The organism is Mucilaginibacter sp. L196 (genome assembly GCF_009765905.1).
Lineage (GTDB): Bacteria > Bacteroidota > Bacteroidia > Sphingobacteriales > Sphingobacteriaceae > Mucilaginibacter.
Genome location: NZ_LMUO01000012.1, coordinates 106,577 through 201,757, shown reverse-complemented (window position 1 = coordinate 201,757; position 95,181 = coordinate 106,577). Strand labels below are relative to the sequence as shown.

The following is a 95,181-nucleotide window of genomic DNA, read 5'->3' as shown; positions in this document are numbered from 1 at the left end:
AACAAACGCGGGCGAAGCTAAAGTCTCCCCTTCCGGGGGAGATTTAGAGGGGGCTATATGCTTGGCGCCCCCTTAACTTAATGACATTGGGCCTTAAGCTCGCAAGCCAGTATCCGTTCCTATCCCTAATGCAGCTCGATTCACAATGTGCGGTTGTCATGCTGGAGGCACTCGAAGCATAAGGCTGGCCTACCAAGGTTTCCAAGTGCGGTTGTCATGCAGGTACTAAGTGCGGCTGTCATGCTGAGGTACTCGAAGCATAAGCGCAGGCCCCACCGAAATATTTTCATTACCTTCAAACTTAAATGAACCAATACTTTGTCTACATACTGCTTTGCAACGATAACTCCTATTATACTGGCATCACCAACAACCTCGAAAGGCGCATCCAAGAACATGAAAACGGAACCGATCCATCATCATACACCTGCAAAAGGCTTCCTGTCAAATTAGTGTTTCATGAGCCATTTACAGATATAAACCAAGCCATCGCTTTTGAAAAACAAATTAAAGGATGGAAAAGGTCAAAGAAAGAAGCCATCATCAATGGCGATTGGCATTTGCTTCCTGAATTATCTCTCAGGAAAAAATAACATCCGTTGTGGCCTTTGCCCTTATGCTTCGAGTACCTCAGCATGACAACGCTCTTTTGTGCCGCGTAATGAGATTATATTGAATATTGAAGTGCGCAAAGGGTGTCATACTGAGGTTCTCGAAGTATGAGGGCAGGGCTTTACGTTTATGCTTCGAGAGCTTCAGCATGACAACGCTCTACCGTTCGTTCACTACTGGGTACGGACAATGCGGACAAGTTAGATATGTACTAAATGTTTTGAACGTTGTAAAGAATTATTTAACCGGTAATAAGTTTAACTGTCAATTCAGTTATATATTTTACAAAAACTTCTTTTAAAATATCCAAACCAATTATCTGTGTTTTACTCCAAAGTAGGGGATTGCCACACTTCGTTCGCAATGACGGTAGGTGATGAGGCCACCGCACCGCACTTCGAGAACCTCAGTGTGACAGCCGACCGTTTACACGTCTCTGTAAAAAGGGATTGCTATAAAAAGTTTTGTCATTCTGAGCGGAGCGAAGAATCTGTACGGTGTAAACTACTTTACAGATTCTTCGTCCCTCAGAATAGCAATTTTAATAGTGGGTAATCAATTATTATCGTTAACCAATAAAGTTAATAAAGCAGCAATTACCATCAACCCACCCCCAACTTCTACAGCTAATAAGCGATCGTTATTTAGTAAATGCGACATTATCCAGCCAAAAAACAGGGAGGCTAAAATTTCGGGCAACACAATAAAGAAATTAAATATGCCCATGTAAATGCCTATCTTGTTTTCAGGCAAACAGCCACCGAGCATAGCATACGGCATTGATAATATACTTGCCCACGCAATACCTACGCCAGTCATCGACAGGTAAAGCATATTGGGCTGATGAACAAAGCCTACTGATATTAAGCCGATTGCCCCGGCAATTAAACACAGCATGTGGGTGTATTTTCGCCCCAATTTTGATGCGATGTACGGGAGGAAGCATAACGCGAAAACAAAAGCAACTACGTTGTAAAAGGATAAGGTAAGCCCTGCAAATTCTATCCCTTTGGTATATAATTCATCTTTTTCACTCAGGGCGCCAAATACATTACGGGCAACGGCAGGCGAATAATAAAACCACATGAGGAACAAGCCTGGCCATGTAAAAAATTGCACCAAAGCCAATTGCTGCATGCGTTTAGGCATGGTTATAATGGAATGAACTATCTCTTTAGCCCCGGCACCAAAGCCTTTCCTTTCTTCTTTAGTTTTTTGTCGCTCGGTTAAATCAGCCGGAGGGTATTCGTTGGTCGTGATTATGGTATAAAGTACTGCTGAGATAAACGCGAACGCGCCAATGTAAAACGAATACCTAACCGTTGCAGGTATAGTACCGGCAACCAATTGGTTATGTACATTAAACCAATGTGCCATCATCCACGGCAATGCCGATGCTACAATAGACCCTAATGCTATAAAAACACTTTGTGTGGCAAAACCCCTGGTACGTTGTTCGTCGGGTAGCTTATCAGTAACAAAGGCACGAAAGGGTTCCATGCTCACATTTATGGATGTATCCATTATCCACAACAACCCGGCGGCCATCCAAAGTGTGGACGACTGCGGCATTAATATTAAAGCGATTGTGCTTAAAATTGCTCCAACCAAAAAGTAGGGGCGTCTACGGCCTAAAATGGGGTGCCATGTATGGTCGCTCATGTAACCTACAATAGGCTGTACCAATAAACCGGTTAGGGGAGCGGCCAGGAAAAGCATAGGTATTTTATCAGGCTTGGCACCAAGGTATTCATAAATGGCGCCCATGTTGGCCATTTGCAAGGCCCAGCCAAATTGTATACCTAAAAAGCCGAAGCTCATGTTCCATATCTGCCAGAAGGATAATCTAGGCTTGGGAACGTTTCCGATTTTTGACATAATTTATTATTTCAATAGTTTATTAATTGGTACGTTGGTTCAATAGTTATTAATTGGTATAGTCTGATCCCTAATTTATAGAATTCAGGTTCAGACAATTTCCAGCAGTAATCCGCTTGTTGCCGGAAGCGTTAAGTTTACGCCGTCTAATATATTATTTACTTTATAATTTGTTGTACTTAGCAGATCATTAAATTGTGCTGCACCACTAACTTTTATTATTTGCAGCAGATCATCAGGTAGTTTCACCGTAATATTTTGCTCGGAACGGTTAAAATTGGCAACCACTAAAACCCGTTGACTATCCGTATAACGCAGGTAAATATATAAACGTGTATTAAAGCCGGGTTGGTTTTGGTTAGCCACCATTAATTCGTAAAACTTGCCTATGCGCAATCCTTCGCTGCTGCGGGTTACGTTTAATAATTTGGTATAAAAGGCATGAAGGTTTTTTTGATCTTCGGATAATTGGCCGCCATCGTAATTGCCGTTGTTCAACCATTTCTGATGCTCGGGTACGCCGCAATAATCAAAAATACTGGTTCGGGTATCACTACTGAATCCCATGGAACGCCCGGCAGGCTCGCCAACTTCCTGACCAGAATAGATCATCACTGGGCCGACGTTTAAAGTAGCCGTAACAATCATACCGGGTACAGCCAACCACGGATTACCAGCGAAAACAGGATTAGCAATGCGCTCTTCATCGTGGTTCTCTAAAAAGCGCAGCATATTCGCGTCCATATTAACGCATTGGTGGTTCCACACGCTGTTGATGTCCCACGTAGTGGCATTATTCTCGTTGCGGATGAGTTTCTTTAAACCATCATACAAACCAACTTTATCGTACAGGTAATCAAACTTACCATCAAAAATATGGTGACGGTATTGCTCAACCTGATAAGTCTCGCCCAAAAAGATAAGATCAGGATAGGTAGCTTTTAATTTAGGTATCAACCATGCCCAAAACTCAACGGGCACCATATCAATCATATCACAACGGAAGCCATCAACACCTTTTTTTGCCCAATAGGTCAGAATATCAAACAACTTATTCCAAAGCGGCGGTACTGGGTCGAAATAGGTTTTTTGATTATCCAGATAATCAACCCCATAGTTAAGCTTAACAGTTTCGAACCAATCATTTATAGACGGCGATGCACTAAATACATCATTGCCGGTTGCTTTGGCTGGGTTCTCATCAAATTTACCATCCTTTAACAGGCTCTGAAATTCATCGCCACCGGGATTGTAGCCTTGAGGCACGTTGAATGCCTGCCCGCTTATGTAGTAAAAATCATTTTTTGGGTCGAAGGATTTGGTAGTATCATCATTCTCGCCAATATCCTTAACGCCTTCCGGTTTACTATCCGAAGTGTAAGTGCGCGATACATGGTTGGGGATAAAATCGATAATTACTTTTAATCCGGCATCATGTGTACGTTTAACCATGGCTTCAAACTCGGCCATACGGTTAGCAACAGCCAGATCAGGATCAACATCATAGTAATCCTTCACAGCATATGGTGAACCCGCCCGACCCTTCACCACATCCGGATCATCGGTTTTGATGCCGAATTTAGAATAATCTGTCATGGTAGCATGTTCGATTATCCCCGTATAAAAAATATGGGTAGTGCCTAAGGCTTTGATAGCCGAAAGGGCCTTTTCGTTTATATCATTAAACTTACCGCAACCGTTTTCTTCGATGGAACCGTAGTATTTATTGGTGGTATTAGTATTGCCAAACAAGCGCGGCAATAGCTGGTATATAATGAGTTTGTTATCTGTGAAGGATGATGATCCCATGAATTTGAAGCTTATTATGTATTTGATTCGGAGCGATCCTTAATTACTTTAAGAATGTTTTGCTGAATATCGCGCATGATCCATACCGCCCAAATATGGGCGTAAAAATTAAAAGTAGTGTGTAGCTTAAAATTGCTGTATAAGCGCAACTTATACAGGCCGCTTCCCTCAGGCTCAAGAATATAGGTGCCATTTAATACATCAAAATATTCGCCGCCTATAACAATGTGTTTATCCATTGTGGTTGATGGGATGGTATATGGGTCTGCGTGAATGGTAAAGGTCATCAACTTAAAAGGCTCGTAAGCTGTTACCTGTTCGTCAAATATCAACCCCTTGTCGAATATTGCTTTGCGTTTACCACCTACAGCCTCTGTATCCAACACGGCTTGTATTGGCCTTGGGAAACCCAGGAAACGGGTAAAATAGGCGCTATCTTGTTTTTGTTTGATGGCTCTTACCCGGGTAACGTTCCCCCAAATTTGTTCTTTGCTGGCATGGATTTCTATTTCGGTATAAGCCTTATAAGTGGTTGACGAACTTCCCGCCAGATTTTCAAGGGGAACGATCATGAAAGGTAGTAAAACTATTAACGAAAGTTGGATGCCGTTATTTCGATTGTTAGTCCATTCCCGGTATTTGTGGGCAAAATATCCCCCGAAACTTGCTGATACTAAAAACACCGGCAATGCCATCATCCAGCAAGCCCACCCCTCGGTATTAAATAAAAGAGTTATAACTAAAAGCCCAAAGATGGAGATCCACGGTGTGAAGATGGAGATCGTAACATTCTCTAACTCCTTCTTTTCCGCAAAAAACACGGTAATAAAACCCATAATAAAAGGCACACCAAACAAAAAGCCAATGCTCATTGATGAGGTGAAGGAACGGAAAAAGGATATTTCAAATACTATCCGGAATAAAAACCCCACTAATACCGCAGCTCCTACACCAATCAGTAACCACTTTTGTTCTTTCATTTTATATAGATACCTCGCTATTGGCTTTTACCGGCGATTGCTTATCATCAACCAAAATAGTGGCCTCAATATCCGAAAGATTTTTAACCAATACGCCTTCCTTGCTCACTTTAATATTGAGCAATGCACCACGGAACCCAATATTAAATGAGAACGATTGCCATTTGCCCGGCAAAAATGGCCTGAACGATAGCTTGCCATCGCGTACACGCATACCGGCAAAGCCTTCAACAACCGTCATCCAGGTTCCAGCCATGGAGGTAATGTGGCAGCCATCCTCCGTATCGTTATTATAATCGTCCAGATCCAAACGGGCTGTGCGCAGGTAAAATTCGTAGGCTCGGGCTTCATCGCCCAGTTTAGCGGCTATAATAGCGTGTAGGCATGGTGATAACGACGATTCATGAACAGTCCTCGGCTCATAAAAATCATAATTCCTGCGGATGGTTTCAATATCGTACTGATCTTCGAAGAAATAGATCCCCTGTAAAACATCAGCCTGTTTAATAAAGCATGAACGCAGTATCCTGTCCCAGCTCCATTTTTGGTTCAGCGGGCGATCGGATGCGGGCAGGTCTTTAACCAAAATCTGTTCCTTATCCAAATAACCATCCTGCTGCATAAATACCCGGTGTTGTTCATCATACGGGAAATACATATTCTCGATGATGTGGATGAACTTGCCTATTTCATCCTGTTCGTTAAAGTTAAGTTTAGTGACTAATGCCTTGTATTTGGCTTCATCCAAACCTTTAACTTTTTCAATAACCTCGGTGGTATATTGCATGCACCAGCAAGCTAAAGTATTGGTGTACCAGTTATTATTTACGTTATTCTCGTACTCGTTAGGGCCGGTAATACCCAGCATAACGTACTGCTGCTTAACCTCCGACCAGCTAACCCGTTGCGACCAAAACCTGGCAATCCCGATCAATACTTCCAGTCCGTAATCCACCAAATAACTTTCATCAGCGGTGTAGCGCACATAATTAAATATCGCATAAGCCATAGCGCCGTTGCGGTGTAGTTCTTCAAAGGTAATTTCCCACTCGTTATGGCATTCTAAGCCGTTGATGCTCACCATAGGATATAGCGCAGCACCATTTCCAAAACCCAGCATGGCGGCATTTTCATAAGCCTGCGGAAGCTGTTTGTATCGATATAATAACAAGTTTTTAGTCACTTGTTGTTCTGCGGTCGAAAGGTAGAAAGGCACACAATAAGCCTCGGTATCCCAATAAGTAACGCCTCCGTATTTTTCGCCGGTAAAGCCTTTGGGGCCGATGTTCAGGCGATCATCCTGACCAGTATAAGTCTGGTTCAGTTGGAAAATATTAAACCTGATGCCCTGCTGCGCTGATGCATCGCCCTCAATAATAATATCGTTATGTTTCCACTTTTCAGCCCAGGCATTGGCTTGTTCGCTCAACATGGTATCGAAACCTTTTTTGCTTACGCGATCTAAGGTTTCTTTCAGCTTATCAGCCAATTGCTCAACCGGGTGGTTTTGTGAAGATAGGTTGGCCGCGTACTTAAATAACGTAATAGCCTGACCCTGTTGTGCCTGCAATTCCACTTTAGCGCCTATATATTTTTCTTTTTCTATAGATTCAGCCGATGCATTAACCACTTCTTCATTTTGGATAATGTAGTACAGCATACCCGTAACCACATCAAAACCTGTTTTTTTGGTGCGCAGATGTACTAGACAGCCATTAGTAAAAGATTCTTTACCAATCTCGTCCCAAAACTTTTCATCGTAATTGGCATCCTGGTTTACTACATCACCATCAATAAAAGGAGTTAGGGTAATGCTGCCGCTGAAGTTTTTTGGGGTGATGGTATATTTAATAACCCCTGCCTCGTCATCAACCATACTGCAAAAGCGGATGGACTCAACCTCAACTTCTTTCCCGGCACTATTTTTAGCAGTGAAATTACGTTTCAGATAACCTTCCTGCATATTCAACTCCCTGCGAAAACTGCTGATCTCGCATTTAGCCAGATCAAGTTGAATACCGTCAATCACCACATCAATGCCTATCCAGTTGGCAGCGTTAATCACTTTGGAGAAATACTCCGGATAGCCATTTTTCCACCAGCCCACACGGGTTTTATCATTATAATAAACGCCGGCTACGTAATTGCCTTGCAGGGTTTCGCCGCTGTATGCTTCCTCGAAGTTAGCACGCTGCCCCATTCGGCCATTACCCAGGCTAAATATACTTTCGGATACCTTATTATGATGAGGATCAAAGCCCTCTTCAATAATATTCCACTCGTCTATTTTAATGTAGTCTTTCATTGCTATCGTGTTAAAAACATGTCATTGCGAGCGCAGCGTGGCAATCGTGAACTATGCCTGATCGATTTGCATGGTTCGCGATTGCTTCGTCGTTCCTCCTCGCAATGACAAGAGTATTAGGTTATTCTTTTTTATAATTCTTTCAATTTCTCCAAACTCATTTTATCCAAGCCGCTAATCACTAAATTAGCCTCGCCCAAAACCTCTGGCGAGCCTATGCCCACTGCTTTCATTCCGCCTGCTATGGCTGCTTCAACGCCTGCAATGGCATCTTCAAATACTACACACTCAGCAGGTGAAACGCCTACTGCTTCGGCGCCTTTTAAAAACACTTCCGGGTCGGGTTTGGCTTTGGTAACCTTGTTGCCATCAATCACGGCATCAAACAAATCAACAATATCCACCTTCTCCAATATCATCGCCGAGTTTTTACTGGCCGAACCCAATGCCGTCTTTAATCCCGCAGCGCGGCAAGTCAATAAAAACTCCTTTGCGCCGGGTAATATTTCGGCGGGTGTCATGTGACTGATCATATCCACATACCACGTATTTTTAAGCGTAGCCAACTCTTCCTGCTCGGCAGGCGATTTACTGATGCCACCCCATTGCAATATCAATTCCAAACTGCGTGTGCGGCTAACACCTTTAAGTTTCTCGTTTTGTTCTTCAGTAAAATCAAAACCAAGTTGGTTGGCCAGGCGTTTCCATGCTTTGTAATGGTAAACCGCGGTGTCAACAATTACACCATCTAAATCAAATATGCAAGCTTTTATAGTAGTCATTATCAATATGTACAATTGACACTAAGGTATGGTTTTTTAATAACCCGTCTAAGATAATTTACAAATATTGATTCGGTGGGATTGTTCAACGGTTAGTTTGGGGTGGGAGCGGGGTGTGAGGTGCCGGAGAGGGCGAACGAAATGATTTCTAAAACCTTACTGTCATTGCAAGGAACGAAGCAATCTCTATGCTATACAGAGAAAACCTACAAAGCCGACTTATCTATGTAGAGATTGCTTCGTTCCTCGCAATGACGCTTAAACACTCAAGTGCAGCAAAATTGGGGAAGTTAAACATGAGCGCAAAAAAGGTGTTAAAAAAATAAATTATATTTACCCAAATAATACCTTCCCTCTATCAAAATGCGATTATATTTAAAAATTACCTGTTTAAGTTTATTAACATTAATTATAGCAGGCTGTAAAAAAGACCCTAAAGGCTCAAAAACAGTTGATGTATATGTATCCGGCATTGCCAACGGTAAAGCAACCTATTGGAAAAACGGTGTAGCAACACAATTGGGCGACGGAAATTCAATTGACGGGAAAATTGTAGTAAGTAATGGTGATGTATATGTCTCTGGAGGGGTAGAAACCGGGCAGGGTCCATCCGCTTTTTATTACAAAAACGGTACGCGTATTGATTTAGGTGCCGGTGAAACGTACGCTGTTGCTGTGAACGGAACAGATGTTTACCTGGCAGGGATGGTTTTAACCCCCAATGGATACTCAGAAGCTGCTTATTGGAAAAATGGCCAGTTAATTAATTTAGGAGTTGGCGGCGATATTTATGCAATTACGATAGTAGGAAACGACATTTATATGGCAGGCGAAACAACCAACGATATGGGAGGCAATTTAACAGCAACATATTGGAAGAATGGCGTTGCCACAACTTTAGGATTTGGGACAGCCACTTCAATAGCTGTTGCAGGAAATGATGTATACGTATCTGGCTTTAACAGCGATGCCAATGGCATGGCAGATGGCTACTGGAAAAATGGAACATTCGTCCCTATTGAAAATGCTCTCGATGGGACTATTTATGATATAAAGGTATCCGGTAATAACGTTTACCTTGCAGGCTACATCACCAAAGGAGCTGGAATGTACGCTACGCTCTGGAAAAACGGTGTAGCAACAAGTTACGACGAATATACAATAGCCTACGGATTGGCTGTAAATGGAACTGATACTTATATGGCGGGTAGCGATATACAAAAACCACCCGGAAATGTCCAATTTGCCTACTCATGGAAGAATGGCGCGCCGTCTGTTTTGTCAAACACCGGCCTTAATTATGGAAAATCTGTGTTTGTTGTCTCTCACTAATTACCCCTCTCATATTCGAGTGTGAAAGATTAGTTGGGGTGTGAGCGGGGTGTGAGGGTACCGGAGCAAGTGAACGGAATGACTTCTAAAACTTTACCGTCATTGCGAGGTACGAAGCGATCTCTATACTCTGTAGAGCGAACCTGCAAATCAGAATCCCCTCTTTACGCCGCAGGCGAAGAGAGGGTGGTCGAGCGCAGCAAGACCGGGTGAGTCAATGAAGCGGAAGCTTTGGGCGTTGCCTCCGGCCCGGGCTTTCCGCTCATACTGCACAGGCATTAACCACGGGCCGGTATCCGCTCCACTCCCTAACGCGGAAAATAAAATGCAACTCACCCGCCTTCCGCCGTAGGCGAATGGAGGGTCGACCAGCGAAGCGTAGTCGGGGAGGGTAAAGCGAAGCGCGCAAGAGCAAATTAACTAACCACCTTGTCATTCTGAACTGAGTGAAGAATCTTCTTAGAGCGAAAAGCGAACACGGAAGGCCGATATGCATATCGAAGAAGATTCTTCGTTCCTCAGAATGACAATCTATTTTTATATTCAACAAGTGTAACAAGAGCTTACTAAGGACAAGAAAAGCACAAGTCCACCGTTAACCGCCTAAAACCGGCATCGTCTGGTTCGGCAACCACATCAGACGTTAAAGCACAAACATTCAAAGAAGCAGGCGCAGCCGGGAGTTTATTCACAGTTGTTTGTTTTTTTGATGGTGTTCATGAGATCGCTGCGCTAGGTTTCTTTGGTTACTTTTCTTTTGCGGAAAAAGAACGGCGGAGCCCTCTTGAGATCCTTTGAAAACAAACAACCGAAAAAAAGTGGCGACTTAGCGTCAGCGATACCATAGACAGGTATACAACATAACAACTCAATCAACCACTCACCAAAAATCTCTCATTAACATACACTACAGAATAACGTAACAATTTGATAATCTGAATTTTTCGTGAAATAAGCATGATATCGATTTCTTTGATTAATAAACTAATTAATCACTATTGCTCACCCAAAAAATCAAATTATGCTCCATGTATTAAGTGCAATCACCCTGCCGCTACTCGGCGAGGTTAATTTAAGCACGTCGCTGCTAATTGTTTTTGCTATTTGTTTACTGGCGGTTGTCGGCTTTGAGTTTGTTAACGGTTTTCATGATACGGCGAACGCTGTTGCTACGGTTATCTACACCAAAGCACTAAAACCTGTTTATGCTATTCCGTGGTCAGGTACCTTCAATTTTTTGGGCGTATTTTTAGGCGGTGTGGCTGTAGCCATGGGCATTTTAAAGCTACTGCCTTTGGATGAATTAATGAAGCTGCCCGTGAGCGTGGGCGCCTGTATGGTGCTGGCGGTATTGCTGGCCTCCATCGTATGGAACTTAGGTACATGGTACTTAGGTATCCCTTGTTCCAGCTCGCATACTTTAATAGGCGCTATGATTGGCGCCAGTATAGCTTTTACCTGGTACTACGGTGGTGCCGGTGTAAACTGGGATAAGGCAAAAGAAATTGGTTTATCGCTGATCTTATCACCGCTGATCGGTTTTGGTGCAGCGGCGGGGTTGATGTATCTGTTGATCCACGTGATCAAATGGAAAGCGCTGTTCCACATCCCTGAAAGTGAAAATGATACCCCGCCAATATTGATCCGTTTATTGCTGATCACTACCTGTACGCTGGTAAGTTTCTTCCACGGCAGTAACGATGGGCAAAAGGGTGTTGGTTTATTAATGCTGATACTGATTGCTTTTCTACCGGCAAAATTCGCGGTAAACCATGAAGTATCAAGCGATAAAACGCTGGCATCGTTAAACAGAACCGAGCTGGTACTGAGCCATGCTACCGCATCGGATGCAGCAGGTAAAACCTTAATTTTAAGTACTGATTCAGCGATAGATAAAACTAAGGCGGCATTAGCAAGCAGCAACCCGGCAGATAAAACCTATAAATTCCGCAAGCAGATAAAAAGCGCTGGTAAAGATGTAACTGCAATATTAGCTGCACAGGATATTAAACTGGTAAACCAGGATAGGGCAACGCTTACAGAAACCTCAAAAGATCTTACCAGTCTTACCGATTTCGCGCCGATATGGGTAATTGCGACTATATCAATATCTTTAGGTATTGGTACCATGGTAGGCTGGAAACGTATTGTAGTAACCATCGGTGAAAAAATAGGCAACCAGCATTTGAATTATGCGCAGGGTGCAAGTTCGGAGTTGGTAGCTGCCGCAACTATAGGCTTAAGCAGCAGCTTTGGTTTACCGGTGAGTACCACGCACGTACTATCAAGCGGTATAGCCGGATCGATGCTTGCATCTGGCGGGGCGGGTAACCTGAATAGTAAAACGTTAAAAAATATAGCTTTGGCATGGGTATTAACTTTGCCGGTTGCTATAATTTTAGCATTTTTATTATTCCTGTTCTTCCACTTATTTATTTAATGCTTTAAAGCAAATTCACTTAAAAATATTGAAAAAATGAAACAAATACTTGTTGCTACAGATTTTTCAAACAGCGCAGCCAATGCCATGGAATATGCTATGCACTTAGCTAAAATATTGAACATGGAAGTATGCGCAATACACGCTATCGGCCCCACCGAAGGCATCAACAATAACACTTATAATGCTATTTTTATTGATGATTACTATAACAATAAACGCCAGGCGCTAAAGGATTGGGTAGCCAAATTTACCTACGAGGATGAGTTTAAAGATATTGAAGTAAATACCGTATGTGGTGTAGGCTTCCTGAAAAATGTAATAGGCAAATTCATTGAGGAGCACCACGTTGAATTGTTGGTAATGGGTATGACCGGTTCTACCAACCTGTCAGGTATCGTTGGCAGTAACGTGAGTACCATCGTTTCAGCAGTAAAAATACCAACGCTTATTATTCCGTTGGAAAGCAAGTTTTCAGGTGTGCCGGTTATTACGCTGGCTACTGATTATGAAACCAGGCTATCAGCCGATGATGTAAATGCTTTGAATGAGATGGTTGAAGCCTTCGGATCGAAAAATATGAAGGTATTATATGTTGCCGAAAGAAAAGATTCAAAATATATCGAGGCCGGCGAAAGCAAACTGCAAGACTTAATTAAAAATGCCGAACTGGATTTTAATTACATAACTGATAGCCGCCCCTTAAATGGTATTATGCAGTTTGTGGAGGAACACCATACCGATATTTTATGCCTGGTGAAACATCACCACAACATAGTTTATCGCCTGTTTAACCGCAGCACCGTAAACCAAATCATGAACAAAACGGTAAAAGCCATATTGGTACTGCACGAATAACCACAACCTAAGTTTTATACAATTTCACAAACCATAAAGCCGCTTTCGGCGGCTTTATGGTTTTAATTAAAAGCATATTCGGGGTGAGTCAACAAAGCGCAAAAAGAATAACCATCTTTTCCCACCCTCCTTGCGCCGCAGGCTAAATGTCATTAAGTTAAGCCCCACCTAAATCCTCCCCGGTAGGGAGGACTTAAAAAAACAAACGCGGGCGAAGCTAAAGTCTCCCCTTCCGGGGGAGATTTAGAGGGGGCTATATGCTTGGCGCCCCCTTAACTTAATGACATTGGCCGCAGGCTAAGGAAGGGTCGACGAGCGAAGCAAAGTCGGGGAGGGTAAACGGAGCGCGAAAAAGCAAATTAGCAAAGGCGCTTTGTCATTCTGAGTATAGCGAAGAATCTGTAAAGTAGTTTGCACCTGTATAGATGCTTCGTTTCTCAGCATGACAAATCATTTTTATAAAAAACTCATTTGAAAAGAAGCAAACCTCATCTTTCGAACACCTATAGTATTTTCGCCGCACCGCCAAACAAATAACAGCGTAATCACTCAAATAACTTAATTGTATTTGGCACAATTATAGACTTATTATTAAAATAGATAATTTGTATATTGCGTATAACTTATATGCTAAAACGTGTTTATTGTAGCTAATTGATTTAAATGGAAGAGAATATACTTAATACAGATTTGTTACTCAATAGGTTAGTTGAAGAAGATGAACCATTTCATCACGTAAATAATCCTGCTGCCGATATAAAGCCTGTTATAAAAAAATACCTCGGTATACCCAATAATGCCGAAAAAACGGGGAATAAAATCTACTTTAGTGATGGTGATGCCAAAGTTGAGGTAACTGTTGTTACCGATGAAATTATTCGGATCCGCTTGGCGCCACATGGTGTTTTTCTGGAGGAATTCTCCTACGCGGTTCCCAAATTGGAGCACCAGGCACCTGAATTTGAGTTGTTAGAAACAGAAACAGAATTTTTAGTTTCAACACGTGTGGTAAATTGTCACATCCGCAAAAAAGATTTCTTTATTTCTTTTTCTGATAAAAATAACCACGTAACCAGTGCCGATGCCGTACCAATGCATTGGGAAGAAAACGTAAAATTTGGCGGTTACTACGTGTTCTGCACCAAAACCTGTCAGGCAGAAGAAAGCTTTTTCGGCTTAGGCGATAAACCAACCGAATTTAACCTGCGCGGAAAACGCTTAAAAAACTGGAATACCGATGCCTATTCATTCGCCTGGAACCAGGATCCGCTGTACCGCAGCATCCCGTTCTATATCAGCTTAAATGAAGATATATCACACGGTATCTTTTTTGATAATACTTTCAAGGCCCAGTTTGATTTTGGTGCCGAGGATAAAACCAAAACCAGTTTTTGGGCCGATGGTGGAGAGTTGCAATACTATTATATCCATGGTCCGCATATGATGGATGTGGTAAAAAGCTACCACTTGTTAACAGGTACGCACCCAATGCCGCCAATGTGGGCATTAGGTTACCACCAATGCCGCTGGAGTTATTATCCCGAGGCAAAGGTTAAAAAGATCACCAGGGGATTCCGCGAAAATAAGATTCCATGCGACGGTATCTATTTAGATATTGATTATATGGACGGCTACCGCTGCTTTACCTGGAACAACAAATACTTCCCTGATCCTAAAAAAATGATAGCCGAATTAGCGGCTGATGGTTTTAAGACCGTAGTAATCATTGACCCCGGTATCCGTGTGGATGATAATTACGAGGTATTTAAAGAGGGTAAAAAGAACCACTATTTCTGTCGCCGCAGCGATGACTATTTTATGGAGGGCCACGTGTGGCCGGGCCGTTGCCAATTTCCTGATTTTACCAATCCCGAGGTTCGTACCTGGTGGGGTGGCTTGTTTGATGAGCTGGTGAAAATAGGCGTTGCCGGTGTTTGGAACGATATGAATGAGCCGGCCGTTTTCGGCGCGGGCACTTTCCCGGATGATGTCCGTCACCAATACGATGGTCACCGTGGATCGCACCGCAAGGCACACAATATCTATGGTATGCAAATGGTACGCGCCACCTACGAGGGCTTGCGCGCCATCATGAAAAATAAACGCCCTTTTACCATTACCAGGGCGGGTTACTCCGGTGTGCAACGCTTTTCATCCGTGTGGACGGGTGATAACGTAGCAAGCTGGGAACATTTAAAATTAGGTAATATCCAATGCCAACGCTTATCCATCTCAGGTATTTCTTTCTGCGGAACAGATATCGGCGGCTTTAGCGGCGAACCTGATGGCGAGCTATTTACCCGCTGGATACAGATGGGCACATTCTCCCCATTTATGCGCGCGCACTCCGCCGGTGATACCAAGGAGCGCGAGCCATGGAGCTTCGGCGAGCCGTTTACCGCAATAAACCGCAAGTTTATTGAACTGCGTTACAGGTTGATCCCGTATTTATATTCTACCTTCTGGGAACACCACCGTTATGGCTTCCCGATATTAAGGCCGATAGTAATGCAGGAGCAGGATGTGTTGTTGAATCATTTCCGCCAGGATGAGTTTACTTATGGTGATAAAATATTGATCTGCCCGGTATTAGAGCCCGGTCAAACCGACCGTAATGTATACTTGCCAAAAGGCAGGTGGTATAACTTCTGGACAAATGAATGTGTAGATGGTGGCCAGGAAGTAAACGTACTAACACCACTTGAAACTATCCCGATTTTTGTAAAAGCAGGTTCCGTTATCCCCGAATACCCGGTAATGCAGTATGTGGGCGAAAAGGAAATAACCGAAGTGAAACTGAATATCTATTACAGCGATTACGAGGTAAACTCCTTCCTGTTTGAAGATTACGGCGAAACCTTCGCTTACGAGCAGGATATTTATTTAGAGAAAAAATTTGTAGTAAGCGGTGACGCAAAAAGAATGCTGATTGAGCAAACTATGGAAGGTTTATATACCCCACGTTACGATGGTTATCACTTTAACATAGCAGGTCTGCCATTCAAACCCTACAAAATTGTAGCCGATGGCAAAGAAATAACTGAATACTCTATCGACAAAAACAAAAACCTCGAGTTTAATTTCAGCAAAAACTTTAAACATATAGAGATTTTAAAGGGATAGGTTTTAGTTCCCCTCTTGAGAGAGGACGCATCAGGAAAGAGCGATAGCAGGGGTGTGTTTCTCCATCATAAAAGAAACAAAAAAGAAATATCAGTGCAAAAGGGTGTGTTTTTTAAATAAATAACACACCCTTTTAATTTTATTGTTAATACCAATTAAACCAAAGTATATACATTGCAGCTTAATTGCTTGCAAGGGCAATTATTAATAAATTATGTTGCAAAAGCATTATAGCTATTGAGCATGGTATATTTACGGTAAAATTTTACTTAAACTAAGCCGCGAGGCAAACCTAATATGGCCAAAAAGAAAGTTGAACCATCAAGCGAAGAAGTAGTAAAAAAAGTAACAACTAAAAAAGCTGCGGTCGCTAAAACCACAACCACAACCGAAAAACCTGTAAAAAAGGCATCTGTAAAAAAAATAACTACCCCCGAAGCCGTTGAAACCACGACATTAGAGCGGGTTGAGCCATACAGCCGTTTCACTGAATTTGATATTGGTCTGTTTCAATCGGGCAAGCACTATAAGCTTTACGAAAAATTTGGCTCGCACGTGGTTGAGCATAAAGGAGTGGTTGGTACATACTTCGCTGTTTGGGCGCCCAATGCGCAATATGTGGCGGTTACCGGCAACTTTAATTATTGGGACAGGGGCACACACAAACTAAATCCGCGCTGGGATTCATCCGGTATTTGGGAAGGTTTTATCCCCCATATTGGTGTTGGCGAGGTATATAAATATTTCATCAAATCATCAACCGGCGAAGAACTGGAGAAAAGTGATCCTTTTGCCCTGCGCTGGGAATTACCGCCAAGCACAGCATCCATAGTAGTTGATACTTTTTACGAATGGAAAGACCAGGACTGGATGGCTACCCGTTATCAGCATAATGCATTAGATAAACCATATTCCGTTTACGAAATGCACATAGGTTCATGGGCGCGTAACCCCGAGAGCCCTGATGAATTTTTAAGCTACCGACAGTTAGCCGAAAAATTGGTGCCTTACATTACCGAAATGGGCTTTACCCACGTAGAGTTTATGCCGATAATGGAGCACCCATACTATCCAAGCTGGGGCTATCAGATCAGTGGCTTTTTTGCCGCATCATGCCGCTATGGCACACCGCAGGACTTAATGTTTTTGGTGGAAGAACTGCACAAAGCAGGCATCGGTGTAATACTGGATTGGGTTCCTTCACACTTCCCCGGCGATGCACACGCGCTGTACAATTTTGATGGTACGCACCTATACGAGCATGCCGATATGCGCAAAGGCTTCCATCCCGATTGGAAATCATACATATTCAACTACGGTCGTAACGAAGTTCGCGCGTTCTTAATCAGTAACGCCTTATTTTGGCTTGATCGTTACCATGTGGATGGTTTACGTGTTGATGCCGTGGCATCCATGCTATATCTCGATTACTCCCGTAAGCATGGCGAATGGGAACCCAATATTTATGGCGGAAACGAGAACTTAGAAGCCATATCATTCCTGAAAGAATTTAACCAGGCGGTTTATGCGCACTTCCCCGATACGCAAACTATTGCTGAGGAATCAACATCCTTTACAGGCGTTAGTCGCCCGGTGTATACAGGCGGCTTAGGCTTCGGTATGAAATGGATGATGGGCTGGATGCACGATTCCATCAATTATTTTGAGGAAGACCCGATCAACCGTAAGTATCACCATAATGTGATCACTTTCAGCTTGATCTATGCCTTTACCGAAAACTTTATGCTGCCTTTCTCGCACGATGAGGTAGTTTATGGCAAAGGTTCCATGCTACGCAAAATGCCCGGTGATGAATGGCAGCAATTTGCCAACCTGCGCCTGCTATACAGCTTTATGTTCACCCACCCGGGCACAAAACTACTATTCATGGGTGCAGAATTCGGTCAGGGTACAGAGTGGAATTTCCAGCAATCATTGGAGTGGTACGTACTGCAATACCCTAACCATAATGGCATAAAAGAGACAGTTAAAGCCCTGAATAAACTTTACAGATCAGAACCCGCGCTTTACGAAAAAGGATTTGATTATACAGGTTTCGAGTGGATTGATGGTGGCAATACTAATGACTCCATCCTGGTATACGCCCGCAAAGGCTACAACCCCGATGACGACCTGGTAGTGGTACTAAACATGACCCCGGTTATCCGTCACGATTTCCGTGTAGGTGTTACCCAGGCAGGTGACTGGAAAGAGATATTTAACTCCGATGCGGAAAACCTATGGGGCAGTGGTGTGTTAAATTCAAACCCGGTAAGCAGCGAAGCGATAAACTGGCATGGTCGTGAAGATTCGGTCAACATAACTATACCGCCGCTGGGCGCTTCTATATTTAAAAGAGTAAAAGCTACTAAAGATGTCCCTAAAAAGTATGAATTAAAATAGTAATTATCCCCTTTGTCATTCTGAGCGCAGCGAAGAATCTGTACAGTGTAAACTACCTTACAGATTCTTCGCTGCGCTCAGAATGACAAATTTGAATGACTCAATGCCCCAATGACAGCAAAGCAAATGACAATTTAAAATGAGCAAGCAATACGTTTATCTATACTTTATCGGCGGCATGATCGCCATCGGCGTCTTCATTTTTGACCTTGTAACCATAACCGCCGCAAAAATGACAACCGGCAGGTGGGCGCTCGATATCGGCCCTATCATCCTGTTCCTATACCTCTGCTACAAAACATATCACGAGAAAAAAGATCAGGAATTAATGTAGTTGGAGAGCTAAAAGCCCACAACTGGTTTCAGTTTAAAGCTGAAACCCCAGATAATAACAGTTTGTAACTGTCAACCGTAAATAACAACGCAAGTCAATGACTAAATGAGCCAATGACAGCGCAGCAAATGACTACCTGATCCAAAGTCTATCCAACATAAAAAACACAGCAAAAACAACGCTGGCAATCCCGTTGGTAGTCATAAAAGCAAAGTTAACCCGACTCAGGTCGTTAGGTTTAACTAATAAATGCTGGTAGATCAGCATCGAACAAAAGAAAGCGATCCCAATAAAGTAGGGAGGCCCTACATGCGTATAAAACACCGGCATAATCACAAATATGGCCGATAGCACGTGTAAAAAGGTAGATAACCTCAAAGCATTCATCTTACCCAGATAAGCCGGGATGGAATGCAACTGTTCGTGCACATCAAAGTCAATGTCCTGCAAGGCATAAATAATATCAAAGCCGCTAACCCAGCACAATACTGATAGCGAAAAGAACACCGGCGTAGCCGCGAAATGCCCGGTCACCACCAAATAGGCGCCGATAGGAGCCAAAGCCAATCCCAACCCTAAAACCAAATGACAAAGCGCTGTAAAACGTTTGGTAGCGCTATACCCCAGCACCACAAACAAAGCCACCGGTGAAAGGAAAAAGCAAAGCGAATTAATAAACCACGTAGTACCTATAAACAGCAAGCAATTGACAATAGTAAATGTTAAAGCCGATCTCGCGCTGATCCTGCCTGAAGGTATATCACGCAGTTTAGTCCGTGGGTTTTTAGCATCAATATCACGGTCCAGGTACCTGTTAAACGCCATCGCCGAATTTCTAGCGAAAACCATACACAAAACCATCATTACCAATTTCAACCAGTCAAAGCGGTACTCAGTGGTGGTCACCGCCAAAAAAAAGCCAATAAAAGCAAAAGGCATAGCAAAAATGGTATGCGTAAATGTTACTAATGATAGATATTTTTTCATTTTGTAATTGTTCAATATTCTAAAATCGACCTTGTCATTTCGATTTATCCGCCTGTCATTTCGACCAGAGGGAGAAATCTTCTTCACCAAGCAAATCCGTCATGCATTCCCGCTTTGCAAACCGCAGAAGATTTCTCCCTGCGATCGAAATGACAATGCTTATTCAGAGACCTCTTTATTCAAAAAATTCCATTCCGGATTTAATGATTCAATCAAGGCGTTTTTCTTTTCCCGACGCCACTTCTTAATTTCCTTCTCCCGTTCAATCGCATGCTCAATATGACTGAAACGTTCGTAATAAACTAAATTATAACAGTAATATTTTCCTGCAAAGGTTTTCTTATCGCCTTTATTTTCCTCGTGTTCATATAGTCTTCTAATTAAATCATTTGTAACACCTACATACAATACTGTTTTCTCATAATTTGTAGTGATGTAAATGAAAAAATTATAATTCCACATTGTAATATTTTATCCCCGTTGTCATTTCAAAATTCCTACTTGTCATTTCGATCAGAGGGAGAAATCTTCTTCGCCTTGCCATTCCGCCATGCATATTCACAATGCTAATCGCAGAAGATTTCTCCCTCTGATCGAAATGACAATTTTTTAATTCTTTTAAAATTCCTCACCCCTAACCTTCGGTACCACAAACCCACTATTTATCCCCCCAATAAAGCCCAAAATCTCATCCCTTCCCATCATCGTTTCCGCTGATGTGACATAATATCCCGGTGCTTCCTCAAAAGTCTCTAACAAAGCTTTTTTAAACCTCGCCACATTCTGATCAGTTTTAATGCTCGACTGTTTATCCGCCTTGGTAAACACCAAAACAAACGACAAACCTTTTTCGCCCAGCCAATTGCAAAACTCTAAATCTATCTTCTGTGGCTCAAGTCGGCTATCAATCAAAACCATTACACATTGCAGGCTCTCGCGTTTATCAAGGTAGGAGTGGATAAACTTATCCCAATCCGCTTTTTTACTTTTGGAAGCACGGGCATAACCGTAGCCCGGTAAATCCACAATGTACCAGTTATCATTAACCAAAAAATGGTTGATCAGCTGGGTTTTACCCGGTGTTTGCGAAGTTTTAGCCAAACCTTTTTTCTGCACAAGCATATTAATAAGGCTGGATTTCCCAACGTTCGACCTCCCGATAAAAGCATATTCAGCCTTAACCGGCGGCGGCAATTTAGAAATTTGAGTGTTGCTGCAAATAAACTCGGCGGTTTTAACGATCATTGGGCAAAGATAGTAATTTAGTGATTAGAGATTAGTTAATCAGAGGTTAATCAACCCCACTCAATTCCTTACTAAACGATTACAAATATACATGTTTAAACATGTATATTTGTATATGAATTTATTATGGCGAAATTTAATTGCTAAATTCATCGCTAATCATTTTAAGAAAGCGAAATATAATTGATAGAAAGGCTATAGCCCTCAAAATATAAAACAATGGACAATTACACCATACCAGCACAAACCCGCATAGGCCATGTACACCTAAAAGTAAGCGACATCCAAAAATCATTGGATTTTTACTGCGGACTATTAGGTTTCGAAATCATGACCACCTATGGTGATCAGGCTGCCTTTATATCAGCAGGCGGGTATCACCACCATATCGGCTTAAACACCTGGCACAGCAAAGGCGCGTCACCCGCACCCGAGTATGCCCCCGGCCTATATCATACCGCCATTCTTTACCCCGAAAGAAAAGATCTTGCCGTAATATTACAGCGATTAATTGATGCCAAGTACCAAATCACCGGCGCATCAGATCACGGCGTATCCGAAGCCATCTATTTAGATGATCCAGACAAAAACGGCGTAGAGCTATACTGGGATCGCCCAAAAGAAGATTGGCCATTAGACGCTGATGGTAAATTAACTATGTATACCCGCGCGTTAGATGCAAAAGGGTTACTTGCTTTGGCTAAATAACTCAAAATTACCCCTCTTTATCGCTTTAGATCAATGTCATTAAGTTAAGGGGAATAATTTTCACCCTCTTTCCGGCTTGCCGGAGAGAGGGTCGAACAGCGCAGCGCATTCGGGGTGAGTTAACTGTGCGCCTAGTATTTGCGCTAATGCAGCTCGTATAGTTTACCCACCAAGCGATAAAAAATCATGATAATCCTTTAATCCGTTTAATCATGGTTCAGACAATAATTACCTATCTTTGCCCCAAATGAGCGAAATAATAACACCCTACCAGGATCAACAAGTTGCTAAAAAAGCCCAGGTGGCTGATATGTTCAACAACATATCCAAAACTTACGATTTCCTGAACCATTTTTTATCACTGGGCATTGATATTATCTGGCGTAAAAAAGCCATTAACGAATTAAAAAAAGATAATCCACAGCAAATACTGGATGTTGCCACCGGCACTGGCGATTTCGCGTTCGAAGCCTTAAAAATACTGAACCCTGAAAAAATTGTTGGTGTTGATATTTCACAAGGCATGCTTGACATCGCGCAGCAAAAAATTACCAAACGCGGTTTAGGCGATAAATTCGAAATCAAATTAGGCGATTCCGAAAAACTACCTTTCGAAGCCAATGAGTTTGATGCGGTAACCGTTGCCTACGGCGTACGTAATTTTGAGAATTTGGAAGTTGGGTTGGCCGATATTCACCGCGTATTAAAATCAGGCGGCAAAGCCGTTATTTTAGAATTCTCAAAACCCAAAGCATTCCCTATAAAGCAGTTATATAATTTCTACTTCAGTTATGTAACGCCTGGTATTGGTAAGCTGTTTTCAAAGGATGCAAGGGCGTATAGCTATTTGCCGGAGTCGGTTGCCGCTTTTCCTGATGGCGAAAAATTTGTAGGTTTAATGCAGAAAGCAGGCTTTAAAAATACCAAATACAGACCACTAACGTTTGGTATCTGTTCAATTTATACCGGCGTTAAATGATTAAATGCTACTTAGCTATTGTTGCCTTATTGTTTTGCAGTAATATATTACTTGCACAGGATAACCCACCCGCCTGGGGTGGGGGTGCCGATCAACGCGACCTTAGCTTTGGTTTCTCTTTTTCATACGTCGATAATTATTACAAAATCTTAAAAAAGCCTAACTGGCAAACCCCGTTTCTCGATCCTCAAAATGGTAATCAGCCGGTAACAAGCGCGGGTACAAGCATCAGTTCGCCAAATACACCGGGTTTCGCGGTTGGTTTTCTTACCCGTTACGATTTTACCGAACATTTTGAGGTTCGTTTAACGCCTTCGCTTATTTTCGCTGATCGTAACCTGGACTATACTTATGTTACCCCATCGGATAATGTTACCAAAACGGTACAAACCACCACGGTCGATTTTCCATTAGCCATCAAAATAAAATCCGACAGGCATGGCGATTTTCGGGGGTATTTTGTGGCAGGTTTAAAATATTCCTATTCAATAGGCGCCAAAGCCAATAGCGATAACACCGCTGCTTTGGTTGATCGAACGGTGAAAAACGTAGGTAGTTATGAGTCATACGAAGCAGGTGTAGGTTGCGATATTTACTTTGAATATTTCAAGCTATCGCCCGAAATAAAAATATCAAACTCCTTTGGCAATGTGCTGCTTCCCGAAGCGCAGCCCTATTCGTCACCCATCAGTAAATTATTCCTTCATTCGCTGATGATCAACCTTTATTTCGAATAGTTAGTTAAAAAAAACTAATTTCGTGCCCAGTAGTTAGTATTACCTATGGCTAAAATTGCATTAATAACCGGCGCGACCGCCGGGATAGGCGAAGCAACAGCCGAGCTGTTCGCCCGCGAAGGATATAATCTGATATTAACGGGCCGTCGTATCGACAGGCTTGATAAACTTGCAGCGCATCTTAACAAAAAATATAACGTAGAAGTTGCCGTCTCATCATTCGATGTGCGTAACCGGGATGAAGTAGTTGAAAACCTGGAAGGCTTACCTGCCAAATGGAAAAAGGTTAACGTGCTGGTGAACAACGCCGGGCTTAGTCAGGGTCTTGATCCGATCGACAAAGGCGATATGGATGATTGGGACCGCATGATTGATACCAACGTAAAAGGCTTGCTATACGTAACCAAAATTGTATCCAACTGGATGATCACCAACGGTCATGGCCATATTGTTAATTTAGGATCGATCGCCGGTGTAGATGTTTATGCCAACGGAAACGTTTACTGTGCCTCAAAACATGCGGTTGACGCGCTGAACAAAGCCATGCGTATTGATTTATTGCCACATGGCATTAAAGTTACCGTGATACATCCCGGCGCTGTAGAAACCGAATTTTCGATAGTGCGCTTTAAAGGCGATGAAAAACGCGCCAAAAAAGTTTATGAAGGCTTTGATGCCTTATCTGCCGATGATGTTGCCGAAACCATCTGGTTCGCGGTATCGCGCCCGGCACATGTAAACATCAACGAGCTAATTGTTATGCCAACCGCGCAGGCCAATGGCAGTACAATTTTTAGAAAGTAAAATAAATGTGCAGATATGCGAATATGCAGATGTGCAAATGAAAAAGTCACTCAATCAAAAATTACTAAAAATAAATGTACAGATGTGCGAATAGGCAGCTATGCAAATCATAAATCCGAAATCGTAAATCTAAAATCTAAAATCAAATGTCATTAACTACACAAATAGACCAGGATATTAAGCAAGCCATGTTAGCCAAACAAGCCGACCGTTTACGCGGTTTGCGTGCTATCAAATCGGCATTGCTGCTGGCCCGTACCGAAAAAGGCGCTGCCGAAGAAGTTACTCCCGAAGCCGAAACCAAAGTTTTGCAAAAGCTGGTAAAACAACGCAGGGAATCAGCCGAGATCTATAAAACGCAAAACCGCGCCGATCTTTACCAGGTTGAGATAGAAGAGCTGGAGGTAATCGAGGCTTACCTGCCCAAACAAATGAGCCACGAAGAAGTGGAAACTTATTTAAAAGACCTGATAGCGCGCGTAGGCGCAACATCAGTAAAAGATATGGGCAAAGTAATGGGCGCTGCCAATAAGGAGCTGGCAGGCAAAGCCGATGGCCGTACCATATCAGAGCTTGTGAAGCAATTGTTGGGGTAAGCCCCACCCAACCCTCCCCGGAAGGAAGGGCTTAAAAAAAATGAAGTCTCCCCTACCGGGGGAGATTTAGAGGGGGCTTAGAGGGGTTTTTATTTATTGATAAAAATCCTTGCAACTCAACTTCAATAAGCTATTTTTATAGCATAATAAATAGGCTGCTACTTAATTTTATTTTTTTAGCCGATGCTTAGTTTATTTTAACGTATACATTTATATGAGTTTGGTACTTAAAGAGCAAAACGGATTTAGTTTTATTGATGAGGGTGAAGGAGAGGTATTACTATTGTTGCATGGCTTAATGGGTGCATTAAGCAATTGGGAAGAGGTGGTGCATGAGTTTAAATCTCAATACCGCGTAATCATTCCTATGCTGCCTATATATGACTTGCCTTTGTTAACCACCGGGGTAAAAACCATCTCTAAGTACATACATAAGTTTGTAAAATATAAAAAATTAAAAGATTTTACCATAATTGGTAACTCGCTGGGCGGGCACGCCGGGTTAATATATGTGTTGGCACACCCTACTTTTGCAAAAGCATTGGTGTTAACCGGCAGTTCAGGTTTATATGAAAATGCTTTCGGCGGAACATTTCCGCGCCGCGAGAGTTATGATTTTATAAAGGAGAAAGTAGAGTTCACATTCTACGATCCTAAAACGGCTACAAAGGAACTGGTTGATGATGTTTTCCGAATCGTTAACGACCGCCATTCCGTAGTTAGGATATTAGCAATGGCACGTTCGGCTATACGCCACAACATGCAAAAGGATTTGCACAAAATTCATATCCCCGTTGGTTTAATATGGGGAAGGAACGATAAGGTAACACCACCCGAGGTGGCCAATGAGTTTCATGAATATCTGCCAAAATCCGAATTGATTTGGATTGATAAATGCGGGCACGCCCCAATGATGGAGCAACCCGAAGAGTTTAACAAAGCTTTAAAAGGCTTTTTAGAAAGAACAGGAATATAATTATGCTTGCAGTTGAGTTAATTGCCGATGCGCTTCCTCCTATACACACCTCTGACACCGTGCAGAAGGTGTTTGACCGTATGGTGGAGTTTCGTATAAGGCATTTGCCAATTGTAAACCAGGAGCAGTTTTTAGGCTTGATAAGTGAGGATGACCTGATCGAAGTATCCGACTACCAAACAGAGGTTGGCGCGCTGGCATTATCGCTGGTAAACCCTTACGTGTTAGAAGATCAACATATTTATGATGTTATCCGCCTGTTTCACGAGCAGCAGCTCACCATTGTGCCGGTGCTCGATATTAAAAAGAATTACTTAGGCGTAATATCCATCAATACTATGAACGAGTACTTCGCCCGCCTTACATCAGTATCGCAGCCGGGCGGCATCATTGTATTGGAGATCAATAACAAAAATAACTCGCTGGCCCACATGGCCCAGATCGTAGAATCAGACAATGCCCAGATCCTGAGTTCATACGTTTATCAGCATCCCGATTCAACCCTGATGGAAGTTACCCTGAAAGTTAATAAACAAGATATCTCAACCATAATAGCAACCTTTTTACGCTACGAGTATGATATTAAAGCCACCTTTAACCATACCGGCGATAACGATAACTCAAGGGATCGTTACGATTCTTTGATGAATTACTTAAACTTATAGCTTGTTCATTAGTTTTAATAATCATTAGTATACAAGGCATCTGAAAATACTAAATGACCAAATTACTAATGACTCAATGACCAACGAATGAATATAGCAATATACGGCAGGCAATTTAGTAACGAGGCTTTACCTTTAGTGCAGGAGGTTTTTGATAACCTGGCCCAGCACAAGGTCGAGATCTATGTACATCACCAGCTTAACGATTATATTACCGACAAAATAAATACGCCGCCTTACCATGTACTCAAAAACGGCGATACCATAAAAGGCTTCATCGATATTTTTTTAACCCTTGGCGGGGATGGTACCCTGCTGGATATGGTGAACGTGATCCGTGATACCGGTGTACCCGTTATCGGCATCAACTTTGGCAGGCTTGGCTTTTTGGCAAGTATCAATAAAAGCGACATTGCCGCCGCCATCCACGCGGTAGTAAATAACGAATTTACCCTGGATAGTCGCGAACTCATCAGCATTGATTCCGATCAGGAGATTTTTGGCGATGATAACTTCGCCCTGAACGATATTACCATCCACAAACGCGATGATGCAGCCATGATCATCACCCGTGTATACCTCGATGGCGAATTTTTAAATGCCTATTGGGGCGATGGTATCATTATATCAACAGCAACAGGCTCTACAGCCTATTCGCTTAGCTGTGGTGGTCCAATCATCTTTCCGCAATCAAATAGCATCGTATTAACGCCGGTATCGCCACACAACCTTAATGTAAGGCCAATTGTATTGCCCGATAGTTGTATGCTATCGTTCGAGGTTGAATCGCGCAGCAGCAATTACCTGGTTACCTGCGATTCACGCACCGTAACGGTAGATAAAGTGGTTCGTTTTAAAGTTCACAAGGCTGGATTTGTGTTAAATTTGGTTAGGCTGAATAATGAAAGCTACTTATCTACGTTAAGAAACAAATTATTGTGGGGACTTGATGCTCGCAATTATTAAATTTGCTTAATGCTCAAATTTGTCACAGCTATACTTTTAACCTTTATCTCGTTTAATTTACAGGCCCAAACCTGGGAAGTAGGCCTGGGTGGTGGTGCTGCTGCCTATATGGGCGATCTAAACCAAACTAACCCCTTAAAATTTAGCGGTGGGGCAGGGAGTATCTTTGTAAAACGCAATTTTAACCCCTATCTGTCTGCACGGTTAACTTATACCTATGGTTCCATCAGCGCGGCCGATAGTACATCAAGCGATCCGCTAACCCGCCAGCGCAACCTCAGTTTTACCGATCATTTGAACGAAATTAGCCTTATTGGCGAATTTAACTTCATGAATTATATCCCCGGTGTAAGCCATAACAGGTATACGCCATTTCTTTATTTGGGCGTGGCCACTGTGAACTACAATCCGACAGCTATTTACAGGGGTACAAAATATGATTTACGCCCTCTGGAAACCGAAGGTGAAACAAAACCTTATCCCAATAATGCTATATCTATTCCCTATGGTGTGGGTATAAAATACAATATAACAGGTAGTTGGAACTTCATTGCTGATATTGGCTACCGCAGGGCATATACCGATTACCTGGATGATGTAAGCGGTACTTATCCCTATCCAAGCCAATTGCATAGTGATATCGCGCGCATATTATCCGATCCATCGGGCGAAAAAACGGGCTCTTACATAGGCACACCCGGCACCCAGCGTGGCGACTTTCGCTCTCGCGATACCTATATGTTTGCCCAATTCACCATATCCTATACTTTCGTTACCGAAAAGTGTTATTTCGAGCAATAAGTGACGCATTCATAAACTATCGTCATTGCGGGGAGTGTAACGACGTGGCAATCCCCGATATACAGAGCAATCTCTAAAACTTACCGTCGTTGCGAGGAACGAAGCAATCTCTAAGCTATACAGAGAAAATCTGCAAGTCCGACCTGCCTATGTGAAAATTGCTTCGGTCCTCGCAACGACGATGGTTTTATTATTTTAAAACCGTTGTGTGAATTTTTCAAAATTCATACAATCACCACTCACTCAATCACTCAATATCGTCTGTAACAAAATCTTTTCCCCCTCATACTAAAAAAAGCGCAATTAAGTTTTACCTTTGTACCCTGAAAAAATGGGCAATGGTCATTAAAAAAATGTGCCCGGGCCAATCATTTTTAACATATATTAACTAACGGCATTTATTAATTATCATACTTTTGAGCAAGTTTTTACTAAAAGCATGTTTTTGTAACCCAATCTGCGGCTTTTAATAATTGACATAAAATGGGATATAAGGATCAGATTGATTTGTCAAGGTTGCCGCAGCACATCGCCATTATAATGGATGGTAATGGCCGTTGGGCTAAAGAAAAGGGCAAATTAAGAATATTCGGCCACCATAACGGCGTATTATCGGTAAGGGATGTGGTAGAAGGGAGCTGCGATGTAGGTTTAAAATACCTTACATTGTATACCTTTTCATCCGAAAACTGGAACCGTCCTAAACTGGAAGTTATGGCTATTATGGAGCTAATGGTAAGTACAATTCATAAAGAGATTGATAACTTTATGAAAAAAAATGTACGCCTTAATGCCATTGGCGATTTAACCATGCTGCCCGAAAGGTGTTTTAGGGAACTAAAAAACGCTATTGATAAAACAGCCGGTAATACGGGCCTTGTGCTTACGTTAGCGTTAAGCTACAGCTCAAGGCGCGAAATTATTAATGCCGTAAAACAAATTGCAACTAAAGTACAGGCAGGCACATTAAGTATTGATGATATTGACGAAGATGTATTTGACAATAACTTATATACAAATGGTATGCCCGACCCTGAGTTACTGATACGTACCAGTGGCGAAAACCGCATAAGTAACTACTTGCTTTGGCAAATAGCTTATGCCGAATTGTATTTTACAACAAAATTATGGCCCGACTTCCGCAAGGAGGATTTGTTCGAAGCCATACTTGATTATCAGAAACGGGAACGCCGTTTTGGCCTGATCAGTGAGCAGGTTAATTAAATTTTTGCTTTTAACACTTTTTAACAACTGTATAAATTATTTTTAGCCTCTTAAATATTCGAATGAATAAATACCTTTTTGCTATTCTTTTCTCTGTAGTGAGTACTGCTGCCATGGCGCAGGTTCCCCAAGCCAGGCAGTCGTTGTTCAAATCGTCAATACCGGCTGATAGTTTAAGTTACCTTAACCCCAAGGATTACATTATTGGTGGCATTACTGTTACCGGTACAAAAAACCTCGATAAGGATGTATTGATAACCATATCAAAACTAACCAAAGGCGATCGTATCAACCTTCCCGGCGAAGCCAATGCAAGCGTTATAAAAAACTTGTACAACCAGGGCCTTTTTGATGATGTGCAGTTAAACATCACCAAGATGACCGGCGATACCGTTTTTCTGGAAATAGCCGTGCACGAGTTGCCGCGTTTATCAAAATTCCATATCACAGGTATCCGTAAAGGTGAAATTGAAGACGTACAGAAAAAATTAAGTGATAAAACAGGTAAAATTGTTAACCAGAATTTACTGAATACCAGTATAGCTATCATTAAAAAGCATTTTAACGAAAAAGGCTTTTTAAATACCACCGTAGCCATAACACAACGTGTTGATCCAGGTGATGCTAACAGTATCATACTGGATGTGGTTATTGATAAGAAAACTAAAGTGATGATCAACAGCGTCACCTTTGAAGGTAATAAAGCAATATCTGATAAAAAGTTACGTAGCTACCTTAGTAAAACACGCCAAAGAAGATGGTATAACCTTTTTGGTTCTAAAAAATTCAAATCAGATCAATATCAGGATGACAAGGACAATTTGGTTGAGCAAATGCAGGATAAAGGTTACCGTGATGCTGCCATCCTGAGTGATACTGTTATTAAACATGATTTTCAAACAGTCGATATTCATATTAAAGTGAACGAAGGCCCTAAATATTACTTCGGTAATATCAAATGGTCAGGCAATGCTAAATATCCAAGCGATCTGTTAAGCAAAATATTACGCATTAAAAAAGGTGATGTATTTAGCGAGGATGCATTAAACAAGCGCCTTTCAGGTCCAACACCTAATAGCGATGACGTTTCATCATTGTATTTAAATGATGGTTACTTAACCTTTAGTCCCGATCCGGTTCAAACAAGAATCTACAACGATACTGTTGATTTGGATTTGAGAATATTTGAAGGCCCGCAATACACTATTAACCGGGTTATATTAAAAGGTAACGATGTAACCAACGATAAAGTGGTTATGCGTGAGATCCGTACCAAACCTGGTCAGAAATTTAACAAGGACCTGCTGATCCGCAGTACACGTGAAATTTCACAATTAGGTAACTTCGATGAGCAAAAAACTGAGCCGAAGCCAACCAACATCAATCCGCAGGATGGTACCGTGGATATCATCTTCAACGTAGTTGAAAAACCTTCTGACCAGATCGAACTTTCAGGTGGTTTTGGTGGTGGCCAATTGGTAGGTACATTAGGCTTAACATTCAATAACTTCTCTATCAAAAATATATTCCACCTTAAGGATTATAAACCACTGCCAAAAGGTGATGGTGAGAAATTGAGCATCAGGGGGCAGTCAAGCGGTAAAACATATCAAAATTACTCGCTAACATTCTCTGAGCCGTGGTTGGGTGGTAAAAAACCTATTTACTTCGCGGTATCAGCTTATACACAATTAAGTTCAACCGAGGGTGAAGTTGCCGTAACCGATCCTAACTATAATAAGTTACGTATTAACGGTGTAGGTATTACTTTGGGTAAAAAATTGAACTGGCCTGATAACTACTTCCAGTTAAACTACTCGTTAAACGTTGACCACTATAACCTGGATAACTATACCGGTTACCTGTTCCAGAATGGTACATCATATAACATCAAGTTAACACAGGAATTAAGCCGTAACTCTACTGATGCGCCTATCTTCCCAACAACTGGTTCAAATATTAAATTTACCGCGCAAGGAACTCCACCATATTCATTATTTAATGGTATAAACTATGCGATAGCAACTCCTGAAGAGCGTTACCATTTTGTTGAATACTACAAAATGAAATTTGATGCGCAGTGGTTCACTAAAATTGTAGGCAAGTTTGTATTGATGTCACAGGTTCGTTTCGGCTTCCTTGGCGAGTACAACCAACAGGTAGGCCAGTCACCTTTCGAAAGGTTTAAATTAGGTGGTGATGGTATGCAGAGTTATCAGTTCTTACAAGGTAGTGATATCATCGGCTTACGTGGTTACCAAAACTTCTCTATCATACCGGTGGGTGATAACTACACAGTTGATAACAACGTAGGTAGCCCGATATATACCAAATACACATTGGAATTACGCCACCCGATCATCGCAAGCGAATCAGCAACTATATTCATGCTGGCATTTGCCGAAGGTGGTAACGTGTGGGATAGCTTTAGCTCTTATGATCCATTTAACATTAGGCGTTCAGTTGGTGTTGGTGCAAGAGTATTTTTACCTATATTTGGTTTACTTGGGCTTGATTATGGTTACGGTTTTGATAAGATACCGGGTATACCTGATGCAAACAAGGGCCAGTTTAGCTTCTCAATTTCACAGAGCTTAAACGGCGGGTTTAACTAAATCTGGATAAAATTTATGAAGAGAATAATTTTTGTATTGTTTTTTACGTTAACAGCATGCACAGGAGCATTTGCACAACGCCTTGCTTTTGTTGATTCTGATTACATTTTAAAGCACATGCCGGATTATATCTCCGTACAAAAACAGTTAAATGCATTATCGGATCAATGGCAACGCGATGTTGATAACAAGTTTCAGGAAGTTGACCGATTGTATAAAGCCTACCAGGCCGATCAGGTTTTGATGACACCTGATATGAAAAAGAAGCGTGAACAGGAGATTGATGATAAGGAAAAAGCCGCTAAAGACTTTCAACGCCAAAAATTCGGCCCGGATGGCGATCTGGTACAACGCAGTAATGCACTGATAAAACCAATACAGGATCGTATAGCAAAAGCAGTTCAGGAAGTTGCCGAAGGCGACGATTTGGATATGATATTTGATAAAAACAGCGAAGTTATTATGCTGTATGCTAACCCCCGGTATGATAAAAGTGCCGAAGTAATAACAAAATTGGGTTTAAAGCCCGGAGCTCTTGCTAAATAAATTATTTATATATATAATCGCACTAATTAATTAAACACAGAACAAAAACAATGAAAAACTTATTAAAAGTTGCTTTAATTGCAGTATGCATGGTAGTAGCGGGCAACTTTGCCAAAGCACAATCTAAAATCGGTTACATCAATACTAATCAGTTAATGGAGCAGCTTCCTGAGATGAAAACTTTGCAAACACAAATGCAGGCATACCAAAAAACTTTCTCTGATCAGTTGGCTACAATGAGTACTGAACTACAGACCAAAGGTCAGGATTACGAATCTAAAAGAAGCACTATGACTGATGCATCACGCACTGCAACTGAGTCTGAATTACAAGATATGCAAACACGTATCACCAGCTTCCGTGATAACGCGCAAAAACAAATCGAAGCTAAAAGCAACGAGTTGTTAAAACCACTTACCGATAAAGTTCGTACCGCTATACAAGCTGTAGCAGCTGCAAAAGGTTACGGTTATGTGTTAGATTCATCACAAATCGAATTGATCGTATCACCTTCAGGTGATGATTTGATGGCTCCTGTAAAAGCTAAATTAGGCTTACAATAATCACATCATAAAATCATTTTATTTAAAGCGTTCCGATAATCCGGAACGCTTTTTTTATTTTTGTATCAGTGCTAAATAATAAACCCATAGGTATTTTTGATTCCGGCTACGGTGGCTTAACCGTATTTCGTTCCATTGCTGATCAGTTACCTCAGTATGATTATGTGTATTTAGGTGATACCGCCCGCGCACCATACGGTAACCGTTCATTCAGTGCTATCCACCAATATACCTGGGAGTGCGTGCAGCAACTTTTTAAAATGGGATGTCCATTGGTTATACTGGCTTGCAACACCGCATCCGCCAAAGCATTACGCACCATCCAGCAACAGGACCTTAAAACCGAAGATTCTTCAAAACGTGTATTAGGTGTAATCCGCCCCACCGCCGAAGTAATAGGCAATTATACCAAAACAAATGAGATAGGTGTTCTCGGCACAAAAGGTACCGTGCAATCAGGCTCATACCTGCTCGAGATCGAAAAGTTTTCTCCCGAACTAAAAGTTTACCAGCAAGCCTGTCCGCTATGGGTACCGCTTATTGAAAACGGAGAACACGATAAACCCGGCGCCGATTACTTTGTAAAAGAATACCTGGATCAGATATTAGCGCAATCGCCCCATATTGATACCATTCTACTGGCCTGTACCCACTACCCGCTAATGCAGGATAAAATTCAGGCCTATCTACCCAAACATATCCAAACCGTTGCACAAGGGGACATCGTAGCCAAAAGCTTAATCGACTACCTGCAGCGCCATCCCGAAATGGAACAGTCTATCACCCAAAACGGTACCCAACAGTTCTTCACCACAACAGATGATACCGCCGACTTTGACCTGCACGCCACCAGCTTCTTCGGTGCACCGGTAAAATCACAATCGATAGTAACAAAAGGCTAATTATACCCCCCTTTGTTTGTCATTCTGAGCATAGCGAAGAATCTGTACATCAATCACCACCATGCAAGTAATTTATTTAACTTGTCATTGCGAGGAACGAAGCAATCGCACGTAGAAAAGCGGCCTTGCAAAGTTTGCGATTGCTTCGTTCCTCGCAATGACAATTAGAAAAGTATGCGACGTTACCACTGACAAAATACTGTCACCACCAATTCCACAATAATTCCCGAAATTTGAATTGTTCTTTACCTCTTTGCGCCGCAGGCGGAGAGAGGTCGACGAGCGCAGCAACGTCGGGTGAGTAAAAAAGTCTACCCTTTCAACAGAGATTTAAAGGCCTCTTCAACATAATTTATTAAGTTTGCAGCTACCATAAAAATACATTGAGTTTTTACCTTACATATTTCGCAATTGGTATCGGGCTGTTCGCATTTTCAGCCGTATTTGCCCTTGTTGGCGTATATGCCGAACGTAAAGTATCCGCATTTATTCAAGACCGTTTGGGCCCAACTGAAACCGGTAAATTCGGTATGCTGCAAACCCTGGCCGATGGCCTAAAGCTCATCCAAAAAGAATTAATTGTTCCCGCCGCTGCTGATAAGCTGTTATTCATCATGGCTCCGGCTATCATTTTCATAGCCGTATACATGGGCTTTGCCGCTATGCCTTGGGGACCTGGGTTAGTACCAACCAGTTTAAATTTAGGCTTGTATTACGTTTTCGCCATCATATCCATCGAAACATTAGGCATCCTAATGGCAGGTTGGGGATCAAATAATAAATACTCTATTTTAGGGTCGATGCGTTCCGTAGCGCAGATCATCTCTTACGAAATTCCGGCAGGTTTCGCCATCATATCCGTAGTGATGATAGCGCAATCATTAAATATGCAAACCATCGCAACGCAACAAGGCATACTATCAACCGAAGGTGTAAAGTTTTTTGGTTTTTGGGATGTATCAAAAGTAGGCGGCATATTCGCCTGGAATATTTTCAGGGCGCCGCATTTGCTTATCGCGTTTGTAATTTACTTTATCGCCTCATTAGCCGAAAGTAACCGCGCACCATTTGATATACCCGAAGCAGAATCAGAACTGGTAGCCGGTTTCCATACTGAATATACCGGGATGCGTTTTGCATTTGTGTTTTTTTCAGAATACTCGATGATGTTTTTAGTGTCGATGATTAGCGTGGTGCTGTTCTTAGGCGCATGGAACACCCCGCTGCCAAACATCGGCGCGGTACACTTAGCCGACTGGACAACCGGCAACGGCTGGGGTATCATCTGGATACTAATAAAAAGTTTAACCCTGGTAGGTATCCAAATGTGGATCCGGTGGACATTACCCCGCCTCCGCGTAGATCAGCTAATGAACCTGTGTTGGAAAGTACTAACACCACTCGCATTTGCCTGCATGCTAATATCAGGCATATGGCGAATATTTTTAATGTAGATAAAGCACAAAAACAAAAAGCCCCGTGCGGTTCCCCTGTAGAGAGGGGGGAGGGGTGTGTTAAAAGATAGAAAAGTAAAATCAAGAAAATCCCTGAATCCCACAAATCAAGGTTCAGACAAAAAGTAATTAACAATATAAATCAACGCAATCATTAAATCACTAAAATCAACGGTCAACGGATTTACAACTGCATGGAAAGGCCTCAGCCTTACCATCAGGCACCTTTTTGCCTCAAATGCCAAAAGAAAGGTAATCCCCGCCAGCGATAATAATTACTTTAAACAGCTCGAAGGCACCAATACCATACAATATCCAAAGCAATCAATCCCCGTACCCGAAGTTGGCCGCTACCAATTGGATGTAGAGATAGATGATTGTATTGTATGCGACCTTTGCGCCAAAATATGCCCGGTAAGCTGCATTGATATTGAGTCTATAAAAGCGACCGAAGTAATCGGCCAAACATCCGATGGCTCCAAAAAAATGCTCTATGCTGCCAAGTTCGATATCGACATGGCTAAATGTATGTATTGCGGCTTATGCACCATCGTTTGCCCAACCGAATGTATCGTAATGACCAATCAATACGATAGAACAGTTTTCGAACTAAGCGACCTGACCTACAAATTCTCGGATATGACCGCCGAAGAAGCTGCCGAAAAACAAGCCTTATTGGATAAGCAATTAGCCGAAAAACAAGCCGCTAAATTAGCAGCCCTGAAACAAAAGGAGGGGGGCGCATGAATTTAGTGCAGATACTTTTCTACGTAATGGCCTTTATCACCCTGGCTTCGGCAATTTTTGTGGCAGTGAGTAAAACTTTGGTAAGGTCTATCTTTATGTTCTTCATCACGCTATTTGCCTTGGCTGGTTTATATGTTTTGGCTTTGGCTGATTTTGTGGCGATAACGCAAATTGTAATATACGTTGGTGGTATTTTAGTGCTGATACTATTCGCCTTCATGCTATCCGGCCGCGAAACATTGGATGCATTACAAAAACAAAAAAATCAATTCATCAGCGCGAATAAGGTAGCCGCGTTATTTTTGGCAGCGATATTTTTTATTGTATTGCTAAATATGGTTCTTAAAGTAGATGCTGATCATCTGCCCTGGATAACCAACGCGATAAAGACCAACAACGTCATCACCCCAACCAGCACCACTACAGATAACATCGGCATTAATTTGATGACCCGTTACCTGTTACCTTTCGAGGCGATATCTATTTTATTAATGATGGCATTGGTAGGCGCTGCCCATCTATCACGAAAGGAGCAAACGCTATGATCTCATTAGCCGATTTCCTGATAGTAAGTGCAGCTTTGTTTTGCATAGGCTTGTTTATGGTGGTATCCAAAAGCAATGCTATCCAGATATTGATAGGCATCGAATTGATGCTGAATGCCGCCATCCTAAACCTGGTAGCTTTCGGTAAATACGACCGCTTAAACAACGGCGGACAGCTATTTGCCCTATTTGCTATCGTGCTAGCTGCTGCAACAACAGCCGTGGCATTAGCCATCATACTAAATGTATACCGCCGCTATAAAACCATCGACCCAAACAAGGTCGACAAACTGAGGGATGAATAATGAGAGTTTTAACCATTATATTTTGCTTGTTTATATCGGTAAATGCCTTAGCGCAAACTACTGGTACCGAACCATTGTACGTTGTTGATGGAAAAATAGTACCATCAATCAAAGACCTCAAATCACATGATATTTATGAAACCGCTATCATGTCAGATTCCGCAGCGATAGGAATTTACGGCAAACAAGCAGCAAACGGCGCGATGGTAGTAACCACCATGAAAGGCCAGGCTGTCATCTACCAAAAAAAGCTAATCCAGTTCTCCGACAAATACAAGAACTATTTAGCAAAAAAAGGTAACGACGATAACCTGTCCTACGTTATCAACAACACAATGCTTATAGCCCGGACGAAACATACCGTTGAAGAACTATCTGACCTGGATCCGGCCAATATCAAAAAAGTGGAATTTAAAACCGTCCGCCAATTTAAAACCGACGCCACTGTAGTAATAACCACTAACGATCAATAAGCAATTTGAATACATCTATACCATATCAGGACATATCCGTCGCCTACTATGCACTTGCAGCAGTAGTTATGCCGCTTATTGCCTTTTTAATAAACGTTTGCCTGCCGGGTAAAACCAATAAGGCGAGTGGTTGGGTGTCAACCTTAGCTATATTCACCAGTGCGGTTTTATCAGCATTGGTCTTCTCCAAAATATGGGGGCAACAGCCTTTACATCTACAGCAACTGTGGTTTACCATTGGTGCGAATAAATTGTATGCCGGTGTTTTATTAAATAACCTATCGGTTATATTACTATTACTGGTGAGCTTAATCGCGTTGCCCGTACACATCTATTCTACGGCCTACATGAGCCACGATGCCAGTTATAAACGCTATTTTACTTATCTCAGCTTCTTCTGTTTCAGTATGCTGGCTTTGGTAGTGGTGGATAGCATGTACCTGTTCTATGCGTTCTGGGAATTAGTTGGCTTTTCATCATACTTATTAATAGGTTTTTGGTTTACGAAAGACAAAGCAGTCTACGCCAATAAAAAAGCTTTCATCATAAACCGCATTGGCGATATTGGACTATTAGTTGCCATTATCATCCTCTTCACCCAATTCCATACTGCCGATATTGTGCAGCTTTTTGGCGATAACGGTTTAGTTGCCCAATCATTCATTAAAAACGGAATATGGGTAGCCCCAGCTACGCAATTACCTGCTGTTTATCAATATATAGCATGCATTGGTATTATGTTGGCAGTAGCGGCAAAATCAGCGCAGTTCCCCTTACATACCTGGCTGCCCGATGCTATGGAAGGCCCGACATCAGTATCCGCCCTTATTCATGCCGCTACTATGGTAGCTGCGGGTGTTTTTTTATTAGGTAGAGTTTACCCGATCTTCAATACTGCCGAATTAAATGCACTTGCCATCATCGGCTGTTTTACCGCATTTATGGCAGCAACCATCGCCCTCACCCAAAACGATCTGAAACGTATACTGGCCTACTCCACCATATCCCAATTAGGTTTTATGATCATGGCGATGGGTATTGGCGCTTATGCTTCGTCATTGTTTCATTTGGTTACTCATGCGTTCTTTAAGTGCCTGTTGTTCCTGATTGCCGGTATCGTTATCCACCAGATGCAGCACATCAAAGAGGAAAACAATCTGGACATCGACCCGCAAAATATCCTGTACATGGGTGGGCTGCGTAAAAAGCTACCTTTTACTTTTATAGCTGCCGTTGTTGCTTCGCTGGCATTAATTGGCTTGCCACTAACTTCGGGTTATCTCTCCAAAGATGGCATTCTGATACAAGCCTTCGAGTGGTCGGATGGTAAAGAATGGTATTACCGTATGATACCCGTTGGCGCTATCATAGCCAGCATATTAACCGCGTTTTATATAGGCCGCCTGATTGTGAAAGTATTTTTCGGCGAGTTCAGGTTGCAAAAAATTAATCCGTATATCCACATCCATTGTAACGATGGCGGCTGGCAATTTAAATTACCGCTATTATTTTTAACCGTGTGCTGCTTGTTCCCGCTGTTCTCATTAAACCCATTGGTTTACGAACATGCCTGGATTTTTAATGCTTTTTCTGGCCCCGGCTTTTTAGAGCGCGTTAATATGTATCACACTATTATCCCGGCATTTGCACTTCTGATAAATATTTTGGTGATGTATATTGCTTACAGTATCTATGTAAAACGGAACACGTTTACCTTCGATCAAACAGGGTTTTTCTTCCGCCTATCATACCACGAATGGTATATCGACCGGTTTTATCATCTAGCCATTGTTAAGCCGATATTAGCCTTGAGCAACGCCTCATCCTGGTTTGATAAAAACATTATTGATGGCTTTATCAACCTGTTAAAAAATATAGTACTCGTTATTTCAAAAATTACCGCCTGGATAGATAAATATATCATTGACGGTTTTTTACATTTACTTACGGCAATAGTGCAGCTAATTGGCAATTTTGCACGTAATTTTCAAAGCGGTAAAATTCAATACTATTTGTTCAGCATGCTGGCTGTAATACTGGCGCTGTTTATTTTAAAAACGTTGATTTAGTTATGAGATTTAAAGCATACACACGCTCCAAACAAATTCCACTCTCGAGAGGGGGGGCGCAAGCCAGTGCGGCTGCAGGGGTGTGTCTATACGCCATAAAAAAACGTTTAACTTTCAACCTTCAACTTTCAACACAACAATGCTAACCCTGCTCATATTTTTACCCATCCTGTTTGGATTTATCATTGTGGTGCTGCCATCAAGCATGCGCGCCAGTTTTAAATACATTACCCTGCTGGCTACCTTATTGCAGTTAGCTATCAGCGTATACATCTACCTCAACTTTAAAACAGGAGCAGCCTTTGGCGGTATCGATCATGAAACACAATTCCAGTTCCTGCAAAAACTACCGTGGATCCATCTAAACCTCGGCAGTCTTGGCACCATGCAGATAGATTATTTTGTGGGGATAGATGGCATATCGGTAACCTTGTTACTCATGACTTCCATAGTAATGGTTGTCGCGGCGTTATCATCATGGGAGATCACCAGTAACCTCAAAGGCTTCTTCGCTTTGTTTTTATTGCTGGATATGGCACTGATCGGCGTATTCTGTTCGCTCGATTTCTTCCTGTTCTACATATTCTATGAATTGATGTTGCTGCCACTGTACTTCCTTATCGGGATGTGGGGTGGTGCAAGGCGCGAGTACGCGGCTATCAAATTTTTCCTGTATACATTATTCGGTTCGGTATTTATGCTTTTGGTGATGATTGGCCTTTACTTATCTGTAAAAGATCCCGCCACCGGCAACCACACCTTCAACATGATCCAAATGATGAACCCGGCAAACTATACGCCTGGCTCTATATTCAATGTATTAAGCCATCAAACCATATTCGGCGTTTCGGCCCGTACGGTTGGCTTTGTGGTATTATTTGTGGCTTTCGCTATCAAGGTTCCGGTAGTGCCACTGCATACCTGGCTACCTGACGCGCACGTAGAAGCTCCAACACCGGTATCCATCATACTAGCAGGTATCCTGTTAAAAATAGGTGGCTACGGTATCATCCGTATTTGTATCGGTATTTTCCCCGAGGTAGCCACATCCGGCGCATTTTGGCTGGGACTATTAGGTGTCATTTCTATTCTATATGGTGCATTCAATGCCCTTGCACAGCGTGATTTTAAACGCATCATCGCTTACTCATCTGTATCGCAAATGGGTTTTGTGCTGTTAGGCATCGCCTCACAAACCACCGAAGGTATCAGCGGAGCAGTATTCCAAATGGTGAGCCACGGCTTTTTATCGGCGATGCTATTCTTCCTGGTAGGGGTGGTGTACAATCGTGTGCATGATAGGGATATTTATAATTTCCGCGGCTTAGGCACGCTTATGCCGAAGTATATGGTATTCATCATGATCGCCTTTTTCGCGTCATTAGGTTTGCCCGGTTTCTCAACCTTCATAGCTGAGGCGTTCTCGTTAACAGGTGCATTTAAATCGGTACTGTTACCAAATTGGCTGGCTATCTGCGGTGCGGTTGGTATACTGTTTAGTGCCTGTTATCTGCTGTGGACCTTACAACGCATGTTCTTCGGATCAGTCTCCCTCAAAGGCGGCGACATCTGGCGTGCAGCATTAGTCGACCTGAAACCTCGTGAGATCATCGCCTTGGTGCCACTTGCCTTAACGGCTTTGGCTTTAGGCGTAATGCCATCGCTGGTATTTGCTAAGATTAATGATTCGGTGCTGGCTCTGGTCCATTTTATACAGATAAAATAACGGATGATTTTTTTTGAAAATAATTTATGGAAAAATGTAAACGGTTGCATCCTGTTTATGATCAATCTCCCGATAGGGTTTAGGATTGACTTGACAACAAGCGTTTACTTAATTCAAAAAAATTATGTTTAAAAAATTATTAATTATCGGCCTTATTTTTACCGCTATCAACTCGAGAGCTGATGACGGACAAAAAGTAACATCAAAAGTTCAAAAAGTTATCGTATTTCTAAACGGTGCACAAGTAACCCGTAACGCGAGTGTCAATATAAGCCCCGGAACGTCAACCTTAGTATTTGGCGGTATTTCATCAGGTATTGATGCGCAAAGCATACAAGTTCATGCCGGTGGCGATTTTACAATTCTTTCAGTAAAAAACGAATTGAACTATTTAAACGCCGACAATAAAGAGAAAGATATTGCGGCTCTTCAGGTACAACAGAAATTGCTGAAGGATAAATTACAACTTCAAAATAATCTTCTTTCTATCTCTCAGCAAGAAGAACAGATGTTATTTAAGAACCAGATGGTAGTTGGGCAGAATAGTACCTTTGATGTTTTAAAATTAAAACAAGCGCTCGATTTTCAAACAGAAAGGTTAACCGAAATCAAAAAAAGGCAATTAGTTATTAATAGCGATATAGAAGCGATTAATACCGAATTGCAAAAATATAATAGCCAGATCTATGACCTTCAAAGGGGGAGTAGTACGGTAACAAGTAATATTTTGGTAACGGTATCTGCAGAAAAAAGCCTTCAAACCGAGTTTACATTAAATTATGTTGTGAGGAATGCGAGGTGGTATCCTTCTTATGATATTAAAGCCAAAAACGTTAACAGCCCATTAAGTGTATCTTACAAGGCCAATGTATCCCAACAAAGCGGCGAAGATTGGAAAAATATTAAGCTAAGTTTATCAACAGGTAATCCTGCAATTAGTGGTAGTAAGCCGGAGCTAAACCCATATTATTTGAATTTTGACGAGTCGTCTAACAGACAAGCAGATTATGCAAGTTCAAGCGTTAGTAACAATGAATTAGCTGAAGTTGTAGTTACAAAAGGCTATGGAACTCAGCAGAAAGAATATAGTAATCCGGTTATGGTTAACCAGGTAGACAATCAAACCAACGTGGAGTTTAAAATAGATAACCCTTATTCTATCCCGAGTGATGGTAAACAATATACAGTTCAAATTCAGCAATTTGATTTACCTGCAACTTATCAATACGCGATAGCGCCAAAGCTGAGCACAAATGTATTTTTATCAGCAAAAATTACTGATTGGAATAAATATAATTTCTTATCCGGCGAAGCAAATTTGTTTTTTGAGGATACATTTATCGGTAAATCAGCATTAAATATCAATTCAACTTCTGATACATTAAATTTGTCATTAGGTGCTGATAAAAATATTGTGGTGACCCGGGTTTTGCAAAAGGAGATAACACAAAGGCAAACCATAGGTTCAAACAGAAAAGACACCCGGGATTGGTTGATTGAAATCAAAAATCGTAAAAAACAACCCATAAATTTATTGGTTGAAGATCAGATTCCGGTTTCGCAAAATACTGCTATCGAAGTGGAAACCCAGGAATTATCGCACGGCAGTCTTGATCCGAATACGGGAAAAGTTTCGTGGAATATTAAGCTTAGCCCGCAGGATAGTAAAAAGTTAGAGTTGAAATATCAAGTCAAATACCCTAAAAATCAATCTATAATTATTCAATAATTAATGCACGATCTGCTACCATATATACACGGTTACCTTTCCAATTTATTGGGTAGCGTGCAGTTTTTTATGCCCGAGGTTTGGCTTAGTGCCTTATTTATCATTGTGCTGATAACCGACTTGCTCTTCGGCAAAAACTCTCAAAAGCTATGCAAAACTATTGCTTGTGTAGGCGTTTTGCTGATTTGTGTTTTAGACCTCGGGCAAAAGGATTTTGTAAAACAAAGTGTGCAGGAGAATATCCCATTATTTCTTTTTAATAACTCTTTGTTACTCACCCGTGCCGCCGTCAACTTTAAATTTATCATTGACCTGCTGGCATTTGTGCTGCTGCTTTATGCCGATTGGGATCATAAACTACGTGCACACAAAAAAGGCTTGTCCGATCTGTATACCATCATCATTGCCTCTGTATTCGGATTGCACCTAATGACGATGGCGGTTAACCTGCTATCCATTTATCTGTCAATCGAGATGGTTTCACTGGCATCATACCTGTTGGTCGCCTACCGCTCCGAAAATGCGCTTAGTACCGAAGCCGGTTTAAAATATGTATTATTTGGGGCAGCGGCTTCAGCTATTATGCTGTATGGTATTTCGCTCCTATATGGCTTTACCGGGTCTTTAGATCTGTTTGACGGCAATTTTGTGCAGGGCTTATCACAAGCAAATGGTACGGCAGTTTCCTTTACTTTAGTACTCGTGCTGTTAGGTATCGGTTTCAAATTATCGTTTATCCCGATGCATTTTTGGGTGCCCGATGTTTACGAGGGAGCTTCAACTCCGGTTACCGCCTATTTGTCAACCTTGCCTAAAATAGCGGGTTTTGCCGTATTAATTAATTTCCTTACCCCGTTCATCTTTTCCGCCAAATGGATAGACTTTGATTTTAAGATGTTCCTGTCCGTAGTAGGCATCGCAACTATGATAGCCGGTAACTTTGCCGCCGTGTTGCAAACCAACGTGAAACGCATGCTGGCTTATTCAAGCATTGGGCATACGGGCTTTGTTTTAATGGCTATAGTCACCTTTAATCAGCAAGGCATTACGGCGCTTACCTGGTATTTGCTGGTATACAGTATAGCCAATATTGGCGCGCTGGTACTAGCCAGTTATTTTGCAAACGTAACCGGTGCCGAAGATATGGAGGGCTATAAAGGCCTTGGCCTAAGATACACCACCGCTTCGGTATGTTTTGTAATTATACTTATATCATTAACCGGTTTACCTATAACTGCCGGGTTTACAGGTAAAGTGTTTGTATTCTCCGCGGTTTATAGCGTTTATCAGCAAAATCATGATCTGTGGCTTTTACTATTGATGATAACCGGGGCCTTAACTACTGTAGTTTCGCTGTTTTATTATCTTAAAATTCCACTCAATCTTTTCATTAAAAGATTGGAGATTGTTAAAGAACCCGTAAGTAAATCGTATAATTTGCTTTTTTTAGCGGCGATAATATCTGTGTTACTAATTTTATTAGGGGTTTTCCCGGATTTTATTATTAATTATCTGTAATAAGGAGTCTTTGAAAAATTTTTTGTTAAAAAATCAACAAAATTTCATTTATATGTGATTTAAATCATAATTTCAGGCGTTTTTTAATCAGTTCTTATACTAATGAAGCGCTATCTCCCTTTTTCAATTATTATTCTTATACTGGCTTTAACTTTTTTTTACCCCTCAGTCGAAGTAACTTCCCTCACAGATCCCAAGTTCAATACAGGTGATATTGCCTGGATGCTGATGTCAACAGCCCTTGTGCTGATCATGACACCCGGACTCGCGTTCTTTTACGGTGGTATGGTCACTAAAAAGAATGTAATATCAACCATGTTGCAAAGCATTATATGTATGGTTATAGTAACTATAATGTGGGGCATATTTGGTTTCAGTTTAGCATTTGGTAATGATGTGCATGGGGTTATAGGTAATCCCGGTACATATTTTATGATGAAGGGAATGATGGGAAATGCAACCTGGAAATTAGCGCCGACTATCCCGCTGTTGCTTTTCGCCATGTATCAGTTAAAATTCGCTATTATAACACCGGCGCTTATCACCGGCGCTTTTGCAGGGCGTATCCGTTTTAATTCATACATCATATTTGTATGCCTGTTCACCATATTTATATTCTCACCATTAGCGCATTGCACATGGCATCCAGATGGCTTATTAAGTAAGCTTGGTGTACTTGATTTCGCGGGCGGTACTGTTGTCCACATGTCTGCAGGTTGGGCGGCGCTTGCGTCGGCATTATATCTAAAACGCCGTACCGAAGTTGACCATACTCCCGCTCGTGTAACTTATGTAATAATAGGCACCGGCTTATTGTGGTTTGGTTGGTTCGGTTTTAACGCCGGTTCAGCATTTGGTGCAAATCACCTGGCGGTACTTGCATTGGCAACCAGTACCACAGCATCAGCAGCTGGCGGATTAACCTGGATATTTTTTGATATGCTGCGCGGTCGTAAACCATCGGCGATGGGTACTTGTATAGGTGCTGTTGTTGGTTTGGTTGCTATAACACCTGCGGCAGGGTACGTATCTATACCACATTCGTTGGCTATTGGTATTATATCGGCAATAATAAGTAACCTGGTAGTAGAGTGGCGCACACGTACCACCATTGACGATACACTAGATGTATTCCCGTGTCACGGCGTTGGCGGTATGGTAGGTATGGTGCTTACAGGTGTTTTTGCCAGCAAGGATATCAACCCAAACAATACCACTGGTGATGGTTTATTTTTCGGCCATACGCATTTGTTTTTTGTGCAATGTATAGCATTAGTGGTAGTATCAATATTCTCATTCTTTGGCTCATTATTGTTGCTTAAGATCACTGATATGATATCTCCTCTGCAAGTATCCGACGAGGAAGAGCGTATCGGCTTGGATATAAGCCAGCACGGCGAAAGGTTATAAAACGCAATAAGTATTATAATTGTTGTTTGCCCAAAGATTAAAGCGCTTAAAAAGGGGTAGCGAACTTCATCCGCACCCCGCTCTATAATCTCGCTTCCAAATAGTTAACAAATTGTTCATAATTACTTCATATTAATACGAATTAATGACAAATTGGATAAGCTAAAATCTAAATAAACTTTTACCTTTGCCACCTCATTCTCAATCATGAGCGATCAGATTAAACATGAATGCGGTGTGGCATTTATCCGCCTTTTAAAGCCACTTTCTTTCTATCAAAAAAAGTACGGTACTGCACTGTACGGCCTTAACAAGCTTTATCTTTTAATGGAAAAACAACACAACCGTGGCCAGGATGGCGCCGGCGTTGCAACAATTAAACTAGATGTTGAGCCTGGTAAACGCTATATAAGCAGGCACCGATCGATGGCCTCAAATGCCGTTGCAGACATTTTTGAGTATATCCAGAAAAAGTTTGCCGACATACAGAAGGAAACCCCGGAACGTATGCAGGATGCTGATTGGCTCAAAGAACACATAAGCTTTACCGGCGAAGTGTTATTGGGCCATTTGCGTTATGGTACCCATGGCAAAAACAGTATAGAAAACTGTCACCCTTTCTTACGTCAGAACAACTGGATGACCCGTAACCTGGTTATTGCCGGTAACTTCAACATGACTAATGTTGATGAACTGTTGCAGCAACTGTACGATTTAGGCCAGCATCCAAAAGAAAAAGCCGATACGGTTACTGTTTTGGAAAAGATAGGGCACTTTATCGATACTGAGAACCAGGGATTATTCGACCAATACAAACGCGAAGGCCACGACGATAACATGGAGATTAGCAAGCTGATAGCCAATGATATGGATGTTGCTAAAATTCTGCGTAAATCAGCCAAAAACTGGGACGGTGGTTACACTATCGCAGGTATATTAGGCCACGGTGACGCATTTGTAATGCGCGACCCGGCAGGTATACGCCCGGCTTATTATTATGCTAATGATGAGATTGTGGTTGCCGCTTCTGAGCGCCCCGCTATTCAAACTGCCTTTAATATCCCTATTGGTGATGTTAAGGAAATACAGCCCGGCCATGCGCTTATCGTTAAAAAGAATGGTAAAATAACTGAGGACATGATCAGCGAGCCAAGAGAAAAAAAGGCATGTTCATTTGAACGTATCTATTTTTCACGTGGTAGCGATGCTTCTATTTACCGCGAGCGTAAACAATTAGGCCGCCTGCTTTGTTCGCAGATATTAAACGAGATAAACCACGATGTGAAAAATACTGTGTTCTCCTACATACCTAACACCGCAGAGGTAGCATTTTACGGTATGGTTGAGGGCGTACATAAATACATCAAAAAATACCAGCGCGATAAACTGCTAAACCGAACCGACAAAATCACCGATGAGGAATTGACGGAAGTGTTATGTATGGCTCCACGTGTGGAAAAGATCGCGATAAAAGACGTTAAGCTCCGTACATTCATCACACAGGATGCCGACCGTAGCGAAATGGTTGCCCACGTTTATGATACCACTTACGGTTTGATTAAAAACGGAACTGATACGTTGGTGGTTTTGGATGATTCAATTGTTCGTGGTACTACGCTTAAACAAAGCATCCTGAAAATTCTTGATCGTTTAGGCCCTAAAAAAATAGTGGTGGTTTCATCAGCACCGCAAATCAGGTACCCTGATTGTTATGGTATTGATATGTCGCGCATGGGCGAGTTTGTTGCTTTCGAGGCAGCGATAAGCCTATTGAAAGATGCCGGTATGGATGATGTGATATTGAAAGTTTACCAGCAATGTAAAGACAGCGCATCGCTGCCTAAAGAAGAAGTGGTAAACTACGTAAAAGCCATCTACGCGCCTTTTACTGATCAGGAAATATCTGATCGTATAGCTAAGATCATCACCCCAAAAGAAATAAAAGCAGAGGTAAAAGTATTATACCAAACATTGGATAACCTGCACATCGCCTGCCCGGATCACACCGGCGACTGGTATTTTAGCGGTGATTTCCCAACCCCTGGTGGTAACAAGGTAGTTAACCGCGCCTTCGCCAACTGGATGGAAGGAAAGAACCAACGTGGTTACATGTAATTTGAATCAATATTAAAAAGTAACACAAAGCCCTTTTGCATTGCAAAAGGGCTTTGTTGTTTATGCCATTGTGATCGGTGTTTTACCATAGGTGTTCGAAAGATGAGATTTGCTTTTCTAATACTTTTTTATAAAAAGAGGGATGTCATGCTGAGCGTAGTCGAAGCATGTGCGTAAAGGCCTTTGCCCACATGCTTCGACTACGCTCAGCATGACACCTTTTTTATCTTCCGAATATATATATGGTGTTTCCATTGCGCTGCTTTGCCAATCGTAAAATACCAATCTGTTTTATATCTTAGCCCTTCATTGCCTCATTACTTATGAAAAAACTTATTTGTACCGTATTCTATGCTTTACTATTATCAAGTACTGTATTTGCACAGGAAAAACAAATCCTGCAACAACTCCAACAACAATTTGTCGATTTAAAATTCGGGATGTTTATCCATTTCAATATCCCTACTTATATGAACCAGGATTGGCCTGATCCCGAAGCATCTCCATCCATATTTAATCCCACAAAATTAGATTGCGACCAATGGGCAAAAGCCGCGAAATCAGCGAACATGAGCTATGGTTGCCTGACCACCAAACACCACAGTGGCTTTTGTATCTGGGATACTAAAACCACCGACTATAATGTAATGAATAGTCCATTGAAAAGGGATGTGGTAAAAGAATTTACCGATGCTTTTCGTGCTAATGGCTTAAAAGTGATGCTGTATTACTCCATTTTAGATACCCATCATCGCATTCGCCCTAACTCAATAACGCATAAGGATGTTGAAATGATAAAAGCACAACTAACCGAGCTTTTAACCAATTACGGCCCAATTTCAGCGTTAATTATCGACGGTTGGGATGCGCCATGGTCGAGGATATCTTACGATGATGTGCCTTTTGAAGATATTTATAACCTTGTAAAATCGCTGCAACCAAATTGTGTAATGATGGACTTGAACGGTGCCAAATACCCTGCCGAAGGTTTATACTATACCGATATAAAAACCTACGAAATGGGAGCTGGTCAGCGCATATCAAAACAATATAACAGCATGCCAGCGTTAGCTTGTCTGCCAATAAATACTGCATGGTTCTGGAAAACTAATTTCCCTGCGGATTCAGTTAAAAACCCCGCCATGCTGGTTAATAATTATATTATTCCTTTTAATAAAGTTGATTGTAATTTTATACTGAATGTAGCGCCAAACCGCGATGGGCTTATTGATGATAATACACTAACAGCACTTAAAACCATAGGCAAAATGTGGAAGAATGATGGCCCAGCACCAAAACTGCCAACTATTGATGCACCTATAATTTCATCAAATCTGGCAAAAAATCAGCCATCAAATTCAAGCTGGAGCGATGATATGAATATTATGGATTTTGCAAATGATGATGATTTTACCACTTCGTGGATATCAAACCCAACCGTAAAAAGCCCATGGTATGAGATTGATTTTGATAAGGATAAAGGATTCAATACCATTGTAATTGCCGAGCAGAAACCGAACATCACCAATTACCGCCTTGAATATTGCAGTAACGGCGTTTGGAAAACACTATTCGACGGCGAGAATGGTAAAAAGATAAAAATACATCGCTTTGACCGGGTGTGGGGCAATAAGGTAAGGATATCAATAGCCAAAGCCGATCACCAGGTATCAATAGCAGAGTTTCAGGTATATAACGAACGGAGGTAGTATTGATTAAATATTATGCCATTAATAATCAGTAATGGCATAATATAATATCTTTATATCCGCCAATGCTGTCAACCGATAAACTATTCACCTACAGGCCCCAATACTTAAACATAGCAATTCTGCTTGCTTTTTGCCTGTTAATTAGCATCCCAGTATCGGCACAAAAAAAGTTTACCGTAAGTGGTAATGTTAAAGATGCAGCTACCGGCGAAATATTAATAGGCGCCACTATAACGCTAAATAAAACTTCAACATCAAGTAATAACTATGGCTTTTACTCATTAACCGCTCCGGAGGGTAACTATATTTTAACGGTAACTTATGTGGGTTATGCACCAGCTGTATACACCGTTGCCTTAACCGAAAATAAGGTGGTTGATGTAGCCCTTAACCCCAAAGCCGAGCTGCAACAAGTTGTTATTAATGCACATACCCGGAATAACGATAACGTGGCATCGCCGCAAATGGGAGTAGAAAAGCTCGACATGTCGCAGATCAACAATGTCCCGGTTTTGTTGGGTGAAAGGGATATTCTGAAAACGTTATCCTTATTACCCGGCGTCAAAGCTGCCAGCGAAGGCAATACAGGCTTTTATGTTCGAGGAGGGGCATCTGATCAAAATCTGATTCTGTTAGATGAAGCTACAGTATATAATGCTTCGCATTTATTTGGTTTTTTCTCCACTTTTAACTCCGATGCTATAAAAGATGTGAGCCTGTACAAAGGCGGCATGCCAGCACAATATGGCGGACGATTGTCATCAGTGTTGGATATTAAAATGGATGAGGGCAATAACCAAAACTATGTAGTGCAGGGCGGTATTGGCCTCATTTCATCCCGCATCAAAGTGGAGGGCCCGATAGTAAAGGACAAAGGTTCTTTTATGATCAGTGCCCGCCGCACTTACCTCGATCTGTTCCTGAGGGCTTCATCCGATTCAACCGTGAAAGGTAGTCAACTGTATTTTTATGACATCAACGCTAAAGCCAATTACCACTTTGATGATAAAAACGTACTTTATCTTTCCGGATATTTTGGCAAAGATGTGTTAGGCTTAAAAAATACCTTCGGCACCAATTGGGGTAATTCAACAGGTACTTTGCGCTTCAATCACATTTTTAATAGTAAGTTGTTTTCAAACACTTCGCTTATCTACAGCAATTATAATTACGATATACAAAGCTACCTGCCGGGCAATAACTTCAACGCGGTATCGCAAATAACCGATCTCGATTTTAAAGAAGATCTTCAATATTTTATCAGCAATAGTCACACTATTAAGTTCGGGGTTGATGCCTTGCATCATAACCTGGCACCGGGTAGCATTACCGCTGATGGAAACTCCAGTTTTAACGATAAAACGATAGAGCGCCGCTACGGATTAGAAACCGCTGCTTACATAAGCGACGAATGGCATGCAAGCGATAAGCTAAGTTTATTATATGGCTTCCGTTTAAGCAATATGTTTTTGTTTGGCCCTGGTACATTCAGTACGTATGATGCTGCGGGAAATACCGTCACATCAAATACCTATAATTCGGGGCAGATTGTTAAGCGCTATTTTAATTTAGAACCCCGTTTTTCAGCAAGTTATAGCTTAACGTCAGAAACATCCCTAAAGGCATCGTACAACCGTAATACCCAAAATATACACATCATCAGCAACTCTACCAGTAGTACGCCGACTGACTTGTACGTGATGAGCAGCAACAACATTAAACCCGAAATAGCCGATCAATTCTCAACTGGATATTTTCGTAATTTTAATGATAATATGTTCGAGTTCTCTACCGAGGTATATTACAAGTGGCTGCAAAATCAGATAGATTATAAAAACGGCGCACAGCTTATCCTCAATCAGGATGTGGAATCGCAATTGGTTTATGGTACGGGCAGGGCCTATGGTATAGAGTTTTTTTTGAAGAAGAAATACGGCAAGTTCAATGGCTGGCTGGGCTATACCTTATCGCGCACCGAACGTAAATTCGCGGCAATAAATAATGGCGATTATTATCCGGCTACTCAGGATCGTACAAACGATATATCCGCCGTAGGCATTTATCAGTTCAGTAAAAGATGGTCGTTCTCCAGTACATTTGTTTATGGTACAGGCAACCCGGTAACTTACCCTAATGGCAAATATGAAATAAATGGCTTAACAACTTTTTATTATTCGCAACGCAATGCTAATCGCGAACCTGCCAATAATCGTTTGGATTTGGGCGCTACGCTTGAGGGTAAACCGCATAAAAAATATCACTCCAGCTGGACGTTCGGTATCTACAACGTTTATGATCACCGTAATCCTTATGCTATTACCTTCCGCGATAGTAAAACCAATCCGGGAACAACCGAGGCAGTGGAAACCAGCCTGTTCGGCAGGATACCATCAGTAACCTGGAACTTTAAGTTTTAATGAGCATGAAGAGCGTCAAATTAAAATACGGATATATTGTTGCTGCAATAATTGTACTGACAATAGCATCATGCCAAAAAGTTATCGACTTGAAACTAAATAACGCCCCAGCGCAAATTGTTATTGAGGCAAACATAACAGATCAGGAGGGCCCTCAATATGTAACTATCACCAAGTCTGTGCCTTTTACTGCTACTGATAATTTCCCAACAGTAACAGGTGCTGTAATAACGCTTAATGATGGTGCGGGCAGGCAATTCCACTTTAACGAAGTTCACCCGGGATTGTATGTGCTTTACCCTTTTCATGGTGGTGTATATGGCCGAACTTATACACTAACGGTAAAAATAGGAGATACAACTTATATGGCACAATCTACCATGCCAACAGTTTCTGTACCGCTTGACTCCATAACAGACAAGCCCAATGTTTTTGGTAAAAGCAGCTTGCGTACAATTACCGTAAATTATCAGGACCCGCCGAATATAGCTAACCAATACCTGTTTGTTTTGTTTGTAAACAGCACCGAGGTTGGCACCATTTTTACTAACGATGATAGCTTTACTAATGGCCGTTATGTAAAAGAAGACCTTTTTCAAACCGATATAGATATTCACCCTGGAGATACTGCCAGTGTTAATATGGAGAGTATTGATAAAAATATTTACAAATATTGGTATACCTTAAGTCAGCAGCAAACTAACGGGCCTGATGGTGGGGTTACGCCATCAAATCCACCATCAAACTTTAACAATAATGCGCTTGGTTATTTTAGCGCGCATACCATTACAGGTAAAAGTATAATTGTTTATTAATATTAAAATATGTCAACAGATTTACTAATAAGGCCAATTGAGCCTGCTGATTACGAACAATGGCTACCCTTATGGGATGCCTATAACAAGTTTTATGGCCGTTCTGGTGCAACAGCGCTTCCGCTTGAAATAACACAAACTACATGGGCTCGTTTTTTTAATCCAGATGAACCGGTTAATGCGCTGGTTGCCGAAAGTAATGGAAAGCTTGTAGGCCTAACGCATTATATTTTTCATCGCAGCACCATAACAATAGGTCTTAGTTGCTATATGCAGGATTTATTTACCAATGAAGCCGTGCGTGGCAAAGGAGTTGGCCGGGCATTAATCAACGGTGTTTATGAGCGTGCGAAACTTACAGGTTCGCCAAGGGTTTATTGGCAAACCCACGAAACAAATATCACTGCGATGAAGCTATACGATAAAATAGCGGAACGATCAGGTTTCCTGGTTTATCGTAAGCAGATCTAATTAAAACCCGGCTAATCGGTATGTAATTGTATAACCGGGGTATTGGTTGGTTTAGCCAACACATGCCCATTAACAACTACGTCTTTATAAACTAAGTTTTCTGTATTGGTGATAACCTCATCCTTTGGTGTTTTAGTGATGCTTACCTTATTTAATGTGATGTTTTTAAGTGGTTGCCCATCCACACCCACGGCATAAATTCCGGTTTCACCGGCATAATTGCAGTTTACTTTTTCAATATTAAAGTTGTTAAAATTAGTAGGGTAGTGGCCACCACGTGCGCCTGAGTAATTATTCTCAAATCTTATAAACGCGGCGTAAGCGGTATCGCATTGCACATTTTGCACGTGGATGTTTTCAATAAATCCCCCACGATCCAAGTTTGATTTAAAGTAGATGGCACTAAGGCAGTGGTGAATATAATTATTGTACATATAAACATTCCTAACCCCGGCCGACATTTCACTGCCGATGCAAAGGCCATTAGCTTTTGAGGTGAAAACGGAGTTACGCACAATAACATTTTCCGTTGGCTGGCCTATGCGCCAGGCATCCTGATCACGACCAGCTTTTATGGCGATGCCGTCATCGCCTGTATCAAACTTACAATTCTGTATAAGCACGTTAGTAGTTGATTCCGGGTCGCAGCCATCGTTATTTAAATTGTGACTATTAATAGTTACATTTTGTACCATAACGTTATTACATAACACCGGATGTATTACCCAGTATGGCGAATCTTTAATAGTGATGCCATCTATCAATATATTCTTACACCCGAAAAACTGGATCATATCCGGCGGTAAATGATAACCATCGCCAAATACCCGCTCATAAACCGGTACATTATGCCCGCCCATTTGCCTTAATTTTAATTGATTTGCAGATCCTTGTGGCCGCCAGGTAGCAAATATTTTACTTGCTGATCCATTGATAATTCCATGCCCTGTAACCGCTATATCCGAACATTGATAAGCGTACAACAGCGGACAATAATTAAATACCTCGGTACCTTCCCATAAACTTAATACCGGTGGCAAATAATCCTTCGGATCGCCCGAGAAAACAAGCTCGGCACCATCCTCAAAATGCAAATTTACATGGCTTTTTAAAACGATTGGACCTGCAGTATAAAATGTTCCCTTCGGCACCAATACCTCGCCACCACCGCTTACACTGCACAGGTCTATTACTTTATCAAAAATGGCTTTGGTATCAGTTTTTCCATCCGCTATAGCGCCATAACGGGTAATGTTATATACAGCAGCCTTAAATTGTGGTGGATGAATGTTTTTTAAGATGGCATTTACAGAAGTGTTAAAACCATCGTCCTGCGCTTTAGTAGTTGAAACAATCAGCAAAGCGGGTAATAATAAAAAGAGCAACCTTAGCCGGGTTATATTTATCATCGGTATTTATTTAGGTAGAGAATTGGATAGCATAAAAATAAATCATTTATCCATATGCATTACCAATTTAAGTTTAATTTAGTTTTTTTTAACAGCGTGAAAAAACAGCTCATTATACTTTGCCTTTTACAATTATTCGTTTTACTGGCTTTCGGACAGGATAAACCAATCCCTTATGGTAACAACCCTGCCGCTGGTAAGTACTACGATATACGTGGATTTAAAATGTATTGCGAGGTTTATGGAAAAGGCGAACCATTATTAATGATACATGGAAATGGCGGCGATATATCGGCTTTTACCAAAAATATTCCCTATTTCTCCAAAAAATATATGGTGATCGTAGCGGATAGCAGGGCGCAAGGTAAATCGGTAGATGGTAAAGATTCCCTAAGTTTTGAAATGATGGCGGATGATTTTGCAGCTTTGCTGGATGTAATGCATATTAAATCAAGCTATGTGATCGGTTGGAGCGATGGCGGTATCAATGCGCTGTTATTGGCTATGCGTCACCCTGACAAAGTTATCAAACTTGCCTCAACAGGCGCCAATCTATGGCCCGATTCAACAGCATTAATTCCATCTTATTGGAAAGGTGAGCGCGATGATTACAATAATAATAAAAATAAAACCTTCACCACGGCTAAAGAAAAAAACGACTGGAAAATATTTATGCTGGATTGGCTGCAGCCTAATGTCCCACTTTCTGCGTTGAAACAAATTAAATGCCCGTCACTAATCATAAGTGGAGATCATGATTTAATTGTTTTGCAACATACGGTGCTTATTTATCAAAATATTCCGCATGCTTATTTGTGGATCTTGCCTAATTCACCGCATCATACCTTGCAGGCTCATGCCGATGAATTCAACAAAAAGGTAGATGAGTTTTTTACTCAACCCTTTCATAACTGGAACTAATGGAACAACCCAATAATATATTACACGGCAAAACCTTAGAAATGGTATTGAACGAACTGGTAGCCCACCACGGCTGGCCCGAGTTAGGTTACCGCATCCGCATCAATTGTTTTCTGGATGATCCCAGCATAAAATCAAGCCTCAAATTCCTACGCAAAACAGACTGGGCCCGCAAAAAGGTAGAAGATTTGTATATCGAAACTTTCGCGGGGAGAGGTAAATAGCGCATCAAGACTATCCGCACATCTGCATATTCGCAAATCTGCACATCCTAAGAATGCTTCCGCTTATTATTCATTTTAGCTTTAGTGCCCGAGCTGTAATTATAAGTCTTGGCATTAGCTGCTTTTTTCTCATGGAAAGCCTCACCAGCTACAGGCGCGTTTTTATCCGCTTTGGCAGGTTTCTTTTCAACTGATTCTTCCTTGTCTTTACGCTCTTTATCAATAATCAAGTCATCCGGCAATTCAGATAATGCCATTTTTCTGCCGATGACCTGCTCTATCTTTTTAACCTGCACCAATTCAATATCAGTTGCAAAGGTGATGGCTAAAGTATCTTCTTCACCGGTTTTTTTAATTACCCGGTTAACAAACAACTCTTTTTCTTCAGGCAGATCCAAATGAATAAAAAATGGGATCTTCGAAATATCAACATCTTCGGTATTCTCATTTGCGATCACTAAAACCCGCAGCTTATCATCGCTCTTAAAAATATTAATATCCGATATACCTTTATCCTCACTAAACATCGGGTTTAAAATAACCACCGAATCGCGCAATTGAGGTTTTAGATTTTTGTAAACAGTATTAGCAGTAATGCGGGTGTTTACAAATACTACTACTTTGGTGAACAACTCATCATCCTGCATAAACAGGTTCAACAAGTTTAATTTAGTCCTGAAGTTGGGCAGGTTATATAATATTTGCTGATAAGTATCTAAAGGCGTATCATTTAATTCTTCTACCTCAATAATAGCAGGTTGTTTCATAAACGGAGCTATCATTTTTTCTAACTTATCATGCAGCACTTCTGTAAATACCAGGTGCTGGCATTTGGTGATGCTGTTTGCCAATTCAGCTACCTGTAATTGCATACCTTGCTTAACAATAAGTTCGGCATCATCAACAATAAATAAGTCTATTTTATTTAGGTTGAGGCCCAATTTTAGGTAGATAGCACGTGCGCGGTCTGGCGTGGCAACAACAATATCGGCGCCATCTGCCAAAGCGTCCATTTGTGCTTCGATGCCGGGGGCAACGTATAAGCCAACAATTTTTACTGATTTATTTTTGTTGAGCGCATCAAATTGCTCAATTACGCTGAATACTTTTTCCTTATCAGGTACTAATACCAATACCCTTGGGGCATCGTCAAACCCTTGCCTTATGCGGTTTAATACAGTGATGATGTAAGTGCTGGTTTTACCGGCCCCTTCTGGAGCTATCGCGATAACATCCTGCCCGCCAATAATCCTCGACAAAGTTTTTTGCTGTATCTCTTTCGGACTCAAATATCCTGCTTCTGTTATTGTACGCGCTAAGCCTTTGTTCAGCTTAAATTTATCTAACCACACCATCAAAAAATATATTAAGCCGCGAATTTACCTATTTTAAATTAAACCGTTGCTTGTCATCTACTAAACAAAATTGTCATTCTGAGGAACGAAGAATCTGTACGCTTGTAAACTACTTTACAGATTCTTCGCTCCGCTCAGAATGACAAGAAGGAGGAACGACAAGGATGCGATAATTATAACTTAATCCAATCAGTTCCCTCGGTCATCATTGTCGAAAACGTACTTTTAACCGGTAAATCTAAATAAGGATAAGTAACTTTTGATAGATATAAACCCTGCGGGTAAGCGGGAATAATAATTTGCGGTGTGATCTTCTCAGCAAGATAATGTTCAAACTCATCAACACTCATTTCGCCTTTGCCAATTTCCAGCAAACGCCCCACAATAATGCGGATCATCTTACTTAAAAAACGATTAGCCGAGATATGAAAACGAATTCTGTCGCTATTCTTATCTGTAAACAAGCTGGCTGTGCTTACGTGGCAGATGGTATGATCAATGCGGTCGGGCATTTTGCAGAAGGCTCTATAATCGCTGTAGTTGGGTAGTAATGCCACGGCATACTTCATTTTATGTAGATCGAGACCCTTTTCTGCATAAAAAGAGCTGAACCTACTCAAAAACGGGTCTTTATAAGTATGGATAAAGTAATCGTAGCTGCGTTGTATAGTATCAAAACGGGCATGGGGCAGGTCCTCCACCGGGATGATGTCAAAAACGGCAATATCATCCGGCAATATTTTATTCAGGCGGAAAAAAAGATCAAAATCCCATTCCTGCTCAATATCAACATGGAAAAAAAACTGACTCGCATGTACCTGCGCGTCAGTTCGCCCGCAACCGGAAATGTAAATGGGTACTTTTAACAGTTTGGTTAAGTTGGTTTCCAAAACCTGTTGCACACTTAACGCTTCCGGATGTTTTTGCCATCCGCAATAATTGGTGCCGTGGTAACCGATATGAAAAAAGTACCTCAAATATTTAGCGTGTTATACCTTTTTTGGAGGCAGATCAAATGCGATAGCATTGTGCTCAAAATGGTTTTTATGCGCGCCATCACAAAATGGTTTGTTTGCTGATAGGCCACAACGGCAAATGCTTACAACAGTTCTGCCTTGTAAACCGTAGTTGTTGCCTTGCATATCTACTATCTCAAAATCGCCGTCTATTTTAACCGATCCGTTGTTATTTATGGTAAGTTTTGTTGTTGCCATGTATATTTTTTGTTTGTGCCCGAAGGTAATCAACTTGTATAACACTCAAATATTAAAGTGCAATCCGGATTAATTCTAAATGGACGGAGAATGGTTTTTTAATGTTACATACACATTTATTAAAATAATGATAAATTGCTTTTTTTATCTACCATGAAGAACCTACTACTGCCAATTATTTTCGTGCTTGGATGTTTTAGCACACAAGCTCAAAGCATAAAGGCTGCTGTTGTAACTAAACCCGATACGAATAGCATAAATACATTTTATGTAAGCAATAAATTTCCTTTACTAAAACAGGCTTTTATTAAGCTCCCAATTGGCTCAATAAAGCCAGGAGGCTGGTTAAAAAAACAATTAGAATTGCAAAGTGCCGGGCTTACCGGTCATTTAGATGAAATAAGCATCTGGCTTAACAGAACAGATAACGCATGGCTAAATAAAAGTGGTTTAGGTAAATATGGGTGGGAAGAATTGCCTTACTGGTTAAAAGGTTATGGCGATATAGCTTATATGCTGAATGATAAGCGGATGCTGGCCACTACCAAATTTTGGATAGATGCTGTAATTAATAACCAGCGCTCTAATGGCGATTTTGGGCCGCTGGTATATAAAGGGGAGGGTAAACGCGACCTGTGGACTAACATGCCCATGTTGTGGTGCCTGCAATCCTATTATGAATATTCTAAAGACGCACGTGTAATTAATTTAATGCGCAAGTATTTTAAATGGGAACTGAGCATTCCTGATGATAAGTTTTTGCAGGATTATTGGGAAAATAGCCGGGGCGGAGATAATCTTTTAAGTGTTTATTGGCTATATAATCGTACCGGCGAAACATGGCTTTTGGATTTGGCTACAAAACTTGATCGTTGCACAGCAAATTGGCGCCAGGCAAATAATTTACCTAACTGGCACAATGTAAACGTAGCCGAATGTTTCCGCGAGCCGGCGACTTATTACCTGCAAAGTCATTTATTATCTGATTTGAATGCGAGTTATGCTGATTTTAACCTTGTGCGTAATATTTACGGGCAAGTACCCGGCGGCATGTTTGGGGCTGATGAAAATGCCAGGCAAGGTTATACCGACCCAAGGCAAGCCGTTGAAACTTGCGGAATGGTTGAGCAAATGACATCGGATGAGTATTTATTGCAATTTACAGGTGATACTTTTTGGGCCGATAACTGCGAAGACGTGGCTTTTAATACATTCCCGGCAGCGTTTACTTCAGATTATAAAGCACTCCGGTATTTAACGGCTCCTAATATGGTGGTAAGTGACAGTAAAAATCATTCACCGGGTATTGCTAATGACGGTCCGTTTTTAGCTATGAACCCTTTCAGTAGCCGTTGCTGCCAACATAATCATGCTGCGGGCTGGGTGTATTATGCCGAAAATAGTTGGATGGCTACACCGGATAAAGGCTTAGCTGCCCAATTATACAGCGACGGGCAGGTTAATGCAGTTGCAGGCAATGGCCAAAAAGTTAATATAACTGAAAGCACACACTACCCGTTTGAAGAGCAGGTTAGTTTTCGCATTAATGTAGCTGCCAGCGTTAAATTCCCGCTTTATTTACGTATACCAGCTTGGTGTAATAACGCAAATGTAAAAGTTAATGGTAAAGTAATCCCGGTTAATGCGGTGCCCGGCAAGTATATAAAACTAACCTATACCTGGAAAAACGGCGATGTGGTCGCATTGCAACTACCTATGCATATAAAGGTTAAAACGTGGGGAAATAATAAAAATAGCGTTAGCGTTAATTATGGCCCGCTGACATTCTCGCTGAAAATTGCTGAAAACTATGTCAAAAAGAATAGTAAGGTTGATGTACAGGGCGATGCAGGCTGGCAAAAAACCGTCGATCCGGCTAAATGGCCTGCTTATGATATTTATGCAGCATCCCCATGGAATTATGGATTGTTGCTAGATAAAGATGCAGCGGCGTCTTTTGCGGTGATTAAAAAGAGCTGGCCAAAAGATGATAATCCATTCACCAATACAAATGCACCAATACAACTTGTGGCAAAAGGCAAGCAAATAACATCGTGGACAATTGATCAATACGGATTATGCGCGATATTGCCACCAAGCCCGGTGGTATCAGATCAACCTGAAAAAACATTAACGTTGGTACCAATGGGTGGTGCGCGATTAAGAATATCAGCATTTCCGGTGGTCAAGTAAAACGATTTTATTATTTCATTATACAATAATGATGTATCGGCTTTGTTATTGTTTGTTTTATTGGTAAATCGATAAATTGATTCTATATTAGCTTATTATTCTTTTATAACCTTTAAATTATATATCAAATCCTGATGATTAAGAAGAAGCTGTCAATAGTTGATATTGCCAATAAACTCAATATATCAAAAACTACGGTATCCTTTATCTTGAATGGCCGCGCCAGGGAAAAACGGATAAGCGAGGAGCTTGTTGAGCGGGTATTGAAATTTGTAAAAGAAGTTGGTTATAAGCCTAACTCTTTAGCTAAAAGCTTACGTACCGGCAAATCGCATATTATCGGTTTGATGGTTGAAAATATTGCCGATCCGTTTTTTGCAAACATTGCCCGTTATATTGAGGATGGGGCCTATAAAAACGGTTACAGGATAATTTATTGCAGTACTGATAATGATGCTGATAAAACACGCGATCTGATTGGGATGTTTCGCGACAGGCATGTTGATGGTTACATTATAGCCCCGCCTGTTGGTGTGGAAGAAGATATTGCTGAATTATTAAAGGATGACCTGCCGGTTGTTTTATTCGACAGGTATTTCCCGGGTATTGATTGTAGCTATGTAGTAACTGATAATTTGGATAGCACCTATACCGCTACAGAATATTTAGTGGAGCAAGGGTATAAAAAAATAGCTTTTATTACTTTAGAATCTCATCAAACCCAAATGCAGGCACGTTTGGATGGTTATAAGAAAGCATTGGAGCAAAATAACTTACAATCTTATATTAAAGAAGTTGTTTTTAACCAGGAGACTAAATATATGTTGGAGCCAATTGCCGATTTCCTTAAAAATAATAAGGATCTGGATGCTATAATATTCGGCACAAACCGTATTGGTACTTGTGGTTTAAAAGTAATTCACAACATGGGTATCCGGGTACCCGATGATATTGCGGTTATCTCTTTTGATGATCATGATGTTTTTGAATTGTACTCGCCATCAGTCACCGCTATTGCGCAACCTGTAGAAGAGATTGCAGCCAATACCATAAATATATTGTTAAGTAAACTGGATTCATCAACCCCTAACACCGATAACAAAAAAGTAACGCTGCAAAATGATTTGATATACAGAGGCTCATCACAGGTTAATACTAAATTATCGGCAGTAAAATAAGATTCGATTTTATAAGCGATCTTTTAAACGTTGTTTAACAACGCTTTCCCATTCGCTTTTTAGTATACTTAATATAATGGAGTCGCGCCTGCCACCTTCACGGGTAGGTATGTTGCTGCGCATAATGCCTTCAACCGTACAGCCAATACTTTTCATAGCTGCTATGCTGCGGTCATTCCGGGCATCAGCTCTAAATTCAACACGCACCATACCCAGCTCTTCAAACGCAAACTGTAGCAATAAAAATTTGCAGTGCTTGTTCAATCCAGTACCCCTGAAATCTTTACCATACCAGGTATACCCCAACTGTAAGGTTAAATTTTGTGGTTGAATGTCATAAAAACGAGTGCTACCTGCATATCTGCCTGTTTTTTTATCATAAACAATAAACGGATATTCCTTGCCGGTAACCCGTGCTGCCAGTGCAGCACTTATGTATTCGCTCAATCCATCTGCACCAAATGCGGCCTGACTTGAGTATTGCCAGGTTTCCTGCTCATGTAACGCGAATGATAACAGATGCTCATCATCAGTAACATTAAGCGGGCGTAAAAGCACGCGTTCATCTTCCAGTTTGTATTGTGCATGCGGATCAAATGTGATAGCCATGATTGAGGTGATAAATTAACGAGGTATGTATTTAGTAAAAGTATTTTAAAATCTTTTCATTCCCAAATCGTCTACATGGTTAAACGGGTAAAATAACTTAAACAAAACGATGCTTTCATTCATTAAATTAAACATTTATCGCAGTCGTAATAAAGCTTTGCTATTTTTACCGGAAATTATGAACATGTGCTTTGCACTTATTTAAATAAGGATGGAAAAACAAACCGATCAGTCTAAAAGTCAAGCTCCCAAAAAGGCAGGTATTTTCAGCCTGCTTAAACCTTATATGGGCCTGGTCATATTCCTGGTAGTTTTCGCGCTTTTTAGTAATGGTATCACCTTGTTGCTCCCTAAAATAGTGGCTAACGGTATTGATGCGTATACCCACAAACATTTTGAATACAGACCAATAATCATTGAGTTTACCATTGCCGTTATAGGTATTTTTATATTTACCTATATGCAAAGCGTAATACAAACCTATGCATCAGAACGGGTTGCACGAGATCTCCGCAGCAAACTTTCTGAAAAAATATCACAACAAAGCTATGCTTTCATCGAGGCGGTAAACCCATCCAAGTTACTTACTAACCTTACTGCCGATGTTGATTCTATAAAGATGTTTGTTTCGCAGGCCATCGTATCCATCGCGTCATCTTTGTTTACCATTATAGGAGCGAGTATCTTATTATTAACCATTAACTGGCGGTTAGCATTATGTGTTATCGCGATTATTCCAATTATTGGCGGTACATTTTTCTATGTATTGAAGAAAGTAAGGGCATTGTTTAAAGAAAGCCGCGCGGTTATTGACTGGTTAAACAAAATCATCAACGAGAGTATATTGGGTTCGGCACTTATTCGTGTCATCAACTCACAACAACTGGAATACGACAAGTTTTTACAAGCCAATACCAAAGCTAAAGAGTTTGGCTTAAGCATTTTACGCTTGTTTGCCAGTTTGGTACCGGTTATAACTTTTACAGCTAACATGGCGGCTTTAAGTATATTGATACTTGGCGGTCATTATGTAATTGCCGGCAGTATGAGCCTGGGTAATTTCGCGGCGTTCAACAGTTATTTGTCGTTGTTGATATTCCCGATATTGGTTATCGGTTTTATGAGTAATATCATAGCACAGGCTACCGCTTCATTTGATCGTATAAGCATTGTTTTGGATAGTGTAGATACCCAACGCAAAGGAACGCTTAAAGAAACATTGCAAGGTAATATCGAACTAAAAGATATATCAGTTTTATACGGACAAAAACCTGCACTGAAAAATATATCTTTCTCAGTAAATGCAGGGTCTAAAATCGCTATTATCGGTCCTACGGCTGCTGGTAAATCACAACTACTGTATTTGTTAACAGGTTTAATAAACCCTACCAGCGGATTGGTTGAATTTGATGGCAGAACAATAGACGAATACAATAACGAATCTTTCCATAGCCAGGTTGGTTTTGTTTTTCAGGATAGTATCATCTTCAACATGAGCATCAGGGAGAATATCGCTTTCAGCGATACTGTAACTGATGAATCATTAGAAAAAGCGATTGATACCGCTGAATTAAGAGGGTTTATCGATGGCTTACCCGAGGGATTAAGCACCATAGTTTCTGAACGTGGATCAAGCCTTTCAGGCGGACAAAAACAACGTATTATGTTAGCAAGGGCGCTGGCCGTTAATCCAAAGGTTTTATTGCTGGATGATTTTACCGCCCGGGTTGATAATAATACCGAGAAAAAGATCCTCGCCAATGTACAAAAGAACTATCCGGGCCTCACACTGGTGTCGGTAACCCAGAAAATAGGCGCTGTGGAGCATTATGATCAGATAATTGTACTCACGCAAGGCGAAATTGTTGCATCAGGCACACACGATGAATTGATGCATAATAGCCCTGAGTATGTGCAGATATTCGACTCACAACAAAGTACCAATGCTTACGAAATTAATGCAGTTAAATAATTATCCCGAAGGAAAAATATAAAAAATGAACTACGATCTTAACAGTCTTTCGGGCAAACAGCAAAAAACATCAACCCTAACAGGGCTTAAAAAACTGCTGCAATTAATTGAGCACGAACGCAAGAATTTATTTATAGCCTTAGGCGCTATCTTAACTAACGCTACCTTAAACTTATTGGGGCCATTTATTATTGGTTACACCATTGATAAATATGTGTCGCATAAGGATTTTAACGGGGTGCTGTTTTACGGAGGTATTTTACTTTGTATGTATCTGGGAGCTTTGGTAACCAGTTACTTTCAAACAAAATTAATGGGTAGTGTAGGCCAGCGCATGCTATATACATTGCGTAACGCCATTTTTAACAAATTACAGCAACTACCGGTTGATTTCTTTAACCAAAACAAAGCAGGTGACCTGATATCCCGCGTGAATAATGATACTGATAAGCTTAACCAGTTTTTCTCGCAATCGCTCATGCAGTTCATTGGCAACATTGCAACCATGGTGGGGGCGGGTGTGTTTTTATTGGTTATCAATATTAAACTGGGTGCGGCCGCGTTATCGCCTGGTATTTTTATATTGATATTTACTTTGGTTACCTCTGCCTGGGTAAAACGTAAGAATGCTGTCAACCTGAAAAGCGTTGGCGGTATGAGTGCCGAGATACAGGAAAGCCTGAATAATTTCAGGGTGATCATTGCCTTCAACCGCCGCGATTACTTCCGCAAGCGTTTTGATGAAGCTAATCAGGATAACTACCGTACTGCAATAGGGGCAGGCCTGGCTAATAATGTTTTGTTGCCGGTTTATAGCTTTTTCTCAAGCATGGCGCAGTTAATGGTGCTGGCCTTTGGTATTTATCTGATAAGTATTGGGGATATCGGTATCGGTGGTTTAATAGCATATTTGTCTTATGCTACGCTTTTTTACAACCCATTAAGGCAACTGGCAACGTTGTGGGCTAACTTCCAGTTAGCGATGGCTGGGTGGGACAGGATTTCGCAGATATTATCATTAGAAACCAACCTGGTTAAACTTAATAGTAATGTAGTTGAACCATCGTCCCCGCTATTAGAGTTCAGGAATGTGCACTTTGGCTATGTTGAAGGGCAGGAGATCCTGCACAACATCAGCTTTAAGCTAGAAAAGGGAAAAACTTATGCATTGGTTGGCCCAACAGGCGGCGGTAAAACTACAACAGCATCATTAATAGCCCGTTTGTATGATCCAACCGCGGGAACAATTTTGTTGGATGGTAGGGATCTGCGCTCATATGATCCGGTAGATAAAACAAATAAGATCGGTTTTATTTTGCAGGAACCATTCTTGTTTACGGGCACTGTAAAGGAAAATATATTGTATGGTAATGCGCTATACCACGATTATACCAACGAACAATTAGAAAAGGTTATAACCGATGCTAATTTAGAAAGCCTGCTGGCGCTTTTTGAGCAGGGGCTCGAAACAAAAGTTGTATCAAGTGGTGATAGTGTGAGTTTAGGCCAGAAACAGTTGATAGCCTTTATGCGTGCCGTGCTTCGAAACCCGGATATTTTAATTTTGGATGAAGCGACTGCCAACATTGATACCATCACAGAAAAACTGTTGGAAGACATTTTAAATAAACTACCCGAAACTACTACACGGGTTATTATCGCTCACAGGTTAAATACCATCCGTAATGCTGATGAAATTTTCTTTGTAAATTCAGGCGAAGTTACACGGGCCGGTTCATTGGATGACGCGATGAATATGTTATTGCAGGGCAAAAGAGTTAGCTAAAAATTAAGGGAAATATAGTACACTTGTAAAAACTTAAGCTTGTATGTTGAGATATTCCGGCGAAAAAGGAATTTTAGTAGCTACCGATTGTATTGTATTTGGTTTTGATGGCTGGAACCTGAAAGTATTATTGGTACAGCGCAGCATTGAACCCGAAAAAGGTAGATGGAGCCTGATGGGTGGTTTTGTTAAACCAACCGAAAGCCCCGAGGATGCTGCTAACCGGGTATTAGAACAACGCACAGGTTTAAGCAATGTTTACCTGGAGCAATTTCAGGTATTCGGTAAACCAGATCGCGACCCGGTTGAGCGGGTATTATCCGTAGCTTATTTCGCCCTGATTGATATTAGCCAATACGAAAGGCAGCTGAGTGATGAATACCATGCCGAATGGTTTTTACTAGACGAAATGCCCGACCTGATATTTGACCATAATGAAATGGTTAGGCTTGCCAAAAAACAACTAATGTATAAAGCGGCTCTACATCCAATCCTATTCCAGCTGTTGCCCGATAAATTTACCATCCCGCAATTACAATCGTTATATGAGGGAGTGTATCAGAACAAATTTGATGACCGTAACTTTAGTCGTAAATTATTATCGACCGGTTTATTGGTAAAGCAACCCGAGAAGGACAAGCAATCTTCAAAAAAAGGTGCCTTTTATTACAAGCTCGATCAATCGCATTACGAAGATAAATTTGAATCTTTCTTAAATCTGGTGCCTAACCCCGATAAGTTTTTTAATGTGTAGTGTAACAGTTTGTTTACATTATTGGTAGTTAAATTTCTGTAATTAATTGTGTTGTAATGCTTTCTTTAATAGCTTTATGTGCTTTTAAACAATCTGATATTGATTAGTTTTTAAGTGATTAATACCCCAATTAATATAGGTGAGAATTTTACGCTTAATAACTGTAACTGTAATTTTTATTTTGGCTTGCCTGCATGTACATGCACAGGGGAGTACAAGTAAAGGCACGGAGTTTTGGACCGCTTACATGGCCAATTCCAACCCACCGACCGGTAATACGCCAAGTGTTATGGATCTGTACATTACGTCAGATGTTAATACCTCGGGTACAGTTGCGTTTGAAAATGGAAGCCCTTCGGTCAATTTTACTGTTACCGCCAACCAGGTAACTATTCTGACTATGCCTACAGCAACCTACATTGCTAACCAGGGAACGTTTCATTACGGCATACATATTACATCATTAAAACCGGTAGCTATTTATGCCCACATCTTTGCCAACAGCTCTTCTGGCGCTACACTGTTATTGCCGGTAAATACTTTAGGGAAAGATTATTACTCCATAAACTATACCCAAATGGCAGATGAAACAGCCTATTCTGCGTTTATGGTTATTGCAACGGAGGATAGCACTACTGTTGAAATTACGCCAACAGCAACCTTACTCGATGGAACACCAGCGAATGCAGCGTTCTCAGTTACTTTAAATAAAGGTGATGTTTACCAGGGGTTGGCAAATAATGATTTAACGGGCACACGTGTACAATCAGTAAGTTCGGGATTAAATACCTGTAAAAAGATAGCCGTTTTTGCGGGGAGCACCAGGATACAGATTGGCTGTAACGAAAAAGATAATTCTTCTGATAACCTTTTTCAGCAGGTATACCCTACAGCATCGTGGGGTAAAAACTATATAACTGTACCACTCAGTAATAGAGATTATGATGTGTTTAGGGTGATATTAAGTACGCCCAATACTAATGTTACCATAAATGGACAGCTCATCAATCCAAGCCAATTTACCAACGGGTTTTATTACACATTCAATTCATCTGTCCCTAACATCATAACAGCAGATCAACCTATACAAGTAGCGCAGTATGCTGTTTCTCAGGGTAATACACCCAGTTGTGGCAACCTTCCTAATGATGTGGGCGACCCGGAAATGATCTTCATCACACCGCTCGAACAAACTTTAGATCATGTAACCTTATTTTCTGCTAGTAATTACAAGATATTGAATAGCTACATCAATGTATTAATAAAAACTAATGCAGCATCTTCTTTTATGCTTGATGGAGCTTCTTATACCAGCTTTAGCCCTGTGCCAAACGATAGTACTTACTCATATACACAAATACCTGTTGTTAATGGCCCGCATACCATAAGCGCAAGCGATGGGTTCAATGCGATAGCTTATGGTTTTGGTGTACATGAATCTTACGGATATGCGGCCGGGGCCAATCTGCAAAACCTGAATGAGTTTATTGCCCTGGAAAATCCACAAACTGGGGGTACGCAGAGCAACGGTTGTAGTGGGGTTGATTATAATTTGCAGCTTACACTGCCATACAAAACAACCAGTATACAGTGGAATTTTGAAAACGGTACCACACCTTATACCGATAACAATCCAATAATTGCCGATTCCTTAGTGCAGAACAACCAAACGGTTTACATCTATAAATATCCCAAAAATCCGGTTGTGTATACAAGCGGAAGTTATTCGGTAATTGCAACGGTTTTTAATCCTACTGCCGATGTATGCGGTTCAACCGAAAATGTTGAGCTGGATTTTTCAGTAACCGATCCGCCTGTAGCCAAGTTTGCTGTTAGCCTGGCTTGTTTAGGTGATTCCACACAATTTACCGACGAAACTACCGGCGTTAGCACATTAAAAAGTTGGTTATGGAATTTCGGCGATAATCAAACATCAACCCTACAAAATCCTACGCATAAGTATTTAAACCCAGGCAATTATAACGTAAGCTTAACGGTGATGGATGTTGATAGCTGCACATCGGTATATGATGTACCTGCCCTGCATATCGATGCAAAACCTGTTGCTTTATTTACAGCTTCAACACCCGACTGTTTAAATCAAACAATTACGTTTACTGATAAATCAACAACAACAGATGGCACTTTAGCTACGTGGATATGGGATTTTGGAGATGGCGTAAAAGATACAGTAACCGCGAAAAATACTGTAATTAACCATACTTATGCAACTACCGGAACTGATACTGTAAAGTTAATTGTAACTAATAGCGATGGTTGTTCAAGCCTCGCTTATGTACAACCGGAAACTATTCATCCCTTACCCGTTGTTAATTTTGTTATGCCGGATGTTTGCCTGGCACAAGGTTCCGCGACATTTACGGATCAAAGCACTATAGCTGATTCTACAGCGTCTGGATTTACTTACCTCTGGAATTTTGGGGATGTTAATGCTAATGCCGCAAATCCAAATACATCTACCTTACAAAATCCAACGCATACATATACTGCTGCCGCTTATTACAATGTTACCTTAACGGTTACTTCAAAATATGGTTGTTCGGTATCAAAAAACCAACAGTTTACGGTAAACGGGTCAAACCCTGTCGCGGCCTTTTCGGTTGAGGATAATAATGATTTATGTAGTAGTACCGATGTTGTGTTTGATGATAAGTCATCGGTTGGCTTTGGTAACATCACGCAAATAGTATGGTATTTTGATTATAATAATAACCCTACGGATACAGCGGTTTACACCCTTGCTACCATGCCTGCTAATAAAAAATACTATCACCAGTACCCGTTATCTAATTCAGTAAACCCGCAAAGTTACGATGTAAGGATGGTGGTATATTCAGGGTCAAGCCAATCCTGCGCAAACCAGGTAGACACCACAATAACCGTAAATGGTAATCCTTTGGTTACTGTTTCAGGCATAGGCAATATATGCCAGGACGCAGATCCGGTACAGATACAGGTGAATGCGGGCGTTTACACCGGCACCGGTGTGTTTAGTGGTACTGGAGTATCATCAACCGGGTTATTCAGTCCGGGACAGGCTGGTTTGGGTAGCCATACTATTAATTATGTTTTTACCGCGACTAATGGTTGTACATATTCAACGTCACAACAAATTAATGTTCAGGAAACTCCTATAATTACAGTTGATTCCGTTTTTACCGTGTTGCAGGGAGGTCAAATAAATCTCAATGCAACTGCTCCTGGTGAAGGGTTTACTTACAAATGGTCACCTTCAACAGGCTTAAGTAATCCTAATATATTAAATCCCGCTGCCAGCCCTTCTGATAATACACAATATATGCTCACTGTTACAGCAGCAGATAGCTGTTCGGCTATTGCACATGTAACGGTTAACGTGTTGCTTAATATAGTTGTGCCAAATACTTTTACCCCTAACGGTGATGGTATAAATGATTTTTGGGAAATTCAACATCTGGATAGCTACCCTAATTGCACCGTGCAAATATTTAACAGGTATGGCGAAAAGCTATATTACTCAGTTGGCTATCCAATACCATGGGATGGGACATATAAGGGTGATAAGGTACCATCGGGGACTTATTACTACATTATTGATCCTAAAAATGGGCGTAAACCGGTATCGGGCTGGGTTGCAGTAATACGGTAAGTAGTATTATTTAGGTAATAAACTTAATACGATGACAAATGAAAATGTTAAAAAGTGATAAATATTTCATTTTAGCAATTATATTTAGCGAACTAAATATAAAGAAAACCTATATTCGTTAGCTTAATACGCTGTCCGTTGTGAGATAGGATATTAACACAATTATCTACCGCCCAAACACTTATTATTTGTTATTTAATTCTTTTAAATGACAGCAATGTTATTTAAAGGGTGGCTATTTTATTGTATAAATGAAGAGAACTTTACTTGTATTAATTTTATTAATCTCATCTACAGCATTAGTATCGGCGCAGCAAAAGCCGCAATACACGCAATATGTTTTTAATAACTTTTTATTAAACCCGGCACTCAGCGGTATCGAAAATTATACTGATGTAAAATTAGGGTATCGTAGCCAATGGACAGGCCTGCAAGGTGCGCCAGTTACAACTTTCTTCACCATAAACACCCCAATAGGCAGCAATTTTATTAATGGCGATGCCAGTGAACTACCAACAGCAGGAGGGGAGTATCCGGGCAGCAGATCTTATTTGCAAAATTATGAAGCTGCAGAGCCGCACCACGGAATTGGGTTTACTTTAGTAAGCGATAAAGCAGGCCCCATAACTGCTACCAATATTGATGCAACCTATGCCTATCATATCGGCCTAACCAGTACGCTTAATTTGGCGCTGGGTGTGGCTGCAGGTGTTGCGCATACAAGTTTAAATACATCAATATTAACTACCACAACCCCTGATGATCCTGCGATTGATGATGCCAGCGGTGGTGTTTGGAGCCCTGATTTAAGTGTGGGCATTTGGGCTTACTCGTCAAATTATTATGTAGGGGCTTCGGTGCAGCAGGTGTTGCCTGAAAAGCTTTATGCTGACTCCCGTAATACAGTTTATCAAAATAAAACAGTACCTCAGGTTTTTTTTACGGCAGGTTATAAGTTTTTTATATCTGATGATATTTCAGTAATGCCATCAATTATGATAAAAGAGATCAATCCAGTCCCTTTTACTTTTGATGTTAATGCCAAAATTTCTTTCAGGGATGTGTTTTGGTTAGGCGGATCATACCGCAGGGACGACTCATTTGGTATATTAGCCGGGTTCAATATCAACTCAACCATAAATGTTGGTTACTCGTACGATATGACTACCTCAGCGCTTAATACCGTAAGTAACGGCACACATGAAATTGTATTGGGGATACTGTTAAACAACAAATATCAGGTTACTTGCCCACAGCATTCGTTTTAGGTTAGTCTCTATTCTAATTGTCATTCTGAGCGCAGCGAAGAATCTTCTTAAATAATGTATGGCGAATTAGCAAGTCGAAGAAGATTCTTCGCTGCGCTCAGAATGACAAAGTGAGAACTATAACTCCTTCCTCAACCTTGCAACCGGGATGTTCATTTGCTCCCGGTATTTCGCTACGGTACGGCGGGCTATGTTGTAGCCGCTTTCTTTTAAAATATCAGTTAATTTTTCATCGGCTAAAGGGTGGCGTTTGTCCTCTTTGCCTATATGTTCTTCCAGTATTTTTTTAACCTCTTTGTTTGATACTTCCTCGCCGCTTTCTGTTTGAATCGCTTCAGAGAAAAAGGATTTTAAAAGATAAGTACCATGCTCTGTTTGTACATATTTAGAGTTAGCCACGCGCGATACGGTAGAAATATCCATTGCGATTTTGTCAGCGATATCCTTTAATATCATTGGCTTCAGATTTTTATCATCACCTGTTAAAAAGAAATCGTATTGATATTGCATAATAGCATTCATTGTTTTTAACAATGTTTGTTGGCGCTGTTTAATGGCATCAATAAACCATTTAGCCGAGTCGAGTTTCTGCTTTACAAACTGTACAGCCTCTTTAAGTTTCCTGTCTTTTTGCGAAGCTTTATCATAATGTTGAAACATCTCCTGGTAAGAGCGGCTCACCCTAAGCTCAGGTGCATTCTTTGAATTGAGGGTAAGTATAAGTACGCCATCGCTGTTGATGATATGAAAATCGGGTATTACCTGCATTTGCTTGGTATTTACCTCATTGCTATCCCCCGGTTTAGGGTTCAACTTTAATATTTCATTCACCACGCCACGCAATTCTATTGATGACATATTCAGTGATTTTTCCAGCTTGTCATAATGCTTGCGGGTAAATTCATCTAAATAATGTTCAACCACATTCATCGCTTTCTTTATAATAGGATCGTTCGGGTCTTTGCGGCGTAATTGTATCAGCAAGCATTCTTGCAAGCTGCGGGCGCCTACCCCCGGCGGGTCAAAACTTTGAATAACCGCCAGCATTTCCTCAACTTCTTCATCCTCGGCCATCACATTCTGTGAAAAAGCAAGGTCGTCGGTTAATGACATGATTGGCCTGCGTAAATAACCATCATCATCCAAACTGCCTATGATCTGTTTACCTATCTGGAAATCTTTATCTGATAATGGGAGTAAATCGAGCTGCATTTGAAGACTTTCGAAAAACGAGCTTTGTACCGCGATAGGTATCTCTTTGCGCTCATCTTCATCATCACCATTTTGGTCGTATCGCGACCCGTAATCGCTTACGGTATCTTCCTGTAAGTAATCGTCAATGTTAAACTCGTCCATTTCGCCCTTTTCCTCGTCGCCGTTATAGGTGTCTTCATCCGGGTCGCGGTCAGGGTATTGTTCTTCGGGTTCGTTTAAGTTAGTTAAACTAAGATCTTCAAGGGCGGGGTTTTCCTCTAACTCTTCTTTAATACGGGTATCTAACGAAACGGTAGGCACCTGCAGCAATTTAATAAATTGTATTTGCTGAGGCGAGAGCTTTTGTAAAAGTTTTTGTTGAAGATTTTGTTTTAACATATATATAGATGTCGCAAAAATACATCAATTACCCTTAACTAAAAAATAAGTTCGGATAAGAGACGCCATGTTGTTAAATACAAAAAGAAATAATTTGTTTGGTTGTTTACTTTAAAATTTCCTAACTTCAATAAACTTAAAAAATCAATCTATGTCTATTGTAAAAGAATTCAAGGAATTTGCCATGCGTGGCAGCGTTATTGACCTGGCAGTGGGTGTTGTAATTGGTGCGGCGTTCGGTACCATAGTTACCTCTTTAGTAAAGGATATTATTATGCCGCCTATTGGTATTTTAACTGGCAAAGTGGATTTTGCCGACAAGAAATATGTTCTTGTAGCTGCCGACCCTTTGCATAAAGTAGCGGAGGTTGCTATCCGCTATGGTAACTTTATAACTGTGATTTTTCAATTTGTAATAGTTGCTTTTTGTATCTTTTTAGTTGTTAAAGGAATTAATTCAATGAAAAAAGACGAAGTGCCTGCACCGGTTGCTGATCCGGAACCAACTAAAGAAGAATTATTGTTAACCGAAATACGCGATTTATTAGCGAAAGGAAAATAGTTTTTAAGAGCTAAGAAACAAGAGCCAAGAATGAAGATGGGTTTTTCTTTCATCTTGGCTCTTGTTTCTTTCTTAAAAAGTCTTCGGCAACTTCGGATCAGTCAGGATAATATAATCACCCATTTTGCTGAATTTGCTCCAATCAGGATTAGTAAAACTATCATCCGAATAAACCGCGATATTAATTATCCGAACCTTCGGATCATAACGCAATAATTGCGCCGCTGATCCTAGCTTTTCTTCGCTATGGAAACCGCCGTTTATTTGTAATACTTTATAATCACGGTGAGTTTTAATGAATTTGGCTATCGACCACCCCATTGTAGCATCCCATAAATTTTGTGCCTGGTACATCTGCATCCCCGGCATAGCACTGTGCCCACCCATAAGCTGATCGAATTTTTTGCAGATAAGGTCCCGTTGCTGTATCAATAGGCAAGGGTGGGAGATAGGATTTACCTGTTGCATCTAATTGCTGCAAACTACTCAATCCTAAACGGTTTACCATATTGGCGTAACGTGCGGGAGCATTAGCAGCTATAACAGCTAATTTATTTTCTTTCGCGAACTCTATCAGCTGGCGATAATCATCATAGTTTGGCCAAACACGGGCATCTGTCTCAAAATTTTTATCGCGGATCAATCCGGCCAGATATTCATCCAAAACTGTTTGGCAGTCTGTCTCAAACATCTCCATAGATAGCGCGGTTTTGCCGGGATAACGCTTCGCCATCTTTTTCAATAAAATATACTCCAGTTGGTGGCCGGTTGAATCATTATGTTCCTCACCAAAAAACAGTACATCGGCTTTGTTCATATCACGAATAATATCGTCGGGCGAAGCTGCCTTTTGCGTTTTGGTATTGAATATTTTATAATGAGTGGATAAGCTATCCTGGCAAATACTCAACAAAGGTGAAAATATTAAAAACAAGAAGCTTAGGACTTTTATTGAAGGAGTTAAACGAGCCATTAAATTGAAATTGGTAACAATTTGTTAATGAAACCTTAAAAGAAATAACACTTTTGTGCAAATAAGGTTGTTTAATTTTATGAACTGATATTTTAAAAAATAAAGATATGACTAATTCAATCTTAGAAATAACGGAAAGCGAATATTTAATCAAACTTAACAGGGGTAATTTTAACCTCTCGTTTATAAGGAGTTTGTTGAAAATGGTAGAGGTAGCAAATCCTTCAGAAGAAGATGATTTTGTTGCCCCTGAAAGGCACTTGTCGGCTAATCAGAACCATTCATCAGAGCCTGATTACTTCAGTTCGCTGGAAGAGAAGTAATTCTCAAGTTAAAAATCGCCACAAACAAAAAAGACGCCCCGGTTTTCGGAACGTCTATTTTTTTGTTTGGTAGATTTTTAGAATTGCCTGAACCCGCCTCTTACCACTTGTTGCTTATCCATCTGGGCCATTTGGGTCTTCATCATTTTTATCTGCTCGGTAAGCAATTTGTTTTTGTCGTCTTTCGCGGCTTCCTGCAAATACATCTGGGCTTCGCGTTTATTACGTTTAGCCATTGATATACCGGCAAGGCTTATTTTAGCCAATGCAATATTGTGCGACATTTTCATGCCTAACTGTAATGATTTCTTGAAGTATTTTTCAGATTTCAAAGGCGCTTTGCGCGATTCAACCAAACCAATTAACAGGTTATAATATCCCCATTGGGTTTTATTTAATTCCTTTTCGTAATCTTTAATTTTAAAAAGCCATAGCTCGGCCTTATCGCTTTGTTCCTTGCGCAAAAACCATTGCGATATAATCATGTTTTCATTAAAGAAAAAGCTAAGCAATACAATGCCGCCTAAAAGTAATACCAGGATACCCCACCACCATGAGCCTGTTGCGCAAAGCGCTACGGCTCCGCCAAAAAACACGCATGATATTATTAACCTAAAAATATTTGACATAATTTGTAATACAATAAATTGAGTGCAAATATCCGTTTATTTGCACGTTAAATCAACAACATAATTAATATTTATGGCGATAGATATGGAGCCTTCGTGGCTTAAAGTTTTAGAAGCTGAATTTGATAAAGAATACATGGTTAAACTAAGGCAATTCCTTAAACAAGAAAAGGAATCTGGCCAAATTGTTTACCCAAGAAATGCTGATATTTTCGCGGCCTTTAACAAAACACCTTTCGATAAGATAGAGGTTGTAATCCTTGGGCAGGACCCTTACCATGGCGCTAACCAGGCACATGGGCTTTCTTTTTCTGTTCAAAAGGGTATTCCTATCCCGCGTTCCTTACAAAACATCTATAAAGAGTTAATAACTGATATTCCTGGTTTCAAAATGCCGTTGCATGGTAATTTATCTGAATGGGCCGAGCAGGGAGTATTGCTATTGAATGCAAGCTTAACTGTACGGGCTGCAACAGCAGGCTCACATCAAAAACAAGGCTGGGAAACCTTTACTGATATGGTAATCAAAACAATTTCGGACAAAAAAGAAGGAATTGTATTTATACTTTGGGGAGCCTTTGCGCAGGCTAAGGCTGAGCTGATCGATCAAGAAAAGCATTTCATAATCAAATCGCCACACCCCTCACCATTTTCTGCCGACCGCGGCTTCTTTGGATCAAAACCATTTTCAAAAACAAATGAAATACTGCGAAAGGAAGGTAAGAAGGAGATTGATTGGCAAATCAGCCTCCTCTAAATCTCCCCCGGCAGGGGAGACTTTTTAAGCCCTCCCTACCGGGGAGGGTTGGGTGGGGTTTAGTATTCCAACGGAACTATCGGTTCCTTTTTGCTGGTTGACATGATCATCATGGTTTGGAAAGTTTTAACCACACTGATGCGGCTAATTTTTTCCATGATTAATTGTTCGTATGATTTAATGTCGCGTACATATACTTTTAACAGAAAATCACACTGCCCGGTTACGTGGTGACATTCTGTTACCTCCGGGATGTTCTGTATTTCATCAACAAAAGTTTGTATGGTGTTTTTCTGGTGAAAATCCAATGAGATCTGTATGAAAGTTTTGATTCCCAGGCCCAGTTTTTCTTCATCAACCAAAGCGTGGTAGCTTTTAATGTATTCAGCATTTTCCAGCTTGCGTACACGTTCTAAGGTAGGGGCGGGCGACAGTCCTATCTCGTTTGAAAGTTGAAGATTTGTAATACGTCCATTCTCCTGCAAAATCTTAAGGATTTGCAAATCTATTTTATCGAGTTCAGCTGCCATAATGGGTGCAAATATAGATTTTAGTTATCTCACAAAATAAAATTTTTTGAAAAAAGGTTTTCACGAAAGCATATTTTTTATTGTTAAAAATTTAGACTTGTCTAAATTTATTATTAGCTTTGCTTAAAATGAATACATTAGCCGAAGAAAACTACTTAAAATCTATCTATCATTTGTCGCTTAACAGTCAGAGTGTAAGCACAAACCAGTTGGCTGCTTTGTTAAATACCAAGGCCGCTTCGGTAACGGATATGCTTAAAAAACTGGCTGATAAACAGCTTATAAACTATGCCCGTTACCAGGGCGTGAGTTTATCCGCCGCCGGTGAAAAGATAGCCTTGCAAATTGTCCGTAAGCACCGCCTTTGGGAATATTTTTTGGTGGAAAAATTGAATTTTAAATGGGATGAGGTACATGAAATGGCCGAAGAGATGGAGCATATATCATCCATGGAATTGGTTAATCGCCTGGATAAGTTTATGAATTTCCCCAAGTATGATCCGCATGGCGACCCGATACCCGATAGCGATGGTAATTTTAAGGCGCATGAGCTTAAACCAATAGGCACTATTGAGGTTGGTGGAAGTGGGATTATTTCCGGAGTGCGTGATCATTCAGCAGGGTTTTTACAGTATCTCGAAAAACAACAACTCACCATAGGCAAAAAAATTAAAGTGACAGAAATTAATGAATACGATAACTCTATGATATTACAAGCTGACGATAAGAAAATACACATTAGCCGTGAGGTAGCCAACAATTTATTAATTGTAATATGAGCGATAATCACAACGAATCATTAGCCAATGTGCATAGCTCAGTATCAACCGAAAATAAAACCGGTTGGCGCAAGTTTTTGGCTTTTATTGGCCCGGCTTATTTAATTAGCGTTGGTTATATGGACCCGGGTAACTGGGCTACGGATATAGCGGGCGGTAGCGCTTTTGGTTACCGGTTGATATGGATATTGTTTGTATCAAATCTGATTGCGTTGCTGTTGCAGTCATTAAGTGCGAGGCTGGGTATAGTGCGCGGTATGGACCTTGCGCAGGCATCAAAACATACCTACAATCGCTTTATAAATTTTTGCCTGTACATATTGGCTCAAATAGCCATTATAGCCTGTGATCTGGCCGAAATTATTGGTATGGCGATAGGTTTAAACCTGCTATTCCATTTGCCATTGATATGGGGTGTATCGCTTACCATAACCGATACGGTGCTGATGCTTTTCCTGATGAACAAAGGCATGCGCAAGCTGGAAGGCTTCATTATTTCTATGATATTTATCATCGGGATATCGTTTCTGGTCGAAATGTTTATCGTAAAACCTGATGTGGTAGCAATTGCCAAAGGTTTTATGCCCAACATGTTGAGTGGTGATGCCCTATACCTGGCTATAGGTATAATTGGCGCAACAGTGATGCCGCATAACCTGTATCTGCACTCGTCATTAGTGCAAACGCGTAAGATAACCCGTACCGATGAGGGAATACGATCTGCAATTAGGTTTAATGTTTTTGATACCGTTATAGCGCTTAACGTGGCCTTTGTTATAAATGCCGCCATTTTGATATTAGCCGCGAGCGCGTTTTTTACTAACGGATTTTTTAAAGTTGCCGAAATTCAGGATGCCTATAAACTGCTTGAACACATATTCGGGTCATTAGCGCCGGTATTGTTTGCCGTCGCGTTGATTGCATCAGGCCAAAGTTCAACCATCACGGGCACACTTGCCGGGCAGATTATTATGGAGGGCCACATCAATTTGCGTATTGAACCCTGGCTTCGCCGTTTGCTTACGCGATTGATGGCTATTGTTCCGGCTGTGTTTACTATACTTTATTATGGGGAAACGGGCTTGGGGAATTTGATTATATTGAGTCAGGTGGTTTTAAGCTTGCAATTGGGTTTTGCGGTGGTTCCGTTGATTCATTTTACTTCTGATAAAAAGAAGATGGGCAAATTCGCCATCGACCTAAAAACAAAAATATTAGCATGGGCTTGCGCGATAATTATTATAGGCCTAAACGCCCAATTGGTTGTCCAACAACTTGGCGAGTGGGTACATGCATCTCATTCAGCGGCAATGTGGATACACTTTTTGGTTGAACCTGTAATATTTGCAGTGGTAGCGTTGATGCTGTATGTACTTTTACGGCCGTTGTTATTTAAACATAAGGATCAACCTACTTACATACCGCATGGCCTGGCAACCGTTATCGACGAGCTCGATGCCGTTAAATACCATCACATTGCGGTGAGTATTGATTTTTCGCAGAATGATACAGAATCTATAAGGCATGCGATAATGCAAGGTGGCAAGCATGCGGTGTACACGCTGATACATGTGGTTGAAACTGCCGGAGCAAGGTATTATGGTAATGAGGTATTAGACCAGGAAACACAAAGTGATGTAGATAATTTACAACGATATGTGGATGCCATGAAGAAGCTACATTACAATGCCAACGCACAAATTGGTTACGGTTCCCCGGCCACGGCTATAGCTGATATTGTGAGAAAAGAGGGGGTAGATTTTATAGTGATGGGGTCGCATGGGCATAAGGCCATTAAAGATTTACTTTTTGGTACTACGGTTAATAAAGTGCGCCACCGGGTTCAGGTACCAGTACTGATAGTTAAGGCAGGAGGAAAATAATTCGCATATTTGCAGTATAATGAGCGACGATAAGATCTACATAAAGAATAAGAAAGCCTATTTTGAATATATCATACTGGATAAATACGTTGCCGGTATAAAACTGTTGGGTACCGAAATAAAATCAATACGCGATGGTAAAGCCAATGTGAATGATGCTTTCTGCACTTTTATTAACGGTCAGCTTTATGTGCGTAACCTGCATATTGCGGAGTATTCATTCGGCTCATTTTATAATCACGAAGCCAAACGCGATCGTGTTTTATTGCTGAATAAAAAGGAATTAAAAAAACTACTTACAAGGGGAGAAGAAAAAGGCTTAACCATAGTACCATTAGCTTTATTTATTAGCGAACGCGGTTTTGCCAAGCTTGAAATAGGTTTAGCCCAAGGTAAAAAGACCTTCGATAAGCGCGAAACCATGAAAGAACGGGATGTTAAGGTTGAAATGGATAGGGCGATGAAAAGGTAATCTCTATTCTTTCCCTCTTGTCATTCTGAGCGCAGCGAAGAATCTGTACGGTGTAAACTACTTTACAGATTCTTCGCTATGCTCAGAATGACAAAAAATTTATTAGAAAATATGACGTTACCACGCATTCTCACCCTTCAGCGGTACAAACCTGAATGTATCTAATACATGCTTCTCATAATCATGCTCGCCGGTTTTTAATATGGTAACCATTTTTTGCTGAGACTCATCACCTACAGGGATAACGATAATTCCACCAATAGCCAGTTGCTTTAATAATTCCTCGGGTACTGTGGGAGCACCTGCAGTCACAATAATTTTGTTATACGGCGCATGTCCGGCTATGCCCCTTGATCCGTCACCTAAAAAGAAATTGGGTTTATAGCCCAGGTATGGTAGCACTTGTTTGGTGTGTTCATATAAGGTTTTCTGGCGCTCAATGGTATAAACCTTAGCGCCCAGTTTCATTAATATGCAGGTTTGGTATCCGCAGCCTGTACCAATTTCCAATACCTTATCATCTTTGCGGATGTGCAAAAGCTCGGTTTGGTAAGCAACAGTATAGGGCTGAGATATAGTTTGCCCAGCACCAATGGGGAAGGCAATATCTTTATAAGCTTGGTTCCAAAAGGTCTCATCAAAAAAATAATGGCGCTGCATGGAGCCGATGGCGGTTAATACATTCTCATCTTCGATACCCTTCTTTCTTAAAACCTCAACCAGTTTCTTTCTTGCCCCTTGTTCGCGGTAATTATCGATGTACTTGTATGCCATTGCATGGCTAATTTACTAGTATTTTTAGGATTTAGCTAATGACTTTAATGTAGATAAAATTAAGATGATGTAATTAAGGCTGTTAAATTATCAACAGTTAGTAAGGATCGACATCTGGCTGAACAATGCTTCCCTTACTCAATTTTGTGGTCTGAAATTGAGTAATAACGTCTCTGATTATAGCCTTAGCTTTATTAATAGAAACTGCATCCTTTTCAAACTTTAACAGGATGGATTGGATATAATAATTCCGTATCCGGCTAACCAAAGGTGGTTGCGGCCCGATAACTCGTTCGCCGAAATGTTTGCGGAGTTCATTACCCAAATATTGCGCCTGGTTATATAGTACTTCAGGTTGTTTATGCTTTATATCTAAATTGATGATGCGCGAAAAAGGTGGGTAACTAAAGCTTTTACGCTCGCTCATTTCGGTAAAGTAGAGGTCGGCATAATCATTTTCTATTACCTGTTTTATTACGCGATGGTTCGGGTCGTAAGTTTGGATAACTACCTTGCCCTGTTTGCCACGCCTACCAGCCCTGCCGCTTACTTGCGCCAGCATTTGGAAACTGCGCTCGTTAGCTCGATAATCCGGGAATTTGAGCAAGCTATCCGCATTGATAATACCGATAACGGTAACATCCGCAAAATCCAAACCCTTAGCCACCATTTGGGTGCCTACTAAAATATCTATCTTCTTTTCCTCCAGATTATTAAGAATGGTTTGCAATGAGTTTTTGGATCGGGTAGTATCCAAATCCATACGGGCTATTCGGGCCTCGGGCAATATCAGGCTTAATTCGTCCTCTATTTTTTCGGTGCCAAAGCCTTTATACTCCAAATGTGTTGATCCGCATGCCGGGCAAATAGATGGCGAATCCTCTCTATAACCACAATAATGGCAATGCAGTTTTCCGCTGCTTTTATGGTAGGTGAGGCTAACATCGCAATTAACACACTTAGGCGTGTATGCGCATGTTTTACACATTAAAACTGGCGCATATCCACGGCGGTTTTGAAACAGGATCACCTGCTCCTTATTGGCTAAAGCCTGTTGGATATCGGCAATCAACACACTGGTAAAGTGCGATTGTATAGTTTTCTTTTTGGTTTCTTCGGCGATGCTGACGATTTCAACCAGGGGCATTTCTACACCTCCAAAACGCTCGGTTAGTTCAACAAAACCATATTTATGTGTGCGGGCATTGTAATAGCTCTCAAACGATGGCGTAGCCGAGCCAAGTAAAACCTTACCCGCATGCATATTTGCTAAAAAAATAGCCGCATCGCGGGCATTGTATCGCGGAGCCGGATCGTATTGTTTGTAAGATGTTTCGTGTTCCTCATCAACAATAATCAACCCCAGGTCATTAAAAGGTAGAAATACAGATGAGCGTGCACCTAAAACCACTTTATACTCGTGGTTCAATACTTTTTGCCAAACCTCAACCCGCTCGCTATCATTAAACCGAGAGTGGTATACGCCAATATCTGCACCGAAATACATGCGCAAACGTTCAATTATATGCGTAGTTAGGGCTATTTCGGGCAATAAATAAAGTACTTGTCTGCCAGAGTTGATCATCTCCTCAATCAACCTGATATAAAGCTGCGTTTTGCCGGATGAGGTAACGCCATGCAATAAAACCACATCTTTTTCACCAAATTGGTCGCTTATACTTTGCAGGCCGGATTGCTGTTGCTCACTTAGTTCAAAATTCCCTATGGCCTCTTCTTCCTCGTAATATAAACGACTAACATTTTTATATTCCGGGATGAAGATTTCTTTTTCAATCAAACTTTTAATACTGGCATCGCCCGCACCGCTTTCTTCGATTAGCTCACTCTTCGAAATGCTTTTTTGTTGACGGGATAATTTCAGATAGGCCAGTACTGCATCAGCCTGTTTAGGCGCCCTTTTCTCCAGTATAGCAAATAATTCCTGTCGTTGATCGGGATTATTATAGATAGGGTTAAGCGTGATGAAAGTCCGCCGGCGTGGTTTGTAACGCTCGCTTACTTCTTCGGATATATTGATGATGTTCTTTTCAAAAAGGATCTTCAGTAAAGGCATCACCTGCTTTTGACCAAGCAGCTTAACAATATCGCTTACTGTTAATTCCGGTTGAATTTCAAGCGCTTCAACAATTAAAAACTCTTTATCATGTAAAGTCGACTTATCGAACTCAAAATCCTTATTTAACACGATCTTGGTTTCGCTGGCCAGTTTTAATGCTGATGGGAGGGCGGCGTTCATGACTTCACCCAGATTGCACATGTAGTAATCGGCTATCCAGTGCCAAAAGTGGAGTTGTTCGTGCGTTACAACTGGTTTATCATCCAAAATCTCTACCAAATACTTGGCTTCGTACTTTTCAGGAGGTTGTGTGCCGATACCGGCGATGATGGCCGTATATAATTTGCTTTTGCCGAATTGTACCACGGCCCGTTTGCCTATAGCTACGCTATCATTTAGTTCAAATGGTACGCGGTAGGTATAGTTTTTGGCTATAGCTAAGGGCAGTATCACTTCAACAAAAAGCGTTTTACGGTCGGAGTATCCGGCTTCGGCAAATTCTAACATTAGGCGGTTTTATTTCTGTAGGCGGCCATGGCAAGGGTTATCCAGCCAATAATAAACAGTAAGCCACCTAGCGGAGTAACCGGGCCAACCCATGGCAGCCAGCTCCATCCTAACAGATCGCGGCAGGCTAACATGTATAATGAACCCGAAAAAAACACAATACCGAAAGTAAATAGATAATAACTGGTACTAATTAAGCTATTTTTGGTACGTGCAAACGTTGACAGGAACAATAACGCGAAAACATGGTAAAACTGGTATTGTACTGCTGTATGCCAAACTTCGAGTTTGTCGGCATCCAGGTAAGGCTTTAAACCATGAGCGCCAAATGCCCCTGCTATAACGGCAAGTAAACCAAAAATCGAAGCGGTAATAATTATTCGTTTATTCATCATCATGATAAAAGGCTAAGTTAACCAAATGATAGGATTAGTTTATTGACCGTTGGTAAAAATCATAAATTGCACGTATAAACTATTATGAAGAAACAGATAATAACCACTATAATTTTATTGATAGCTACGGCGGCTATTACGGTGGTGTATTTTAAAAATCTGAATCCGCCGGGCTCCAACACCAGCAGGGTAATGGCCGCCATACCCGATAATGCTGCGGTGATATTTCAGTTTACCAACGAGAAGAGTTTCTACGATATTTTTAACGGCAATACGTTATTGGAATCAGTAACCGGTAAAAATCAAATAGCTGATATTGATACTGTACGCGATGTGTTGCTCGGTAATCCATTAATTGCCAAATACTTTAACGGGCAGAGTTTGTTTATTTCGTTACATACGCTTAAAGATAATGGAGTTGATCTGTTGCTCACCCTATCTGCCGGTAAAGGTTTTGATGAAGGACTGATAGGCCAACTATCCGCAGAAAAAAACAGCGGATTGATTGTTAACCCGTTGCATGCGCAAGGAGCTAAAGGTTACAGCATTTACTTTAATTCCATTAAAAAACGGTTTTATGTGGTTGATAAAGGGGAAGGCATTTTCGCCGGAAGTTTCTCCGAAGAATTGGCAGAACTTAGTGCCCAAACCAAATTTAAAGGTAATAAGCATGATTTTGTGTTGTTATCCGAACAACAAAACGCCAATTCGCTGGCTAATTTATATGTGAATTATGAGCAGTTAACGCCGTTGTTTAGCAAGCTCTTTGTAAACAATACTGATATATTCAGGAGTTTTAAGCTGTTATCCGCCAATGCAGTTTTGAGCTTGAATTATAAGAGTGACGCATTCATGTTCAGCGGCATATCAACATTACAAAAAGGCTCTTTCACTTATCTGGATATTTTTACCAGTCAGCAACCGGTTGTGAATCATTTAAAGGATATATTCCCTGCCACTACAGCTTACAGCACTAATTTGTCAGTTTCTGATCCGCTGAAATTTGGGGCAGATCTTTACCAATATCATGTAAAAGCCGGGATACAAAAAGAGCAGGATTCACTTTTTAAAAAGATTAAGGCCGAAGCCGGGATAAGTTTGAGAACAGAATTTAATAACTTATTAGGAAACGAGTTTGCCATTGTAACTACACGTTACGAAGAAAAATATGCCATAATATCAGTTAAGGATGGATCAAAACTGTTGCCTTTTATGACTAACATCAGCAACATGGTTACTGGTAATATGGGGCAATTCAAGTATAGTAAATTGCCTTTCTTTTTATTGGGAGATGCTTTTGGGATCTTGAAAAAACCTTATTTTATGATACTGGATAACTACCTGATACTGGCCACCAGTCAAAAGGAATTAAGCAGTTATTCTGATACTTACCTCAACCGTAAATTTTTAAGTAAAACCGATGCGTATAACCAGTTTTATGATCTGCTGTCTGAACGAAGCAATGTGGCATTTTTTATCAATTTTAAAAATTCTCAGCAGCTATTAAAAAGGGATATGAACCCGGATGTTTATAGTTCTTTTGAAAATAATAACCCGGGATGGAAAAGCTTTTATGGAGCATCATACCAGTTATCATCGGCTGATGAAAATTTTTACACTAACTTCTGTATGCGGCTAAACAATGTTGATACCACAGCCGTAAACAATGAATTTCAGTAAAACCTGTTGTTAACAAAAAGATAACAACGGGTTTTGCCATATTTTTAGCTTTCTAATGCAATTTGTTGGCAAGCATAATTTATCTTTAGTGAGAATTGATTTAGGGTTAGTATATGAAGAGATTTCTAATAGTTTTTTTCTTGCTGTTTTCCGCTTCCGGGGCGTTCGCCCAGGAATTTTCGCAATATAATACAGGTACGCTCTACGATTCATTTGAAAATCCTTCCCAGAAATCATTTACTCCAGATACTAGTCGTAGCTACGCGTTTAACTTTTTTGTCCCAAATTTTGATGCTAATTTCACCTTGACAGGGGACGCTCAGCAAACGCTAAAAAATCGTTATATAAACGATAATTATAATAATTCAGCCTTACAAATAGGCTCTGGCAATAAGTACAATAACGTTAATGTTAACGCCAATGCTTATTCTATCATGTTTAAAGCCTTCAGTAGTTTTGATGGTGATGTTGAATTAGGCTTTTTTGTTGATACCAAGCTTGATGGTCGTGGTGCATTTACTGATGAAAGTATAGCCTTATTAAATGGCTCGGCAAATTTCCCGAATAACGCTTACAACAATATATTTAATTCTCGTTATAGCTACCAACTATATAACGAAGTAGGTGCCACTTATCGCGAGCAGGTAACAAAACAGCTTGCTTTTGGCCTAAAAGTAGGCCTGGTATCGGGTATGAGCGCGCAGAATGTTCATATCGATCAATCAAGCATTACTTTTGATAAAGCAGCTGATTCAGCAACATTACGGCTGCAAGGCACCGAACAAAAGGCTGGATTTAGTAAGCTGCCATTTAGTAACCCCGGTATTGATGTAAGTATTGGTACCACTTATCGTACTCCTGATGCGTTTATTATACAAACCAATCTAAAAAACCTGGGGTTTATTCACTGGAATAAGTATGCTGAAACTTATGATTTTAGCGGTGAAACAGGTATATATGATCTTACCTCTGCTAAGAGGGAAACCAATGTGTATGATGCTGTTAACGATAAAGTTACAGGTGGAAAAGTTATCAAAGGCTCATATAATACACCATTAGATGGTAGGTTTGAATTAAGCGGTTCAAAATCCTTTTTACTGAGTGATGAGGAAACAGATTTAAGATATGCGCCCACCCTTATTTTATCCAAAGAGTTGTTTTATAGTGGTTTTACCACGGCTTTGGTTAGCCCAATACAATATCAGAATTATTCATTTACACTGGTTACCAGTTATGAAGACAAGCTTTTTAAACTAGGTACCCAGTTTATGGTCAAATCGCATAATGCGGAATTTTTTATCGCGAGTAGCCAGCTGCCACAAACTGCAGATGCAACAGCTATTGCGCTTAAGAGCCACAGCCAGATAGATAAAACGGGTGCATTTACAGGCGCTGATATATCGATAGGGTTCTCCATGAAATTCGGCCCGGTGATTGAACACCCGATGAATGCGAGCCACATACCAATGGGCGAAGAAAAAGGATTTTTAGGTAGGCTATGGGATAAATTATTTAAACCGAGCGACGATAAAGCGATGTCTGAATAAATTAAGCTTTCTTTTTTCCGGCGATAAAATCCTTTAAATAGTAGGGCTCAAAGTAGGCCACATCCTCAAAATCTTTTGCTGCAAATTTTTCTGTAGCTTTTTTAGTAAGATAGCTTGCGGAGTTGGCAAAACTTTCTAAAAACAATGCGTTAGGGTTATTTAATGTTTCGCGGCATTTCTCGGCACCATCACCAAAAAATAAAATCTTATTGCTACTTAACAAGTCAGCAAAGCTGTTTTCATCGATGATCTCCGCGGTAGTGGGATTAATTCGTTCTGCTTTAGTATTAAAAATAGCAGTATACACCTCCATGCGACGGGCATCAATCATGGGGCAAAGCAAGGTGGCGCCGGTAGCTAATTCGCTTTCACTTATCGCGCCATAGGCCATTGATTCTAATGTTTCAATAGCGATAAGTGGTTTATCCAGCGCATAGCATAAGCCTTTAGCGGTTGATACGCCTATACGCAAGCCGGTATAAGAACCAGGTCCGCAACTTACAGCTATAGCATCCAGGTCGTTGTATTGGGTGCCGGTTGTGGTAAGTAATTCTTCAATATACAAAGTGATAACCTCAGCATGTATATTGCGCTGATCCATCTGTTTAACAGTCAATACCTCGCCATCCTTCGACAAAGCAACAGAGCAAACGGTAGTGGCGGTTTCTATTTGTAAAATCATTTGTTAGTATCGAGTATTTAGTATCAAGTAGCTAGTACTTAATTAAGCGCTTTTTGAATTTCAACTTTTTAACTTAATCCGGTACCGGATCATGCCCGTGGCCTCCCCAGGGGTTGCAACTGGCAATGCGTTTCAAAGTTAACCATCCGCCCTTAAAAGCGCCATGTTTTTTGATAGCTTCTACCCCATATTGCGAACAGGTAGGGGTATAGCGACAAGAAGCGCCTGTCATAGGCGATATAAAGTATTGATATATCTTTATCAGCACCAGGAAGATACCGCCTAAAATAGCTTTAAATAAGTTGTAGATGAGCATCATTTGGCCAGTTCCTCGCTTAACTGTTTTAATAGCTTGAGCATTTTTTTGTCGAAAAGCTCATAAGATTCTATCTGCTTGCCAATGTAACCTATGGAAATGATGATTTTTTTATTGGCGACTGCAAGCAATTCGTACAAATGCTGCTGTTTGTTGAGGCGATAGGCTTCGCGCAGACGGCGTTTTACCTGGTTTCGATCAACCGCGTGTTTATAACGCCGTTTGGAAACAGAAATTAATAGCTGGGCAGGGACTGTTTGTGACGCATCATCAACCAGAAGCCATGACGCCTTGAAGGGATAGCACAAAAAAGAAGAACCCTTATGAAAAAGCTCGTCAATAAGCTTTTTATTACATAAACGTTCTTCTTTTTTAAAAGTATACATATTTTGCTGATGCGGAGCCGAAAATTAAGCAAATAACGGCTCAAATTCCTATAAAGGAAATTGCAACCAGCTTATGCTTTATGACGACCTTCGTCAGATACTGACAGTCTTTTTCTACCTTTAGCTCTTCTAGCTGCTAATATTCTTCTGCCGTTAGCTGATGCCATACGCTCACGGAAACCGTGTTTATTTCTTCTTTTTCTTTGAGAAGGCTGGAAAGTTCTTTTCATGATTATTTTATTCTATCGTTGTTTAAAAAAACAAGAGCGCAAATGTAGTAATTAAAGTTAAAAGTTAAAAGCGGAATTTGAAATTAGTTAAGAGATTGTTTTATATAACTTGTCATTCTGAGCATAGCGAAGAATCTATCCGTTATATATAGCGCAAATGCCCATCGATAGATTCTTCGCTATGCTCAGAATGACAAGGGGAATTACTCAAACCACGCCATTACTACCTCTTTTACAGGCATATCTATATTCAGCTTTAGTTTCTTACGCATTCCGCCAAGGTCATTAAATACTTTGTTGGGATTGGCCGCTTTTAGTTCTTCAACGGTGTTGAAGCCCATTTTATTTAATACAGGCACCCATTCCGGCGGTACACCAATATTTACAAAATCGTCAAGGGTAGCAATTTTTGATTTTTTCTCCGGGCGCATCTGCGGGAAGAATAATACTTCCTGTATGGTGCTTTGGTTGGTCATCATCATCACTAAACGATCGATACCTATACCCAGGCCTGATGTTGGCGGCATACCATATTCCAACGCGCGTAAAAAGTCATCATCCATCGCCATTGCCTCATCATCCCCACGACCTGCTAATAATAGCTGGTCCTCAAAGCGCTCACGCTGGTCTATAGGGTCGTTTAATTCCGAGTAGGCGTTAGCTATCTCCTTGCCGTTTACAAACAGCTCAAAGCGCTCTACAAGGCCTTCTTTGCTGCGATGCTTTTTGGCAAGCGGAGTCATCTCGATAGGGTAGTCGGTTATATAGGTTGGCTGTATCAGATTAACCTCCACTTTTGCGCCGAATATCTCGTCAATCAATTTACCTTTACCCATGCTTTCATTGGTTTCAATACCCAAATCGGCACAAGTTTCACGCAGGCCTGCTTCATCCATTTCAGATACATCAATCCCGGTATATTTCAAGATTGAATCATACATGGATAGTTTTACATATGGTCCTGCGAAATTGATCTCGTTAGCGCCATATTGCACTACCGGGATGCCATGTATAGCACGGGTTACATGCTCAAGGCATTTCTCCACCATTTCCATCATCCATATATAGTCCTTGTAGGCCACATATATTTCTACCGAGGTAAATTCCGGATTATGTGTGCGGTCCATGCCCTCATTACGGAACATCTTACCAAACTCGTATACGCCGTCAAATCCGGCAACTATCAGTCGTTTTAAATAAAGTTCGTTGGCTATGCGTAAAAACAACGGCATATCCAGTGTATTATGATGTGTAGCGAATGGCCTTGCCGCCGCACCACCATGCACAGGTTGTAGTATTGGTGTTTCCACTTCCATCCAACCTTCGCTGTTAAAATAATCGCGCATACTGCTAATCACTTTTGAGCGGTTGATGAAGATCTGTTTAAAATCTGGGTTAACGGTCAAATCCACATAACGTTGGCGGTAACGTTGCTCAGGGTCGGTGAACCCATCGTGGATATTACCTTCCTCGTCGCGTTTCACAACCGGAAGTGGTTTTAATGATTTCGACAAAACGAATAATTGCTGTACGTGTACAGAAATTTCGCCGGTTTGGGTTAGGAAAACATAACCTTTAACGCCGATGTAATCACCAATATCTAATAACTTTTTGAATACGGTATTGTATAATGTCTTATCCTCATCAGGGCAAATATCATCACGTTTTAAATAGATCTGGATGCGGCCTGTTGAATCCTGTAACTCAGCAAACGAGGCGCTGCCCATAATGCGGCGTGTCATGATACGGCCGGCAAGGGTTACATGCTGGTAAGTATCAGGGCTGGCTTCAAAGTTTTCGGTTATATCCTTTGCCCATGCGGTCACATCAAAAGCTTCGGCAGGGTATGGGTTGATACCCAAATTGCGAAGCTGTTGTAATGATTCGCGGCGTAAAATTTCCTGTTCGGATAGTGCAATACTCATATTTTTATCAAAGTTGCAAAAATAGCGTTTTTTTAGATATGGTGCGATGTGTTTGTAAACAAGCTATTTATTAACAAATGCGAAGATTCAGCTGGGTGTAATATGTACACTTAGTGCTAAATTTTGTATCGCGATTAATTAAAAAACTGTATTTTTACACATCTTATCCAACGTAGGATATTGCTCCCGGAATATTAAATACAAAGCGTATGACTCCCATTCAGAATACGGACATCGGCACAAAACAAAAAGCTTTAGCTATAAATCTCGACCCTCAAATTTATGGGTCATTTGCCGAAATAGGTGCAGGGCAGGATGTTGCAGCCAATTTTTTTAAAGCAGGTGCCGCAGCGGGAACAGTAGCAAAAACCATGTCGGCCTACGACATGATTTTTTCTGATGCTATTTATGGAGCGCAACAAAGTCGCCGTTATGTGAGCGAACCTCGCTTAATATCGATGCTTGAGCGTGAATATGGCCTTTTAATTGAACGCCTTGCCGAGCAACGCGGTAGTACCACCACCTTTTTTGCGTTTTCGGATACCATGTCGGCGCTTAATTATCATAAAACAAATGATGGTCACGGTTGGATGGGCGTACGGTTCCAGTTAGAGCCAAATGGTGAGTATAATGATGTGGTACTACACGTAAAGCTGTTGGATAATGACAATAATTTACAACAACAAGCGGTAGGCACTTTAGGCGTAAACCTGATTTACGCCTGTTTCTATTACCACGATAATCCGCCTTTGTTTTTGCTATCACTGATGGACGAGCTGTCAAAAGATCGTTTGCAGATAGATATGATACGCTTTGAAGGCCCTAACTTTACTAAGGTAGATAACAGGCTGATGAGCCTTCACCTGGTGAAATATGGTTTCTCAGATGCTGCGGTATTTGGTCCGGATGGCAAGAACCAGCAGCCATCTGAGGTATTGTATAAAAAGCACATAGTGGTGATCCGTGGGCGTTTTCGTCCGATTATTAATGTGCATTTGGATATGTTGAGTACCGGCGTAAAGCAGTTTATGCAGGAACCCGATGTTGATCCCAAAAACGTAGTGGTGATCACCGAGCTCACCCTGCAATCCCTGAAAGAGCGCAATGCCGATGAGTCCGCCGAGATCGACGAAAAGGATTTCCTGGATAGGGTAGATATTCTTTGCTCGCTTGGGCAAACAGTATTGATCTCAAATTTTCACGAGTATTATAAACTGGTGTCCTATCTGTCCAAGATCACTATCCTGAAATTGGGTGTGGTTTTAGGCTATCCTAACTTAGAATACATCTTCTCCGAAGAACACTATAAAGAGCTTCCCGGCGGTATTTTGGAGTCCTTTGCCACGCTGTTTAGCCGTAAGGTGAAGCTGTTCATCTACCCAACCCTGCGTGATGGCGTGATCTGGAATTGCCTGCGCTTTAACCCGCCTGCGCACTTGATCGACTTATATCGCTACCTGATCGCCAACAATAAGATAGAGGATATTCACCATTACAATGAGAATAACCTGCATGTGCAAACTGACATTGTACTGCAACTGATCAAACAAGGCGTTGAGGGCTGGGAGCAATATGTACCCGCCGATGTTGCCGCTATGATTAAAGAGCGTAAGCTATTTGGCTATACTTTTAATGCTGATGCAAGTAAAGAGCAGGTGCTAACCGCATCGAGCGAAGACAACGATATTTAACTGCGCTGCACCACGGTACAAGTGAAACAGATGGTACATTTGGTACACTTTTTAGCGATTTTATGCCCTAAAAGCACTAAAAAAGTGGGTTTTTAGGTGTTAAAAATGTTCGGAAAAGTGTGACTTTAGACTGATTTTCCTCAAAAAATGTCCTGAAAATGCCTGTTTTTGATCGGAAATAGCCCGAAAAATTCCTAAAAATGATAGTTTTTATACTTGTTAGAATTAAAAATCGAGCAAATTCCATCGTCTTTTTCCCGTTATTTGTAGTATGTATTATTCCGATACTGAAACCGTCATTCCCAAATTTCAACTGGAACCTGATATCCTCACCGGCAATAAAATGCTCCGGATGGATAAGGTGGATTGCAGCATGAGCATGGTGCGGTCGGATTTTTTGCAACCACACCGTAAGGATTATTACTTTTTTTGCCTGGTAAGGCAGGGGAGCAGCAGGCATTGGATCGACATGACGCCTTATACGCTAAAACCCGATACTTTTTACTTCACCGTACCACACCAGGTGCAGCTAAAAGAAGAAGCTGAACCACTCACAGGTATGATAATGGCTTTTACCGAAGAGTTTTTGGCCTTAGAGGGCAATAGCTCATTAAAACAATTACCTGTCATTCAAAACAAGTATAACGGGCATGAGATTAGTTTGAATACTGATGATGTAGTTTTCATCGAAGACATCCTGGAGAAAATGTATGCCGAGTACATCGCCCAAAACAACTGGCAGCATAGCATGATGATGGCCTATATACAAGTGCTGATGATCTACCTAAGCAGGCTGTACACCGGGCAGTACAGCAATGCCGCGCAAACGCCCGACAGGCTGATGCTGAAAAAATACCTCTCCAAAATAGAGGAATCTTATACTCAAACCCACGAGGTAACCGCTTACGCCGATATGCTCAACATCTCCGCCGGGCACTTGAGCGAAGTGGTTAAGGAGCAAAGCGGCAAGCCTGCTATCACCCACGTACACGAGCGCTTGATCCTCGAAGCCAAAAGATTACTTTTCCATACTGAGCATTCTATTAAGGAAATCGCTTTTCAGTTGGGTTTTGAGGATGCTTCTTACTTTAACAGGTTCTTTAAACGGTTGGCAAAACACACGCCGATGGAGTATCGTACCACCATCCGTGAAATGTACCAGTGAAACCTTTAGGAGTGCACTCTCACCGCTAACATACCGGCTACCTTTGTGTTGTAATAAATAACATACAGCACATATGAAAAAAGTATTGATAACAGGAGCCAACAAAAGCATTGGCTTTGAAGCAACCCGCCAATTATTAAAACAAGGATATTTTGTTTACTTAGGTGCCCGTGATTTAGCGAAAGGCGAAGAAGCCGTTGCCAAATTAAAAACCGAGGGACTAATCAATGTTAAAGCTATCCAGATTGATGTAACCAACCCCGCATCTATCGAAGCCGCAAGCAAGCAGATCGATTCGCTTGATGTATTAATCAACAATGCGGGCATCAGTGGTGGCATCCCGCAAACTGCTTTAGCAACCACCACTGATACCATCCGTGAAGTATTTGATACTAATTTCTTCGGCGTGATCAACGTGACTAAAGCATTTTTAGATACATTGAAGAAATCAGCTGAGCCAAGGATCGTAAACGTAACCTCCGGCTTAGGTTCGCTTACCCTACATGCCGACCCAAGTTGGAAGTACTACAAAGTAAAAAGTGCTGCCTATGGCCCGTCAAAATCGGCATTGAATGCCTATACTATTGTGTTGGCTTATGAGCTGCAAGATACAGCCTTCAAAGTAAACGCTGTCGACCCCGGTTATACCGCAACCGACTTCAACCATCACAGCGGCCCCGGCACGGTAGAAGATGCAGCCGCAAGAGTAGTCAAATATGCCACTATCGACCAAAACGGCCCAACCGGCGGTTTCTTCAGTGATGACAATAATCCGGAAACCGGGGTTAGCCCGTGGTAGTAAATTGTCATTCTGAGGAACGAAGAATCTGGAAAGTAGTTTACACTGTACAGATTCTTCGTTCCTCAGAATGACAATTCTGTTTTATATCCAGCATTGCCATAAACGTTGCCAGTCTTATGAAGTTTCAAAAACTTCTTAAGGCTTTTACATACCTTCCCCTCTTTCCGCCGCAGGCGAAGAGAGGGTGGTCGAGCGCAGCAAGACCGGGTGAGTCAACGAAGCGCGCAAAAGTCTAAAAATAGGTTGGGCGTTGCCTCCGGCCCGTGCTATCCGCTCATACTACACAGGCCTTAGT

82 protein-coding genes are annotated in these 95,181 nt (G+C 41.1%); 56 read left to right on the top strand and 26 right to left on the bottom strand.

Annotated elements, in window-relative coordinates:
- Positions 1 to 305 precede the first annotated feature (305 nt).
- Complete coding sequence (locus tag GSQ74_RS10905; protein WP_158993111.1) at positions 306 to 593, top strand: GIY-YIG nuclease family protein; 288 nt, start codon at positions 306 to 308, stop codon at positions 591 to 593.
- A 574-nt stretch (positions 594 to 1,167) separates the two neighbouring features.
- Here GSQ74_RS10905 and GSQ74_RS10900 read toward each other — a convergent pair.
- The 5 genes from GSQ74_RS10900 to pgmB form a co-directional block, all read right to left on the bottom strand.
- Positions 1,168 to 2,490: an MFS transporter gene (locus tag GSQ74_RS10900; protein WP_158993109.1), complete on the bottom strand. Its 1,323-nt coding sequence runs from the start codon at positions 2,488 to 2,490 to the stop codon at positions 1,168 to 1,170.
- Between the two features lie 90 nt (positions 2,491 to 2,580).
- Positions 2,581 to 4,299, bottom strand: coding sequence for an alpha-amylase family glycosyl hydrolase (locus GSQ74_RS10895; protein ID WP_158993107.1), 1,719 nt, complete (start codon positions 4,297 to 4,299; stop codon positions 2,581 to 2,583).
- Between the two features lie 14 nt (positions 4,300 to 4,313).
- Complete coding sequence (locus GSQ74_RS10890) at positions 4,314 to 5,279, bottom strand: hypothetical protein (protein WP_158993105.1); 966 nt, start codon at positions 5,277 to 5,279, stop codon at positions 4,314 to 4,316.
- A 1-nt stretch (position 5,280) separates the two neighbouring features.
- Positions 5,281 to 7,584 carry a glycoside hydrolase family 65 protein gene (locus tag GSQ74_RS10885; RefSeq protein WP_158993103.1) on the bottom strand — a complete coding sequence of 768 codons (2,304 nt, stop codon included), beginning with the start codon at positions 7,582 to 7,584 and terminating at the stop codon, positions 5,281 to 5,283.
- A 131-nt stretch (positions 7,585 to 7,715) separates the two neighbouring features.
- The gene (pgmB, locus tag GSQ74_RS10880; RefSeq protein WP_158993101.1) at positions 7,716 to 8,366 is read right to left on the bottom strand and encodes a beta-phosphoglucomutase; all 651 of its coding nucleotides are present in this window, start codon (positions 8,364 to 8,366) and stop codon (positions 7,716 to 7,718) included.
- A gap of 363 nt (positions 8,367 to 8,729) precedes the next feature.
- Here pgmB and GSQ74_RS10875 point away from each other — a divergent pair, with 363 nt between their 5' ends.
- The 6 genes from GSQ74_RS10875 to GSQ74_RS10850 all read left to right on the top strand — a co-directional run bounded on the left by GSQ74_RS10875 (position 8,730) and on the right by GSQ74_RS10850 (position 18,856).
- Positions 8,730 to 9,698 (top strand): hypothetical protein, encoded by a 969-nt coding sequence (locus GSQ74_RS10875; protein ID WP_158993099.1) that lies wholly within the window; start codon positions 8,730 to 8,732, stop codon positions 9,696 to 9,698.
- Between the two features lie 1,021 nt (positions 9,699 to 10,719).
- Positions 10,720 to 12,138, top strand: coding sequence for an inorganic phosphate transporter (locus GSQ74_RS10870; RefSeq protein WP_158993097.1), 1,419 nt, complete (start codon positions 10,720 to 10,722; stop codon positions 12,136 to 12,138).
- A 36-nt stretch (positions 12,139 to 12,174) separates the two neighbouring features.
- Positions 12,175 to 12,996, top strand: coding sequence for a universal stress protein (locus tag GSQ74_RS10865; RefSeq protein ID WP_158993095.1), 822 nt, complete (start codon positions 12,175 to 12,177; stop codon positions 12,994 to 12,996).
- A gap of 663 nt (positions 12,997 to 13,659) precedes the next feature.
- Entirely contained in the window at positions 13,660 to 16,119 is a 2,460-nt protein-coding gene (locus tag GSQ74_RS10860; protein WP_158993093.1) for a glycoside hydrolase family 31 protein, read from the top strand.
- 297 nt (positions 16,120 to 16,416) lie between these two features.
- Positions 16,417 to 18,522 carry a 1,4-alpha-glucan branching protein GlgB gene (gene glgB / locus GSQ74_RS10855; protein ID WP_158993091.1) on the top strand — a complete coding sequence of 702 codons (2,106 nt, stop codon included), beginning with the start codon at positions 16,417 to 16,419 and terminating at the stop codon, positions 18,520 to 18,522.
- Positions 18,523 to 18,661: 139 nt separating this feature from the next.
- Complete coding sequence (locus GSQ74_RS10850) at positions 18,662 to 18,856, top strand: hypothetical protein (RefSeq protein WP_158993089.1); 195 nt, start codon at positions 18,662 to 18,664, stop codon at positions 18,854 to 18,856.
- A gap of 132 nt (positions 18,857 to 18,988) precedes the next feature.
- On the opposite strand, the gene GSQ74_RS10845 is transcribed toward GSQ74_RS10850, so the two are convergent.
- The 3 genes from GSQ74_RS10845 to yihA all read right to left on the bottom strand — a co-directional run bounded on the left by GSQ74_RS10845 (position 18,989) and on the right by yihA (position 21,088).
- Positions 18,989 to 19,843 carry a UbiA-like polyprenyltransferase gene (locus tag GSQ74_RS10845; RefSeq protein ID WP_158993087.1) on the bottom strand — a complete coding sequence of 285 codons (855 nt, stop codon included), beginning with the start codon at positions 19,841 to 19,843 and terminating at the stop codon, positions 18,989 to 18,991.
- 159 nt (positions 19,844 to 20,002) lie between these two features.
- Entirely contained in the window at positions 20,003 to 20,305 is a 303-nt protein-coding gene (locus tag GSQ74_RS10840) for a GIY-YIG nuclease family protein (protein WP_158993085.1), read from the bottom strand.
- Positions 20,306 to 20,461: 156 nt separating this feature from the next.
- Positions 20,462 to 21,088 (bottom strand): ribosome biogenesis GTP-binding protein YihA/YsxC, encoded by a 627-nt coding sequence (yihA, locus tag GSQ74_RS10835; protein WP_158993083.1) that lies wholly within the window; start codon positions 21,086 to 21,088, stop codon positions 20,462 to 20,464.
- A 219-nt stretch (positions 21,089 to 21,307) separates the two neighbouring features.
- Here yihA and GSQ74_RS10830 point away from each other — a divergent pair, with 219 nt between their 5' ends.
- The 29 genes from GSQ74_RS10830 (at position 21,308) to GSQ74_RS10690 (ending at position 53,676) form a co-directional block, all read left to right on the top strand.
- The gene (locus GSQ74_RS10830) at positions 21,308 to 21,796 is read left to right on the top strand and encodes a VOC family protein (protein ID WP_158993081.1); all 489 of its coding nucleotides are present in this window, start codon (positions 21,308 to 21,310) and stop codon (positions 21,794 to 21,796) included.
- Between the two features lie 247 nt (positions 21,797 to 22,043).
- On the top strand, positions 22,044 to 22,775 hold the full coding sequence (gene ubiE / locus GSQ74_RS10825) for a bifunctional demethylmenaquinone methyltransferase/2-methoxy-6-polyprenyl-1,4-benzoquinol methylase UbiE (RefSeq protein ID WP_158993079.1): 732 nt from the start codon (positions 22,044 to 22,046) through the stop codon (positions 22,773 to 22,775).
- Positions 22,772 to 23,512 (top strand): outer membrane beta-barrel protein, encoded by a 741-nt coding sequence (locus tag GSQ74_RS10820; RefSeq protein WP_158993077.1) that lies wholly within the window; start codon positions 22,772 to 22,774, stop codon positions 23,510 to 23,512. Before ubiE ends, GSQ74_RS10820 begins: the two co-directional genes overlap by 4 nt.
- Before the next feature lie 45 nt (positions 23,513 to 23,557).
- Entirely contained in the window at positions 23,558 to 24,316 is a 759-nt protein-coding gene (locus GSQ74_RS10815; RefSeq protein ID WP_158993075.1) for an SDR family NAD(P)-dependent oxidoreductase, read from the top strand.
- A gap of 146 nt (positions 24,317 to 24,462) precedes the next feature.
- Positions 24,463 to 24,912 carry a GatB/YqeY domain-containing protein gene (locus GSQ74_RS10810; protein ID WP_158993073.1) on the top strand — a complete coding sequence of 150 codons (450 nt, stop codon included), beginning with the start codon at positions 24,463 to 24,465 and terminating at the stop codon, positions 24,910 to 24,912.
- Positions 24,913 to 25,126: 214 nt separating this feature from the next.
- The gene (locus GSQ74_RS10805; RefSeq protein WP_158993071.1) at positions 25,127 to 25,888 is read left to right on the top strand and encodes an alpha/beta fold hydrolase; all 762 of its coding nucleotides are present in this window, start codon (positions 25,127 to 25,129) and stop codon (positions 25,886 to 25,888) included.
- A 2-nt stretch (positions 25,889 to 25,890) separates the two neighbouring features.
- On the top strand, positions 25,891 to 26,553 hold the full coding sequence (locus tag GSQ74_RS10800; protein ID WP_158993069.1) for a CBS domain-containing protein: 663 nt from the start codon (positions 25,891 to 25,893) through the stop codon (positions 26,551 to 26,553).
- A gap of 87 nt (positions 26,554 to 26,640) precedes the next feature.
- Positions 26,641 to 27,519, top strand: coding sequence for an NAD kinase (locus GSQ74_RS10795; protein ID WP_158993067.1), 879 nt, complete (start codon positions 26,641 to 26,643; stop codon positions 27,517 to 27,519).
- A 9-nt stretch (positions 27,520 to 27,528) separates the two neighbouring features.
- Positions 27,529 to 28,320 (top strand): DUF6089 family protein, encoded by a 792-nt coding sequence (locus tag GSQ74_RS10790; protein ID WP_158993065.1) that lies wholly within the window; start codon positions 27,529 to 27,531, stop codon positions 28,318 to 28,320.
- A 483-nt stretch (positions 28,321 to 28,803) separates the two neighbouring features.
- Positions 28,804 to 29,544: an isoprenyl transferase gene (locus GSQ74_RS10785; protein WP_158993063.1), complete on the top strand. Its 741-nt coding sequence runs from the start codon at positions 28,804 to 28,806 to the stop codon at positions 29,542 to 29,544.
- 62 nt (positions 29,545 to 29,606) lie between these two features.
- A complete protein-coding gene (bamA, locus tag GSQ74_RS10780) occupies positions 29,607 to 32,159 on the top strand; it encodes an outer membrane protein assembly factor BamA (protein ID WP_158993061.1) in 2,553 nt (850 codons plus the stop codon).
- Positions 32,160 to 32,174: 15 nt separating this feature from the next.
- Positions 32,175 to 32,705: an OmpH family outer membrane protein gene (locus tag GSQ74_RS10775; RefSeq protein ID WP_158993059.1), complete on the top strand. Its 531-nt coding sequence runs from the start codon at positions 32,175 to 32,177 to the stop codon at positions 32,703 to 32,705.
- 50 nt (positions 32,706 to 32,755) lie between these two features.
- Positions 32,756 to 33,268, top strand: coding sequence for an OmpH family outer membrane protein (locus GSQ74_RS10770; RefSeq protein WP_158993057.1), 513 nt, complete (start codon positions 32,756 to 32,758; stop codon positions 33,266 to 33,268).
- A gap of 68 nt (positions 33,269 to 33,336) precedes the next feature.
- The gene (murI, locus tag GSQ74_RS10765; protein ID WP_158993055.1) at positions 33,337 to 34,170 is read left to right on the top strand and encodes a glutamate racemase; all 834 of its coding nucleotides are present in this window, start codon (positions 33,337 to 33,339) and stop codon (positions 34,168 to 34,170) included.
- A 383-nt stretch (positions 34,171 to 34,553) separates the two neighbouring features.
- Positions 34,554 to 35,624 (top strand): NADH-quinone oxidoreductase subunit NuoH, encoded by a 1,071-nt coding sequence (gene nuoH, locus GSQ74_RS10760; RefSeq protein ID WP_158993053.1) that lies wholly within the window; start codon positions 34,554 to 34,556, stop codon positions 35,622 to 35,624.
- A gap of 357 nt (positions 35,625 to 35,981) precedes the next feature.
- Positions 35,982 to 36,371, top strand: coding sequence for a 4Fe-4S binding protein (locus tag GSQ74_RS10755; protein WP_371724296.1), 390 nt, complete (start codon positions 35,982 to 35,984; stop codon positions 36,369 to 36,371).
- Positions 36,368 to 36,916, top strand: coding sequence for an NADH-quinone oxidoreductase subunit J (locus GSQ74_RS10750; RefSeq protein WP_158993051.1), 549 nt, complete (start codon positions 36,368 to 36,370; stop codon positions 36,914 to 36,916). The genes GSQ74_RS10755 and GSQ74_RS10750 overlap by 4 nt, the downstream gene beginning before the upstream one ends.
- Positions 36,913 to 37,221: an NADH-quinone oxidoreductase subunit NuoK gene (gene nuoK, locus GSQ74_RS10745; protein ID WP_158993049.1), complete on the top strand. Its 309-nt coding sequence runs from the start codon at positions 36,913 to 36,915 to the stop codon at positions 37,219 to 37,221. The genes GSQ74_RS10750 and nuoK overlap by 4 nt, the downstream gene beginning before the upstream one ends.
- Entirely contained in the window at positions 37,221 to 37,694 is a 474-nt protein-coding gene (locus GSQ74_RS10740) for a hypothetical protein (RefSeq protein WP_158993047.1), read from the top strand. Before nuoK ends, GSQ74_RS10740 begins: the two co-directional genes overlap by 1 nt.
- Positions 37,695 to 37,699: 5 nt before the next feature.
- A complete protein-coding gene (locus tag GSQ74_RS10735) occupies positions 37,700 to 39,763 on the top strand; it encodes an NADH-quinone oxidoreductase subunit L (RefSeq protein WP_254060862.1) in 2,064 nt (687 codons plus the stop codon).
- A 139-nt stretch (positions 39,764 to 39,902) separates the two neighbouring features.
- Positions 39,903 to 41,489, top strand: a complete 1,587-nt coding sequence (locus GSQ74_RS10730; protein ID WP_158993045.1) for a NuoM family protein — start codon at positions 39,903 to 39,905, stop codon at positions 41,487 to 41,489.
- Between the two features lie 124 nt (positions 41,490 to 41,613).
- Positions 41,614 to 43,218 carry a DUF4139 domain-containing protein gene (locus GSQ74_RS10725; RefSeq protein WP_158993042.1) on the top strand — a complete coding sequence of 535 codons (1,605 nt, stop codon included), beginning with the start codon at positions 41,614 to 41,616 and terminating at the stop codon, positions 43,216 to 43,218.
- Positions 43,219 to 43,221: 3 nt separating this feature from the next.
- Entirely contained in the window at positions 43,222 to 44,736 is a 1,515-nt protein-coding gene (locus GSQ74_RS10720; protein WP_158993040.1) for an NADH-quinone oxidoreductase subunit N, read from the top strand.
- Positions 44,737 to 44,838: 102 nt separating this feature from the next.
- Positions 44,839 to 46,146: an ammonium transporter gene (locus GSQ74_RS10715; RefSeq protein ID WP_158993038.1), complete on the top strand. Its 1,308-nt coding sequence runs from the start codon at positions 44,839 to 44,841 to the stop codon at positions 46,144 to 46,146.
- Positions 46,147 to 46,353: 207 nt separating this feature from the next.
- On the top strand, positions 46,354 to 48,261 hold the full coding sequence (locus tag GSQ74_RS10710; RefSeq protein ID WP_158993036.1) for a class II glutamine amidotransferase: 1,908 nt from the start codon (positions 46,354 to 46,356) through the stop codon (positions 48,259 to 48,261).
- A 323-nt stretch (positions 48,262 to 48,584) separates the two neighbouring features.
- The gene (locus GSQ74_RS10705; protein ID WP_158993034.1) at positions 48,585 to 49,970 is read left to right on the top strand and encodes an alpha-L-fucosidase; all 1,386 of its coding nucleotides are present in this window, start codon (positions 48,585 to 48,587) and stop codon (positions 49,968 to 49,970) included.
- A 65-nt stretch (positions 49,971 to 50,035) separates the two neighbouring features.
- Complete coding sequence (locus tag GSQ74_RS10700; RefSeq protein WP_158993032.1) at positions 50,036 to 52,390, top strand: TonB-dependent receptor; 2,355 nt, start codon at positions 50,036 to 50,038, stop codon at positions 52,388 to 52,390.
- Positions 52,391 to 52,395: 5 nt separating this feature from the next.
- The gene (locus GSQ74_RS10695; RefSeq protein ID WP_158993030.1) at positions 52,396 to 53,205 is read left to right on the top strand and encodes a DUF4249 family protein; all 810 of its coding nucleotides are present in this window, start codon (positions 52,396 to 52,398) and stop codon (positions 53,203 to 53,205) included.
- A gap of 9 nt (positions 53,206 to 53,214) precedes the next feature.
- Positions 53,215 to 53,676 carry a GNAT family N-acetyltransferase gene (locus GSQ74_RS10690; protein ID WP_158993028.1) on the top strand — a complete coding sequence of 154 codons (462 nt, stop codon included), beginning with the start codon at positions 53,215 to 53,217 and terminating at the stop codon, positions 53,674 to 53,676.
- Between the two features lie 11 nt (positions 53,677 to 53,687).
- Here the strand turns inward: GSQ74_RS10690 and GSQ74_RS10685 are convergent, their stop codons facing one another.
- Positions 53,688 to 55,085 carry a glycoside hydrolase family 28 protein gene (locus tag GSQ74_RS10685; RefSeq protein ID WP_158993026.1) on the bottom strand — a complete coding sequence of 466 codons (1,398 nt, stop codon included), beginning with the start codon at positions 55,083 to 55,085 and terminating at the stop codon, positions 53,688 to 53,690.
- A gap of 96 nt (positions 55,086 to 55,181) precedes the next feature.
- Between GSQ74_RS10685 and GSQ74_RS10680 the strand changes: the two genes are divergently transcribed.
- Together GSQ74_RS10680 and GSQ74_RS10675 are read left to right on the top strand one after the other, a co-directional pair.
- Positions 55,182 to 56,006 (top strand): alpha/beta fold hydrolase, encoded by an 825-nt coding sequence (locus GSQ74_RS10680; RefSeq protein WP_216846717.1) that lies wholly within the window; start codon positions 55,182 to 55,184, stop codon positions 56,004 to 56,006.
- Positions 56,006 to 56,230 (top strand): VF530 family DNA-binding protein, encoded by a 225-nt coding sequence (locus GSQ74_RS10675; protein ID WP_158993022.1) that lies wholly within the window; start codon positions 56,006 to 56,008, stop codon positions 56,228 to 56,230. Before GSQ74_RS10680 ends, GSQ74_RS10675 begins: the two co-directional genes overlap by 1 nt.
- A gap of 47 nt (positions 56,231 to 56,277) precedes the next feature.
- Here the strand turns inward: GSQ74_RS10675 and GSQ74_RS10670 are convergent, their stop codons facing one another.
- From GSQ74_RS10670 to GSQ74_RS10660, 3 genes are all read right to left on the bottom strand, one after another.
- Positions 56,278 to 57,585 (bottom strand): DEAD/DEAH box helicase, encoded by a 1,308-nt coding sequence (locus tag GSQ74_RS10670; protein ID WP_371724295.1) that lies wholly within the window; start codon positions 57,583 to 57,585, stop codon positions 56,278 to 56,280.
- Positions 57,586 to 57,758: 173 nt separating this feature from the next.
- Positions 57,759 to 58,562 carry a tRNA pseudouridine(38-40) synthase TruA gene (truA, locus tag GSQ74_RS10665; RefSeq protein ID WP_158993020.1) on the bottom strand — a complete coding sequence of 268 codons (804 nt, stop codon included), beginning with the start codon at positions 58,560 to 58,562 and terminating at the stop codon, positions 57,759 to 57,761.
- Between the two features lie 12 nt (positions 58,563 to 58,574).
- Positions 58,575 to 58,799, bottom strand: a complete 225-nt coding sequence (locus GSQ74_RS10660; protein ID WP_158993018.1) for a CDGSH iron-sulfur domain-containing protein — start codon at positions 58,797 to 58,799, stop codon at positions 58,575 to 58,577.
- A 153-nt stretch (positions 58,800 to 58,952) separates the two neighbouring features.
- Here GSQ74_RS10660 and GSQ74_RS10655 point away from each other — a divergent pair, with 153 nt between their 5' ends.
- Both GSQ74_RS10655 and GSQ74_RS10650 read left to right on the top strand, forming a co-directional pair.
- Positions 58,953 to 60,992, top strand: a complete 2,040-nt coding sequence (locus GSQ74_RS10655) for a beta-L-arabinofuranosidase domain-containing protein (RefSeq protein WP_158993016.1) — start codon at positions 58,953 to 58,955, stop codon at positions 60,990 to 60,992.
- Between the two features lie 134 nt (positions 60,993 to 61,126).
- A complete protein-coding gene (locus GSQ74_RS10650) occupies positions 61,127 to 62,170 on the top strand; it encodes a LacI family DNA-binding transcriptional regulator (protein WP_158993014.1) in 1,044 nt (347 codons plus the stop codon).
- A 9-nt stretch (positions 62,171 to 62,179) separates the two neighbouring features.
- On the opposite strand, the gene GSQ74_RS10645 is transcribed toward GSQ74_RS10650, so the two are convergent.
- Positions 62,180 to 62,779, bottom strand: a complete 600-nt coding sequence (locus tag GSQ74_RS10645; protein ID WP_158993012.1) for a GNAT family N-acetyltransferase — start codon at positions 62,777 to 62,779, stop codon at positions 62,180 to 62,182.
- Positions 62,780 to 62,990: 211 nt separating this feature from the next.
- Here GSQ74_RS10645 and GSQ74_RS10640 point away from each other — a divergent pair, with 211 nt between their 5' ends.
- The 5 genes from GSQ74_RS10640 (at position 62,991) to GSQ74_RS10620 (ending at position 72,208) form a co-directional block, all read left to right on the top strand.
- Complete coding sequence (locus tag GSQ74_RS10640; RefSeq protein ID WP_158993010.1) at positions 62,991 to 64,751, top strand: ABC transporter ATP-binding protein; 1,761 nt, start codon at positions 62,991 to 62,993, stop codon at positions 64,749 to 64,751.
- 25 nt (positions 64,752 to 64,776) lie between these two features.
- Complete coding sequence (locus tag GSQ74_RS10635) at positions 64,777 to 66,537, top strand: ABC transporter ATP-binding protein (protein ID WP_158993008.1); 1,761 nt, start codon at positions 64,777 to 64,779, stop codon at positions 66,535 to 66,537.
- 43 nt (positions 66,538 to 66,580) lie between these two features.
- The gene (locus tag GSQ74_RS10630; protein ID WP_158993006.1) at positions 66,581 to 67,291 is read left to right on the top strand and encodes an NUDIX domain-containing protein; all 711 of its coding nucleotides are present in this window, start codon (positions 66,581 to 66,583) and stop codon (positions 67,289 to 67,291) included.
- A gap of 139 nt (positions 67,292 to 67,430) precedes the next feature.
- A complete protein-coding gene (locus GSQ74_RS10625) occupies positions 67,431 to 70,940 on the top strand; it encodes a PKD domain-containing protein (RefSeq protein WP_158993004.1) in 3,510 nt (1,169 codons plus the stop codon).
- A 251-nt stretch (positions 70,941 to 71,191) separates the two neighbouring features.
- A complete protein-coding gene (locus GSQ74_RS10620; RefSeq protein ID WP_158993002.1) occupies positions 71,192 to 72,208 on the top strand; it encodes a type IX secretion system membrane protein PorP/SprF in 1,017 nt (338 codons plus the stop codon).
- A 117-nt stretch (positions 72,209 to 72,325) separates the two neighbouring features.
- Here GSQ74_RS10620 and rpoN read toward each other — a convergent pair whose 3' ends face one another.
- A complete protein-coding gene (gene rpoN / locus GSQ74_RS10615) occupies positions 72,326 to 73,801 on the bottom strand; it encodes an RNA polymerase factor sigma-54 (protein WP_158993000.1) in 1,476 nt (491 codons plus the stop codon).
- A gap of 151 nt (positions 73,802 to 73,952) precedes the next feature.
- Here rpoN and mscL point away from each other — a divergent pair, with 151 nt between their 5' ends.
- The gene (gene mscL, locus GSQ74_RS10610; protein WP_158992997.1) at positions 73,953 to 74,363 is read left to right on the top strand and encodes a large-conductance mechanosensitive channel protein MscL; all 411 of its coding nucleotides are present in this window, start codon (positions 73,953 to 73,955) and stop codon (positions 74,361 to 74,363) included.
- Between the two features lie 72 nt (positions 74,364 to 74,435).
- Here mscL and GSQ74_RS22750 read toward each other — a convergent pair whose 3' ends face one another.
- Together GSQ74_RS22750 and GSQ74_RS10605 are read right to left on the bottom strand one after the other, a co-directional pair.
- A complete protein-coding gene (locus GSQ74_RS22750; protein WP_254060861.1) occupies positions 74,436 to 74,717 on the bottom strand; it encodes a ChaN family lipoprotein in 282 nt (93 codons plus the stop codon).
- Positions 74,656 to 75,336 carry a ChaN family lipoprotein gene (locus GSQ74_RS10605; protein WP_254060860.1) on the bottom strand — a complete coding sequence of 227 codons (681 nt, stop codon included), beginning with the start codon at positions 75,334 to 75,336 and terminating at the stop codon, positions 74,656 to 74,658. Before GSQ74_RS10605 ends, GSQ74_RS22750 begins: the two co-directional genes overlap by 62 nt.
- Before the next feature lie 107 nt (positions 75,337 to 75,443).
- Here GSQ74_RS10605 and GSQ74_RS10600 point away from each other — a divergent pair, with 107 nt between their 5' ends.
- Positions 75,444 to 75,659 carry a hypothetical protein gene (locus tag GSQ74_RS10600; protein WP_158992995.1) on the top strand — a complete coding sequence of 72 codons (216 nt, stop codon included), beginning with the start codon at positions 75,444 to 75,446 and terminating at the stop codon, positions 75,657 to 75,659.
- A 77-nt stretch (positions 75,660 to 75,736) separates the two neighbouring features.
- Here GSQ74_RS10600 and GSQ74_RS10595 read toward each other — a convergent pair whose 3' ends face one another.
- On the bottom strand, positions 75,737 to 76,288 hold the full coding sequence (locus tag GSQ74_RS10595) for a DUF2892 domain-containing protein (protein WP_158992993.1): 552 nt from the start codon (positions 76,286 to 76,288) through the stop codon (positions 75,737 to 75,739).
- A 73-nt stretch (positions 76,289 to 76,361) separates the two neighbouring features.
- On the opposite strand from GSQ74_RS10595, the gene ung reads away from it, so the two are divergent.
- A complete protein-coding gene (gene ung, locus GSQ74_RS10590; protein WP_158992991.1) occupies positions 76,362 to 77,045 on the top strand; it encodes a uracil-DNA glycosylase in 684 nt (227 codons plus the stop codon).
- Positions 77,046 to 77,104: 59 nt separating this feature from the next.
- Here the strand turns inward: ung and GSQ74_RS10585 are convergent, their stop codons facing one another.
- A complete protein-coding gene (locus GSQ74_RS10585) occupies positions 77,105 to 77,575 on the bottom strand; it encodes an Lrp/AsnC family transcriptional regulator (protein ID WP_158992989.1) in 471 nt (156 codons plus the stop codon).
- A gap of 128 nt (positions 77,576 to 77,703) precedes the next feature.
- On the opposite strand from GSQ74_RS10585, the gene GSQ74_RS10580 reads away from it, so the two are divergent.
- Genes GSQ74_RS10580 through smpB form a run of 3 tightly spaced genes read left to right on the top strand, consistent with a single transcriptional unit; the run spans position 77,704 to position 80,709 of the window.
- Positions 77,704 to 78,354, top strand: coding sequence for a metal-dependent transcriptional regulator (locus GSQ74_RS10580; protein WP_158992987.1), 651 nt, complete (start codon positions 77,704 to 77,706; stop codon positions 78,352 to 78,354).
- Complete coding sequence (locus GSQ74_RS10575; protein WP_158992985.1) at positions 78,351 to 80,237, top strand: Nramp family divalent metal transporter; 1,887 nt, start codon at positions 78,351 to 78,353, stop codon at positions 80,235 to 80,237. The genes GSQ74_RS10580 and GSQ74_RS10575 overlap by 4 nt, the downstream gene beginning before the upstream one ends.
- A 19-nt stretch (positions 80,238 to 80,256) precedes the next feature.
- Positions 80,257 to 80,709 carry an SsrA-binding protein SmpB gene (smpB, locus tag GSQ74_RS10570; protein WP_158992983.1) on the top strand — a complete coding sequence of 151 codons (453 nt, stop codon included), beginning with the start codon at positions 80,257 to 80,259 and terminating at the stop codon, positions 80,707 to 80,709.
- Positions 80,710 to 80,826: 117 nt separating this feature from the next.
- Here the strand turns inward: smpB and GSQ74_RS10565 are convergent, their stop codons facing one another.
- The 3 genes from GSQ74_RS10565 to GSQ74_RS10555 form a co-directional block, all read right to left on the bottom strand.
- Positions 80,827 to 81,483: a protein-L-isoaspartate(D-aspartate) O-methyltransferase gene (locus GSQ74_RS10565; protein ID WP_158992981.1), complete on the bottom strand. Its 657-nt coding sequence runs from the start codon at positions 81,481 to 81,483 to the stop codon at positions 80,827 to 80,829.
- A gap of 97 nt (positions 81,484 to 81,580) precedes the next feature.
- Positions 81,581 to 84,067: a primosomal protein N' gene (gene priA, locus GSQ74_RS10560; RefSeq protein WP_158992979.1), complete on the bottom strand. Its 2,487-nt coding sequence runs from the start codon at positions 84,065 to 84,067 to the stop codon at positions 81,581 to 81,583.
- Positions 84,067 to 84,459, bottom strand: a complete 393-nt coding sequence (locus tag GSQ74_RS10555) for a DUF423 domain-containing protein (RefSeq protein ID WP_158993151.1) — start codon at positions 84,457 to 84,459, stop codon at positions 84,067 to 84,069. Before GSQ74_RS10555 ends, priA begins: the two co-directional genes overlap by 1 nt.
- A gap of 87 nt (positions 84,460 to 84,546) precedes the next feature.
- Between GSQ74_RS10555 and GSQ74_RS10550 the strand changes: the two genes are divergently transcribed.
- Positions 84,547 to 86,142, top strand: coding sequence for a hypothetical protein (locus GSQ74_RS10550; protein WP_158992977.1), 1,596 nt, complete (start codon positions 84,547 to 84,549; stop codon positions 86,140 to 86,142).
- Positions 86,143 to 86,255: 113 nt separating this feature from the next.
- Entirely contained in the window at positions 86,256 to 87,689 is a 1,434-nt protein-coding gene (locus GSQ74_RS10545; RefSeq protein ID WP_158992975.1) for a DUF5723 family protein, read from the top strand.
- A gap of 1 nt (position 87,690) precedes the next feature.
- Here the strand turns inward: GSQ74_RS10545 and tsaB are convergent, their stop codons facing one another.
- The 5 genes from tsaB to lysS form a co-directional block, all read right to left on the bottom strand.
- Positions 87,691 to 88,371, bottom strand: a complete 681-nt coding sequence (gene tsaB, locus GSQ74_RS10540) for a tRNA (adenosine(37)-N6)-threonylcarbamoyltransferase complex dimerization subunit type 1 TsaB (RefSeq protein WP_158992973.1) — start codon at positions 88,369 to 88,371, stop codon at positions 87,691 to 87,693.
- A gap of 73 nt (positions 88,372 to 88,444) precedes the next feature.
- Entirely contained in the window at positions 88,445 to 88,690 is a 246-nt protein-coding gene (gene yidD / locus GSQ74_RS10535; protein WP_158992971.1) for a membrane protein insertion efficiency factor YidD, read from the bottom strand.
- Positions 88,687 to 89,073: a ribonuclease P protein component gene (rnpA, locus tag GSQ74_RS10530; RefSeq protein WP_158992969.1), complete on the bottom strand. Its 387-nt coding sequence runs from the start codon at positions 89,071 to 89,073 to the stop codon at positions 88,687 to 88,689. The genes yidD and rnpA overlap by 4 nt, the downstream gene beginning before the upstream one ends.
- A gap of 71 nt (positions 89,074 to 89,144) precedes the next feature.
- A complete protein-coding gene (gene rpmH / locus GSQ74_RS10525; RefSeq protein WP_158992967.1) occupies positions 89,145 to 89,303 on the bottom strand; it encodes a 50S ribosomal protein L34 in 159 nt (52 codons plus the stop codon).
- Between the two features lie 203 nt (positions 89,304 to 89,506).
- Positions 89,507 to 91,228 (bottom strand): lysine--tRNA ligase, encoded by a 1,722-nt coding sequence (lysS, locus tag GSQ74_RS10520; RefSeq protein ID WP_158992965.1) that lies wholly within the window; start codon positions 91,226 to 91,228, stop codon positions 89,507 to 89,509.
- Between the two features lie 209 nt (positions 91,229 to 91,437).
- Here lysS and GSQ74_RS10515 point away from each other — a divergent pair, with 209 nt between their 5' ends.
- The 3 genes from GSQ74_RS10515 to GSQ74_RS10505 all read left to right on the top strand — a co-directional run bounded on the left by GSQ74_RS10515 (position 91,438) and on the right by GSQ74_RS10505 (position 94,883).
- Positions 91,438 to 92,919: a TonB-dependent receptor gene (locus tag GSQ74_RS10515; RefSeq protein WP_158992963.1), complete on the top strand. Its 1,482-nt coding sequence runs from the start codon at positions 91,438 to 91,440 to the stop codon at positions 92,917 to 92,919.
- Between the two features lie 271 nt (positions 92,920 to 93,190).
- A complete protein-coding gene (locus GSQ74_RS10510; protein ID WP_158992961.1) occupies positions 93,191 to 94,084 on the top strand; it encodes a helix-turn-helix domain-containing protein in 894 nt (297 codons plus the stop codon).
- Positions 94,085 to 94,157: 73 nt separating this feature from the next.
- Complete coding sequence (locus GSQ74_RS10505) at positions 94,158 to 94,883, top strand: SDR family oxidoreductase (protein ID WP_158992959.1); 726 nt, start codon at positions 94,158 to 94,160, stop codon at positions 94,881 to 94,883.
- Positions 94,884 to 95,181 lie beyond the last annotated feature (298 nt).

What these genes read in the sequence shown, in the direction of transcription:
- GSQ74_RS10905 (WP_158993111.1), top strand. Translation starts at nt 306, where the DNA reads ATGAACCAATACTTTGTCTACATACTGCTTTGCAACGATAACTCCTAT.
- GSQ74_RS10900 (WP_158993109.1), bottom strand. Translation starts at nt 2,490, where the DNA reads ATGTCAAAAATCGGAAACGTTCCCAAGCCTAGATTATCCTTCTGGCAG.
- GSQ74_RS10895 (WP_158993107.1), bottom strand. Translation starts at nt 4,299, where the DNA reads ATGGGATCATCATCCTTCACAGATAACAAACTCATTATATACCAGCTA.
- GSQ74_RS10890 (WP_158993105.1), bottom strand. Translation starts at nt 5,279, where the DNA reads ATGAAAGAACAAAAGTGGTTACTGATTGGTGTAGGAGCTGCGGTATTA.
- GSQ74_RS10885 (WP_158993103.1), bottom strand. Translation starts at nt 7,584, where the DNA reads ATGAAAGACTACATTAAAATAGACGAGTGGAATATTATTGAAGAGGGC.
- pgmB (WP_158993101.1), bottom strand. Translation starts at nt 8,366, where the DNA reads ATGACTACTATAAAAGCTTGCATATTTGATTTAGATGGTGTAATTGTT.
- GSQ74_RS10875 (WP_158993099.1), top strand. Translation starts at nt 8,730, where the DNA reads ATGCGATTATATTTAAAAATTACCTGTTTAAGTTTATTAACATTAATT.
- GSQ74_RS10870 (WP_158993097.1), top strand. Translation starts at nt 10,720, where the DNA reads ATGCTCCATGTATTAAGTGCAATCACCCTGCCGCTACTCGGCGAGGTT.
- GSQ74_RS10865 (WP_158993095.1), top strand. Translation starts at nt 12,175, where the DNA reads ATGAAACAAATACTTGTTGCTACAGATTTTTCAAACAGCGCAGCCAAT.
- GSQ74_RS10860 (WP_158993093.1), top strand. Translation starts at nt 13,660, where the DNA reads ATGGAAGAGAATATACTTAATACAGATTTGTTACTCAATAGGTTAGTT.
- glgB (WP_158993091.1), top strand. Translation starts at nt 16,417, where the DNA reads ATGGCCAAAAAGAAAGTTGAACCATCAAGCGAAGAAGTAGTAAAAAAA.
- GSQ74_RS10850 (WP_158993089.1), top strand. Translation starts at nt 18,662, where the DNA reads ATGAGCAAGCAATACGTTTATCTATACTTTATCGGCGGCATGATCGCC.
- GSQ74_RS10845 (WP_158993087.1), bottom strand. Translation starts at nt 19,843, where the DNA reads ATGAAAAAATATCTATCATTAGTAACATTTACGCATACCATTTTTGCT.
- GSQ74_RS10840 (WP_158993085.1), bottom strand. Translation starts at nt 20,305, where the DNA reads ATGTGGAATTATAATTTTTTCATTTACATCACTACAAATTATGAGAAA.
- yihA (WP_158993083.1), bottom strand. Translation starts at nt 21,088, where the DNA reads ATGATCGTTAAAACCGCCGAGTTTATTTGCAGCAACACTCAAATTTCT.
- GSQ74_RS10830 (WP_158993081.1), top strand. Translation starts at nt 21,308, where the DNA reads ATGGACAATTACACCATACCAGCACAAACCCGCATAGGCCATGTACAC.
- ubiE (WP_158993079.1), top strand. Translation starts at nt 22,044, where the DNA reads ATGAGCGAAATAATAACACCCTACCAGGATCAACAAGTTGCTAAAAAA.
- GSQ74_RS10820 (WP_158993077.1), top strand. Translation starts at nt 22,772, where the DNA reads ATGATTAAATGCTACTTAGCTATTGTTGCCTTATTGTTTTGCAGTAAT.
- GSQ74_RS10815 (WP_158993075.1), top strand. Translation starts at nt 23,558, where the DNA reads ATGGCTAAAATTGCATTAATAACCGGCGCGACCGCCGGGATAGGCGAA.
- GSQ74_RS10810 (WP_158993073.1), top strand. Translation starts at nt 24,463, where the DNA reads ATGTCATTAACTACACAAATAGACCAGGATATTAAGCAAGCCATGTTA.
- GSQ74_RS10805 (WP_158993071.1), top strand. Translation starts at nt 25,127, where the DNA reads ATGAGTTTGGTACTTAAAGAGCAAAACGGATTTAGTTTTATTGATGAG.
- GSQ74_RS10800 (WP_158993069.1), top strand. Translation starts at nt 25,891, where the DNA reads ATGCTTGCAGTTGAGTTAATTGCCGATGCGCTTCCTCCTATACACACC.
- GSQ74_RS10795 (WP_158993067.1), top strand. Translation starts at nt 26,641, where the DNA reads ATGAATATAGCAATATACGGCAGGCAATTTAGTAACGAGGCTTTACCT.
- GSQ74_RS10790 (WP_158993065.1), top strand. Translation starts at nt 27,529, where the DNA reads ATGCTCAAATTTGTCACAGCTATACTTTTAACCTTTATCTCGTTTAAT.
- GSQ74_RS10785 (WP_158993063.1), top strand. Translation starts at nt 28,804, where the DNA reads ATGGGATATAAGGATCAGATTGATTTGTCAAGGTTGCCGCAGCACATC.
- bamA (WP_158993061.1), top strand. Translation starts at nt 29,607, where the DNA reads ATGAATAAATACCTTTTTGCTATTCTTTTCTCTGTAGTGAGTACTGCT.
- GSQ74_RS10775 (WP_158993059.1), top strand. Translation starts at nt 32,175, where the DNA reads ATGAAGAGAATAATTTTTGTATTGTTTTTTACGTTAACAGCATGCACA.
- GSQ74_RS10770 (WP_158993057.1), top strand. Translation starts at nt 32,756, where the DNA reads ATGAAAAACTTATTAAAAGTTGCTTTAATTGCAGTATGCATGGTAGTA.
- GSQ74_RS10750 (WP_158993051.1), top strand. Translation starts at nt 36,368, where the DNA reads ATGAATTTAGTGCAGATACTTTTCTACGTAATGGCCTTTATCACCCTG.
- nuoK (WP_158993049.1), top strand. Translation starts at nt 36,913, where the DNA reads ATGATCTCATTAGCCGATTTCCTGATAGTAAGTGCAGCTTTGTTTTGC.
- GSQ74_RS10740 (WP_158993047.1), top strand. Translation starts at nt 37,221, where the DNA reads ATGAGAGTTTTAACCATTATATTTTGCTTGTTTATATCGGTAAATGCC.
- GSQ74_RS10730 (WP_158993045.1), top strand. Translation starts at nt 39,903, where the DNA reads ATGCTAACCCTGCTCATATTTTTACCCATCCTGTTTGGATTTATCATT.
- GSQ74_RS10725 (WP_158993042.1), top strand. Translation starts at nt 41,614, where the DNA reads ATGTTTAAAAAATTATTAATTATCGGCCTTATTTTTACCGCTATCAAC.
- GSQ74_RS10720 (WP_158993040.1), top strand. Translation starts at nt 43,222, where the DNA reads ATGCACGATCTGCTACCATATATACACGGTTACCTTTCCAATTTATTG.
- GSQ74_RS10715 (WP_158993038.1), top strand. Translation starts at nt 44,839, where the DNA reads ATGAAGCGCTATCTCCCTTTTTCAATTATTATTCTTATACTGGCTTTA.
- GSQ74_RS10710 (WP_158993036.1), top strand. Translation starts at nt 46,354, where the DNA reads ATGAGCGATCAGATTAAACATGAATGCGGTGTGGCATTTATCCGCCTT.
- GSQ74_RS10705 (WP_158993034.1), top strand. Translation starts at nt 48,585, where the DNA reads ATGAAAAAACTTATTTGTACCGTATTCTATGCTTTACTATTATCAAGT.
- GSQ74_RS10700 (WP_158993032.1), top strand. Translation starts at nt 50,036, where the DNA reads ATGCTGTCAACCGATAAACTATTCACCTACAGGCCCCAATACTTAAAC.
- GSQ74_RS10695 (WP_158993030.1), top strand. Translation starts at nt 52,396, where the DNA reads ATGAAGAGCGTCAAATTAAAATACGGATATATTGTTGCTGCAATAATT.
- GSQ74_RS10690 (WP_158993028.1), top strand. Translation starts at nt 53,215, where the DNA reads ATGTCAACAGATTTACTAATAAGGCCAATTGAGCCTGCTGATTACGAA.
- GSQ74_RS10685 (WP_158993026.1), bottom strand. Translation starts at nt 55,085, where the DNA reads ATGATAAATATAACCCGGCTAAGGTTGCTCTTTTTATTATTACCCGCT.
- GSQ74_RS10675 (WP_158993022.1), top strand. Translation starts at nt 56,006, where the DNA reads ATGGAACAACCCAATAATATATTACACGGCAAAACCTTAGAAATGGTA.
- GSQ74_RS10670 (WP_371724295.1), bottom strand. Translation starts at nt 57,585, where the DNA reads ATGGTGTGGTTAGATAAATTTAAGCTGAACAAAGGCTTAGCGCGTACA.
- GSQ74_RS10660 (WP_158993018.1), bottom strand. Translation starts at nt 58,799, where the DNA reads ATGGCAACAACAAAACTTACCATAAATAACAACGGATCGGTTAAAATA.
- GSQ74_RS10655 (WP_158993016.1), top strand. Translation starts at nt 58,953, where the DNA reads ATGAAGAACCTACTACTGCCAATTATTTTCGTGCTTGGATGTTTTAGC.
- GSQ74_RS10650 (WP_158993014.1), top strand. Translation starts at nt 61,127, where the DNA reads ATGATTAAGAAGAAGCTGTCAATAGTTGATATTGCCAATAAACTCAAT.
- GSQ74_RS10645 (WP_158993012.1), bottom strand. Translation starts at nt 62,779, where the DNA reads ATGGCTATCACATTTGATCCGCATGCACAATACAAACTGGAAGATGAA.
- GSQ74_RS10640 (WP_158993010.1), top strand. Translation starts at nt 62,991, where the DNA reads ATGGAAAAACAAACCGATCAGTCTAAAAGTCAAGCTCCCAAAAAGGCA.
- GSQ74_RS10635 (WP_158993008.1), top strand. Translation starts at nt 64,777, where the DNA reads ATGAACTACGATCTTAACAGTCTTTCGGGCAAACAGCAAAAAACATCA.
- GSQ74_RS10630 (WP_158993006.1), top strand. Translation starts at nt 66,581, where the DNA reads ATGTTGAGATATTCCGGCGAAAAAGGAATTTTAGTAGCTACCGATTGT.
- GSQ74_RS10620 (WP_158993002.1), top strand. Translation starts at nt 71,192, where the DNA reads ATGAAGAGAACTTTACTTGTATTAATTTTATTAATCTCATCTACAGCA.
- rpoN (WP_158993000.1), bottom strand. Translation starts at nt 73,801, where the DNA reads ATGTTAAAACAAAATCTTCAACAAAAACTTTTACAAAAGCTCTCGCCT.
- mscL (WP_158992997.1), top strand. Translation starts at nt 73,953, where the DNA reads ATGTCTATTGTAAAAGAATTCAAGGAATTTGCCATGCGTGGCAGCGTT.
- GSQ74_RS22750 (WP_254060861.1), bottom strand. Translation starts at nt 74,717, where the DNA reads ATGTACCAGGCACAAAATTTATGGGATGCTACAATGGGGTGGTCGATA.
- GSQ74_RS10605 (WP_254060860.1), bottom strand. Translation starts at nt 75,336, where the DNA reads ATGGCTCGTTTAACTCCTTCAATAAAAGTCCTAAGCTTCTTGTTTTTA.
- GSQ74_RS10600 (WP_158992995.1), top strand. Translation starts at nt 75,444, where the DNA reads ATGACTAATTCAATCTTAGAAATAACGGAAAGCGAATATTTAATCAAA.
- GSQ74_RS10595 (WP_158992993.1), bottom strand. Translation starts at nt 76,288, where the DNA reads ATGTCAAATATTTTTAGGTTAATAATATCATGCGTGTTTTTTGGCGGA.
- ung (WP_158992991.1), top strand. Translation starts at nt 76,362, where the DNA reads ATGGCGATAGATATGGAGCCTTCGTGGCTTAAAGTTTTAGAAGCTGAA.
- GSQ74_RS10585 (WP_158992989.1), bottom strand. Translation starts at nt 77,575, where the DNA reads ATGGCAGCTGAACTCGATAAAATAGATTTGCAAATCCTTAAGATTTTG.
- GSQ74_RS10580 (WP_158992987.1), top strand. Translation starts at nt 77,704, where the DNA reads ATGAATACATTAGCCGAAGAAAACTACTTAAAATCTATCTATCATTTG.
- GSQ74_RS10575 (WP_158992985.1), top strand. Translation starts at nt 78,351, where the DNA reads ATGAGCGATAATCACAACGAATCATTAGCCAATGTGCATAGCTCAGTA.
- smpB (WP_158992983.1), top strand. Translation starts at nt 80,257, where the DNA reads ATGAGCGACGATAAGATCTACATAAAGAATAAGAAAGCCTATTTTGAA.
- GSQ74_RS10565 (WP_158992981.1), bottom strand. Translation starts at nt 81,483, where the DNA reads ATGGCATACAAGTACATCGATAATTACCGCGAACAAGGGGCAAGAAAG.
- priA (WP_158992979.1), bottom strand. Translation starts at nt 84,067, where the DNA reads ATGTTAGAATTTGCCGAAGCCGGATACTCCGACCGTAAAACGCTTTTT.
- GSQ74_RS10555 (WP_158993151.1), bottom strand. Translation starts at nt 84,459, where the DNA reads ATGAATAAACGAATAATTATTACCGCTTCGATTTTTGGTTTACTTGCC.
- GSQ74_RS10550 (WP_158992977.1), top strand. Translation starts at nt 84,547, where the DNA reads ATGAAGAAACAGATAATAACCACTATAATTTTATTGATAGCTACGGCG.
- GSQ74_RS10545 (WP_158992975.1), top strand. Translation starts at nt 86,256, where the DNA reads ATGAAGAGATTTCTAATAGTTTTTTTCTTGCTGTTTTCCGCTTCCGGG.
- tsaB (WP_158992973.1), bottom strand. Translation starts at nt 88,371, where the DNA reads ATGATTTTACAAATAGAAACCGCCACTACCGTTTGCTCTGTTGCTTTG.
- yidD (WP_158992971.1), bottom strand. Translation starts at nt 88,690, where the DNA reads ATGATGCTCATCTACAACTTATTTAAAGCTATTTTAGGCGGTATCTTC.
- rnpA (WP_158992969.1), bottom strand. Translation starts at nt 89,073, where the DNA reads ATGTATACTTTTAAAAAAGAAGAACGTTTATGTAATAAAAAGCTTATT.
- rpmH (WP_158992967.1), bottom strand. Translation starts at nt 89,303, where the DNA reads ATGAAAAGAACTTTCCAGCCTTCTCAAAGAAAAAGAAGAAATAAACAC.
- lysS (WP_158992965.1), bottom strand. Translation starts at nt 91,228, where the DNA reads ATGAGTATTGCACTATCCGAACAGGAAATTTTACGCCGCGAATCATTA.
- GSQ74_RS10515 (WP_158992963.1), top strand. Translation starts at nt 91,438, where the DNA reads ATGACTCCCATTCAGAATACGGACATCGGCACAAAACAAAAAGCTTTA.
- GSQ74_RS10510 (WP_158992961.1), top strand. Translation starts at nt 93,191, where the DNA reads ATGTATTATTCCGATACTGAAACCGTCATTCCCAAATTTCAACTGGAA.
- GSQ74_RS10505 (WP_158992959.1), top strand. Translation starts at nt 94,158, where the DNA reads ATGAAAAAAGTATTGATAACAGGAGCCAACAAAAGCATTGGCTTTGAA.